The 115,343-nt window shown below is 55.1% G+C and carries 95 protein-coding genes, 7 pseudogenes and 2 riboswitches (1 of these 104 running past the window's edge); of the genes and pseudogenes, 57 read left to right on the top strand and 45 right to left on the bottom strand.

The features are described from left to right. On the bottom strand, nt 1-87 hold the beginning of the coding sequence (gene mntP, locus WM40_RS14495) for a manganese efflux pump MntP (protein WP_024904704.1). 477 nt of this gene lie to the left of the window's left edge; only the first 87 of its 564 coding nucleotides appear in the window; its start codon is at nt 85-87; its stop codon lies off the left edge, out of view. A gap of 8 nt (nt 88-95) precedes the next feature. After that, a riboswitch (yybP-ykoY riboswitch) is annotated at nt 96-268 on the bottom strand. A gap of 140 nt (nt 269-408) precedes the next feature. Between mntP and gloA2 the strand changes: the two genes are divergently transcribed. Further along, a complete protein-coding gene (gloA2, locus tag WM40_RS14490; protein ID WP_201779138.1) occupies nt 409-795 on the top strand; it encodes an SMU1112c/YaeR family gloxylase I-like metalloprotein in 387 nt (128 codons plus the stop codon). A gap of 33 nt (nt 796-828) precedes the next feature. On the opposite strand, the gene WM40_RS14485 is transcribed toward gloA2, so the two are convergent. From WM40_RS14485 to WM40_RS14470, 4 genes and pseudogenes are all read right to left on the bottom strand, one after another. Further along, complete coding sequence (locus WM40_RS14485; protein WP_024904706.1) at nt 829-2,301, bottom strand: aldehyde dehydrogenase family protein; 1,473 nt, start codon at nt 2,299-2,301, stop codon at nt 829-831. Then, nucleotides 2,298-3,575: an NAD(P)/FAD-dependent oxidoreductase gene (locus tag WM40_RS14480; RefSeq protein WP_024904707.1), complete on the bottom strand. Its 1,278-nt coding sequence runs from the start codon at nt 3,573-3,575 to the stop codon at nt 2,298-2,300. The genes WM40_RS14485 and WM40_RS14480 overlap by 4 nt, the downstream gene beginning before the upstream one ends. Before the next feature lie 166 nt (nt 3,576-3,741). Beyond that, nucleotides 3,742-5,063: pseudogene (locus WM40_RS14475) on the bottom strand (NAD(P)/FAD-dependent oxidoreductase). Between the two features lie 261 nt (nt 5,064-5,324). Continuing rightward, complete coding sequence (locus WM40_RS14470) at nt 5,325-6,206, bottom strand: GNAT family N-acetyltransferase (protein WP_046153189.1); 882 nt, start codon at nt 6,204-6,206, stop codon at nt 5,325-5,327. 244 nt (nt 6,207-6,450) lie between these two features. Here WM40_RS14470 and WM40_RS14465 point away from each other — a divergent pair, with 244 nt between their 5' ends. From WM40_RS14465 to yfcF, 11 genes and pseudogenes are all read left to right on the top strand, one after another. Beyond that, the gene (locus WM40_RS14465) at nt 6,451-7,371 is read left to right on the top strand and encodes a LysR family transcriptional regulator (protein WP_046153188.1); all 921 of its coding nucleotides are present in this window, start codon (nt 6,451-6,453) and stop codon (nt 7,369-7,371) included. A gap of 197 nt (nt 7,372-7,568) precedes the next feature. After that, entirely contained in the window at nt 7,569-8,699 is a 1,131-nt protein-coding gene (locus WM40_RS14460; protein ID WP_046153187.1) for a DSD1 family PLP-dependent enzyme, read from the top strand. 423 nt (nt 8,700-9,122) lie between these two features. Further along, nucleotides 9,123-9,749: a glutathione S-transferase family protein gene (locus tag WM40_RS14455; RefSeq protein ID WP_024904712.1), complete on the top strand. Its 627-nt coding sequence runs from the start codon at nt 9,123-9,125 to the stop codon at nt 9,747-9,749. 695 nt (nt 9,750-10,444) lie between these two features. Continuing rightward, the gene (locus tag WM40_RS14450; protein ID WP_201779137.1) at nt 10,445-11,875 is read left to right on the top strand and encodes an amidase; all 1,431 of its coding nucleotides are present in this window, start codon (nt 10,445-10,447) and stop codon (nt 11,873-11,875) included. 66 nt (nt 11,876-11,941) lie between these two features. After that, complete coding sequence (locus tag WM40_RS14445; RefSeq protein WP_046153224.1) at nt 11,942-12,700, top strand: DeoR/GlpR family DNA-binding transcription regulator; 759 nt, start codon at nt 11,942-11,944, stop codon at nt 12,698-12,700. After that, nucleotides 12,678-13,958 (top strand): Zn-dependent hydrolase, encoded by a 1,281-nt coding sequence (locus WM40_RS14440; RefSeq protein ID WP_024904716.1) that lies wholly within the window; start codon nt 12,678-12,680, stop codon nt 13,956-13,958. The genes WM40_RS14445 and WM40_RS14440 overlap by 23 nt, the downstream gene beginning before the upstream one ends. A 9-nt stretch (nt 13,959-13,967) precedes the next feature. Then, a complete protein-coding gene (locus WM40_RS14435) occupies nt 13,968-14,924 on the top strand; it encodes a phosphotransferase family protein (RefSeq protein WP_046153186.1) in 957 nt (318 codons plus the stop codon). Continuing rightward, on the top strand, nt 14,840-15,856 hold the full coding sequence (locus WM40_RS14430; protein ID WP_236693521.1) for a choline kinase family protein: 1,017 nt from the start codon (nt 14,840-14,842) through the stop codon (nt 15,854-15,856). The genes WM40_RS14435 and WM40_RS14430 overlap by 85 nt, the downstream gene beginning before the upstream one ends. Nucleotides 15,857-16,073: 217 nt before the next feature. After that, nucleotides 16,074-16,331, top strand: a complete 258-nt coding sequence (locus WM40_RS14425) for a hypothetical protein (protein WP_024904719.1) — start codon at nt 16,074-16,076, stop codon at nt 16,329-16,331. Then, the gene (locus WM40_RS14420) at nt 16,328-17,860 is read left to right on the top strand and encodes a sodium:solute symporter family protein (RefSeq protein ID WP_046153185.1); all 1,533 of its coding nucleotides are present in this window, start codon (nt 16,328-16,330) and stop codon (nt 17,858-17,860) included. Before WM40_RS14425 ends, WM40_RS14420 begins: the two co-directional genes overlap by 4 nt. A 473-nt stretch (nt 17,861-18,333) precedes the next feature. Continuing rightward, nucleotides 18,334-18,966 (top strand): annotated as a pseudogene (yfcF, locus tag WM40_RS14415) (glutathione transferase). 302 nt (nt 18,967-19,268) lie between these two features. On the opposite strand, the gene WM40_RS14410 reads toward yfcF, so the two are convergent. The 11 genes and pseudogenes from WM40_RS14410 to WM40_RS14360 all read right to left on the bottom strand — a co-directional run bounded on the left by WM40_RS14410 (nt 19,269) and on the right by WM40_RS14360 (nt 31,802). Next, on the bottom strand, nt 19,269-20,009 hold the full coding sequence (locus WM40_RS14410) for a GntR family transcriptional regulator (protein WP_236693520.1): 741 nt from the start codon (nt 20,007-20,009) through the stop codon (nt 19,269-19,271). Nucleotides 20,010-20,057: 48 nt separating this feature from the next. After that, on the bottom strand, nt 20,058-20,723 hold the full coding sequence (locus WM40_RS14405) for a cysteine hydrolase family protein (protein ID WP_024904724.1): 666 nt from the start codon (nt 20,721-20,723) through the stop codon (nt 20,058-20,060). A gap of 166 nt (nt 20,724-20,889) precedes the next feature. After that, nucleotides 20,890-22,617: an ABC transporter ATP-binding protein gene (locus WM40_RS29570; protein ID WP_413783805.1), complete on the bottom strand. Its 1,728-nt coding sequence runs from the start codon at nt 22,615-22,617 to the stop codon at nt 20,890-20,892. Then, a complete protein-coding gene (gene biuH / locus WM40_RS14395) occupies nt 22,614-23,309 on the bottom strand; it encodes a biuret amidohydrolase (RefSeq protein ID WP_046153182.1) in 696 nt (231 codons plus the stop codon). Before biuH ends, WM40_RS29570 begins: the two co-directional genes overlap by 4 nt. Nucleotides 23,310-23,338: 29 nt before the next feature. Beyond that, nucleotides 23,339-24,265 (bottom strand): ABC transporter permease, encoded by a 927-nt coding sequence (locus WM40_RS14390; protein WP_046153181.1) that lies wholly within the window; start codon nt 24,263-24,265, stop codon nt 23,339-23,341. After that, complete coding sequence (locus WM40_RS14385; RefSeq protein WP_082102769.1) at nt 24,258-25,343, bottom strand: ABC transporter permease; 1,086 nt, start codon at nt 25,341-25,343, stop codon at nt 24,258-24,260. The genes WM40_RS14390 and WM40_RS14385 overlap by 8 nt, the downstream gene beginning before the upstream one ends. A gap of 123 nt (nt 25,344-25,466) precedes the next feature. Further along, nucleotides 25,467-26,575, bottom strand: a pseudogene (locus tag WM40_RS14380) (BMP family ABC transporter substrate-binding protein). 52 nt (nt 26,576-26,627) lie between these two features. After that, entirely contained in the window at nt 26,628-28,517 is a 1,890-nt protein-coding gene (atzF, locus tag WM40_RS14375; protein ID WP_082102767.1) for an allophanate hydrolase, read from the bottom strand. A 290-nt stretch (nt 28,518-28,807) separates the two neighbouring features. Next, nucleotides 28,808-29,110 carry an AtuA-related protein gene (locus tag WM40_RS14370; RefSeq protein ID WP_024904731.1) on the bottom strand — a complete coding sequence of 101 codons (303 nt, stop codon included), beginning with the start codon at nt 29,108-29,110 and terminating at the stop codon, nt 28,808-28,810. Then, nucleotides 29,085-30,470: an acyclic terpene utilization AtuA family protein gene (locus WM40_RS14365; protein WP_046153179.1), complete on the bottom strand. Its 1,386-nt coding sequence runs from the start codon at nt 30,468-30,470 to the stop codon at nt 29,085-29,087. The genes WM40_RS14370 and WM40_RS14365 overlap by 26 nt, the downstream gene beginning before the upstream one ends. Before the next feature lie 27 nt (nt 30,471-30,497). After that, nucleotides 30,498-31,802, bottom strand: coding sequence for a CitMHS family transporter (locus WM40_RS14360; protein ID WP_046153178.1), 1,305 nt, complete (start codon nt 31,800-31,802; stop codon nt 30,498-30,500). A gap of 100 nt (nt 31,803-31,902) precedes the next feature. Between WM40_RS14360 and WM40_RS14355 the strand changes: the two genes are divergently transcribed. Next, nucleotides 31,903-32,802: a LysR family transcriptional regulator gene (locus WM40_RS14355; protein WP_024904734.1), complete on the top strand. Its 900-nt coding sequence runs from the start codon at nt 31,903-31,905 to the stop codon at nt 32,800-32,802. 125 nt (nt 32,803-32,927) lie between these two features. On the opposite strand, the gene WM40_RS14350 is transcribed toward WM40_RS14355, so the two are convergent. Continuing rightward, a complete protein-coding gene (locus WM40_RS14350) occupies nt 32,928-33,800 on the bottom strand; it encodes an AraC family transcriptional regulator (protein ID WP_024904735.1) in 873 nt (290 codons plus the stop codon). 767 nt (nt 33,801-34,567) lie between these two features. Beyond that, a riboswitch (guanidine-I (ykkC/yxkD leader) is annotated at nt 34,568-34,691 on the top strand. A gap of 64 nt (nt 34,692-34,755) precedes the next feature. Here WM40_RS14350 and WM40_RS14340 point away from each other — a divergent pair. The 6 genes from WM40_RS14340 (at nt 34,756) to uca (ending at nt 42,621) form a co-directional block, all read left to right on the top strand. After that, nucleotides 34,756-35,832, top strand: coding sequence for a putative urea ABC transporter substrate-binding protein (locus WM40_RS14340; protein WP_024904737.1), 1,077 nt, complete (start codon nt 34,756-34,758; stop codon nt 35,830-35,832). Nucleotides 35,833-35,858: 26 nt separating this feature from the next. Beyond that, nucleotides 35,859-36,674 carry an ABC transporter permease gene (locus WM40_RS14335; protein WP_024904738.1) on the top strand — a complete coding sequence of 272 codons (816 nt, stop codon included), beginning with the start codon at nt 35,859-35,861 and terminating at the stop codon, nt 36,672-36,674. After that, nucleotides 36,671-37,462, top strand: a complete 792-nt coding sequence (locus tag WM40_RS14330) for an ABC transporter ATP-binding protein (RefSeq protein ID WP_024904739.1) — start codon at nt 36,671-36,673, stop codon at nt 37,460-37,462. Before WM40_RS14335 ends, WM40_RS14330 begins: the two co-directional genes overlap by 4 nt. Nucleotides 37,463-37,471: 9 nt before the next feature. Next, nucleotides 37,472-38,176 (top strand): urea amidolyase associated protein UAAP1, encoded by a 705-nt coding sequence (locus WM40_RS14325; protein ID WP_024904740.1) that lies wholly within the window; start codon nt 37,472-37,474, stop codon nt 38,174-38,176. An 8-nt stretch (nt 38,177-38,184) separates the two neighbouring features. Further along, nucleotides 38,185-38,832, top strand: a complete 648-nt coding sequence (locus WM40_RS14320; protein ID WP_024904741.1) for an urea amidolyase associated protein UAAP2 — start codon at nt 38,185-38,187, stop codon at nt 38,830-38,832. 174 nt (nt 38,833-39,006) lie between these two features. Beyond that, on the top strand, nt 39,007-42,621 hold the full coding sequence (gene uca, locus WM40_RS14315; RefSeq protein ID WP_046153176.1) for an urea carboxylase: 3,615 nt from the start codon (nt 39,007-39,009) through the stop codon (nt 42,619-42,621). Between the two features lie 165 nt (nt 42,622-42,786). On the opposite strand, the gene mqo is transcribed toward uca, so the two are convergent. Continuing rightward, nucleotides 42,787-44,502 carry a malate dehydrogenase (quinone) gene (gene mqo / locus WM40_RS14310; protein ID WP_052738330.1) on the bottom strand — a complete coding sequence of 572 codons (1,716 nt, stop codon included), beginning with the start codon at nt 44,500-44,502 and terminating at the stop codon, nt 42,787-42,789. A 479-nt stretch (nt 44,503-44,981) separates the two neighbouring features. Here mqo and WM40_RS28795 point away from each other — a divergent pair. Both WM40_RS28795 and WM40_RS30665 read left to right on the top strand, forming a co-directional pair. Then, nucleotides 44,982-45,453: pseudogene (locus WM40_RS28795) on the top strand (LysR family transcriptional regulator); the annotation flags it as partial. 254 nt (nt 45,454-45,707) lie between these two features. Next, complete coding sequence (locus tag WM40_RS30665) at nt 45,708-45,989, top strand: hypothetical protein (RefSeq protein WP_162199071.1); 282 nt, start codon at nt 45,708-45,710, stop codon at nt 45,987-45,989. A 33-nt stretch (nt 45,990-46,022) separates the two neighbouring features. Here the strand turns inward: WM40_RS30665 and WM40_RS14295 are convergent, their stop codons facing one another. Genes WM40_RS14295 through WM40_RS14285 form a run of 3 tightly spaced genes read right to left on the bottom strand, consistent with a single transcriptional unit; the run spans nt 46,023 to nt 47,224 of the window. Then, complete coding sequence (locus WM40_RS14295; RefSeq protein WP_024904747.1) at nt 46,023-46,319, bottom strand: 4Fe-4S dicluster domain-containing protein; 297 nt, start codon at nt 46,317-46,319, stop codon at nt 46,023-46,025. Next, nucleotides 46,316-46,630, bottom strand: a complete 315-nt coding sequence (locus WM40_RS14290) for a hypothetical protein (protein WP_024904748.1) — start codon at nt 46,628-46,630, stop codon at nt 46,316-46,318. Before WM40_RS14290 ends, WM40_RS14295 begins: the two co-directional genes overlap by 4 nt. A 12-nt stretch (nt 46,631-46,642) precedes the next feature. Further along, nucleotides 46,643-47,224, bottom strand: coding sequence for an RNA polymerase sigma factor (locus WM40_RS14285; RefSeq protein ID WP_176026085.1), 582 nt, complete (start codon nt 47,222-47,224; stop codon nt 46,643-46,645). A 292-nt stretch (nt 47,225-47,516) separates the two neighbouring features. Here WM40_RS14285 and WM40_RS14280 point away from each other — a divergent pair, with 292 nt between their 5' ends. The 3 genes from WM40_RS14280 (at nt 47,517) to WM40_RS14270 (ending at nt 49,948) form a co-directional block, all read left to right on the top strand. Further along, nucleotides 47,517-47,948 carry a MarR family winged helix-turn-helix transcriptional regulator gene (locus WM40_RS14280; RefSeq protein ID WP_024904750.1) on the top strand — a complete coding sequence of 144 codons (432 nt, stop codon included), beginning with the start codon at nt 47,517-47,519 and terminating at the stop codon, nt 47,946-47,948. Nucleotides 47,949-47,966: 18 nt separating this feature from the next. After that, entirely contained in the window at nt 47,967-48,530 is a 564-nt protein-coding gene (locus WM40_RS14275) for an isochorismatase family protein (RefSeq protein WP_024904751.1), read from the top strand. Nucleotides 48,531-48,628: 98 nt separating this feature from the next. Beyond that, nucleotides 48,629-49,948, top strand: coding sequence for a DHA2 family efflux MFS transporter permease subunit (locus WM40_RS14270; protein ID WP_081765077.1), 1,320 nt, complete (start codon nt 48,629-48,631; stop codon nt 49,946-49,948). Nucleotides 49,949-50,067: 119 nt separating this feature from the next. Here the strand turns inward: WM40_RS14270 and WM40_RS31460 are convergent, their stop codons facing one another. After that, the gene (locus tag WM40_RS31460) at nt 50,068-50,340 is read right to left on the bottom strand and encodes an amidohydrolase family protein (protein WP_051504621.1); all 273 of its coding nucleotides are present in this window, start codon (nt 50,338-50,340) and stop codon (nt 50,068-50,070) included. Nucleotides 50,341-50,864: 524 nt separating this feature from the next. Between WM40_RS31460 and WM40_RS30145 the strand changes: the two genes are divergently transcribed. From WM40_RS30145 to WM40_RS14230, 7 genes are read left to right on the top strand one after another with little or no spacing between them, the layout of a single operon-like run. Next, the gene (locus WM40_RS30145) at nt 50,865-51,776 is read left to right on the top strand and encodes a radical SAM protein (RefSeq protein WP_157685801.1); all 912 of its coding nucleotides are present in this window, start codon (nt 50,865-50,867) and stop codon (nt 51,774-51,776) included. Beyond that, nucleotides 51,773-53,104 carry a glycosyltransferase gene (locus tag WM40_RS14255; protein ID WP_046153174.1) on the top strand — a complete coding sequence of 444 codons (1,332 nt, stop codon included), beginning with the start codon at nt 51,773-51,775 and terminating at the stop codon, nt 53,102-53,104. The genes WM40_RS30145 and WM40_RS14255 overlap by 4 nt, the downstream gene beginning before the upstream one ends. Nucleotides 53,105-53,124: 20 nt before the next feature. After that, a complete protein-coding gene (locus WM40_RS32500; protein ID WP_046153173.1) occupies nt 53,125-54,747 on the top strand; it encodes a glycosyltransferase in 1,623 nt (540 codons plus the stop codon). After that, nucleotides 54,726-55,775, top strand: coding sequence for an NAD-dependent epimerase/dehydratase family protein (locus WM40_RS14245; protein ID WP_052738328.1), 1,050 nt, complete (start codon nt 54,726-54,728; stop codon nt 55,773-55,775). The genes WM40_RS32500 and WM40_RS14245 overlap by 22 nt, the downstream gene beginning before the upstream one ends. Further along, nucleotides 55,772-56,797: a phytanoyl-CoA dioxygenase family protein gene (locus WM40_RS14240; protein WP_046153172.1), complete on the top strand. Its 1,026-nt coding sequence runs from the start codon at nt 55,772-55,774 to the stop codon at nt 56,795-56,797. The genes WM40_RS14245 and WM40_RS14240 overlap by 4 nt, the downstream gene beginning before the upstream one ends. After that, nucleotides 56,794-58,185 (top strand): tetratricopeptide repeat protein, encoded by a 1,392-nt coding sequence (locus tag WM40_RS30140; protein ID WP_157685800.1) that lies wholly within the window; start codon nt 56,794-56,796, stop codon nt 58,183-58,185. The genes WM40_RS14240 and WM40_RS30140 overlap by 4 nt, the downstream gene beginning before the upstream one ends. Before the next feature lie 31 nt (nt 58,186-58,216). After that, nucleotides 58,217-59,056 (top strand): TlyA family RNA methyltransferase, encoded by an 840-nt coding sequence (locus tag WM40_RS14230; RefSeq protein WP_052738327.1) that lies wholly within the window; start codon nt 58,217-58,219, stop codon nt 59,054-59,056. Here WM40_RS14230 and WM40_RS28785 read toward each other — a convergent pair. Then, nucleotides 59,015-60,289, bottom strand: a complete 1,275-nt coding sequence (locus WM40_RS28785) for a glycosyltransferase family 4 protein (protein ID WP_082102761.1) — start codon at nt 60,287-60,289, stop codon at nt 59,015-59,017. The genes WM40_RS14230 and WM40_RS28785 overlap by 42 nt on opposite strands. A gap of 340 nt (nt 60,290-60,629) precedes the next feature. After that, nucleotides 60,630-60,791 carry a hypothetical protein gene (locus WM40_RS30135; RefSeq protein WP_157685133.1) on the bottom strand — a complete coding sequence of 54 codons (162 nt, stop codon included), beginning with the start codon at nt 60,789-60,791 and terminating at the stop codon, nt 60,630-60,632. Nucleotides 60,792-60,998: 207 nt separating this feature from the next. Here WM40_RS30135 and WM40_RS30130 point away from each other — a divergent pair, with 207 nt between their 5' ends. Both WM40_RS30130 and WM40_RS14215 read left to right on the top strand, forming a co-directional pair. Then, nucleotides 60,999-61,784: a glycosyltransferase gene (locus WM40_RS30130; RefSeq protein WP_157685799.1), complete on the top strand. Its 786-nt coding sequence runs from the start codon at nt 60,999-61,001 to the stop codon at nt 61,782-61,784. Nucleotides 61,785-61,786: 2 nt separating this feature from the next. Further along, the gene (locus WM40_RS14215) at nt 61,787-63,874 is read left to right on the top strand and encodes an ABC transporter ATP-binding protein (RefSeq protein WP_082102756.1); all 2,088 of its coding nucleotides are present in this window, start codon (nt 61,787-61,789) and stop codon (nt 63,872-63,874) included. 368 nt (nt 63,875-64,242) lie between these two features. Here WM40_RS14215 and WM40_RS14205 read toward each other — a convergent pair whose 3' ends face one another. From WM40_RS14205 to WM40_RS14190, 4 genes are all read right to left on the bottom strand, one after another. Next, on the bottom strand, nt 64,243-65,139 hold the full coding sequence (locus tag WM40_RS14205; protein ID WP_024904764.1) for an amidohydrolase family protein: 897 nt from the start codon (nt 65,137-65,139) through the stop codon (nt 64,243-64,245). 77 nt (nt 65,140-65,216) lie between these two features. Next, on the bottom strand, nt 65,217-66,233 hold the full coding sequence (locus WM40_RS14200; protein WP_236693518.1) for a substrate-binding domain-containing protein: 1,017 nt from the start codon (nt 66,231-66,233) through the stop codon (nt 65,217-65,219). Nucleotides 66,234-66,266: 33 nt separating this feature from the next. Then, nucleotides 66,267-67,262, bottom strand: a complete 996-nt coding sequence (locus WM40_RS14195) for an ABC transporter permease (RefSeq protein ID WP_046153167.1) — start codon at nt 67,260-67,262, stop codon at nt 66,267-66,269. Between the two features lie 45 nt (nt 67,263-67,307). Then, the gene (locus WM40_RS14190; protein ID WP_046153166.1) at nt 67,308-68,840 is read right to left on the bottom strand and encodes a sugar ABC transporter ATP-binding protein; all 1,533 of its coding nucleotides are present in this window, start codon (nt 68,838-68,840) and stop codon (nt 67,308-67,310) included. A gap of 401 nt (nt 68,841-69,241) precedes the next feature. On the opposite strand from WM40_RS14190, the gene WM40_RS14185 reads away from it, so the two are divergent. The 7 genes from WM40_RS14185 to WM40_RS14155 all read left to right on the top strand — a co-directional run bounded on the left by WM40_RS14185 (nt 69,242) and on the right by WM40_RS14155 (nt 76,464). Beyond that, nucleotides 69,242-70,144 carry a LysR substrate-binding domain-containing protein gene (locus WM40_RS14185; RefSeq protein WP_024904768.1) on the top strand — a complete coding sequence of 301 codons (903 nt, stop codon included), beginning with the start codon at nt 69,242-69,244 and terminating at the stop codon, nt 70,142-70,144. 109 nt (nt 70,145-70,253) lie between these two features. Next, the gene (locus WM40_RS14180) at nt 70,254-71,003 is read left to right on the top strand and encodes an SDR family NAD(P)-dependent oxidoreductase (RefSeq protein ID WP_024904769.1); all 750 of its coding nucleotides are present in this window, start codon (nt 70,254-70,256) and stop codon (nt 71,001-71,003) included. A gap of 140 nt (nt 71,004-71,143) precedes the next feature. Then, nucleotides 71,144-72,472, top strand: coding sequence for an MFS transporter (locus WM40_RS14175; RefSeq protein WP_024904770.1), 1,329 nt, complete (start codon nt 71,144-71,146; stop codon nt 72,470-72,472). 26 nt (nt 72,473-72,498) lie between these two features. Then, a complete protein-coding gene (locus WM40_RS14170; RefSeq protein ID WP_046153165.1) occupies nt 72,499-73,350 on the top strand; it encodes a transketolase in 852 nt (283 codons plus the stop codon). Further along, the gene (locus WM40_RS14165; RefSeq protein ID WP_024904772.1) at nt 73,347-74,348 is read left to right on the top strand and encodes a transketolase family protein; all 1,002 of its coding nucleotides are present in this window, start codon (nt 73,347-73,349) and stop codon (nt 74,346-74,348) included. Before WM40_RS14170 ends, WM40_RS14165 begins: the two co-directional genes overlap by 4 nt. Nucleotides 74,349-74,441: 93 nt before the next feature. After that, entirely contained in the window at nt 74,442-75,062 is a 621-nt protein-coding gene (locus WM40_RS14160) for a plasmid pRiA4b ORF-3 family protein (RefSeq protein ID WP_157685798.1), read from the top strand. Between the two features lie 451 nt (nt 75,063-75,513). Next, entirely contained in the window at nt 75,514-76,464 is a 951-nt protein-coding gene (locus tag WM40_RS14155; RefSeq protein WP_051504623.1) for a helix-turn-helix domain-containing protein, read from the top strand. Between the two features lie 69 nt (nt 76,465-76,533). On the opposite strand, the gene WM40_RS14150 is transcribed toward WM40_RS14155, so the two are convergent. The 4 genes from WM40_RS14150 to WM40_RS14135 all read right to left on the bottom strand — a co-directional run bounded on the left by WM40_RS14150 (nt 76,534) and on the right by WM40_RS14135 (nt 81,622). Then, complete coding sequence (locus WM40_RS14150) at nt 76,534-78,006, bottom strand: alginate export family protein (RefSeq protein ID WP_052738326.1); 1,473 nt, start codon at nt 78,004-78,006, stop codon at nt 76,534-76,536. After that, nucleotides 77,996-78,943 carry a VOC family protein gene (locus WM40_RS14145; protein WP_024904775.1) on the bottom strand — a complete coding sequence of 316 codons (948 nt, stop codon included), beginning with the start codon at nt 78,941-78,943 and terminating at the stop codon, nt 77,996-77,998. Before WM40_RS14145 ends, WM40_RS14150 begins: the two co-directional genes overlap by 11 nt. A gap of 53 nt (nt 78,944-78,996) precedes the next feature. Beyond that, the gene (locus WM40_RS14140; protein ID WP_046153163.1) at nt 78,997-80,865 is read right to left on the bottom strand and encodes an amidohydrolase; all 1,869 of its coding nucleotides are present in this window, start codon (nt 80,863-80,865) and stop codon (nt 78,997-78,999) included. A 67-nt stretch (nt 80,866-80,932) separates the two neighbouring features. After that, nucleotides 80,933-81,622, bottom strand: a complete 690-nt coding sequence (locus WM40_RS14135; protein ID WP_046153216.1) for a hydrolase — start codon at nt 81,620-81,622, stop codon at nt 80,933-80,935. A 385-nt stretch (nt 81,623-82,007) separates the two neighbouring features. On the opposite strand from WM40_RS14135, the gene WM40_RS14130 reads away from it, so the two are divergent. After that, complete coding sequence (locus WM40_RS14130; RefSeq protein ID WP_236693517.1) at nt 82,008-84,830, top strand: ATP-binding protein; 2,823 nt, start codon at nt 82,008-82,010, stop codon at nt 84,828-84,830. Nucleotides 84,831-84,897: 67 nt separating this feature from the next. Here WM40_RS14130 and WM40_RS14125 read toward each other — a convergent pair whose 3' ends face one another. Together WM40_RS14125 and WM40_RS14120 are read right to left on the bottom strand one after the other, a co-directional pair. Continuing rightward, nucleotides 84,898-85,149, bottom strand: coding sequence for a DUF1427 family protein (locus WM40_RS14125; protein WP_024904779.1), 252 nt, complete (start codon nt 85,147-85,149; stop codon nt 84,898-84,900). A 172-nt stretch (nt 85,150-85,321) separates the two neighbouring features. Then, entirely contained in the window at nt 85,322-85,897 is a 576-nt protein-coding gene (locus WM40_RS14120; RefSeq protein WP_096349180.1) for a hypothetical protein, read from the bottom strand. A 279-nt stretch (nt 85,898-86,176) separates the two neighbouring features. Here WM40_RS14120 and WM40_RS14115 point away from each other — a divergent pair, with 279 nt between their 5' ends. From WM40_RS14115 to WM40_RS32495, 3 genes and pseudogenes are all read left to right on the top strand, one after another. After that, on the top strand, nt 86,177-86,812 hold the full coding sequence (locus tag WM40_RS14115) for an HD domain-containing protein (protein ID WP_024904781.1): 636 nt from the start codon (nt 86,177-86,179) through the stop codon (nt 86,810-86,812). 12 nt (nt 86,813-86,824) lie between these two features. After that, nucleotides 86,825-87,247: a DoxX family protein gene (locus WM40_RS14110; RefSeq protein WP_024904782.1), complete on the top strand. Its 423-nt coding sequence runs from the start codon at nt 86,825-86,827 to the stop codon at nt 87,245-87,247. A 6-nt stretch (nt 87,248-87,253) separates the two neighbouring features. After that, nucleotides 87,254-87,529, top strand: a pseudogene (locus tag WM40_RS32495) (winged helix-turn-helix domain-containing protein); the annotation flags it as partial. 3 nt (nt 87,530-87,532) lie between these two features. Here WM40_RS32495 and WM40_RS31455 read toward each other — a convergent pair. Then, complete coding sequence (locus WM40_RS31455) at nt 87,533-87,970, bottom strand: hypothetical protein (RefSeq protein ID WP_236693516.1); 438 nt, start codon at nt 87,968-87,970, stop codon at nt 87,533-87,535. On the opposite strand from WM40_RS31455, the gene WM40_RS14105 reads away from it, so the two are divergent. From WM40_RS14105 to WM40_RS14085, 5 genes and pseudogenes are all read left to right on the top strand, one after another. Beyond that, on the top strand, nt 87,956-90,256 hold the full coding sequence (locus WM40_RS14105) for an ATP-binding protein (RefSeq protein WP_236693515.1): 2,301 nt from the start codon (nt 87,956-87,958) through the stop codon (nt 90,254-90,256). The genes WM40_RS31455 and WM40_RS14105 overlap by 15 nt on opposite strands. 429 nt (nt 90,257-90,685) lie before the next feature. Beyond that, the gene (locus WM40_RS14100) at nt 90,686-91,567 is read left to right on the top strand and encodes an alpha/beta fold hydrolase (protein WP_024904784.1); all 882 of its coding nucleotides are present in this window, start codon (nt 90,686-90,688) and stop codon (nt 91,565-91,567) included. A gap of 537 nt (nt 91,568-92,104) precedes the next feature. Next, a pseudogene (locus WM40_RS32750) lies at nt 92,105-92,353 on the top strand (IS30 family transposase); the annotation flags it as partial. 1,224 nt (nt 92,354-93,577) lie between these two features. After that, nucleotides 93,578-95,251, top strand: a complete 1,674-nt coding sequence (locus WM40_RS14090) for a methyl-accepting chemotaxis protein (RefSeq protein ID WP_046153160.1) — start codon at nt 93,578-93,580, stop codon at nt 95,249-95,251. A gap of 370 nt (nt 95,252-95,621) precedes the next feature. Further along, nucleotides 95,622-97,301 carry a GGDEF domain-containing protein gene (locus WM40_RS14085; RefSeq protein WP_082102750.1) on the top strand — a complete coding sequence of 560 codons (1,680 nt, stop codon included), beginning with the start codon at nt 95,622-95,624 and terminating at the stop codon, nt 97,299-97,301. Nucleotides 97,302-97,550: 249 nt separating this feature from the next. Here the strand turns inward: WM40_RS14085 and WM40_RS14080 are convergent, their stop codons facing one another. The 4 genes from WM40_RS14080 to WM40_RS14070 form a co-directional block, all read right to left on the bottom strand. Further along, on the bottom strand, nt 97,551-98,525 hold the full coding sequence (locus WM40_RS14080) for an MFS transporter (protein ID WP_082102747.1): 975 nt from the start codon (nt 98,523-98,525) through the stop codon (nt 97,551-97,553). Next, entirely contained in the window at nt 98,464-98,790 is a 327-nt protein-coding gene (locus WM40_RS30120) for a hypothetical protein (protein WP_052738323.1), read from the bottom strand. The genes WM40_RS14080 and WM40_RS30120 overlap by 62 nt, the downstream gene beginning before the upstream one ends. 132 nt (nt 98,791-98,922) lie before the next feature. Further along, nucleotides 98,923-100,407 (bottom strand): SulP family inorganic anion transporter, encoded by a 1,485-nt coding sequence (locus tag WM40_RS14075; RefSeq protein ID WP_046153158.1) that lies wholly within the window; start codon nt 100,405-100,407, stop codon nt 98,923-98,925. 948 nt (nt 100,408-101,355) lie between these two features. Further along, entirely contained in the window at nt 101,356-102,339 is a 984-nt protein-coding gene (locus tag WM40_RS14070; RefSeq protein WP_046153157.1) for a hypothetical protein, read from the bottom strand. A 773-nt stretch (nt 102,340-103,112) separates the two neighbouring features. Between WM40_RS14070 and WM40_RS14060 the strand changes: the two genes are divergently transcribed. The 6 genes from WM40_RS14060 to rbsD are packed head-to-tail and all read left to right on the top strand — an operon-like array spanning nt 103,113 to nt 109,188. Continuing rightward, a complete protein-coding gene (locus WM40_RS14060; protein ID WP_024906037.1) occupies nt 103,113-104,081 on the top strand; it encodes a sugar ABC transporter substrate-binding protein in 969 nt (322 codons plus the stop codon). Then, complete coding sequence (locus tag WM40_RS14055) at nt 104,078-105,700, top strand: sugar ABC transporter ATP-binding protein (RefSeq protein ID WP_236693514.1); 1,623 nt, start codon at nt 104,078-104,080, stop codon at nt 105,698-105,700. The genes WM40_RS14060 and WM40_RS14055 overlap by 4 nt, the downstream gene beginning before the upstream one ends. Further along, entirely contained in the window at nt 105,697-106,707 is a 1,011-nt protein-coding gene (locus WM40_RS14050; protein WP_024906035.1) for an ABC transporter permease, read from the top strand. The genes WM40_RS14055 and WM40_RS14050 overlap by 4 nt, the downstream gene beginning before the upstream one ends. A 21-nt stretch (nt 106,708-106,728) precedes the next feature. Then, nucleotides 106,729-107,781 (top strand): LacI family DNA-binding transcriptional regulator, encoded by a 1,053-nt coding sequence (locus tag WM40_RS14045; protein ID WP_046153155.1) that lies wholly within the window; start codon nt 106,729-106,731, stop codon nt 107,779-107,781. A 1-nt stretch (nt 107,782) separates the two neighbouring features. After that, nucleotides 107,783-108,793, top strand: coding sequence for a ribokinase (gene rbsK / locus WM40_RS14040; RefSeq protein ID WP_082102744.1), 1,011 nt, complete (start codon nt 107,783-107,785; stop codon nt 108,791-108,793). Beyond that, nucleotides 108,790-109,188 (top strand): D-ribose pyranase, encoded by a 399-nt coding sequence (gene rbsD, locus WM40_RS14035; RefSeq protein ID WP_046153154.1) that lies wholly within the window; start codon nt 108,790-108,792, stop codon nt 109,186-109,188. The genes rbsK and rbsD overlap by 4 nt, the downstream gene beginning before the upstream one ends. Nucleotides 109,189-109,258: 70 nt before the next feature. On the opposite strand, the gene WM40_RS14030 is transcribed toward rbsD, so the two are convergent. From WM40_RS14030 to WM40_RS30115, 4 genes are read right to left on the bottom strand one after another with little or no spacing between them, the layout of a single operon-like run. Continuing rightward, nucleotides 109,259-109,726: a hypothetical protein gene (locus WM40_RS14030; RefSeq protein WP_052738322.1), complete on the bottom strand. Its 468-nt coding sequence runs from the start codon at nt 109,724-109,726 to the stop codon at nt 109,259-109,261. 35 nt (nt 109,727-109,761) lie between these two features. Continuing rightward, nucleotides 109,762-109,974, bottom strand: coding sequence for a GNAT family N-acetyltransferase (locus WM40_RS32305; protein WP_330218163.1), 213 nt, complete (start codon nt 109,972-109,974; stop codon nt 109,762-109,764). Nucleotides 109,975-109,980: 6 nt separating this feature from the next. Beyond that, the gene (locus WM40_RS32300) at nt 109,981-110,328 is read right to left on the bottom strand and encodes a GNAT family protein (protein ID WP_330218162.1); all 348 of its coding nucleotides are present in this window, start codon (nt 110,326-110,328) and stop codon (nt 109,981-109,983) included. A 33-nt stretch (nt 110,329-110,361) separates the two neighbouring features. Next, nucleotides 110,362-110,538: a hypothetical protein gene (locus WM40_RS30115; protein WP_157685796.1), complete on the bottom strand. Its 177-nt coding sequence runs from the start codon at nt 110,536-110,538 to the stop codon at nt 110,362-110,364. 40 nt (nt 110,539-110,578) lie between these two features. On the opposite strand from WM40_RS30115, the pseudogene tnpC reads away from it, so the two are divergent. After that, a pseudogene (gene tnpC, locus WM40_RS14020) lies at nt 110,579-112,196 on the top strand (IS66 family transposase). Between the two features lie 302 nt (nt 112,197-112,498). Here the strand turns inward: tnpC and WM40_RS14015 are convergent. Beyond that, nucleotides 112,499-113,287, bottom strand: coding sequence for a hypothetical protein (locus tag WM40_RS14015; protein ID WP_046153153.1), 789 nt, complete (start codon nt 113,285-113,287; stop codon nt 112,499-112,501). A 204-nt stretch (nt 113,288-113,491) separates the two neighbouring features. On the opposite strand from WM40_RS14015, the gene WM40_RS32490 reads away from it, so the two are divergent. Next, nucleotides 113,492-113,692, top strand: a complete 201-nt coding sequence (locus WM40_RS32490) for a LysR substrate-binding domain-containing protein (RefSeq protein ID WP_082102742.1) — start codon at nt 113,492-113,494, stop codon at nt 113,690-113,692. An 8-nt stretch (nt 113,693-113,700) separates the two neighbouring features. On the opposite strand, the gene WM40_RS14010 is transcribed toward WM40_RS32490, so the two are convergent. Beyond that, nucleotides 113,701-115,343 (bottom strand): DUF3732 domain-containing protein (locus WM40_RS14010; RefSeq protein ID WP_046153152.1); only part of this gene is annotated, 1,643 nt, incomplete at its 5' end.

Raw genomic sequence — 115,343 nt, 5'->3', positions numbered from 1 at the left:
ATGCAATGTGGCACCTTTGCCAATAGAAGCGGCAAAAGCATCTGTGGACATGGCAAAAGCCAGGAACAGTATCGCGACAGGATTCATCTATTTGGGCGCTCTAGGTCGGGCAATAAACCACGACACATCGCTGCACTCGACCGGTTGCGGCGATGTGTCGATGGTCTCGCCAACCTAAAGCAGGGTAGCTGCGCCACGGTCTGGCCGACCGAGAATGTTGACGCAACTGCTTCCGGATGGAAGCCGGCTACTCCCCAAAGACAAGCAGTAGCTTATCATGACCGAAAGGAATTCGTAAATTTTATGATATAGCGTCAATCGGAACGACGGACCGCCCGGGCCAAATAGGGAGTGTGTACGTACAGTAGAATCGATGGATCCAGCAGCCATCCGCAGAGACACATGTCCGTGAAAATTTCAGGCATCCACCACGTGGCCATCATTGCCTCAGACTACCAACGCTCGCGCCGCTTTTATACCGAGATACTGGGACTGGAGATTGTGGCCGAGGTATATCGCGCGCAGCGCAATTCCTACAAGCTCGACTTGCGCATGCCAGACGGCGCGCAGATTGAACTGTTTTCCTTTCCATCGCCGCCACCGCGTACTAGCCGGCCTGAGGCATGCGGCATGCGGCATCTCGCTTTCCGTGTAACAAATCTCGATACTGCAGTAGAGGCCTTGCGCGAACACGAAATTGAACCAGAGCCCATACGAGTGGACGAATACACAGGCAAACGATTCACTTTCTTCGCCGACCCGGATGATCTCCCCCTGGAATTGTATGAAATCTAAAGCGCTTCGCGACGCGAGGGTCTCTGGCTTTTTCTAGGTCGACTCGACGTAGCCCAGAATCGCCTTGGTCTCCAAATATTCTTCCAAGCCAAAAACCCCATATTCCCGGCCATTCCCGGAACGCTTATAACCACCGAACGGGGCAAACGCGTCCCACGCGGGATAGTTAATGTGAACCTGACCGGAACGGATTCGTCCTGCAACAGCCTTTGCCGCTATGAGGTCACGGCTTTGTACATGCGCGCCAAGCCCATACGACGTGCTGTTGGCAATCGCCACCGCCTCATCGACAGAATCGTAGGGCATGATGCAAAGCACCGGCCCGAATATTTCCTCTTGTGCAATACGCATCGAGGGCGTGACATCGGAAAAAATTGTCGCCCTGGCGAAAAACCCTTTCTGCATGCCGTCAGGTCGGCCAGGGCCGCCGCAAATACGCCTCGCACCTGACGCCATGCCCTCTTCAATCAACATCTGAACACGACCATACTGCGCTGCGTTTGCGATCGGGCCCAGAACCGTGCCCTCGACGCTTGGATCACCGACTGTCATTGATTCCACCGTCTTCAATGCCAGAGCCTCCACTTCCGCCAAACGATTCCGTGGCACCAGCATTCTAGTCGGAGCACTACAAGACTGACCTGCATTACGGAATCCGGACATCACGCCCTTGGGCACGGCGTGCACGAAGTCCGCATCAGGCAGAAAAACGTTCGGTGATTTCCCCCCAAGCTCCTGCGTCACTCTCTTGAAAGTGGGAGCGGCGGCTTGGGCGACCAAGGCACCCGCGCGGTTAGAGCCCGTAATCGAAACCATGTCCACATCCGGATGCGCCGCCAGCGCCTCCCCGACCTCCGCGCCGCTTCCAAGCACCATGTTGAAAATGCCTGCCGGAACGCCAGCATCGTGTACAACCTGCGCGAAAAGCATTGCGCTCAACGGCGCCAGTTCGCTTGGTTTCAGTACGACGGCGCAGCCTGCTGCCAGGGCTGGTGCCACTTTAGCGGTAATCTGGTATAGCGGCCAGTTCCATGGCGTAATCAAGGCGCAGACACCAATTGCCTCACGAGCAATCGCGGTTGAACCGCTGGTCTGTACAAACGGATAAGTCCGCACCACGTCTCGCGCCACGCGAACATGTTCCGCCGCCAGGGGAACCTGCGACATCCGCGCGAAGTCAATGGGTGCCCCCATCTCCATTGAGATAGCGCGGGCAAACTCCTCTTTCCGCTCAAGAATCAACCGATGGACCTTTTCCAAGATAGCCGCACGATACGAAGGCTCCGTCATGGACCAGTCCGGAAACGCAGACAATGCGGCCGACACGGCCATATCCACGTCATGCGCGGTGCCCAGGGCCACATCACCGATGGACGCCTCCGTTGCGGGATTGATGACCTCGGCAAGGCCACCGCCGTGTTCCGGTGCGCGCCACTGTCCGCCGACATACACACTTTCTGCCAATTTCTCGGCATCCAGACAAGGAAGATGCAATAAAGTAGTCATCGAAGGAAATCCTGGAAGCGATAGTAGGCACCGATCAAAGGCAGAAACCACGGTTTTCCAAAATGCCCGGGTATCGCCTTCCACTCGAAATCACGCCACGGATTGAGGTCTGTACGGCCGTCCAATACGTCGGCCATCACAGCGCCCATATACGTGGACATATGTGTACCATGACCGCTGTAACCCATTGAATAGAAGACGCCATTACGTTCACCAGCCCTAGGCAGGCGATCCCGGGTCATGTCCACCATGCCGCCCCAGCAATAATCGATTTGCGCATTGGCAAGTTCCGGGAACGTTTCGCCCAACGCTTGCGTCAAGATCATGCCACTTTTCGCGTCGGAAGCCGGATTTGATTCCGCGAAGCGTGCGCGGCCGCCGAACAACAGTCGGTTGTCTGGTGTAACACGAAAGTAGTTCACAAAGTTCTTCGTATCAACGTACATCCGCCGGTTAGGAATGAGCTGGTCCAGCAACGTCGTACGCAACGGTTCTGTGACAATCAGGAATGCACCGACAGGGATGATCCTACGACGGAACCAACCCAGTGGACCAAAACGCGATGTACCACTAGCGAGCAATACCTGAGACGCCTCGATTGACCCATCGGCGGTCTTCACCACGTGACGTTGACCATTGATCCGTTGAAGCCCAATCATCGGCGAATTCTCATAAATCCGGACGCCCTTCCTGACTGCCGCCTCCGCAAGCCCATGCGCAAAACGGCCGACGTGCATGCCCGCACTTTTCTCATAAAGCAGGCCTCCAAAGTAGCGATCACAACCCATTTCGTTACGTATATCGCTTGCGCTGACCATGCGTGTATCGGGATCGACTTCGCGCGCCAGTATCTCTTGGGACCTTGCAAGCTTATCGTAATGCTCAGGCTTGGCGGCAAGTTTGAGTTTTCCTACCCGCCTGAAACTGCAGTCGATCCCCTCCTCTTGAATGATGGATTCGACCTTGGCTACACCTGCATCGAAACTTCTATAAAGCATATTTGCGGTATCGCGACCTAGCTGCGCCGACAGCGTCGCATAGTCTTGCGCGAAGCCGTTATTACACATGCCGCCGTTCCGGCCCGATGCCGCGTTACCAACCAGGCCTGCCTCCAGCACCGTGACTTTTGCGCCTTTCTTTGCCAAGGCGAGCGCGGCTGACAAGCCCGTAAAGCCTGCACCAATCACCACGACATCCGCGCTTCCGTGTACCACGCCATGCGCCCCTTTCGTGAAGCGCGGCGCGGTATCAAGCCAATAGGAAGTCAGTTTCATATCAGGTGCATATCAAGATGACACTTTGCGCTTCGCCGCACCCGCGGCGTCAAACCACGGATACCGCCCCCCTCTCCGTTACCGCCCCTTGACCAGACAGAAATCAATAACGCTTGGCAAAGCCGTTATACCATCGATATGCCAATCCGCTGGATAAATACGAATCTTAAAAATCGGCTATATCCTTAGGCATGACGGTGGCGAAACGTTTTGGGTCAAAGGGCCTCGGGTCGACAATAGGTGTCGAACCCATTACAAGATCCGCAATAAGATGGCCCGCACCGGGTCCTATTCCAAATCCATGACCGCTGAAGCCGGCAGCGAGTACCAGACCAGCGACCTCATTCACTTCCCCTATACACGGCACCCCGTCCGGAGTCATGTCGATATATCCAGCCCAGGATGCCGTCGTGTGACTTTTCCCAAGAGCCGGGCATAGCGCAATGGCTCGACTGTGCATAAGGCGCAGCGCGGTCTGGTCCGGCGTAGGATCCAACACACGCATCCGTTCCATCGGTGTTACTTCATCGAGTCGCCAGCGCTTGAGACTTTCATGCCCAGAACGAACGCCTTCGAGCGTACCAACGCTGATGCTGCGCCAGCGACGCCGGAATAATGGGAAAAAATCTTTGGCGTAACGGAATTTCTGTTGCGTCGGGTCAAACCGTGCCATACCGCTGATGGCCAGTGTGTACGTGTTATCGCTACGCCGGGTAATAGAGACATCCTTGGTATGCACTGCGTCGGGGAGTACACCGCGCGCTACCGCAAGCTCCATGATTGAAGAACGGATGGTTGCTTGCGGCATACGAATGCCGAGTTGCCGACAAAAGGTAGACGCCCACGCTCCCCCGGACAGCACGGCCGTTTTTGTGCGAATGGTACCGTGCTCTGTCACCACCCCCGACACCCGCCCAGCTTCTGTTTCAATACCGCGTGCCGCGCAGTTCTGATGGACCGTTCCGCCTAGCTTCAAAATAGCGCGAGCCACGGCAGGTGCAGCGTTACCAGGATCTGCGGTCCCATCGGTCGGAGCAAAGATCCCGCCTTTCCACTGTTTCTCTGTAAAACGCGCCTTGGCGCTAGCCGCTTGGCTTCCCAGCACTTCCGTTCGAACGCCGGCCGTTTTGGCGAAATCGCACCATCGCGCCCAGCCAGCTCCTCATCACTATTGCTAAGATATAGCAAGCCGCTCCGACGAAATCCAGTTGATTCACCTGATGTTGCTTCGAATTCTTCCCAAAGACGCAAACTATGTGTCGCCATAGGGAGTTCGCGCGCATCGCGATTCTGCTGCCGACACCATCCCCAATTACGGCTTGATTGTTCCCCACCAACGAAGCCCTTTTCAAGCAGCGCCACTTTCATCCCGCGCTTTGCAAGAAACCAGGCCGTGAACGCGCCTATGATGCCCGCACCGATTATCACCACATCCACGCTTCCTGGCAGCGTTGGACTCGATACAACTGGTGTCAAAGGTACTCGCATATAAATACTCTTCCGTTACGGTAGGTTCATGTCGACGATTATCGAATGCAGCTGCTCGGCGTTGATAAAGCGCTTTTTAACGTAACGTTAAACCAAGCTTCATGCTGAACTCGCCGGAATCGATGGTCGACGGCGCCGCGGATTGCGCAATGCCAGCCGCGCCACAGGCAGACAGCAGGTCACCGCGTTTCCGATCAGGTCCCATTCCTCGACATCCATTCTCGATATTGATCCAGCGACTATCCGGTCAAACATCGATATTTAAAACATGGCCTGTGTTACCAGCCCATAAAGCTGGCAGTCCGGATCAGCGGCATCGGGATAAGCCTCCGCAGGCGCGTTAACTACCATTTTATTTACTGTGTCGACGCGTTTCAGACCCTGTTCTATTAGCCAGTCGTTCAACACAGCACCCTTCGGTACATCGAGGCGAATGTATTCGTCGGTTCGTCCGTTAAGCCAATGCGCGATAAGCAATTTTGCTAGTACGTCTTTCGTTGAACGTGGTGCGACTATCGGGCCAACCATGTAACCGCGTCCGAAACGCCTGAACATCGAGAAACCGACGACCTTCCCCGCTTGCGCCAACACCGCGCAATCACTAATCTGCAACAAGGCACGCATCACGGGCTGACGGTCACAACGCGAGGCACGAGATGCAAGCCTCATGACGGTTGCCTCATCTTCGAGCGTGGCTGCACGCACGCACACGTCGTCGGGTAACGCAACCGGCAAGATGTTCGCTACGTTTCCCTGGTGTTGATCGAGCTGTCCGCATACTGAGAAGCCCAATTTCTCATAAAGTGGTTGACCTTCGGGAGTGGCGTGGAGAAATGTCACTCTTGCACCAACTTCGTCAAGAAGTCGTTTCATCAGTGTACGACCTACCCCGCGCCCCTGATGATTCGGCGACACGATAACCAAGCCTAACGAGGCATGCCCGGTCCCATATTTCCAGCATAAAGCGGTGCCGACGATCGCACCGTCCGATACGGCTACAAAGCCGTTCCCGACTTCAAGTGCAAAGTGCCAATCTTCCGGACGATGCGGCCAATGCACAGCGACGGACAAAGCATGCGCCGCCGCTACATCCCCAGGTGTGAATGGACGATAGGAACAGCCGGTAGCATTGTCATCTTTCATATTAGAAACCCTGGCAGCCCAGCCCGCGGAAATAGCACTTTCGACACCCCATACGCAGACGCTTATTGGAAAAAGCTTTGCAACGCTTAGGGCCCCGCCCTATGCGCCGACGGCACGACGTGTTGCGTATACGCTCACGCCTTAGCGAACATTCGCTCTTGAGCGATCCGTGTTAACGCGACTATAGAAAAGAAACGTTTTGTCGGGTTTAATATCTACAAAATTGGGCATTAAGGAGACGTTAATGCTGGAACTTGAAGATATGCGACTGTTTCGCGCATTGGGGTCGGCGAAATCCTTGGCCGAAGCCGCAAGGCTGCTTAACTTGACCCCGCCCGCGGTGACAACCCGTCTCCAGCGCATTGAGGAGCGCCTTGGCGTACGACTCGGAACCCGCGAAGCGCGAGGGTTTTCACTGACTAACGAGGGACAGCGGCTGCGGCAAGAGGCGGTTGATATCCTTGAAAGAATCGATGCGATCGGCGCCGTCGTCTCGGGAAGATCCAATAGTGTTTCGGGCAATTTGCGGGTGGTTGCACCATTTGGCTTCGGCCGCATGCATATCGCACCCGTCATGCAGGAAATGAATCGCTCGCATCCGAACTTGAGCGTGTCTCTCATCCTTTCCGAAAGCCCGCTTGCCGCGGCCGCGGGCGCCGACATTGTGATTTCCATCGGCAATACGAAACCCTCATCCTGGGTTGGCCATTACCTGGCACCCAACGAGCGCTTTCTTTGTGCCAGTCCCAAATATGCCCAACGTCTGTCTCGGCTTGAACACCCTTCAGACCTGGTCCACTACGACTTCCTTGCCCTGCGCGAAAACGACGAAGACGTCACCCGTCTTCGATTGTCCCGCGGCGGTCGTGACGGAAGGCAAGCTGAAAAACCGGTGAATATACGACTCACAGGGCGCTTGTCCTCCAACGATGGCACCGTAATATGCGACTGGGGCATAAAGGGTCTCGGCATCTTTGCACGCTCCGAATGGGAAAGTGCGCAATTTATCTCTTCCGGGAAATTAGTCCGCGTTTTATCCGACTGGCGACTCGAATCGGCGCCCATCATGGCCTTGACGCCCACTCGCACCGGCTTGACCCCAAGGCAAAAGGCATTTCTCGACATCGCCAAAGAGCGACTTGGTTCGGCCCCGTGGCGCAAATAACTCCCTTACAGGCGCGGCTTTTACGATTTCAAAAGCGCACCGCTCCGCCTCATTATCATTTATGCCCGGATAATGCTCACTTTACAGTCGCTAAATCCTTTTATAAAAGCGCTCGCCTACAATTGCCGAATTCGTCCTAGTGCTTCGGCGATGATACGTCCGGGCATTTCCGTCATATTTTAACGCTGAACACAACGATGGCTCTCCACGAAATCTCCACGCCAGCCGCCTTGATCGATGTCTCTCGAATGAGACGCAACATCCATCGCATGCAACAGCGGATGAACGCGCTCGGCGTTCGCTTTCGACCCCATGTGAAGACCACAAAATGCTTGCAGGTTGTTTCCGAGCAAATCGACGCGGGCGCCAAGGGCATCACGGTGTCCACGTTGAAAGAAGCGGAACAATTCTTCGCAGCCGGCATTCGAGATATCGTGTATGCGGTTGGCATGGCCCCGTCCAAACTTGGACAGGCGCATGCCCTGCGGCAAAAAGGGTGTGATTTAAAAATTCTGGCGGACAGCGTTGCATGCGCGGAAGCCATCGTACGTTTCGGCAAAGCGCATGGAGAGGTCTTCGAGGTTTGGATTGAAATCGATGTAGATGGCCATCGCTCCGGCATCAAACCAGAGGACGATACGCTCATCGCGATTGGACGCACCTTGACCGACGGAGGAATGCGCCTTGGCGGCGTACTGGCACATGCGGGTTCCAGTTACGATTTCGATAACGATGAAGACCTATCGAAAATAGCCGAACAGGAAAGAGCCGGCACGGTAAGGGCGGCGACCCGGTTACGCACCGCCGGCCTCCCTTGCGCTGTCGTCAGTATCGGCTCGACGCCCACTGCCCTTGTTGCCACCAATCTGGAAGGGGTCACGGAAGTGCGAGCAGGGGTATACGTGACTTTTGATCTGGTCATGCATAACATCGGCGTCACTACGATAGACGAGATAGCACTCAGCGTTCTGACAACGGTCATCGGACACCAGGAAGAAAAGGGCTGGATCATCGTCGACGCCGGCTGGATGGCGATGAGCCGCGACACAGGCACGAAACGTCAGAAACAGGATTTCGGCTATGGCGCAGTCTGCAATGTGGATGGCGAAGCACTGGGCGGCTACCGCATCGTCGGCACCAATCAAGAACATGGCATCGTAGAGCGGATGGGCGGGGACGACAAGAATATCGTCGAACGCTTCCCAATTGGCTCCATGCTCCGGATTCTACCGAATCACGCTTGTGCAACAGGCGCGCAGCATCCGACGTATTACGCACTGCAGGAAGACGGCTCGGTACATGCGTGGCCACGTTTCTACGGCTGGTAAGCCCTCCCCGTTGTGCAGGCACGAGCATGAGGAAGCCTGTACAAAAAATGCCCTTCGCCGCATTGGGCTCTCCAGAAAAGCAGCCACATGAGTCGGCTTAGAAATCGTTTCGGCTGCGGATACGCTCGGCCTGGCCACCGGAACTAAAGCAGACTACGTAGACTTTTTCGTTTTTTAGATCTCGCCGTGAAGGTCCACCCATACAATCTCGGCAAGGTAAAGTTTCACCTGAAGGAAGCCAGGATCGGGTGCCTGACGCATCGATGACAACGCGGCGCATATCTGATAGCGTCTCAGGTGGTAACCGCACACGGCACGCGCGCTGGCTCGATTATCCATTACCCGACACCATCGCGCCTGCACGCGCTCACATACGACTCCTCAGTTCTGAATGCAGTAATAAAAGAAAGCGAGTTCTACATCATGATCAAGATTCTAGGAAAATCGTCATCAATCAACGTGCGTAAAGTCCTGTGGACATGCACCGAATTAGATATTCCTTACGATCATGAAGAATGGGGCGAAGGACATAAACCCGTAACGTCGCCGGAATTCCTGGCACTTAATCCCATGGCTCAGGTACCGGTCTTGATCGACGGAGAACTGATCACCTCAGAGTCGAATTCGATCATTCGTTACCTGGCCTCCAAGTACGACCCATCGCGCCGATTGCTCCCGCAGACGGGCGTGAACCGCGCGCAAATCGAGAGATGGATGGACTGGCAAGCGACCGAGCTGAATAACGCATGGCGCTACCCGTTCATGCATTTAGTGCGCGCTCACCCGGACTTCGCCTACCCGGACATCGTTGCACGAAGTATCGAAAAGTGGACGGATCACATGGCGTTGATCGATTCGCAACTGCGCAAAACCCAGGCGTTTTTACTTGGCGCGGAATTTTCCCTCGCGGATATCGTTATTGGATTATCCGTCCATCGCTGGTACGCCACGCCGATTGATCATCCCGCCTTCGATGCCGTCCGAACTTACTATGCGCGACTCGAAGAAAGAAAGGGATTCCGCGCATTCGGCAATAACGGGAAACCATAAGGCAACTGATCGTGGCAAGGTAAGAAGACATAAAGAGGAAAATGCTTTGCCACTCTTTTGACAAAAGAAAACGCTTGTCAAAGTCAGCGATACAAAATTTTCCCATATTGCATCGGGACTGTTTGATTCCGTAACGCCATGAAAGCGGTTATCCGTTAGCCGCGTTGGTCGATTTCCAAGAAGGCCGCCCATCCCCGCACCCTCGCACCCGCAGGCCCCATCCGGTAACGGTCATCACGGAATTTCACGACTCCCGTTACTAAATGTGAACACCCAGACCTATTTCACGTCGATCCATTTGCGCGAATACCTAGCTGAATAACGTTCAATCAGCCAAGGACATGTAGATGCATTTGATGGTTGTAAAAGTCTCCACCGCGATCGACTATATCGCACCACACCGGCCCCCATGTTTCGTGGCAGCACCGCGACGCTTCCGATACCTGCCTTTTTCAAAGCCAATCTCGCCGCGCGCTGATTAGCACGTTCCCATCGGCAAGGTCGTCATGACAATCGGCGCCGCCGTAGCAGTTTTCTGTTGCGGCGCGGCGCCACACCCGCTGAAGGTTTCTATTCGACGTACTCACGCCGGCGAATTCCACATTTCCCTCACTTCCAACATTTCCCTTGACTACCGAATTTTGTATGGAGGTAATGTCATCCATAACGATACACGCAGCGATGCGGAGATTCGGATGCTTGATCAACACTGTACCCAGGGAATGCCAGACGTGTTGGCTGCGTCGCGCCAGATTCGAGACGGCAGCCTGACGCCGACCGCGTTGCTTGAGCGGGTATTTGCGGTAATTGAAACCCACAATTCCACATTACGCGCTTTCGGCGACCTGTATCCCGTCGAGGCAGGCGCTTACGCGGAAACGCTGACGCGCGAAGCCGCCGCGGGAAATATCCGCGGCCCGCTTCACGGCGTACCGTTTGGCGTGAAAGATCTTTTCTACACAAAGGGCCTACGTACGACCCGCGGTTCGCTGACCGCTTGCGATTTCGTTCCAGATCAGGACGCGCCGATTATCAGTCGATTGAAGAAAGCCGGCGCGATCATCGTGGGCAAAACGGCGACCACGGAATTCGGTTGGACGGGTACCAGTATCTCACGCGTGTTCGGGAACGGGCGAAATCCATGGAATGCCAAACTCACAAGCGGGGGCTCGAGCTCAGGATCCGCCATCGCCGTGGCAGCACGAATGGTCCCGGCTGCGCTGGGATCCGACGGGGGAGGTTCGGTCCGGATTCCGGGTGCGTTCTGCGGTCTATTCGCACTTAAAGGGACGCTTGGACGCATTCCGACCTGGCCTTGGTCCGCGACGGAAATGCTAAGTCATGCGGCGCCTTTAACACGCACGGTTCGCGACAGCGCCTTGTTATTCGATATCTTTTCAGGCCCTGATGTGCTGGACCATCAAGCACTTCCAGCACCAACAGAATCATACCTGACGCGCTGCGACGAGCCACTTCCTTCACTCCGTATTGCGTTTTGCCCCTCACTTTTCAACGTTGATGTCGACCCCGTCATCGCGAAAGCGGTTGAGACAGCCGTAGCGAAAATCGCTGACAAACTTCCCGTCACCATCGAGGAAACACAGCCGCCATGGCAAGATCCCTTACCGATTTTTGAGACGTTATGGGCGGGTGGTCGCGGTGTGGCCTATGGCAAGACCCTTGCAAACGAACTCGAACAACTCGATCCGGGATTTGTTGACTTAATCGAACGTGCGCGGACCATCAGACTCGAAAGCTATCTGGCCGCGACGCACGGTCGCGCAAAGTTTGCTAATCAAGTGCACGCATTCTTCGATGGCTATGATTTGTTGATTACCCCTACAGTGCCTATCCTGCCTTTCGACGCCGACAGGACTGCGCCCGAGGACTTCGCAAACCACAGAGATAGCATGGTCCCGTGGGCTCGCTGGACGCCATTCACCTATCCTTTCAACTTGTCCGGCAACCCGGCGGCGAATATTCCTTGCGGTTGGAGTCCGGACGGCCTACCAATCGGGTTACAAGTAGTGGGGCGGCGATTTGCCGATGCGGACGTACTGCAGTTCAGTGCGGCTTTCGAGGCGCTTTGTCCGTGGGACGATAAGGCGCCTGCGATTATCTCCTGATAGCTGGATCGGGGAGTCAGGTTCTCATCTTACTTTGCGCACAAGGCGCCCCGAGGAATGTGCACCATGCTCAACCAACCGCGACTGGACGAAATCTTGCGGTTACTCAGCCAGCAGCATCGCGTCAAGTCCATGGATTTGGCGCGGTTATTAGGTGTGTCGGAAGAAACGATTCGACGTGATTTCAAGCTACTTGAAGGCCAGGGGAAGATACGGAGATTACATGGCGGGGCCGTCTTACCCAAGCTGAACGAGGAGCAGCCGCTGCAGGTCCGGAATCGCATCAAGACACAGGCAAAAGTAGCACTGGCAGGCAAGGCAGCAGCACTCGTGCAGGAAGGCATGTCGCTGTTCCTGGATACTGGAACAACGACGCTTGCTCTAGCGCAAAGACTTACCGAATTCTCGAAATTACGTGTGGTGACGAACTCCCTGGACATTGCGCTGCTTCTCACCCACCAGAGTAGTAATCATGTGATGACCACACCAGGCGATGTTCGGCGAAACGATAATGCCTTGATTGGCTCGCACACCATGGAATTCGCGCGTCAGTTTCACTACGACATCGCTTTCATGGGAATAGGTGGGATAGATCTCGAACTGGGTTTCATGGATTACGAAGAGTCTGAAGCGTTGATCAGGCGAACCCTTGTGCGGCATTGCGTTCGCAGTGTCGTGGTAGCGGATGATGGCAAGTTCGGACATCGCGCCTTTGTCAATACGCTTCCCTTCGACGCTATAGACACACTGGTTACCAACCGACCGTTATCTATACACTTCGCTGCCCGGATGGAAAAGGATCATGTTGATGTTGTACACCCCTGAACTCCTTATACCAAGCGACGATGATTTTGCTGAGTTTTCGCGGTTTTTCGCGGAAACATCAACAATTGGCGCGACACAAGGCGGCGGGCTGCATCGGCTTGCGGCATCGCCCGAGGATGGTCGTGTCCGGGATATGTTTTGCGCCTGGCTCAACGCACAGGACTTCATCGTCCACGTCGACCAAGTGGGCAACATCTTCGGTCTGGTGACGTTTGATCAAAACGCACCATACGTTTTGTGTGGATCGCATCTAGACAGTCAACCTAACGCAGGCCGCTTCGACGGCGTATATGGTGTTATCGCCGGTGCCTGCGCAATCGCCAGCATCGCGCGTCATGTAAAACAGAGCGGAACAATACCACGTCGCAATCTGTGCGTCGTGAACTGGACGAACGAAGAGGGAGCACGTTTTCAACCAAGCCTGACGGGCAGCAGTGCCTTTACCGGCGCGATGTCCATTGAGCAAGCGCTGGCATGTACAGACGAGAATCATATTTCGCTAGGCACCGCACTTAAATCGATTGGTTATCGCGGCAGCAGTGCACCAGACATACGTGTGGCGGCGTATGTGGAAATGCACGTTGAACAAGGCACCGCACTCGAAAAAGGGAAGTGCAGTATTGGCGTTGTTCGTAAGACCTGGGCGGCACTAAAGTGGCGCGTTCGTTTCGACGGCGAGCAGAACCACACCGGTCCCACGCCAATGGCATCACGAAAAGATGCATTACTTGCCGCAGCGCACGCTATTGTCGCTGTCCGGGCGGAGGCGGATAAACACGGACTTGCCATGCACAGCTCCGTCGGAAGACTTCAGATATACCCGAATTCTCCGAACGTCGTGCCTTCGAGAGCAACGCTTTTGGTCGAGTTCCGCTCAGAATCCACGGCGCTATTGGCGGACGTTGCCACTCGTTTTCAAAAGACGATAGAAACGATTGCGCGGACTACCGGGACGTTGGTCAGCATCGAAGACAAATCGTTGCGAGACCCGGTCCAACTGCATCGCGCCTTATCCGATTTAGCATATACCGTCAGTGAGCGACTGGATCTCGCCGTTGAAAACAGTGTAACCGTGGCGGGGCACGATGCGATTAGCATGAATCGTCTCTACCCCACCTGTCTGTTGTTTGTCCCAAGCAAAAACGGCCTCTCCCACAACGAAGGAGAGTGCACCTCAGAGCAGGATATGCACAATGGCCTGCGCATGCTGACGGCTCTTCTCCATCAAATCTGCGAACACCCGGCTGAAAGCCTTTGAGGACTTACCGTGGAAAGCCAAACCGTCGAGTCGAAAAGATTACTGGACGCGCTCCTCGCAGCGGGCATCTCAAGCGCGGTTACCGTGCGCGCCGGTACGGCGGGCATTGCCTCCCCCATGCGCCTGGCGACAGAGTGGGCGGGATTTTGGGTCACGTCGGAATCACGCCATTACTACGCGAAGGTACTGTACGAAGATATGATGCCTGTTGTCAGCGCCGACAAAACCGCGAGAGCAACCGAATGTGCCGCACGCACCGGCGCGACGCCCGACGTCAAATTGATTGACGCAAGACGATCTGTGCTTTTGTTCGATGCACTTCCCGCGCCCGAATGGCATTCAGCGCGCGTCGATGATTTGAACAGCCGCGATCGACTGGACGCTTTGTGGAATCTGAAGCGGAAAGTACATCAGGGGCCAACGCCGGATTTCGTGCGCTCGCCCTTCGACGACCTTCATCGTATCCGCGACCTATGCAATACCGCAAGAGTGAGTCTACCCATTGACGCCGCCTGGATTGATGAGTGCGTCGACCTGGCGACTGCGGCGTTGAAAATGGCACCAGGTAGAAGCGTGCCGATTCATGGCGATGGTGTCGCGAGCAACGTCATGATCGGCCCAAACGATGAACTAAGGCTTATCGACTTCGACACGGCCGGCGTATTTGACGAATGGTATGACGTCGCCACCACACTCAATGAACTTTATCAGTTCGAAGACGAATGGCGTACCGGGATTGCGGCATGGGCAGGGCATTGCGCCGAGGTGGACTATGCACGCTGCCGCTTGTATGCGCTGCTAGATGACTGGCTGTGGACGCTTTCCGCTACCTGGTCTGGCGCCACCTCGTCACGACAACTCGAGTTCACGAAGCTAGGGCAATGGACCCTATTACGGTGCCGCCAAACCATCCAGGATGCCCGTTTCGAGAGCTGGCTTCGCCAACTGAAAAAGGCAGCGTCATGAAGAGATTCGGAGAAGCCAGTACAAGTCAAGAACGTCAACTAGAGACGGCCATCGCTCAGATAGACGCATGGCATGGTGCTTCCATTCATTATTCCCCCGTCGGGGGCGGTATTTCAAACATGAATTGGCGTGTCCAAATCGAAGGGGCACCCAACGCATATTTTTTCAAGGTACCTGGCCCGGGCACCGAGATGTTCATCAATCGTCATACCGCCCACGAAGCCAGTGTGAAAGCAGCAGAAACCGGATATGGCGCACCCGTTTTAACTTTCCTGCAGGCGTGTGGCGTAGAAATATTCGAGTTCATGGAAGGCTGGAAGGCCTCAACAAATCTCGACTTCGCCGATGCCCAGGTACGTCACAAAGCATTGCGTGCGCTAAAGGCCTTCAATAACCAGCCGCTTTTATCGGAGACAAAAACAGTTCTCGATATGATCGACGAACATCAGGCTCAGGTTGAAACGCTTGGCGCGCGTACTCCGCCCGACCACGAGTGGTTGTGCAGGCAGTTTGAGCGCGCACGCGCTGCATTGACAGCATCCGGAATTGATCTGCGACCCTGCATGAACGACACACTTGCGGGGAACTTCATGTTGAACCAGGCACGCGACATTCTTTTGGTCGACTTTGAATACGCATCCAATAATGATCCCCATTACGAATTGGCGCTTTGGTTCGGCGAAATGTTCTTCACGCCCGACATGGAACTCGCCCTTGTCGAAGAATATTTCGGTAGCGTGACGTCGCAAACCCTCGCACGCATTGCCGTCAACAAAGCGCTCGCTGATCTGAAATGGGCAACATGGGCCATGGTGCAGCGCGCGATCTCCTGCATCGATTTCGATTTCTATAAGTACGGGGCATGGAAACATATGCGCGCACGCGCGGTAATGCACGATTCGCGTTGGGAGAGTTGGCTGAAGGAGGTTTAAAAAAAATTGAACCGCATTCTTGCCTTCGATACTTGCTCCGTGCCGGGTTGTTAGTCGATGTGATCGCTTCCGTCGTTGATGATTACCAAAATGAATGATGTCCCGTTATGCATAGTTAATATACGTCTTAATTTATTTGTGGATATTGCAATGTATTCATTCAAGAAATGGCTAGTAGTTTACTCGTCGACATCCGCTTCAATGAAGGAGCACTTCAATGAACCAAGTTGATCAGGTCAAACCTAAGAAACTTCGCAACTATTTTTTTGGTGTGTACTTCGCATTGTTGCTTGCGATGGCACTCTTCCCACCGTTCTATCTAAGCGTTAGCGGATCAGCAATCGTTGTTGCTGGGATTCCGCTTCCAATTCTGTACTGGATCGGCAACGCCATATTGGTAGGGCTTGGCGTCTGGGCGCTTTATATCATCGAAAACGTGCAGGACGCGTTACCGGAAGAGGGGCAAATACCATGATCACATCGGGAAACATCAACGATTCCTATATCACATTTGGGATGATTGGCGTATTCCTTGTGCTCATGATTGCCGTCCTATATGCGACGAATCGCAAAAGCACGACTTTCTCGGACTACGCCGTTGGCGGCCGTTCATATGGTCCTTGGTTTATCGCCATGAGCTACACCAACTCCTGGTGGCCGGGTTCAACCTTCACCGCGTTCTTCGCTTTGTCGGTCGGCGGGGTACTCGGGTTCTACGGCATGGTGTATGCGGTTTTAGGCGTGACCGCGATGTATCTGATGGCAAGACGCGCATGGACCTGGGGTAAGCGCTTTGACTTGACCACCCAGCCAGATCTACTTGGCATGCGATATAACAGCGCCACCGTCAAGCGCTTGGCATCCATCATCGGCATTGTCTCGGTTTTTCCGTGGGTCGTCATGGGCATTCAAGCCCTCGCAACGCTCTTCCAGTTCGCGAGCTTCGGTAACTGGACCGTGACGCAATGTCTCGTTGCAGGCGTCGCCACTGTTTTGATCCGACAATACTGGACCGTCAGCATGGGTATGCGCGGCTTGATCATGACCGATATGTTTCAGGGCCTGATCGCCTACGTGTTGTGTGCTGCATTGTGTATCGCATTGTTGATGGGAACGCATACGCCATTCTCGCATTTGTCCCATCTTCCCCCGAAATTGCTGCAAATCCCGGGCGACGCGCATTCGATATATGGTCCATGGTACATGTTCAGCTTGATATTCACCGGGGTAATCGGAGCGATGTGCTGGCCGATGAGCTTCCAACGTATTTACACGGCCAGTGGCGTCCGTGCGGTGAAGAAGGGAACACTCCTGACCATTTTGTTGGTTGGTGGCTTCTACTGCGTTTTGATGCTATTCGCCGCGGCTGCGAGTAATGATCCAAACGTTGCGGCAAATCCGCAGCACGGCTGGTTCCTTGCCTTGATGGACGCTGGCGGTCCGTGGATGCTGGCGATCGCAATTGTCATTGTTCTGGCTGCAAGTATCGGTCACGTGGACGGCTGCGTTCAGGTCTGCGGGACACAATTTGCCAATGACTTGGCCACATGGAATACGAAGCGCACGGACCGTGAACTGACCATTCTTTCGAAAACAGGAATGGCTGTTTTTATCCTGGCGGCAGCTATTCTTGCGTATTTGACGTTTGACTACAGCCGGCTTCAGCTTCTGGCGCAAATTTCATATCAGGGAATCATACAGCTCGCCGTGCCCCTCTTTTTTGGGATATTTTCCCGTCGCGGCAACAAGCAAGGCGCCATCGCCGGGATGGCGGTCGGGATTGCCTGCGCGGTCGTTTTGACCGCGATGTATCCGGATGACATTCCATGGCTTGGTTCCCTGACAAGCGGTATCGTCGGATTGGTTGCCAATTTAACGGTATTCGTGATCTGCGCATTCGCTATCAAACCTTCTCCCGCCGAACAGGCGCGAGTTGCCGCTCTGTTTGAATCGGTAAGGACCAGGGCATCGGTGCATCATGCTACCGACTCCGTAGTGGCGTAATGTGTCGCATCGTCTCTGTCCAGCGCATGACAGGTTTATAGCGATAGCCGTGTCGAGTACGCCGTGGGTATAAACGGATTCTGATTGGCTCCGTGCCATGGTGGTGCGCTTGGGCATTGACGATATACTTTTAATTGACCTCGTCATCGATAGCGATGCATGCACTGGAAAGACCGCGCGGCACCCTATTAGCAGCATCCTTTTGGCGTCAGGACAGATTCTGTTCTTATTGTTGATCGTCGCCATGTGATGCTGCTTCGTTAGCACTCGCACACCTGCCAGCGTCCCACGGCATATCAGCTTTAAATGACAAGTTGTCTTCTTTCAAGGATCGATGCTCGTATCTCGCCATCAAGCAACGTTCCGCCTCCACGGTCAGTCATATGGCAAGATATGTCACGCTGTACGCATCGAGATCGTGACCAGAACGCATCCGACCCCATAAGCGTTGCAAAAAATAACAAGGACCGGTTTTGAAGCAATACCCACTTCACCTCTATGCTGACGCGCAATTTGCCAGCCCGTATGCCATGTCGGTCTTTGTGACCTTGCATGAGAAGCAATTGCCCTTTACGCTTTCGACAGTGGACCTGGACGCTAGCGCGAACCTTGAGCCATATTACGCGACGGCATCGATGACGCGACGTATTACAATGTTGAAGCACGGAGACTTTACGCTCTCCGAGTCATCGGCCATTACAGAATATCTCGACGACACGTTTTTGGAAACACACGTCTACCCCAAAGACCGATACCTTCGGGCGAGAGCACGTCAAATTTAGGCATGGTTGCGCAGTGACCTTATGCCCATTCGCCAAGAGCGTTCAACGGAGGTGATTTTCTATGGTTCGAAGAGCGGCCCTCTTACATCGACTGCTGAATCCGCAGTCCAGAAATTGTACGCAGCGGCGGAAGCACTCGTTCCCGTGAATAAACAGAATCTTTTTGGAGAGTGGTGCATCGCCGATACTGATCTCGCGCTCATGCTAAATCGTCTAATTTTGAATGGCGATCCCGTGCCTGCCCGCTTGAAGGACTACGCCGCATACCAATGGAATCGCCCTTCGTTAAGAAATTGGCTTGCCCTGTCACGCCCGCCGCTTTGAACTTTCAACGTTAGTCGTCGCGATGTGTTTCGGACGAGGCGGTCAGGCGACGTCGCGCAACCCAATCGTTCGTCAATGAATGAATCACTGTGGATTTCTACCGAGTGCCGTCGATTACCAGAAAGTGACCGTCACCGGCAAATCCGGAAAAGGCGCTGGATTGCCAAGTTCCTGTAGCAAACGCCGTTGATTAGACGGCGCACCTCCATCCGCACCTATCGAAAACCACACATCATAACCGATGTGGCCGGTCGAATACGTGCTTTCAAAAATGAGAAAAATCCCACCCCACGTTAATCAATTTAACTAACAAATGGCTGTTTACTGGTGCGCGCGTCGGACAACATGGACAGGGTAATTTTTCGTACCTCGAGTTTGCTCTGCGTGATATGTGCTCGTAGCAAAATAGCAGCCTCGGTCAGTCGGTTACGCTTAATCAAGCTCAGCATCTTCGCGTGTTCGTCGTAGGTTGCTGCCGTACGGTGTCGCTTTAAGAAGTCTAATCGCCGCACAATCCGAATACGTTCGGTAATGTCATTGTGCACTCGCACCATCTCCGCATTTCCAGCCGACTCGACCAGACGCCTATGAAAGTGTTCATCCATTCCAAACATCTCTATCGGATCGTCCTGTTGCGCTTCGAGCGACACACACCAGATACGTTCCAATTCGTCCAATATGTCGCGCGCGGCCGAGCTTCCGGACGACATACGCTCCAACGCCGCCGATTCCAGCACGATACGCAAGTCGTATAACTGGTCGAGTTGATCGAAATTGATTGGTGCAACTTTCCAACCACGACGAAATCCTACTTCCAGATAGCCTTCGCGCTGCAAGCGAAACAAGCCATCACGCATGGGCGTACGCGATACGCCATAGTATTGGGCAATATCGCTTTCAGAAAAACGATCACCCGGAAAAAGCCGGAAGCTGAAAATGTCTTGCTTGAGCTTTTGATAAACCTGTTCGGCAAGTGGATTCGCAGCATTCTTTGCGAGTGAGTCACTCGCGGGTACTAAGGGCGATGCGTCACGCCCGGTCAACGCATCCGACGTCTCGGTACGGTCATTCATCATGCAATTTTCTTCCTGCTAAATCGGGTTGTTCAGCGCGGCAAAAGGCGCCGTCCATCCCACGATGCCACCTTGTGAATGCACCATCTCAATTGTCGCTTGCCAAAAAACAGGAAAATAACTTGCCGTAGCGTCCGTCACCAACAAACTGTCGTAGCCACGGTCATTTGCTTCGCGCATCGACGTCTGCACGCACACTTCAGTGGTAACGCCGGCAAACAGAAGATGCGTTATTTTTCGTGCGCTCAGCCTTTCAGCCAGCCTCGTCTCATAAAAGGCCCCCTTACCGGGTTTATCGATCACCCATTCATTGTTTGCTGGCGCCAGCTCGGGGATGATAGCATTGCCGAACTCGCCGCGAACCAAGATCCGCCCCATCGGACCCATATCCCCTATCCTGCTGTTCGGCACGCCACGCTCCCGCTTGGCACGCGGGCAGTCCGCCAAGTCCGGTGCGTGGGATTCACGGGTATGCACGACAAGCATCTGGTGCTCACGCGCCCACGCTAGTAAAGTAACCACCGTTGGCACAATCTTTTTTAGTTGCGTGACATCGTTTCCCAGCGATGCGCCAAACCCGCCTGGTTCGATAAAATCACGCTGCATATCGATAATCAACAACGCGGTGGTGGCGGTGTCAAAATCGAAAGGCCCTGGTTGTGCGGCGATGCGGAGTTTCGTCATGGCAAATTGAGGGATTGCGTTGTTGTGTTCTGCTCGCCCTCATATAAACATTACGATACAGGGAAGCATGATAGTGTCATCGATATTCTTCGACACGCCGCGCAATGCTGATTCACGAAAAGCACTATAAGTAATGCGGTGATATTTTATGAGGGCTCGCAATAGCTCATACGATTTCCTCGTTGGGAGCGGTCGCCCTGTTATGATCGTCAGCAACACCATGTGGTCGACCGCTTGTGTCAGACCCTGCCATATACCGTCCGAGTACACTACGATCGGCATGGGTCGCATCAGTCTCAAAAACAAATTCTCCGGCTGTCATTACAACGATACGGTCCGCCAGCGCCAATAGTTCGTCTACATCTTCACTGATCAACAATACGGCAGCGCCATTACGTTTTGCCGCGACGATTCGTGCATGAATGTCGGCAACGGAAGCAAAGTCAAGACCGAAAACAGGGTTGGCGACAATCAATACATCCACCGCCTGCCCCAATTCCCGCGCGAGCACGGCACGCTGAACATTACCACCAGACAAGGTGCCCATGGTCCGCTCAGGGACAGGAGGACGAACATTGAACTCCTGGATCAAATGGGCGGCGCGCTCCCGCATCGCACGACGATTCAGCCACCATCCGGCTCGGCGCAATGGCGCTCTGTCAAAGTCCCGCAACGCCAGATTTTGTGCAACGCTCATGCCGGCCACGCAAGCGTTGCGCAACGGCTCCTCTGGAATCGCGAAAACACGCAGCGTCGTCATTTGCTTGCGCGTGGCACGATATGGCATGCCTGCTACGCGCATGAGGCCATGCCGGATATGTCGTTGCCCCGTCAGTGCATCCAGTAATTCTTTTTGACCGTTACCGGAAACACCCGCTACGCCGACGATCTCCCCAGCCCTCACTTGCAAAGAGACGTCTTTCACCGCCATATGCCCTCGATCGTCCTGCACACAGAGTTCGGTCAGCTCAAGTCGAATGGTGCCGGCGGTTGGCGTTGGCGTTGGCGTTGGCGTTGGCGTTGGCGTTGGCGTTGGCGTTGGCGTTGGCGTTGGCGTTGGCGTTGGCGTTGGCGTTGGCGTTGCGTCTTGCAGCGCTTCTGCCATCGCGGAAAGGTCGCCGCCGCTCTGGTCGTTGGCATTCGAATGTGTCCCCGCCCCGATCATCCAGCGGGCAAGTTCATCGGGGTTCGTGTCTGATACCGGGCAACTGGCCACGCGCTTTCCTCGCCGCAACACCGTTACGTCGTCCGCATACGCCATGACCTCTCGGAACTTATGCGTGATCATCAGCACGGTCAAGCGACCAGACAACGTCAGTGTGCGCATTAATCCCAACACATCATCCGCTTCCTGTGGCGTCAGCACGGAAGTCGGCTCGTCGAGAATCAATAGACGCTGCTGCAGATAGAGTTGCTTCAATATTTCCAACTTCTGTTTTTCGCCCGCTGCTAGCGATGCGACAGGCACGGACAACGGAAGTTGAAACGGCATGCTTTGCATAAACGCTGTCAGCGCGGCGCGCTCGCGTTTCCAGTCGATCTGCCATGGCAGCGCACCGCGTGCCAATAACAAATTTTCCTCGACGGAAAGACCCGTCGCCAGCGTGAAATGCTGGTACACCATGCCTATGCCGAGGGCTTGTGCGTCGCGCGGCGATGCAATCGAGACCTCTCGGGTGTCCGCGATCATCTGTCCCTGATCCAGCAAACCGTACCCTACCAACCCTTTTACAAGCGTACTTTTGCCGGCGCCGTTTTCTCCGAGGAGTGCGTGAATCGTTCCCGACCGTACTTTCATTGAAACGTCATCCAGGGCGCGGAAGGCACCAAATGACTTCCCCGCGCCTACAAGCTCGATCGCCAGCCCAAGACCTTGTTGTGGTCGATTCATCATGAATTGCGCAAAGCGCTCAGCAATGACGTCGAATCCGATACGGTGCCGAAGACGCCACCTTGCATCTGAATCATGGCCAGGGCCGCATAATGATTGCCGACATCCGTGGCACCACAACAATCCGCCAGAACCGTACATTCAAAACCACGGTCGTTGGCCTCGCGCAAGGTCGTATGCACACACACATCCGTCGTAATCCCGGTAAGCACCAGGTTGCGGATACCCCGCGTACGCAGGATCAATTCGAGGTCAGTCGCATAAAACGACCCCTTACCCGGTTTATCAATGACGATTTCTCCCGGTTGCGGCGCGAGTTCCTCGATGATCTGCCAACCATCCTCGCCTCTTACCAAAATTTTGCCGCATGGGCCGTCGTCACCGATACCCACGCCGTTGCTACCCGCTTGCCGGCTTCTCCAACGCTTATTGGCCGGCAAATCCGACAGGTCGGCGCGATGTCCTTCCCGTGTGTGAATGATCGTGTAACCCTGGGCTCGCATCATATCCAACACGGCGGACAACGGGGCGATCGGTGCCCGGGTGAGGCTCAAGTCATACCCCATCTTATCGACATACCCTCCTGGCCCGCAGAAGTCCGTTTGCATGTCGATGATGATCAATGCAGTATTATCCGCGCGCAGATCGCCGTTATAGGGCCAGCGATATGGTTTGGCTTCGATGAACAAACTCATGACGAACCTCTATCACCCAATGCGTTGCTTCAACGCGTAAGACTCAATTCACCTGGCGCACCTGCAAGGGTCCGATCCGGGCGACAATTGATAATCATGATTACCAGCGTCAGCACATACGGCGCTGCGTTATACAAGTAATAGCCACTCGTAACGCCAATGGCTTGCAACGCGGGTCCTAAGGCGCCTGCCGCGCCAAATAGCAGGGCAGCCCACAAGCAGCGCACGGGTTGCCACTTGGCAAAGATCACCAAGGCGACAGCCATCAGCCCTTGTCCGCTGGATAGCCCCTCGTTCCAGCTTCCCGGATACACCAGTGACAAATAGGCGCCACCGATGCCAGCGCATGCACCACCAAAAGCCGTCGCAATGATGCGGATGCGGACTAGCGGATAACCCATTGCCCTGGCTGTTTCAGCGTGATCCCCGACCAAGCGCAATACCAGGCCCCATCGCGTGGATCGCAGACCCCATTGCAATAAGAAAGAAAGAACGACACCGATCACAAACAGCAGATTGATATGCAGTGCGTCGCGCACCTGCGCGGATCTGCTCCACGCACCTAGATCAATCGAGGGCAGCATGGCCGCCTGCGGTTCGATCAAAGGCTTGCCCAGGTAATACGCCAGCCCCGTTCCGAACAACATCAAGGCAATACCGAATGCGATATCCGACACACGCGGCAAGGAACAGATCATGCCATGCAGCGTGCCCAACGACATACCGAACAGCGCTGCCGCCAATACGCCCAGCCAAGGTGACCCAGTTAGAAAGGAACCGCCGTAGGCACTCATCGCACCACAGACCAGGATACCCTCCAGTCCCAAATTTACCCGGCCGGCTTTCTCCGTGATGCATTCACCCAGGCTTACGAAAAGGTAGGGTGTGCTCACGCGAATCGCGCCGGCAAACAGCGACAACACCAGCACCACGATAGGGGAGTGCATATCAGGCATGAGGCTGCTCCAACGAGGAGGACGGTATCTTTGGCGTCGCTGGTGGTGACGCGCTCTCCGTGAAGGCCATGCTTTCCAATGTCACGCGCCAAGCAGTCATCCACTTCCCAAGCCCTTCCCATGCCAATAGATTCGCGAACAACAAACCTTGCAGCACGAGCGTGGTTGCATCGGGAAAACCCAGACGCCTTTGCAGCAGGCTGCCGCTCGCCTCGATGCCGCCCACCAACAGCGCACAAAAAATGATCGCGAATGGTGCCTGGCGAGCCGCAAAGGCCACCAGGATCCCTGCATAACCATATCCCGCGAGCAAAGAGGCATTAGCACTGCCCTGCACTGCACTGACTTCGAACATTCCCGCGAGCCCGGCTGCCGCGCCGCCCATCGCACAAGCACTCAACGTCAATAGATCGACCGGCAAGCCGACAAGCCTCGCGGCGCGCGGGCTCCCCCCTACCACCTGCATCGCAAAACCTTTGGTGCTGAACGTGGTGAATATCGAGACTCCCAGGCACACCAGCACACTCCAAAACAACCCCCAATGCATTTGCATTCCAGGCATGGAGCCGATCATCCATGCAGCAGGCACTGCAATTGTCGAAGGCTTGTTAAGGCTTGCAGCATCGCGCAATGGTCCCTCGACCAAAAACTTGAACACCGCGATGGCGATATACGACAGCAACAGACTGCTGATGGTCTCGTTCACCCCACGCCATTGCTTCAATGCCCCCACGCCCCCAGCCCACACGGCCCCGGTCACCATGCCAGCAACGGCCATCAATGGCGTTGCGATGAGCCAGGACGTGCTCGCGGGGAGAAGCATGGGAATCACGGCAGCGCTCAATCCACCGAGCGCAAGCGCGCCCTCGCCGCCGATGACAACCAATCCAACGCGGGCCGGTAGCGCTACGCACAAGGCAGTCAACATGAGGGGCGAAGCACGCATTAAGGTGTTCTGCCATGAAAACGCGGAACCGAATGCCCCCTCAAAGATCAAGCCAATGGCATCAAGCGGCGGCTGCCCTTGCACGGCCAGGAACAGTGAGAAAAGCACCATCGTCCCTATTAGCGCAAGCATACTGGGCAACGCGGGCAAGACACGCAGCGTCAGCCTTGCTGCCACCACGGCAGCCTTGCCTGCGGCGGCGGCGGCAAATCCCGACGGACGAAAAGGCCGGTTTGGAAGCACGATAAGCTCTTATCAAATTTGGCCGACGATGCCAGCCACCATATAGTTCATGCTTTCCAGCGAGTAGTCCGTCTGAACATGACTGACTCCGGATGGGATGACGACGCCACCTTTGTTATCCTTGATCGGTCCCTTGAAAATAACGAATTGGCCGCTCATCATGGTGGCCTTGATCGCATCGGCATTTTGCTTCGCCGAGGCATCTACTTTCGGGCCGTACGGAGACATTTTCACATAACCCTCTTTCAAGCCGCCGCGCAGTAGATTCGGTGCGGGCTTGCCAGCCTGGGCGTCGCCCACGAGTGCTTTGTACGGCGTGGCCCAATCCCATTCCGCGCCAGTGAGATAGCCCTTTGGCGCCAGCACGGATTGATTGGCGTGGTAACCGCAGCACATGATGCCGCGCTTTTCGGCGGTTTCGATCACCACCTTTGGACCGTCCACATGGCAGGTGACCACGTCGCACCCCTGATCAACAAGACTATTCGTCGATTCGGCCTCTTTGACCGGCATCGACCAATCACCGGTGAAGATCACGTGCGTCGTGATGGCGGGATCGACCGATTGCGCGCCCAACGTGAACGCATTGATATTGCGAAGTACCTGCGGAATCGGTTTTGCCGCCACGAATCCCATTTTTTTGTTTTCGATGCATGCCCCGCGACCACACCGCTAAGATACATGCACTCGTCGATATACCCGAAATAGCTTGATATATTGGTGGGGCTCCCCGCCTTCCACAATCCACCACAATGCGCAAACCGAATATTGGGATACTTCGCGGCCATCTTCAAAACGTACGGATCAAAATACCCGTACGACGTAGCAAAGATCAACGTCGCCCCATCCTGTTCGATCATTGCCTGAATGGTTTGCTGTACCGCGATGGTCTCGGGCACATTTTCTTCTTCGACCACCTTGACGCCGGGAAGCTTCTTGATGACATTTGCGGCAACGGCTTGCGCCTGGTTATAGCCATAATCCCCGCGCGCACCAACGTAGATTACACCGACAGTCAGCTTGCCCGATGCTGCGGTGGCGGCCAATGCGGCTTCAATTGGCAGGATGTTGGCCAATGTCAACGCCCCGGCAGTTCGAATGAAATTGCGACGGCTGGTCATGTCGATGATATCCCGTTAAATAAATGGTCGAGAGGGAAGCTGAAAACCGGTGCTACTCAGATGATGTCGAAGATAGACTTTGCAGATAGGGGCGCCAGCCGCCGAAATGCGTGATGTCGGGCGCGTCGGCAGTGATCGCCGCCGGCTCGCAAATGAAGCCCTTCACGCTCTGCGTGACCAGCCCCGTGCTCGTCTCCACCGCCTCCGCCAAGTGCACGGTGCCAATACCTAGCGGTGTGGGAATATCCATGACGAACTTGCCGAACAATCGTAGCGGTACTTCCCACACTTCGACCTCGACCGCTTGTCCAGCGGCGGCGTCGACGCGAATCAATCCCGGCTTGATCGGCATTGATTCCCGCAGCGCGTAGAGACGATAGACAGGGGCGGTACGCGTGGCTTTTATAAAGCGTGCGCCAGCCTGGCACAGTTGCCAGTTCAGCGGCTGACCTTGTAGATGTGCGCCTACCACCGCAAGGAGAACAGTCGGCTCCTGAAACGGCAAAGGCACATTCTGTGGCGTATACGCCGGGGGTACCGCCGCGAACAAGCGTTGAATGGCTGCTCCCAATACCGCCAGGCGGCGATCGGCACCACTTGGCGCGATCAATGTGACGCCGGCAGGCAGGGCATCGCCGCGCGGCTGGCACGGGATTGCCAGAGCACAGAGATCCAGCAGATTGACAAAGTTGGTATAAATGCCGAGTTGGCTGTTTAATTCCACCGGCTTGTCCTGCACATCCGCAATCAACGGATGCGTAGGCGTGGTGGGCACCATTAGTACATCAATGCGCTCAAACAAAGACTCCGCAAAGCGTCGAAGATCGGCTAGCGCATATTGCGCATTAAACGCGTCGACGGCGCTGAAATAATCCGCTTTGCCAATGACCTTGGTGACTACCGGATCTATTTCGCCGGTAAATTTATCAAAAAACAAACCGATGGCGGCACGCCGTTCGGCCACCCAAGGTCCGTCGTACAGAAGCGCCGACACATCACTCAGCGGCGCAAAGGGAATGACCTCGGGCGTCAGTGACAAACGCTCGTTAATCACGCTGCAACTGGCGCTGAAAGCTTGCTCGGCCAGCACGTCGCCATAGAATTCCAACGCGTCCGGGACACCGATGCGCGGACTGGAAGGCAACAGGCCTAATGGAACGACTTTCCGGGAGTACGCATCAACCGGATCAAACTTTGCCAACTGCATGAGCACACGCCAGGCGTCTTCAACGTGATGCGTGAAAATGGAAATCGTATCCAATGTCCTGCATGCCGGCACCACGCCCTGCTTGCTGATCATGCCTAGTGACGGTTTCAAACCGACCACGCCATTGAAACCCGCCGGCACCCTGCCTGATCCTGCCGTATCCGTCCCCAGCGAGAACGCCACGCAATGTGACGCGACCGCGACAGCCGAGCCCGAACTCGACCCACCCGATACGCGGTCCGGTTGAGTCGTATGTCGAACCGCACCATAGGGCGAACGGGTTCCGACCAGCCCTGTGGCGAACTGGTCGAGATTGGTCTTGCCAATCACGATCGCCCCGGCATCCAGCAGACGCTGCACGGCAAAAGCAGAGTGCGCGGGCAGAAAGGAAAAGGACGGACAACCGGCCGTAGTGGGTAGGCCGGCCACATCGATATTATCTTTTACGGCAAACGGAATACCAAACAAGGGGAAATGATCGAGGACGTCGGCGCCATGCTGCTGTTGCAAGGCGTCCAGGGCAGTGCAACGCTCGACCAGCACTTCGGGCGAACACCGCGCAATCCAGACCTCCGGCCGATCGAATGCGTCGATCCGAGCCAAGCACTCTTGCAGCATCTGGGTCGGCGTAAGGTGGCCCGCGCCGTACGCGCCCAACAAACCGGTCACCGTGAACAGGTTGTCCGATGGCGATGTCGGCGCCGAGGAGGCATGGGAATCAGGGTGTTTCGTCATGGATTCCATCTTGCATACAAGTTGGCATAGACGAAAGGATCGCGTGTCAAAAAAGCCGTGTCGACAATTTTTTACGATGGAGCAGACATTTCTATTTATTGTTTATTTGAGATGAAGACCACCTTTCCGAACCACCGTTATTGTTTCAGAAGACCGTTATCGCCTATGCGACATGTGTTGCGAAGGGTCGTGATGATGACTCGCGGTTAAGGCATGGTGGCGGCAAAAAACCAACCGCGGGTACATCCTTTCGGTGGGTGAAGGGTCAGTGGTTCCGTTGATAATCCCTGCTATTCAAGCGTCATATCCAGAAGTGCCGCGCTGACCGACTTTCCGTGCGCATCAAGCGCAAGTGACCGGGTCACCCCACCGCCAAGGGCGTTATGCAAGACGAAGTTGAACGCCGCCAAGTTCGGTAGCGCGTAGCGTATGACATCACCCTTTACGATGTCACTCAGATGGTGTTTGACGCGTGCGATGGTAAGTGTTTGATCGAGAAACGCATAATGCTTTGCGTCATGGCAAATAACAGAGACGTTTAACGTATTACCCTTATCGCCGGTACGACTATGCGCGATGTCCCGCAGTTTCATCATCGACCTCCACGAAGCAAAAACACGGATTGACCTGTTCGGCGGGTAAAAGCACCGACTGCACGGCAAGGACTTCACGCGTGCTCTTGGTGACGCCTCCCCCTCCGGCCGGTCCGTTGGTATAGAGCGTTTCAACTTCGTTTCCTATGCGGGCTGCTTCTTTGGCGCAGGATGTTCGGCCTGCAACACGAACGCGGACCTCGTACGGTGCCGCGGTTTGCGCGGCGAGTGAATCGCCATACAGCGCGTTCACGCCAATCAGATCAAGGCGCATCTCGGTTGTTGCGACACCCGTCATCACCAGTCGCTCCCTGACGATCTCGATCGCGAGTCGTCCACGTGCGAGGGCGCCAGGTCCGCCGTAGGAAATCTGTCCCTCCCCAATGAATCCATCCACGTATGCAACCGAGGTTTTGAGCATGCCTGTTCGCGCGGTTCCTCGGCCACCTGTTACGCGTACCCGGTCCGGCCCATTTTGCGTGACGCGCACATTGCTGAAGTCCGCGACGACATCGGGTTGGAGGTAGCAACCAGGATCGTGAATTTCGTACAGCAACTGTTCCTTGCACGTGGCCTCGGTCACACACCCGCCTGCGTGCGGTACTTTCGTGATGACAATCGCGCCATCAGGACTGACCTCTCCGATCGGAAATCCCAGGCGTGCAAGGTTGGGTATCTCTTTGCATCCAGGATCAGCAAAATAGCCGCCGGTAATTTGGCCGGCGCACTCGAGCAAATGTCCCGCGACCGTGGCCTGTCCGAGCAGATCCCAGTCCTCTATGTCCCAGCCGAATTCGTGAATCAGCGGTGCGGTGAATAACGACGGATCAGCCACGCGCCCGGTTAATACGACGTCGGCACCCGCTGCAAGCGCGGCCACAATCGGCGCCGCGCCAAGATACGCATTCGCCGAAACCATGCGGTCTTTGTATCGGTCGACATCGTCACCGCTTTCTTCAAAGCAAAGCGTCGAGCCCATGACGAGTTCAAGTACATCATCCCCGGTCACGGCGGCGATTTTAAGATTTCGCAATCCGAGTTGCCTCGCGATACGTGCGGTCTGTCTTGCTGCGGAAAGCGGATTCGCCGCTCCCATATTCGAGATAATGCGTATGCCGTTCCTCACGGCAATCGGCAGCACCGCACGCATGCGCGCATCGAGCAAGGGATCATAGCCTAGCGCCGGATCATCACGCCGTGCCTGTTGCGCAATGGCAATAGTCCGTTCAGCCAGGCACTCAAAAATGAGATAGTCGAGCTTGCCGTGTTCGGCGAGTTCGACGGCAGGCTCGATGCGATCTCCGGAATATCCGGCACCTGCCCCCAGCCTGACAGGCCTATCTAAAGAGGAACGTTTCATGAAGGGACCTTTCTGTCAGGTTCTTGATTACAACGGGAACACGCCCAGGACGATGCATGCGATCGTCATCGTGATCGATGCCGCAAACAGCAATGGGAACGTAAACTTTTGATGATCCGCGAGATCGATACCGCACAGACCGACAACGAGGAACGTCGCCGGAGTAAGCGGGCTGACCGGAAAGCCCGTGGTCATTTGCCCCAATAGCGCCGCTTGTCCAACATGCACCGGTGGAACACCCAGTTGCGATGAAACCTCCGCGATCACGGGCAGTACGCCGAAATAAAATGAGTCGGGATCGAAGAGCATCGAGAGCGGCATTGAAAGCAGACCCAATGCGACGGGAATATGCCCTGCCAATGATGGTGGTACAAAACCAACCGCGCCTTGCGCCATGGCCTTCAACATCCCGCTGCCTTGCATGATGCCGGTGAATACGCCGGCGGCCAGCAGAATGCCCGCCATCATCAGCGCCGCACGCGAATGTGCATCAATCCGCGTCCGTTGCATATCGACGTCGGGATAATTCACCAACAACGCCAGGCACAGTCCGACCATGAACATGACGGCTGGCGGGATCTTTTCTCCTAAAATCACCATGGTGCCGAGGACGGCGATCGTCAAAGCGATATTGAACCAGAAATTCTTTGGTCGACGCAGCGCCTGCTGCTCGGCAGTCAACTCCCGCCTGGGCGCGGGTATGTCGCCACTCGCATTTGTGTACCCAAGACGTCGCTCTTCACGCCGCCCCAACAACCAAGCCATCGAAAAAACGAAGATAAGACCGACTGCCTGAACCGGTATCAGTGGATTGAACAACGCCGAAATCGGAATGTGCAAAGAAGCCGATGCGCGAATCATCGGCCCGGTCCATGGAAGAAAGTTGATGCCCGCCGCCATCGACACCGCCGCCGCGAGGACCCGTTTATCCATATTGAGACGTTCGTACAGCGGTAACATGGCCGGAATGGTGACGAGGAAACAGACTGCCCCCGATCCATCCAGATGTACCAACAGCGCTAACAGCGTGCTGCCCACGACAATGCGCGTCGGCCTGGTGCCAACCGCTCGCAAAATGCCGTCGATGATGGGATCGAGCGTGCCCGCGTCCGTAATAACGCCGAAGTAGAGAATGGCGAAGACGAACATACCGACGACGGGCGCAAGGCCTTTCATACCATCGATGATGAACTTGCTCGTTTGCCAACCAAATCCACCGATCAACGCGGCAACGATCGGTACGATGATCAACGCGACCAACGGTGACATTTTCTTGGAAAGGATGGCCGCTAATAAAACGACAATAGTGGTAAGCCCCAATAAAGGCAGCATTATCTTGTCTCCGAATCTTGTTTTTTAATGCGTTCCAGCGTAAGTTGGGCAGGTCGATTACACAATTGAAATGATTTGATCGCAGCAATTAGATAACGTAATGGATCTGACTCTTCGCGATCTACGCGCTTTTGTGTCCGTGGCTGACTCGGGCAGCTTCACACGCGCTGCAGAAAAGCTGCATTTGTCGCAGCCGGCTTTGACGGTGCAAATCCGTCGCTTGGAAGCGGCGACGGGCGCACGTCTCTTTGATCGGAACAGCCGAAATGTCTCGCTGACGCCAACAGGCCGAGACCTTCTACCCATGCTGCGTAAGTCACTGCAAGACATGGAAAACGTGTTGCGGGACGCGCGGTCGGTTGCCGAGGGTCGAAGCGGCACCGTCCGTATCGCGTGTTTGCCCACATTTGCCGCCAGCGCCTTGCCGGATCTATTGGTGGCGTCGCGCCGCGATACACCACATGCCACGTTCCAGATCTTTGATGGCGTGGCCGAAACAGTGAACGCGCTCGTTCGGGGTGGCGATGCCGATATTGGCTTAACCGGTGGCGACCTCATGGATCCCACGCTGGAAGTACTGCACACGGGATTCGATCGATTGGTGCTTGTGTGTCCGAAGCATCACCCGCTCTCGAAAAAGCGTCGCATAACGCTAGAAGACGTTGCCAGCTCGCCGCTTGTGCTAACAGCGCCCAACACCAGCGTTCGTGCGGTGGTGGACGCTGCGCTTATCAAGTCCTCACGACCTGTGGAAGTCGCGTGCGAGCCGACCTATATGATGACCGCGGTGGCAATGGTACGCGGCGGCCTTGGCGTGACCATTCTCCCCTCATCGGCGAGGGAAGTACACGCAGAACCGGGACTGGTGGTTAAACCGATCGATCATCCGGCATTTGTTCGGCCCATCGCCATCGTTAAACAGAAAGGGCGGACGTTGCCGGCTATCACACAAGCATTTGTCGACCTGATGAAAAAGTCACTTGAACGGCGCACATCCTGACGGATGCTGCTCAGGCGACCACGTACCGCCCTCTTTTGAATCGTCAGCTAGCGCACCACTTGTCAGCGAACATTCGACGACGCTCCTCCAGCAGGAGCAAACGTTACGAAATCCGATATTTTCCGTCACAAGAGCGGAATATAGATATCCGTCTCCCATTGGTCGTGGGGAGTTTCTGGAAAAACGCTCAGATAGTGGAAGAACAATGGATGATCCCGGAGTTCCTCGCCGCTTGTCGGAAGCCAGTCGCGATAGATCGGATAGATTGTCTCGCTAATATGATCGGGGGAACCGCCATGCCGTACCACGGCACATCGGCCTCCCGGGATGACAAGTTCGTGGATACCGTAAAGATTTGACGCCACGGGTTCCGCGATTTCTCCGCAGATGTCGAAGCGAAATGCCACGTCCGGAGTCATGTCCGGATTATTTCGTGGGATGCCAAACGTTCTGCTGGCTGCCACCGGAGATTGCCCACTTTGCTTACGCCATTCGACGAACTTGCGCACGCTTTCGTTGACAAGCTCAGTCGGACCACAATGTTCAAGCGCGGCAACGCGAACTTCAGAAAAATCGACAATTCGTACCTGCATGGTGAAACTCCTCGAAAGATAGGGGACAACAGAAGTCACACTCCATGTTCGCCAGCTCGGACGTTGTCGAAATGCGCTCGGCGTCGCGCCAAACGCGCGCTTGAATGCGCGACTGAACGCTTCAGGGCTGTCGAAACCCGCGTCTAGCGCGGCATCGAGCACGGAACAAAACTCACGCGACGCCAAGCGACGCGCGGCGCGACGCAGCCTCAGCGACTGAACGTAGCGTGCGACAGGTACACCCACATAGGCAGCAAATTGCCGATGAAAATGAAATCTCGAGAAGTTGGCAACGCCGCTCAAGGCTTCCACTGACAGGTCGCCTTCGAGATGTGTTTCTATGTATGCGAGTACGGCATCGAAACGCTTTTTGTAAGCGCCCATGCTGTCGAAACGGTCTGACATGGTCTGGATAGGTATCTCCTAAGTCTGGCGCTATTATCGTCGGCCGTCGCATCATTGCACCTAGCCGCACTTGCTAATATGCAGACGGCCCCCATGCAAACCCCTGCTGCGAGGCGGCGTGTTGTCCAATAGGAACGAGAGGCGCTTTATTTCACTCATTATTTCAGCGACGTAATTGAAATACATTTATTCCTTTACCTGATAAATGCTACCAATAGCGTGGCTTATGACACATTGGCTGTATCGCATGCAACACGTGGGATGTAGCGTTATTTTGCAGGATAAAAAACGCATCAGATCGGCATCAGCGACCTGATGGATATCAATGCGCAGCTAGGCCGCGCGAGGGGGACGGCACCACCATTATGACTCGCACGGAGGCTGTTATGGTGCCATACACCATCAAAGGTGGTCCCGAGTCCCCGAACGAAAAGCTCGTCGCCGAGCGCGATGTCGCTCGTGAGACTAGACGTTCGAACATTGTGCTATGGAGAATGTAGGCAGCGGCGGAAACTGCTCGCGCACATGGTTATCGTCTGCAGATCGAGCGATCCCAAGCCGTTGAAGCGTTGTCATTCAAGTCGATCACAGCATGCGCCAAAATCGGTCTTCAATTTGGGATTGCATTCCTCATTTTGGGGCGCATCCGCTTCAATGGGGTGCAAAATCTCGACGAAGGTCCTATTTTACGTCGTTTGCGCTTGGCATACTTCTCGCTCGGGATGGCACAGGAGCCGGTGCCATATCCGGTTTGGTAGTCACAATTTGCAATGGACGACTAGGGTTCCGATTTCCGTGATGGCCGCCATGGCTTACACGTCACGCGAAATGCTGGTCCAAGAGTTGTCGACCTCTGGCGAGGTTACACGGCGGGATAAAAGCCCGGGAGAGAACGCGATCGAGATGTCGCGCCGCTCCTATTGCTTGCCCGTACACCACGCCAATAGAGGTCTCAATGATCAAGCTTCCCCGCCTGCTTAGTATCGCTGCCATATCCCTTGCTGTCGTCGCGTTGTCTTCAACCACGGCATGTGCTGCCGGGAAAACCGATTTCAAGGTCTGCTGGACCATTTACGCGGGATGGATGCCGTGGGGCGAAGCAAAGACCCAAGGAATTATCTCGAAATGGGCCAGGAAATATGGCATCAATATCGATGTCGTGCAGCTCAACGACTATGTCGAGTCCATAAACCAGTACACCGCTGGCAAGTTTGACGGCTGTGCCATGACGAATATGGACGCACTGACCATTCCCGCAAGTGGCGGGGTTGATACATCCGCGATCATTGTCAGCGATTACTCAAATGGCAACGACGGCATCCTTGTTAAAGGTCAGGGAAAGACACTCGCTGATTTAAAAGGCCAGCCGATTAACCTGGTTCAATTTTCCGTTTCGCACTATCTGCTCGCGCGTGCACTGGAGACGGCCAAGCTATCGGAACGCGACCTGAAAGTAGTGAATACGTCAGACGCGGACATATCCGCGGCCTTCGCTACGCCCTCGGTGAAGGAGGTGGTCACCTGGAATCCCATGCTTGCGGACTTAAAAGCGCAGCCCAATGTCACGGAGGTGTTCGACTCCAGCCGGATTCCCGGCGAAATCCTCGACATGATGGTGGTGAACACCAAGACGCTCCAGGAAAATCCGGCATTGGGCCGTGCGTTGACCGGCGCATGGTTCGAAATGGTTGCGCTCATGAACGCGAACAATGCCAAAAGCAATGCAGCCCTGACGTCAATGGCGAAAGCATCCGGTACCAATCTGGCGGGATTCAAAAGCCAATTGTCTACCACCGCACTCTTCGCAACGCCCAAAGCGGCTCTCGATTTCGTCACCAGTCCCGCACTTCCGCAAACCATGGCTCGCGTTGCAAAGTTCTCATTTGATCATGGCTTGCTCGGCCCGACTGCGCAAAATGCCGACGCCGTGGGTATGAGCTTTGATCACAATCTCGTTGTGGGCAACAAGAACAACGTCAAATTGCGGTTTGATCCGACCTATGTCCGAATGGCTGCCGACGGCAAGCTTTAAAGCGCTTACTTTTAGGAAGCCGCTTCATGCGACTCATAAATCGATATCCAAGCCGGAGCGGCGCGCTCATGCTGCTCTTGATGCCTTTCATCGTTCTCATCGCGGTATATTTCACAAGTTCGTCAGTACGTCTTGCAGCCAACCCCGACGACAAGCTGCTTCCAAGCGCAACCCAAATGCGTGATGCCGTAAAGGAGTTCGCCTTCACGCAGGACAAGCGTACCGGTGAATATCTGCTTTGGGAGGATACCGCATCAAGCCTGCGGCGACTCGCGACAGGACTGGCGATAAGTGCCGTGATTGCACTGACGGCAGGCATCATCACGGGCAGCATCCCACTGGTAACGGCGACGTTATCACCTTTTATCAAAGTGTTGTCGATGATTCCGCCACTCGCGGTACTACCAATACTATTCATCGTATTTGGGCTCGACGAACTTTCCAAGGTCGTACTGATCGTGATCGGCATTACGCCAATGATGATTCGGGATCTGCACCAGCGTACCCGTGAAATTCCAAATGAGCTATGGGTGAAGGCACAGACCTTGGGAGCGACAAGCTGGACGCTTATTTTACGCCTGGTCGTTCCCCAACTCGTACCAAGGTTACTTGTCGCATTACGCCTCTCTTTAGGATCCGCCTGGCTTTTCCTGATTGCGGCGGAAGCGATTGCCGCCACCGACGGTCTTGGATATCGCATCTTTCTTGTGCGCCGATATTTGGCGATGGATGTCATCCTGCCTTACGTAATGTGGATCACCCTGCTTGCCTGGTTGATGGATGAAGGGCTGCGCCGTCTGACCACATGGGCGTTTCCCTGGCATGGCCGAGGTGCGCAATGATCGAGATCAGGAACCTATGGAAATCTTACGGTAGTCAAGTCGTACTTGAAAATCTCAATCTCTTTATCCAAGAGGGTGAGTTCTGTTCGATGGTTGGCGCCTCGGGTTGCGGCAAGTCGACCTTCCTGCGTTTGCTGCTTGGACAGGAGCAGACGACACGCGGACAGATCCTGCTCGATGGCATACCGCTTCCTGGTGAGCCCGATGCACGCCGTGGCGTCGTATTCCAGCGTTATTCGGTATTCGAGCATCTCAGTGTCATGCGCAACGTGCTGATCGGTCTTGAATTGACACATGCACGACTTACCGGTCGTCTTTTCGGCAAAAAACGCAAGGAAGCGATTGCCGAGGCGGTGTCCATGCTGGAGCGCGTGGGGCTTGGTCCGTCGCTCGACAAATTTCCCCATCAACTGTCAGGGGGCATGCAGCAACGATTGGCAATTGCCCAGGCACTTGTGATGAAGCCGCGAATCTTGCTTCTAGATGAACCATTCGGCGCGCTTGATCCGGGCATTCGAAGTGATATGCACGCCTTGCTTTTAACACTGTGGCGTGAAAGCGGGTTGACCATATTCATGGTCACACATGATTTAAAAGAAGGTTTCACCCTCGGAAATCGTGTGCTTGTCTTTGACAAGGTCCGGGTTGATCCCCATGCGCCTGGCGCCTATGGCGCCCGCATTACCTACAACATCCCGCTTGATCATAGCCGCGATATCGCGCCCTCTCTTCATGCGGCACGCGCCATGGCGGACCGTGCCTCACGCGTCGAAACAACACTGAATTAAGGAACGGAGATGGCATTCCTGCTAAATGAAACCGTCCCCGGCGGCGGTCATACATCGTTAGTCGTGAAGCGCGGCAAATTGTTACGGATCACGGACCTGCTTGGCAATGCCAACGTAAGCCTGTTGATGTTTAACGCAGACGAGAAAAGCGAACGCCTGAATCTGCCCGACTCCTTGAAATGTCAGCACACTGCAAAATTCACCGCAGGGCATTGCCTTTATTCTGATATGGGACGGGTTTTGGCAGCCATAGTCGCCGACACATGTGGGTGGCACGACGCGATTGGCGGAGTGTCAAATGCGGAGGAAGCGCAAGAAAAATATGGCGTAGGGCGCTATCAGGACTTGCGAAATGCCTTTTACCGAAATGGTACGGACAATCTGCTTGTCGAATTGGGAAAGTGGGGGCTCGGCATATCGGATCTGTTAATGACGCTCAATCTGTTCAGTCGTGTAGAAGTAAGCCGCGAGGGAAGGCTGCATTTCATACCGGGAAACGGAACAGCCGGTCAATACGTGGAATTGTATGCACCGATGAACACGTTGGTTGTGCTCACGGCGATCCAACATCCGCTAGATCCGGATACGAAGTACGCGCCGCGACCCGCTCAGTTGACGTTGCGCAATGCCGAACCTGACGTTGCCGATTTGTGCCGCACGTCTTGCGATGAAAATGTGCGCGGCTTCATTAACACAGATCGTTTCTTTTTGTGAGCATCGACATGACCTTAAGCGCTACGCTGATCGAAAGCAATAAAAGGGTGAGTGATGCCGTCCTACGCGAAACAATTTTCGCGGGCGAACCTTGGTTAGGCGAGGTGAAGTCCGGGCAGACGCTGCGCATCCTGGATCTCGAAGGCAATCAAGCCATCGATACGCTGTTTTACAATCTGGCCGATCCTCGCGAACGTTTCGACCCGCAACGTACCCTTCGGCGCCAGAATAACTTGTACCTTACTACCGGCACGGTACTTTATTCGAACCTGGGCAATCCGTTGCTCACCATCGTGGCGGATACCTGCGGACGACACGATACGCTCGGGGGCGCGTGCGCTCAGGAAAGTAACACGGTGCGCTATGCTTTGGATAAGCGTTATATGCATAGCTGTCGCGATAATTATCTTCGAGCATGTGCGCATGACACACGTCTGACCAAGAAAGACATCGGCGCAAATGTAAACTTCTTCATGAATGTGCCAGTGACCCCGGATGGTGGATTGACCTTCGAAGACGGTATTTCGGCACCGGGGAAGTATGTGGAACTACGTGCTGAGATGGATGTGATCGTGCTGATCTCCAACTGCCCCCAGCTCAATAACCCGTGCAATGCGTATAACCCGACCCCGGCGGAGGTACTTGTATGGGACTGACCGGCCTCCGACGCTGGATCTATTCGATACTCCTTGTCCGCGCAGGGCGTGCCCACGAATTGAGAAGCAAAGCGTCGGCTTCAAGAAACTGAAGCCACCGTTTCAGCCGAGGACGACCTCGGTATGCGGATTTCCACGGGACGGGACGACCCATCCACGCTTGTAGAGCATCCCATGTTTGAAAAAGTTCTGATTGCAAATCGCGGTGCGATTGCATGCCGCATCCTTCGCACCTTGCACGAAATAGGCGTCGAAGGCGTGGCCGTTTTCGCGGAAGCCGATCGCGCAAGCCGTCATGTCAGTGAAGCGAGTGTTGCGCACTGTTTGGGCGATGGCTCCGCCGCAACAACCTATCTCGATGTTGCAAAAATCCTTGCGATTGCAAAAAGCGCCGGCGTACGTGCGATCCATCCCGGCTATGGATTCCTGTCGGAAAATGCCGCGTTCGGCGAAGCTTGCGAAGCGGCGGGTATTGCGTTCATTGGCCCGACCCCTGCGCAATTGAGAGCCTTCGGACTCAAGCACACTGCCCGCGCGATCGCGGCAGAGCAAGGCGTACCAATGCTCGAGGGCACGGGCCTGCTGGAGAGCGTAAGCGTCGCTTTGGAATCCGCCGGACGCATTGGCTATCCCGTCATGCTGAAGAGTACCGCCGGGGGCGGCGGAATCGGCATGCGCGTGTGTTGGAACACCGATGAACTACGTACCCATTTTGATGCAGTCAAACGCCTTGGTCAGAATAACTTCAGCGATGCCGGCGTCTTCCTTGAAAAGTATATCGAGCGTGCGCGTCACTTGGAGGTGCAGATATTTGGGGACGGCAACGGTGCGGTGATCGCATTGGGGGTGCGTGACTGTTCCGTGCAGCGACGTAATCAAAAAGTTTTGGAAGAAACTCCCGCGCCCTGTTTACCGGAAGGCACATCGACCGCATTATGCCAAGCAGCGATCAAGCTCGCAAAAGCCGTTAACTACCGTTCCGCTGGCACCGTGGAATTTGTTTTCGACAGCGCTGCACGGCAATTTTATTTTCTTGAAGTAAACACCCGCCTTCAGGTCGAGCATGGGGTTACCGAGCAAGTCTGGGGTGTAGATCTCGTGCGCTGGATGATCGAGCTTGCGGCGGGAAACCTGGCCCCACTCGATCAGCTTGCGGCTCAGTTGGCGCCGCGTGGCCACGCCATTCAAGCACGTTTATACGCCGAAGATCCTGGCCGCGACTTCAAACCTAGTCCAGGGCTGATTACCGAGGTCACCTTCCCTCATGCAGATGGCCATCGTCTTCGAATCGACACGTGGATTGAAGCGGGGTGCGAAGTGCCGCCCTACTTCGATCCCATGCTTGCCAAAGTGATTGCCTGGTCGCCTACGCGGGACCAGGCACGCGAATCGCTCGCCGCCGCATTGAAAGAGATACGCCTTTACGGTGTCGAAACAAATCGTGATTACCTGCACCAGATCATCGTTGATGCGCCGTTTGCGTCAGGCGAGCCGTGGACGCGGTGCCTGGAGGGTCTGCACTATCGGGCCAACACGGTAGAGATCTTGAGCGGCGGCACGCAGACGACGGTGCAAGACCACCCTGGTCGACTTGGCTATTGGGCCGTCGGCATTCCGCCATCAGGTCCGATGGACGACCGCGCACTGCGACTCGGAAACCGGTTGCTAGGCAATCCCGCGAACGCGGCAGCGCTTGAAATCACGATGAGTGGGCCGACGTTGCGCTTCAATGCCGACGCGGTCATCACCGTGACAGGAGCTATCCTGCCTGTTTCCATTGACGGCATTGACCAGCCGATGAATACCGCTCTGATGGTGAAGGCGGGTGCCGTTCTATCGCTAGGCGCGATAAGAGGAGCAGGAGCGCGTGCGTATCTATGCCTGCGCGGCGGTTTTGATGTAGCAGTGTATCTCGGCAGCAGGAGCACCTTTACCCTGGGTCAGTTCGGTGGCCACGGCGGCCGCGCCTTGCGAGCCGGAGATGTGCTGCACATCCAGCCGTTGGTTGACGTAAGCGCCGGCATGACGCTTGGTGTTGTGCCGACGCTGGACACGGTGCGGACCTTGCGTGTTATTTACGGGCCGCATGGCGCTCCAGAATATTTCAGCGAAGACTATATCCAGCAATTCTTCGCGACCGAATGGGAAATCCACTTCAATTCGAGTCGAACCGGCGTCCGTCTGATCGGCCCGCATCCTGAATGGGCTCGCGAAGATGGCGGCGAAGCCGGTCTTCACCCTTCAAATATCCACGATAATCCCTATGCCGTGGGCGCAGTCGACTTTACGGGTGACATGCCGGTGATCCTAGGTCCTGATGGACCCAGTCTCGGCGGCTTCGTTTGCCCGGTCACGATTATCGAAGCTGATTTGTGGCACATTGGACAGTTGAAGGCTGGCGACAAGGTCACGTTCAAGCCTGTCAGCATTGACGAGGCGCGTGAGGCGCAGGCCCAACGCGAGCGGGAGATAGAAACGCTTACCCCCCAACCTTCGGTAAGCCGACCGAGCGGGTTAAAGACAACCTTTTCGCCGCTAGCCACGCCCATCGTTCTTACCTTGGGTGAGGCCCAGGAAAGATTAGTGGCCAGGTTGTCCGGCGATACACATTTGTTGCTGGAGATCGGTGCGGCCGAGCTGGATCTTGTCTTGCGATTCCGGGGGCACGCACTGATGCAGTCTCTGGAGGCATTAGCCATTCCTGGCGTGATTGATCTGACCCCTGGGATACGATCGTTACAGGTACATTATCAGCCGCGGCGACTGGCATTGGCGAGCTTGCTCGCCATTATCGAACGTACCTGGCAGCAGGTGCTCATGCAGAAAGACCTTCGTGTGCCGTCGCGGGTAGTCCATTTACCGTTGTCGTGGGATGATCCCGCCTGCCAGCTTGCGATCGACAAATACATGACGACTGTTCGCCCCGATGCACCCTGGTGTCCGAGCAATCTCGAATTCATTCGCCGTATCAACGGCCTGGAGTCGATCGATGCCGTCAAACAGATCGTGTTCGACGCGAGCTATCTGGTGATGGGGCTGGGTGACGTCTACCTGGGCGCCCCCGTCGCGACGCCACTGGATCCCCGCCATCGCCTTGTCACTACAAAATACAACCCCGCCCGTACTTGGACAGCAGAGAATTCAGTCGGTATAGGCGGTGCTTATCTATGTGTGTATGGGATGGAAGGGCCAGGGGGCTACCAATTCGTTGGCCGCACCTTGCAGATGTGGAATCGCTATCGGAAAACCGCTGAATTTGCGGACCGGCCCTATTTGCTGCGTTTCTTCGATCAGATCCGCTTTTACGAAGTGGACGCGAACGCATTGCCGAGGATTCGAGCCGATTTTCCTCTTGGTCGCTATCCCCTTAAAATTGAAGAAACCGAGCTGTCCCTGGCGGATTACCAAGATTTCCTGTCACGCGAGAGTTCCGGCATTGACGCATTCCGCGCGCGTCAACAGACGGCCTTTGAAGCGGAACGTGAACGTTGGCGCGTTTCAGGTACGGCCGAGGAGCGGATCGAATCGACCATGCCTGAAGCAGTCGAGGAGGTTTTACTGGCCGACGGAGAAATCGGCGTGGAAAGCGAAATCGCTGGCAATGTGTGGCAAGTCAAAATGGTGACGGGCGATAAAGTAGCGGAAGGTGATGTGCTCATGATCATCGAATCGATGAAGATGGAAATACCGGTTTGCGCGCCTTGCCCAGGGACAGTCCGTGAAGTGCACGTTGTGCCGGGCTCATCGGTACGAGCAGGACAACGACTTGCCGTCATTACCGGCATCTAGAAAAATCGTCGTGATCACCTGACGCCGGACATCCGCTCAGGTTTTTATTCCGCGACGTCGTCATTGAATGGATGCGGCCGCATCCGCATCCATTCATAACGGATGTTGTTCGTGACGCACTGAAGGCCAGGCCGGCACGTCACGGCACGTCACGTCACGTCGTCCCTACAATGCCATGTCATGCACCGGCTTCACCGCGCCCGGGTTCGCCGTCGGGGCTGTGGCGGGAACGAACCCCTCCAGGCTGGGCGAGGCAATGGCCAGTTGCAGCGTATCAGCCGTGGTTGCCCATTCCGTTGCCAGGAGCTTCGGATTATCGTTGAGCTTCGTACCGTAACTGGGCACCATTTCACGGATTTTCTGCTGCCAGGCCGGCGTTTTCATTTGATCCGGGAAAACGCGCTCCAGCAACGAAAGCATGATAGCCGGCGACGTCGAGCCGCCCGGGGAGGCCCCTAACAGCGCAGACACCGATCGGTCGCCGGAAACCACGACTTCGGTACCCAACTTTAGTACCCCCCCCTTTTCCGGGTCGTTCTTGATGATCTGTACCCGCTGCCCAGCCTCCCACAAACGCCAGTCCTCATCCTTGGCTTCGGGCATGTAGCGACGCAATGCCGCCATCTTTTCCTCACGAGACAGTGCCAATTGCTGCGCAAGATATTTCACGAGCGCAAATTCGTGCATGCCTACTTGCAACTGCGGAATGATGTTGGACGGTGTCGACGCTTTGGCAAGATCGAAATACGAGCCGTTCTTGAGAAACTTGCTGGACCACGTGGCAAACGGTCCAAACAGGAGCACCTTCTTTCCATCGAGTACGCGAGTGTCGAGGTGAGGAACGGACATGGGAGGCGATCCGGTATCCGCAAGGCCATAGACCTTCGCCAAATGGCGCGAGGTAATCTCAAGCTTGTCCGTGACGAGGAACTCGCCCCCCACTGGGAAACCACCGTATTGCTTCGCCTCAGGAATGCCCGACAGTTGAAGCAGCGGCAATGCAGCGCCACCCGCGCCAATAAACACATTGCGCGCATCCACCGTCTGGACTTTTGAAGGATCGTTCAAGTCGAACGCGGATACGCGCCAGGTGCCGTCTTCGTTTCGCGTAATCGAACGAACCTCATACCCGGTCGAGACCTTGACACCCGATTTGTCCGTCAGATGCTTGTAGAACTGCCGCGTGATTTCGCCCAGATTCACGTCCGTACCAAGCGGCGAGCGCGTCGCGGTGACGACCTCCTCCGGCTTACGGCCTTCCATCATGATGGGAATCCACTCGGCAATCTTCGACGGGTCCGTCGTCATATCCATCCCGGCGAATAGCGGTGATGCCTTCAACGCCTCGACACGCTTGCGGATGAAATCCCGATTTTCCTGTCCGAAGACAAGGTTCATGTGCGGTGTCGAATTGATGAACTCGCGCGGGTTGCCCAGAACGCCTCTTCGCACCTGATGGGCCCAGAATTGCCTGGAGATTTGAAAATTTTCGTTGATGTTGATGGCCTGGTTGATATGGACCGTGCCCTTATCATCCATCGGCGTGTAATTCAGCTCACAAAGTGCCGAGTGCCCGGTACCGGCATTGTTCCAGCCGTTCGAGCTCTCTTCCGCGACTTTGTCCAAGCGCTCAAAAACCTCATATGTCCAATTCGGCTCTAATTCGGAAAGATAGACGCCCAGCGTTGCGCTCATGATGCCGCCACCGATGAGAAGCACATCTACTTTGCGATCCGCCTTCGCGGCGCGATATTGGCTGCCGAAAAAGTAGGAATATCCGCCCAATACGGCCGCTGACCCAACGGCGGCAGCGATGAATTTACGTCTGGAGAATTGCGTGCGGCCACCCTCAGGCGGCGTCGCGTTTTCCGTTTTAGCCATGAAAATCAATTACCTTCAATAATTTCTTATTACGTTGCGGTCCCGGACAAATCAGGCACCCGCACGTTTAAAGTGGGATCAACGGCGACGGTTCTGTGGGGCGAACATCATTGCTTTTGCAATTTTTTGTTCGAAATCCAAGGTTCCCGCCGGAGGATCTGGAAGGCGAATTGTAAGCGACGCTGGATAAGGAATGGGTAAAAACCCTGATATAGGAGCAATTTTTGCATTTGGCGAAATAATCGGCCGCTGCCTGTGAGGCACCTGGTCAGCGACCGTATCTTCTCGTTGCTGGCTACCGGAAGCCTTCGCGCTACAGGGATTGCGTGAAAAAATCGCTTTTCGGCGTCTTGCACGCACGCCAGGCGATCCCGCAACGCAGGAGGGTTTTAAGATGTCCGCGCGGACGCAAGTGGTCATCCTGATTTAGACTTTCCGCCGCAGGCTTAACCGCAGCGCCCCTTGAAAGACACCCTCGCATGGACCGTATGGCCGCAATGGAAACGTATGTCAGTGTCGTGGAAGCGGGATCGTTTTCGGCAGCGGCCAAACGACTCAAGTCAGGGCAACCGGCCGTATCGAAATCGATTGCGCAGATGGAGGAGCGTCTCGGCGTGCGTTTGCTGTTGCGATCCACCCGCGGCCTCACGGTCACGGATGCAGGTTTGCGATTCTATGAGCATGCAAAGCGGGCCATAGAAGAGGTGGCGCTTGCCGAGCATGTGGTCCGGGCTGCCTAGTCGAGTTTATCGGGAACGTTGCGTGTAAGCGCCTCGGTGACCTTCGCGCGATTGCATATTAAGCCAACACCAGGCAATCGTCCATTCCCTTCATCGCGGGGGCGAGTCCTGGTCGTTCAGCCAGAATGGCGAGGAAACAGCAGTGCTCGTATCGGGACGCGTGAGTGTGAGCGCTGCCGAGGGCATTCGCGCCGCAGTGTTTGGCGATATGGTTATTGGCGAGTCGTTCTTCAGATTCTTGTAGAGATCGACGAGGTAGTGCGGTAAGGCAAAGCGTAAGCCGAAGTCTGCACCCGTCTGGCCGGGAACATCGCTTAGCGCGGGAAAGTGCAATGCATTCGTGCGTCCAGCCAAAGAAATAGACTTCGCCTAAGTTGAATAGATTGATGTTGGCGTGCGATTTTCTCGGTCAGGATCGAGCGTCGCATCAGCAGCACTGTGAATCCGTACGCGACAGCAGATGCCATGAGCAGCGGAAGCAGTACATTGGCGTCATGGACTTGGCGGGCACAATACGGCATGGTCACGTCGATGCGTCGGTGGGCAAATACGTGGGATAACGCGCCGACGGCGTGCTTCTCCAACACCTTGAAAGTCGAACGGACGCTGCGGTGCCGGTATGAAACGCGGGCGCAGGCGAGATTCGATGTGATCGATTGGATTGAAGAATTGGTGGATTGTCCTCCTATCGAGGCATCCAATCAAATTAGACCACCCTACTTTTTCGCCCCCACGACGACGAAATGACAATCCATCTCGTTTGTAAATACATATGTAACCTTACACATTTCTGGCGAGTTTGATCGCGTGTTCGGGACATGCCGTCACGCACAGCCCACATGACCTGCAGGCGTCCGCGTTAGGCGTGTACGCGACCTTCATCCCATGTACGCGTAGCTTAAGGCGGTGCATCAAGCCGAGGCTATCGTAGTCGACCTCGTCAATGCGGCGAATCTCGAATACATTCTCGGGACAGACCTCAAGACAATCGCCCTTACCTTCACAGCGTTTTAGATCGACGACCGGCACGATCACGCCCGGCTTCTGTTTGCAGTTGGCTGTTGATTTATCGCTCATATGCCATCTCCCGCGTCCCGACGTCGGCCCGATCGCAAAGCTGCCTGGAAATGCGCTCGCTCTTCAGGCGTCATCGCTTCCCACTTGCGCCAGTGTCGTCGTCCGCGCCAGCCGCCGTGTCCGCGGAATCCACCAATTAGGATTCGACTTAGCACCAGTAAGCCCAATGCATGGGGAAAGTCGATCACACGGGCTCCGATGAATACCGAAGGAATTACCCAATTCCATAAGGTCATGACCACCCATCCGAGCACCGCGATGGCCAGCAGTACCAGTAACACCTTGCCCAGACATCTGACTCCAAATCTCATCCGTCGACTCCTTTACATTCCCAGTTCGTCATAAATGGCTTGCAATCGGGTACGCAAATGCAAGACCGCGTAGCGTTTGCGCCCAAGCAGCGTGTTGAGCGTGACACCGGTTTCCATCACCATATCCTTGAAGGACCGCCCCTCCAGCTCATGCGCGATGAATACCTCACGTTGATTCGGTGGCAGCTCGTCAAGCGCATCCTGCAACGCCTTGAGCAACAGCACGCGGGCATAGGCGGCTTCCGGACCGCCGTCCCGGGCAGGTAGAACCAGGTCCAAGCGATACTCACTGCCTGCGTCATCCTCCTCGTTGGACGACCCTGGCAACGGCTCCTCTTTTTTCTTGCGAAAGCGATCGATGATCCGATTGCGTGCGGCACGGAACAACCACGCGCTCGCTTGCTCTATCGGCGCCGGAAGACGATACGCCTGCACGAATTCATGCAATACATCTTGCAGGATGTCCTCGGCATCATCTGGATTGCTTATTCGACGCCGAATAAAATTGGCAAGCCTCGCGCGCTCACGCACAACTGTTGCGGTGATGTCGTTATTTCGGTCGGTCATCGTGTGCGCGGTGAACGGTGGTTCCATACGCCTGAAGACGTTTCAGAACCCCAAATATTGTGGCGGGCTTTGAAAATCGTGGGACTGCTTCTCGTCCAGCGCAACCGGCTGCGACAAAGCAGGGGGAACGGCATTGCCACTATAGCGCCGCGGCCATGAACCGGTGGCTTGCATTGCGGAGGAGGCACCACGCGTACATCGATTCCGCTTCGGCAGCGAGATGACGCCTTGGCTTGGATATACCCACCGGAGGAAGGCGTTGCGCTCCACATATACAGTTAACTTTGCAGTTTTCTGTTCACATGCTAGAGTAGCACCCATGAAATCAAACATCGACATCCCTGTGCTAGCGTCGGAACTGCGCGCCACGCTTAGCGCGCTCAAACGACGCTTGCGCGAGCGCGGAAGTGTGGGCGATCTGACGCCCTCGCAAGTGGATGTACTCCGTCAATTGGACCGCCATGGGCCGGCCACCGTGTCGCAGCTGGCGCGCGCATGTGGCATGCGCGCGCAATCCATGGGCACGATCGTCGGCGGCCTGGAAAGTGAAGGTTTGGTAAGCGGTGCTCCCGATCCAGACGACAAACGGCAGACATTGATTTCCATGACACCGCTGTGCCTTGATCGGCTTTCCAAGGGGCGCGCGGCGCATCAGGATTGGCTCGTGGATAAGATCGAGCGCCTATCGCATGAAGACCGGGCACACCTGCTCGCGGCAACGGCTGTTCTAAGCCGGCTATTGCAGGATTGACAACAACACTCCCTCACCATGCCTGTAACGACTGTCGATTCCAAAGCCGCGTTGATCGTAATTGACCTGCAGAAAGGTCTGATGGATTTCCCTTTCGCACATCCCATTAAGGAGGTTGTTGCGCGCACGCAGAAATTGATCGATGCCTTCCGCAGAGCCGGTCAGACGGTGGTGCTGGTGAACTGCTCGAGTATGCCTCACGGTCGCACCGAGGCCCCGCGCCCGGATTTCACCTTTCCGGATCACTGGGTGGAACTGATTCCGGAACTGCGCGCCCAGTCCTCGGATATCATCGTCACGAAACCAAGCTGGGGCGCGTTCTCAGAAACGACGCTTGGGCATTCACTGAAATCAGCAGGCATCACGCAAGTCGTCCTCGCCGGCATTGTCACCAGCATGGGAGTAGAATCGACTGCCCGCGAGGCATTCTCGATGGGTTTCAATGTCGCCCTCGCTGTCGACGCCATGACCGACCTCAACGCGGATACGCACTCGAATAGCGTGACGCGGATCTTTCCCAACCTCGGTGAAACGGCGGAGGTCGCCAGCATCGTTGCGCTACTGGACGACCGGTGTTCGTGAGCCGGCAGCCAAAACACAGGGACGCCCTGCCACATGGCGAGGCTACGGTGGTCGATCAGGCCGTCGATGCCTCGGTGTGGAAGATCGTCGCAGTGGCAATGCTTGGATCATTGCTGGCCCAGTTGGATGCGACCGTGGTCAACGTCTCGCTTGCGCCCCTTGCCTCGGAACTTCAAGCGTCGCTGAAAACCATCCAATGGGTCACCAGTGGCTACTTGCTGGCGCTCGCGTTCGCACTGCCGATCAACGGCTGGCTCATCCAGCGCATCGGCGCGAAGTCGCTTTATCTGTGGTGCTTTTCGATCTTTACGATCAGTTCGATGCTCTGCGGGCTTGCATGGTCTGCAAGCTCTCTCATTGGATTTCGGCTTCTGCAAGGGGCCAGCGGCGGTTTGATGGCACCCATGGCGCAATTGTTGATGAAGCGCGCGGCAGGTCACGAATTCACGCGCATTGCAGGCTACGCGGCGATCCCGGTGCTGCTCGGGCCTGCACTTGGACCGGTGATCGCAGGTGCGATCCTGCACGCCGCGTCTTGGCGCTGGCTGTTCCTCGTCAACCTTCCTGTCGGCGTGTTGGCGATTGCGCTTGCCAAGGCGTTCCTTCCAAAGGACGTCGACGAGCGGACAGTAGCTCCCCTGGATTGGATCGGCCTGGCGCTGCTTTCACCGAGCCTGGTATTCGTGCTATTCGGGATCGACCGCCTCTCCCAACCGGCGGGGATCATCGCGACCGTCGTAGGCGTCCTGATGTTTGTCGCGTTTCTGGTGGTGCAGCGCGGCAAGGGTGATGCCGCACTCATCGACCTGACGCTGTTTCGCAGCCGGGCGTTCTCGGTTGCTGCATTGGTCCAGTTTCTATGGAACGGTGTCATGTTTGCCGGTCAAATGCTTGTCCCGCTGTTTCTGATTCAGCAGTGCGGGGAATCGCCAGCGATGATGGGCTGGATGCTGGCGCCGCTCGGGTTGGGCATGATGCTCATCGTGCCTTTACTTGGATTCGTGACGAGCCGTCTCGGCGAGAGGCGTACAGCTATTGCCGGCGCTTTCTCCGCCTGTGCCTCGACGCTCTTGCTTGCCTGGCTGGCCACACACGGTCTTGACAGGCCAGTGTTGGCGGCGGCGTTGTTCTTTCGCGGCGTGGGATTGGGTGCAATCGGCCTCCCGGTGGTCTCGCTGGCTTACGCTTCCATTGGGAACGAAGACCTGCCGATGGCCACCACGACGCTCAACATCGTGCAACGGATTGGCGGACCGATATTGACTACCCTTTGCGCCTTGCTGTTGTCCCGGGAATTGCAAGGACACGCAGGCTGGCTTGGCTTGAATGCATGGAGCGAAACGTTAGGCGCACTCGCGGCGCTCCACGCGATCATGGCAATGACCACGCTGGCGCTGCCCCACTCAAGCAGAACGTGATGTTGCGCTTCAACGATGCTCGGTCGTTCCGACGGAAACAATTCTGTAAGAGCAACAGTCTACCCAAACGCTGGATACTCGCTACATCATCCCTCACCAGCTTGCCCTTCAAAGTTTATCTATGCGCTCCGCATTGTCGTGGAACAGCGCGCGACGCTCTCGGATTTAGCAAAGTCCTTCGTAATCTCCTTGAAGGCACCAAAAACGGCATCATAGCTGCTGAAACGCTTGTCAACCGGAAAGTTACTTACAAACATGCATCGCTCGACGCCGAATGCATCGATGGCATCGAGAACGAATGGCCGAATGCTGTCCACTGCCCACTTCCAATTCGCCATCCCGAGTCCCGAAATCTTGCACGAAACGTTTGGCGAGGAGGCCAGCAGTTTCATCTTTTTTTACAGGTTGCGATGTCGACGGGCATGCCAGTATGGTTGAGAACGAGTGGAGTATCCGGATAAGCGTGAGCCAACGTCGTCGGCTCTTCCATTTGCGTACAGCATAGTTGCAAATCGAATGACAGGTTTCAGCGTGGTAAGAGTGAATAGCCCGCCCGCCATTGCGGGTCGCTCATGACAATGAATTTTAGTTAGTCATTTAGTGACATAAATCAAGTCATATTCTGGGAAACGAGAAGTCTGTGATCGCTTACGTTTTTGCATACGAAGTGCCACACACTGCAAGATTGCTTGTCGAATTTGCCTCGTCGGTTTGCCGACGTGCCCAGTAGGAAAGACGCTTTCGCACCGTCCGTCATTGCATTAACGCCTCTCTTCGGATGAAGCGCAAATCCAAACGGCAACGCATATCGAGGCATACCCTCAGTTGTGTTTTCTCTGTTGAGCGACACAATGAGGTCGATCGCGCACACATCAACTGCCTGTAGTTACACGTGCGCCGCACGCAAAGGCACACGATGTCTTCATCTATGATCACGGCCTGCTCCATTACCTCGCGGCAGGAAAACGCTTTACTAAGAAAGGTAATCTCTTTAACAGACGAACAACGATCCGCGTCGTCCAGCCATAAAGGCATTATCTGGGTTTACTTAAACGGCCGTTGTAATTTCACCTGTGACTACTGCCTTGACGGACGTAACCGCCAATCAGCTCGTGCTGCGCACGCGACGAACTTCGTCACCGCCCTGTCCAGCCTCCAAGTAGAAACCGGTTACGCTCTAATCTTTACAGGCGGCGAGCCGCTTATCGAGCGCGACTTACTACAACAGCTTTTTCTTCGATTTCCTGACGTCCCGAAAGCGATACAAACCAATGCTAGCCTGCCACGTTCGATGAAAACGTTAGCACCCTCATTTTCGAAAAACGACTGGCTTGCTATATCGGTGCACGACGAAAGCCACGCGACCTCAGAACGACGGCGCAACATTATCGAAACGACAACAATCGCGAATGCGCATCGTATTCCTGTTCTATTTCAACTGATGTGCTCACCGAACAACATCACGGCGATGCTTGCGCTTGCCAAACAATATCGAAATGCCGGTCATCGGACGGCGATGCGTCGGTTATTTCATTTCGACTCACGCTTTTTTAAGGCTTATAGAAACGACATCGCCGCAGCCTCATCGGAGGGATGGGCAGCGCCCGCATTCTTCGAAGACCATTGGGATGTGCGTCAGCCATTTCTTGCATTGAACGTGCGTCTAGACGGATCGATCACCGCAGTCTGCCGAGAGGAAGTGGAGATCGGCAATCTCTACACCGGTTACGACCTCAATCTACTTGCACCACAGAAGGGCCAGGCGTGCGACAGGGTCTGCCACTGCTGCTCCTGCTTATGGGTGCATCAACCGTCTGGATTTGCATGATTACGGGGCCGTTGCTACTGGTTTGCCCACACCTCCCGCCACGTTTTCGCGGTGGCGTAGAGGTGTACTCTCAGTGGCTAATAGAAGCATTGGGGGCACTTTCAAAGGACCTTATCGTTCTCTCCATCATCGACTTCACGAATCCTATACCTAAAAGACAGAAACTGACTTCGACTTTGCAGAAAGGCGTTACCTATTACTGGCTCCAAATTGACGCGCTGTATATGGCACAGCCACGAACGCATTTCTTTAATGAAGCTGTTTTTGATGCTGTCACCAGCATATTGAAAAACCATCATCCTGTAGCGGTTCACGTACAAGGCGGATTCAGGATAACGCCTGCTCCGCTTTTCGCCGCCTATAAATCAAGCATTCCTATAATTTTAACGTTGCATGACTACTACTTCATTTGCCCGACCGTGAATCTGATTGAGTCGAGCGGGAATCGATGCACGGGGATCGTCGACGCGTCGCAATGTGCAACATGCATAACCCATAGATCAACACTTACTCAGGATTGGTTTGAAGACTGGATGGAAGACCATGATGCCTCAGGGGTTTCACTCCACGAATTGGCAACGATGCGGGAAGCCACCCGCAAGAGCCTCGGGCTTGCTAACGTCCTTTTGTCGCCTAGCCAAGATCTTGCAGCGCGCTACCTCCGCACCACTAACAAGCACGAGAAAACCTTGAAAATCCACGTTCATCGTCTTGGCGTGCCCCAGCGTCTTACGGCAGAAGTGGCAATCGGCGCATACCCGCTAAACAGTAACCCTCCAGATCAACGCCTCGTATTTGCTTACATTGGCCATATACATCCACACAAGGGAGTGCACTTACTTGTCGATGCCGCGGCGCGAATGAGCCCGGACACCCGCAACTGGACGTTAAAGATCTATGGAGAATGGGCAGATAGTCCCTATCATCACAGTCTCCACCGATCAGCGGCGCAACATCCCAACATCGCGTTATGTGGTGCCTACGACCCCGATAATATTGCGCAAATTCTAGCCGACGTCGATATCGTTCTCCTTCCTTCGCTATGGTCCGAGAATGCGCCGCTCGTGATGCTGCTCGCACTACGCTACGGTGTGCCTGTAATGGCTTCACGCATAGGCGGTATTCCCGAGTGGGTTCGCGACACAATCAATGGCTGGCTCGTTGCCCCAGGTGATCCGATAGCGTGGGCTAAGGCAATGGCACATTGCATCGAACACCGTGACCGGATAAAAGACCGTGCCGGCAACTGCCGATATCCATTGACCAGTGAAGACGAGGCAAAGGCACTCGTCCGGGTCTACCAGTCATCTGCAGGACAGCGCGAATAAGTCAAGACAGGGAAGCGGCGATGAAACATCAATCCGATGTAAACACGGCAACGACGACACGCGTTCTCTATTGCACGCATGGCGGATGTTGGCCACCTGTACAAGGCGATGCGGTGAGGGTCATGTCGTTGATAGACGCTATGCGCGCGCGCGGGATCCAGGTGCACCTGGCAATCCTTCATGATGCGACGCAGCCACGTGTCGCCGATTACGACGCGCTGCGCATGCGCTGTGACGGTTTGTCGGTCTATACGCCGCTATCTCATGAACGGGTAGACCCGAGCGCACCCGCGGACGATCATTGCCCTGACGCGTATTTGTCCTTGTGCGCGCGAGACCTCGCGCGCATCAAACCGCATGCGCTCATAGCCCAGTTTAGTTATCTATCTCGCTGCCTTACATTGCCAGGCATGCCGAGTGACACGCTAAGAGTGCTAGACGTCGACAATATTCTGCATCAACGTACTGCAGCGTTTCATGCGTGCGGGCTCGAAGAAGATTGGATTCGTATAACGCGACGCGACGAGCTACGATGTTGGCAGCGTGCCCAGGTGATATTAACGGTTCAACCGGCAGACGCCGGCGTGGTACGACGCGCTACACCCGGTGCGGTTGTCTTAACGATTCCGCCGTTGCTTCGCGACGCACCGCAATCCCCTTCTGTCGGTACGCGATTACTTTTCGTCGGCGCAGACAATCCTGCAAACACCAATGGGATCTTGGGTTTTTGCCGTCATGTTTTGCCGGTTCTAGTCGCACGTTACCCGCAGCTGAGGCTTGATGTCATCGGAAGCGTGTGCGACGCCTTTGCACGACACAGTGTATCCAATACGCGCGTACATCCTGCCATTTTCCTCCACGGCATCGTAAGCGATCTGACCCCCCATTATTGTCAAGCGACCATCGTTCTTAACCTTGTGCCTGCCGCTTCTGGCATTAACGTAAAACTGCTTGAAGGAATGATGCATCGCCGATGTGTGGTCAGCACAAAGGCAGGAGCCGATGCCCTCGCCATACCCGGTGGCGTAATCATTGCTGACTCGGATAGCGCTTTCGCAACGCTGGTCGGTGACTTACTCCACGACGTCGACAGACGAGAACGGTTGGCGGCCACCGGATATGCCATGGCACGGCAATGGCTTCATCAAACACGTCCTGTCGAGCCGCTTCTCGACAGAATTCAATCTTTATCACGTCGCCGGAACGGACGCACTACGTCGCTACGCTTCGCACCGTCCACCGACATACATCCCCCACGTTCCGTCACAGCGCCGATCTCGGTCTCCGCCGATGCGACATTGAATGGGCCTATCGCTCCGAAATACGTCATTGTCGATTCGGTAAAGCACAGCCACCACCGGTTTCTGCTCGCCGTGTTATTCGACAATTTGGGAGGCGATGATATCTGTTGCCTCGTCTTGTATCGCACACGTCTTCTAGCCGTCGCGCGAGTTCGCGCGTTAAATCCTGACGTTCTTTATCTAGATCGTGTTGTTCTTGCGTCGAATATTGACACGGATCTACCTGTCGTCGCGGACTTGCTTGACGTCCTTTTCACCCGTGCGCGTACCACTGGAAAAGCAGTGCACGGCTTCCCCCTCCGCCTACTAGGAATATCATCATGTGCCCCCACCGCACCGTAACGGCTGTCGCGAGACGTCCTATCCTCATCACCGGGAGTGCTGGTCTGATTGGCACCGCGGTAATAGCACGCCTTATCCGGCAAGGGCGCAGCGTCATCGGCGTCGACGTGCGCAAAGGGCTCGCCACGGTAACGACAGACATCCTAGACTTGGATCCAGCGGCGGATTATCTCAGGGACATAGCTGGAATCATTCACCTCGCAGCTGTATCGCGCGTGATCGACGCCGAACGCGATCCTTTGCATTGCGCCGAGGTCAACGTCGAAGGCACCCGACGCCTGCTGGAAAGTGTCACGGCAGCGCCTCGGCGACCATGGTTTCTGTATGCGAGCAGTCGAGAAATATACGGGCAGCAATCAGCCATGCCCGTTTCAGAAAATGCAGATGCTAAACCGATGAACACCTATGCTAAATCAAAATGGATTGCCGAGGGGTTGGTTCAGGCCGCACGTCAAAAGGGGCTCCATGCAGCAATCATGCGTTTCTCAAACGTGTATGGCGCGGTGCAGGATCATGCAACCCGCGTGGTTCCGGCGTTCGTCGCACAAGCCCTCGTCAACGCACCGCTTCACATAGAAGGGGCGAATCATACCTTCGACTTTACCTATATCGACGATGTAGCCGAGGGAATCACACGCTTGGCCGATCATATGGATTCCCAGGAATACGCACCGACTCCTATCCATTTTGTGACAGGTCGACCAACCACACTCGGCGAACTCGCGACTCTAACGATTTCGTTGACTGCGTCGGACTCGACATTGCTGTCGGCACCGCCACGCACGTTTGACGTTGCGCATTTTGTCGGCGACCCGCGCTATGCGGCGTCACTATTACGCTGGAAAGCAGAGCACTCACTCGAAAAAGGACTTAGCCGAATGATTGCGGAATGGCGCCAAACGCTAACAAAGGCATCCGATCCAAACACTTCATACGGACATGCTGTCAAGGGCTTACGACATGTCGATAAAGCAGACCCGAGCCTGATTCCACCGGCAAAGCCCCACGCAGTGGATGCAAAGGCATGAACGCGAGCCCACACCACCAACCATTCGCCGATGCGGTTGCCGCTCTTGATCGCGATGGGTTCGTGCACCTGCCGGGTGTTATAAGTACGGTCGAACTGGATGCATTACGGCATGCCACTGACGCGGTAATCACACGCTCAAGGACACTAAGCGATCACCCACCGGCAGGACAACATGGTTCGCTACCAGGGAATAGCGCAAACTCAAACGAAGCTAGCAAATTTCTGCGTGAGGATGTCAAATACTGCGCTGTTGTCGACAACGAATATGTCGACGGAAACACATTATGCCGGATCGAATACATGCTCGATAAAGGTCCGGAATTCAAACGACTACTAGGGCACCCTACCCTACTAAACTTCGCGGCTCATGTATTACAGTCGCCCTTTCTTTTGACGTGGGAGGACATGATCATAAAAGTACCGTATTGCGGCATTCCAGTCCCGGCGCATCAAGATCTGAAATACCAAAGTAATCAGCATCGCGTATTTAGCGCCGGAATCTATCTGGATGATTCATTTTCCTCCCCTTTCGAATGCATACCAGGAACACACCGCCTAGGGCCACTCGACAAGCCGTCATTGGACAAGCTGTGTCGTGAGCGTGTCGACTCGTTTCATCCAATCCTTGCCCATGCCGGCGATATCGTCATTCACAATGTCAAGGTGGTTCATCGCTCGCCAAGCAACGCCTCACCCTATGCGCGCCGCACCCTATACTTTGAATTTCGTTCGTTGGCTGCCGTATTGTCGGACAGCCCATGGTCGGTGGAATGGGCGTACGCGCGTCTCGGCTACTTAGCTTATGCTGCACTCATCCGCAATAGATGTCCGGCACTAAAGCTTGCGGACGATATGGCGGGCGTCTCTTACGATCGCGCGGTGACACCGTATTGGGACTTTCCGTTCGAGAAAGGGTCATTATGGAATGACACACCCACTACGGAGACCATGCAGCGGAGATGGCGTATCAACCATGATCGCATTTACCGACTGCGCGAATGTGACGAGCGGTTTTTATGAAAAACCACGCCAAATGCGAGCCAACGACGCAGCGAGACTTGCCATCAACCGCAATAGACACCGCCCTGTGTGCCGCGCATTTAGCAACCGGCAGATTCAAGGCGCTCCATGACTACGCAAGAGCGAAACTGGACCTCGCACCACACAACGCTACGCTTTGGACTTATTTGGGCTATTCCCTAGCCCTGGAAGGCCGATCCGAAGCCGCCCGGGAGGCTTTTTTCAAAGCAGTCAATGTCAGAGACACAAATGACGCCGCCTGTCTCGCTTATGCCGACGCCTGTTTATTAAAAGATCAATCCGCAACGGCGTACGCTTGGCATACCAGGGCTCGTCGCCACCCAAGCGCACGGTATGAATATACGAATCTCGAATACCTGCTGCGCGCAATAGGTCGTCACCGCGATGCGGCCCGCCTCACCGATCACCATTTTTGGAATACCTCGTACGCGTTACAGTATTACCCCAGGGGCTACTTAACCCCGCGTTGGGATGGTACGCCGCTACGCGGCCGCGCCTTACTTGTTCATTGTGCAGACGGCTATGGGGATAGTCTATTAAATCTCCGATTCTTGCGTGAATTGGATTTACAACAGGACATCACCCTAGACTGTCCAGAATCGCTTTATCCACTGTTCAGCGCTACCTTTCCATCGCTGCCATGCGTCCGATTCACAGAACCTTTACCCAGGATTTACGACTGCTATATTTCATTGCTAGCGCTGCCTGGATATAGCGGGACACCGCATAGCGACATCCCAAGCGCTCCTTATATAAACATCCGATTTGACGATAGTAGTCGGAAGATTCCGATTCGGGAGCAGGTCTGTCGCTCCGTTATCTCAAAAAATGACGAGGGCCACTGCACCGATGCGCGTCCTCGCGTCGGCCTGTGCTGGCGTGCCAGCGGGTATGCCGAAGAACGAAGCCTAGCCTTAACAGATGTCCTCCCGCTCGCGAAACACATCGACTTGGTTGCGTTACAGAAAGATGTCATGCTGTCGGAAATAGGCGATTTGGACAGCGCATGCTTACCCGTCTACCGCCCGAAATTGCAGGATTTCTTAGACACCGCCCGGCAGATTGCTTCGGTCCGTCACGTCATCACGGTAGACACTGCGGTCGCGCATCTTGCCGGCGCGATGGGAAAGAGCATGACGATTTTACTGGTCGATAATCCTGCGCCAATGTGGCGATCCGCGGCATTCAGATCGCGCCTCTACCCTAATGCACGTTTCGTATGGGTAAAAAAAACAGCGCCTAAAAACGCATGGATAAACCACGATATATTCCATTTCGATACTGCCCAATCGATCCATACAGTCTACTTGGAAAATTTATGCGAGTACTTACTCGATTCACTGTCTATTGACGGTCTGTTTATTTGATTTATCTCTTTTACTTAGTTATACAAATTTAATGGAAAATAAACGTCTTGATGAAAAGATCTTTGATGAAGGCTACTTCGACTCATTACAGACAGCTCGTGGGTGGATAATGGCGGGACGTGTCGTGGTGGACGGGAAAACCATTACGCAAACAGGCTATCGTGTCAAGGTCAATGCCGCTATCTCCTTACGCGGTATGCGCCTGAAATATGCGAGTAAAGGCGGCTATAAACTCGAGCGCGCGCTACAGAAATTCGAGCTTGACGTCTCCGGCTTGCAATGCTTGGACGCTGGCGCATCCACCGGTGGGTTTACCGACTGTCTCTTGCAAGCAGGCGCCGCCTTTGTTTATGCCGTTGATGTGGGATATGGACAGCTACGCGGCAGCCTTGCATTGGATCAACGCGTACGATCAATGGAACGAACCAATATTGGTTCGGTGACAAGCGCGAGTTTTCAACCGGCCATCGACTTTGCCTGCGCTGATTTGTCGTATCTCAGCATGTCTTCCGCTTTACCGCAAATCCGCAGTTTATTTTCAACAGATGCTTACCGTATCGTCTTTCTTATAAAACCGCTATATGAAGGACTCAATGAACACGATAAGTCGAATACAGAGGCGATCCGTCCTGTGTTATGCAAGCTATTCGAGAGTCTTTCGGAAGAAGGCTTCGTGATTGAGAATAGCTGCGCATCGCCGATTCTAGGCGGTCGAGGTGCGATGGAGTTTCTCGCGTATGCGTGTAGCCAACCGACGCGGGACGCAGCACCATCGCCAAAAATGTCTGCTTCCGTGCTAACCGATGCAGCCATCGCAGACGCTATTGCGTTACCTGTCTTGCCTGTTGAGCAGTTCGTCCGCAACGCATAGCGTGGAGATTGGGATGTCAAGTAAAGACGCGAACGAAGCCAGGCCGTTTTCGTGGGCCGTGCTCCATCGCGCGCGTGCAGCATTTGCGCGCAGTGCCCTCTCCGCTGGATCGTTCAAAGCGTCCACAATTGCCGCTCCAAGTCGCTCAACGCTCCCCTTGACGCTATCCGAGCGCAAGTCGCCCGTACAGTCTGTCGACACTAACCAAGCTTGCGTGTCGTCGAGCATCTCCGGGATGCCTCCCACTCGGGTAGTTACGATCGGGCATCCGCATTGCATCGCTTCAGATAGACTTAGTGGTGTCCCTTCCCAAATCGAAGGCAGTAGCAATAGATCGGCGCAACGGTACCAATCCCCAACGTGGGATTGCTGGCCAGCTAACGTTACACACGCGGCCAGTCCACTACGGACCAATGCTGCCCGCAATGCATTCTTGTCCTCCCCATCGCCAACCCAGACAAACTGGACGTCAGGTGTGCGTTCTTTGACCCACATCACGATTCTGGGATATAAGGCCCAACCCTTTTGCCGAGTGATACGCGCGACGGTGAGCACGCAATGGCTCGCGGATCCGGCGTCGGCCTGCTTTTCAGCAACAGGCATCGGAGGATCTTTCGGTGGTGGTACAACCGCTCCCGACCCGGCATCTACATCAAGGAGGGGAACTCCAGCGCGGGGCAATTGGCGAGTGCCATATACCGCACCGCGTCTGGAAACGTTTGGCAGAATCTTGACGCATTCCGACGCTACACCGAACGCGCTGGCAATCCATTTACGAGCGGCCGCCGAGACACTAACCAGCTTTAACGCCGCGGCACGACGCCGTAATGCAGCTGGCGCGCGAAAAGGCGCGTCGCACAATTGGAAAATTACGACGCTAGGAATGCCGCGATCAATGCACGCCGCCAAAAATCCGAACGCTGCAGTCGGATCCGGTAAGACGACGATGGCTTGCTTAGGGGAAAGGCGCCCCAATAGCGACATCGCCTCGCTATATTGGTCGGCATTGCTTGGCCAATTCGGCGCGGCGGAACAGCCGCAGTGCCAATCAAACGGCTCCGACGGATACTTTCCAATCCGGGCAATGCGCTGGCGAAATTCCGCTGTTTCTGGCATCGCTGGCATACACGACATAGCGGGCTCACTCGCCGCATCCAGCAACGCTAATAGTTGTGCAGCAAATTCTTCGCATCCGCCATATCCCAGGCTTGGTATGAAAACTAAACGCTTCATTGCTTCCCCTCCCGTTGTCGCATGTGCCGCTGGTGCCGAACAGTCAAGCTCCCCTCATATACGACCACGGCGCATGCGCGTTGGATTGGTATTACAAAGTCCCGCCGAAATCGGTGGAGTCGCATCATGGTGTCAAGACCTCGCACTATATCGCTCTAGAAGCTTCGACGTCGTCGCCGTTCTGTTGGAAAGCCAGCATGCGCAATTCGAACCAGACATTAGCCCGGCGCCCGATACGAGTGAAAGCGTTGGCAACTGCCTCACTGCTGAAGAAAAGGCACACAGCCCATGCAACGTAGCAACCGCAAGCAATGGCGCATATGAAAAAGACGTAACACCTTTAAACGAGGCATTCCGCGCTTTCGATGAGGTTATCGTATTGCCCTTTCCCCACGGCAGCGAGGATCACTGGTCTTTGCAGTGCGATGTAGACGGCATTGACTGGCTTCCAGTCCATGCCCGCCTGATCGGCCAGCGCATCGATATTCTTGTCCCGAACCAATATGAGTATGGATTTAAGCTAGGTGCTTATTTATTATCGTCTCACCCTCGATTACGCGTCATCGGCGTTTGCCACACCGACGAGTCGTATTATCTCCATCTGCAGCGTAAATACGCACGAATATTGTCTACGGTGATCGCCGTTTGCACGCAAAGCCAACATCGCTTGGCGGGCTATGGCATAAGGGCAATACATGTGCCATACGGCGTGCCTGACTTCGCAGCACCGAGCGACCAACGCATCAAACGCTCCCCTCTTTTTACGATCGGCTATGTCGGACGATTATGCGAGCGTCAGAAGAAGGTATCCCGACTCTTACTGCTAGCGGAGAATATCGTACGCGCAAAGCTACCCGTGTCCTTGCTCGTCTGCGGCGACGGCGAAGAACACGACGCGCTTTATACAGCGCTGCGAAAAACAGCGATATCGCTGACCTGGACCGGCCCGCGTCACAGAATGGATATGGCTGGCGTCTATGCGCAAATCGACGCACTCATTTTGGTTTCTGATACAGAAGGCACACCGCTCGCGATGCTTGAAGCAATGTCGGCTGGGGTGGTACCGCTTATGCCTGACATTGCCGGAATCGGCGACACCATCGTTCACGGCCAAAATGGCTTTCTATACCCACGCGGCGACATGAATGCCTTAAGTGCGCAGATCGCCACGCTGTCGAATCAGAACATCTTGAACAATAGCGATTTTTCCCAGGATGCCGTCGCGTCGGCTGGCAAGAACCGCATGGCGTCGCATGCGACGTCGACCTGCGGCGACATCCATCACTTGCATTACCTGCACCGAGCTGCGACGCGTTCGACCTATCTCTCGCGATATAGCCTCGCGACCCACATTTCTGCATTGCATCAGGTGTTTCTGCAAGCTACCAACATGACGCATATTGACACATTGGATGCGCTCGCGGTGATCGCGGATCATCGATCGATGCGATGGCATCTCGATGTACTACGTGATACATCTACTTTGGATACCTAATCATGCATTCCAGGATGAGGTGCTTCATTCATTCCTCGCTTCGCCCCTTCGGCATCAGATATGCAGCGATTGGCGGATTCGAGGCGATACAGGCGACTGCAGGCATGCTTGCACCGCTCGCATTGGGCATGCTTGTGCAACGGATGACGGAAATCGTCAACAATGATGCGATATCAACCCATCCAACAACCCTATTCACCATCGGCTGGCCACTGCTGTTCTTCATTTCCACGCTTACCGTCGACATGACCTGCTCACGCGGGTCCGGTGCCTTGTTCATCCACTCGCTGGCACCTCAGCGTCATTCTATCGCTATGCGCCTGCATATGACGGCCCTTTCACGCAAGCAGGACTTTCATACATGCTATCACCCTGGACTGATCTCTCAGCGTGTAACGGAAACCGCTGTCGCGATCAATCAACTGCTTGGCAGCGTCTTTTTCGATTTCTGGCCCACGGCGATCGCGCTAACGCTTGCCGCGTTTACTTTATGCCTGGCCTCGCCGTACTTGGGCTGCTTTATGATTGCTTGGGTCTGCGTTTATGGCATTGTCTCGTATCGTATTGCCCGAAAGGCGGAATCGCTGATTGTCGATGCCGCGGCGTGCGAGGCGCAGACGAATGCTCAGATCACAGATAGTCTGACGAATCAGATGAGCGTGATCTTAAACAACGGCCTTCACACCGAGCGCCGTCACCTCTCGCGTTACCAGTTAATAGAACGCAAAGCGATCAATCGGTCGAATCGATTCTTTGAGCGTTTGCGATGGGGGCAATTTGCTTTCATGGCCATCTTCTGCGTCAGTATTTCCTGCGTCGCTAGTTGGCTTTTCATCAAGGGCGACATTGATCTCGCCCTTTTCACAATGTCCGTCGGAATCGTGCTTCACGTCGTCAATTACACCCATAACCTCAGCCAACGATTGATCGATTACTTCGGCTATTGGGGCAAGATCGTGGACGGCGTCACACATTTACTGCCTTCAGGCCCAATTGACGCAGACACGCACACTGCGACTGCCACTGAGTGCTCACAAGTCGCGGCGGGTGCACCAACGGTGTCGACAGTCGCCGCGACGTACGATGCACCAGAAAGATCTATCCATGCCGCTCAGATGCCTATTGCATCTGCCCTGAACCCTGGGAAGTCCGCGTTCCCCCTTTTAAGCGAGGACTGGCCGAACGGCAAAGCACTGGACATCGTATTCGAAGCGGTCTGTTATGACTTAGGAGATCGGCGTATTCTGAACCGCATTGATCTAACAATTCGACTTGGCGATCGTATTGCCATCGTCGGGCCTTCTGGTGCAGGAAAAAGTACTTTGCTAAGGCTGGTCCTCGGCGTCATAGAACCGACCGAAGGACGTATTTTAGTGGCTGGCCGCGATTTGCGGACCGTCTCACCGGCATGCTGGCGTAACTATCTCGCGGCTGTCCCACAGCAGGCGTGCTTATTCAATCGGTCCATTATTGAAAACGTCTTATACGCCGTACCCACGCTGCGACAAACGTCTAATGCAACACAATCCCTATGCGGGGCACAACCTTCGTTCTTAGCTGCCGATACCGGCAAGGATAAGGACATTTCTTATGCCCCGAACGCTGTCTATCACTCTGCACTGGCGCGCGCGCAGGCGCGTTCATTTGTCTCAGCTTTGCCCGGAGGCGACGACACCCTGATCGGGCCCAATGGCACCACATTGTCAGGTGGGGAAGTTCAGCGTCTTTTACTGGCTAGAGCCTTTGCACGCGACGCAGCGGTAATGGTCCTAGATGAGGCTACGGCAAATCTCGATCCCGTTACGGAATCCGCCGTGTGTGCGCAATGGTTAGCGGCAAAAGTTGGCGCCCCAGGATCAAATGATTTACCAAGTGACATCGAGATGAATAGGACCACCGTTCGAAGCGATACGACGGTGTTGTTCGTTTCGCATCGCATTGAACGAGCGTCAGCGATGCCCCGCATCCTGGTTGTCGTGGACGGACGCATCGTCGCGGACGGCACACATATCGCGCTGTTAGAGAGTAGCCAAGACTATCAATCGTTGTGGAAAGAAGGGAAGCGCGATTACGCGACGTGGACACCCTAATCAGCATTTCGCTGTCGGGTCCTTCGCATCGGATCAGGCGTATTGCATCGATGCTCCGCATTCACGTTGGGCGTTAATCGGCGCCCAACGACCGTCTCGCGGACTTCGCCCCCACGACGGCCAAGCCTGACCACGCTCTGTCAGCCTTCGTGCGTAGACCATGAGTATAAAAGCCTTTGCGAAGTGTTGACGCACTCGCGATGCTCCACGCGATCATGGCAATGACCACGCTGGCGCTGCCCCACTCAAGCAAAACGTGACGTTGCGCTTCGACGATGCTCGATCGAGCGGACGAGAACAAGGTAGTAAGCGCGGCGGTCTAGGCAAACGCTGGATACACGCTACATCACGCCTCGCAATCCTGTCCTTTAAAGTCTATATATGCGCTCCGAATTGTCGTGGAACAGCGCGCGACGCTCGGACTCAGCAAAGTCCTTCGTGATCTTCTTGAAGGCATCAAAGACGGCATCATAGCTGCTGAAAAGCTTGTCTACCGGAAAGTTACTCGCAAACATGCATCGCTCGACGCCAAATGCATCGATGGCATCGAGAACGAATGGCCGAATGCTGTCGACTGTCCACTTCCAATCGGCCATCCCGAGTCCGGAAATCTTGCACGACACGTTTGGCGCTGAAGCCAGCAGCTTCATTCCTTTTTTCCAGTTTTCGATTTCGGCAGGCTTACGGTCCACGGGCATGCCAGTATGGTTGAGAACGACCGGAATATCCGGGTAAGCGTAGGCCAACGCCATCGCCTCTTCCATTTGCGTGCAGTACAGCTGCAAATCGAATGACAGGTTGTAGCGTTGCAAGAGTGAATAGCCAGCCCGCCATTGCTGTTCACTCATGAGGTGCGGATTATCAATGAACGTCTTGACCGGGTCACGATGGAAGTTAAGGCACTGGCGAATTCCCCGCACGTTCGGATATTCGAGATGTGACTCGATTACCTCCTGGACTTTCGGTGATGACAGGTCTGCGAAGGCGACGATTCCGTGCGGATAACCGTGCTTGTCCGCCACGCCCTGGAGCCACCGCGTTTCCGCTACCGGGTCGTTATGATCATATTCGACCTGAAGGTGCACCGTCTTGACGACATTCTGATTCCTGATGTCTGCCAAAAAGTTTTCAATCAGATAGTCTTCACGAATCGCCGAATAATCACCGAAAACGCGCTCAAGCATGGGCCCCTGAAGCCACGGATAATTGCCGTTCTTCAGGTCGTAAAGATGATGATGCGGGTCAATGATGGGGAAATTGTCCACAATGTCTCCGAATACGTTCGAATCAAGTAAGGCGGCTGCCCGCTTTTCGACCAGCGGCGTCGCGCAAGCACGCGCGCTCAGTAGCTACCGGCCGACGGCGGATAGACCCGCTTCACGGTAGCCTGCGCGGCAGGCTGGTCGATTGTTTCCTTCGTAACAAGCGGCTCTTTGAGCGCCAGTTCCTGAGTCGTTGGATTCTTGTTCAAGGCGTTGTTCACCTGCGTGGTGGCGTCGATACCTTGGCCGACTGCTTCCTGCAGGAAAATGCCCTGGATGGCGCCATCACGCAATAGCTTGATGGTGGTCGGACTGCCATCTGCAGTTACAACAGCAACCTTGCCTGTGAGCCCCCGCGTCTGTAGCGCTTTGGCGGCGCCGGTCGCCGCTTCATCGTACATTCCGTAAATGGCCTTGACGTCGGGATGGGCGGTCAGGATGTCGTTCGCCTGCGAAACAGCCTCGTTGACAGTCAAGCCATGGGTTTCAAGAACCTGAACCAGATCGCAGCCGTCCGCGGCAAACGACTCCTTTGCACCCTTCATATATTTTTGCGCGTTCTCGCGGTCTTGCGGCAGCGAGAGCATCGCTATCTTGTTGCCACCGCGCTCCTTCGCCAGTTTGCAGACATAGGCGCCTTGTGCCTTGCCGGTGTCAAAATTATTGGCAGTGACTGCTGATGTGTAGTCTGTCTGTCCCGCTTGGGGACCGATGCCCGCAAACGCGATAGGGACGGACTTCTCTTTCAGCAGCCTCAATACGGGAGGCGTGCTGGTTGAACTGACGGGACCCATCACGATGGCGGATACGCCTCGTGTCAGCGCCGTCTTCACGTTGTCCATCTGCTTCGCGGGAGAGTTCTCGGAGGTAAATTCCACGTAGTTCATGCCCAGTTCCTTCGCGCGTTCCTTGACGCCGTACGCAACCCACTGCCAGTACGAAATATCCAACGATGGCGCGATATAGGCAACCGTTTGCTTGGCCTGTGCCAGCGCCGACTGTGATGCCATCGCGAGGCAAGCCAGCGCGCTACAGACAACCATCGCGGTCAAAGGCTTTTCAAGTTGGCGAAATGGGGTGAGTCGAAAAACGTTCATCATGGTCTCCTTGCTTGGTATTATGCCGCCGGCTTATCGCCGTGCTTTGGTGATGCGATCGACCAATACCGCGATGAGTATCACGATACCTGTCACCGTGCCTTGCCAGAAACTGTTCACGCCAATAAGATTCGCACCGTTCTGGATGATCGTTATCATCAACGCGCCGAGCAGCGCACCAATAGCGGACCCGGTGCCTCCGAAGAGGCTTGCGCCGCCAATAACCACCGCAGCGATTGCCTGAAGCATCAAGCTGGATCCCGCTGTCGCTTCCGCATTACTGATATACGAGACGCTTACAATGCCTGAAAATGAGGCAAGCAATCCGGAAATTACATAAGCGCACAAACGAACGCGATTCACAGGGATACCAATGACGCGAGCGGAAGCGCTGCTGCTACCTACGGCATACAGCCACCTCCCCGCTACAACCTTGCGCAGACAGAACTCGATAACAACCAGCAGCAGCGCGCACCACAGCACGTAATTGATGACCCCGGGAATCATCGCACCAGAATTGAGCAGCCAGTAATTCGGGTCATTGATAGGAAGCGAGTGACCGTCGGTTACGATGAACGACAGACTTCCGGCGATGGCATACGTACTAAGCGTGACGACGAATGGCGCGAGACCTACGAAAGTCACAAGCGCACCATTCATCAAACCGATGATGAAACCCACGGCCAAGCCGGCGATGCTGCTGACGATGGCGCCATGACCATGCGACATCGCCAGACCGGTGACCATGCCTGTAAGGGAGAAAACAGAGCCTACCGATAGATCGATACCACCCGTGATGATCACGAGAAGTACACCGAACGCCATGATGACGAGCGGCGCCGCGGCTTGGGTAACGTTCGCTAGATTTCCCATCGACAACGCGGCCGGAACGACCATACCAACAGCAAATTCGATGACGACAATGGCAATCGCGATGGCAATCTCGGTCCGATACGTCGACAATATGTGCCGGATGCCTCCGCCTGGCTCTTTCGCGCTGCTGCGCATTGCTTGCGTTAATGCTTTCATGCTGTGTCTCCTGTCTTATATTCTGTCGTCGAAACCTTTTACGTTTCAGGCTGCCATTCCTGTAGCGCTAGCAAGGCTTGTTTCATTAAGGCCAGGATGGCGGAGCATCCCGGTCGGCCTACCTGAAAGGTCAAACGCGAGTACCGTGTCACACAACTCGACCAGTTCCACGTATTCCGTTGACCACCAGACAACTGCCGTACCCTGCTTGGCGAGTTTGCGAATGAGCGCGTAGATTTCGCGCTTTGTCCGAATGTCAACGCCGCGCGTAGGTTCTTCCAGCACCAGCAGTTGCGGCTTCAGATTCAGCCAGCGCGCAACCAGCACTTTTTGCTGCGTACCGCCGCTCAAGGTGGCGGGAGCGTGCCATAGGGAGCCGGCGCGTATCTTGAGTGCATCGAGAAGGTTCTGCCCTTCTTGAAGCTCCTCGTGACGAACGATTTTTTTTCGTTGGACGACGCGCTGCGCCACCATCAGGTTGTCGATGATGGGCAACGTTGCAAGCATGCCTTTGTTTGCTCGGTCGCCGGATATGTAGCCTACGCCAGCGCGGGCCGCATCAGATGGTCCGCGATGATTGACCGATACACCCGCTCGCTCGATACGCCAGCGAGGTTTAGGCGCGATTCCCGTTAGTGCCTCGATCAATTCCAGAGGGCCGGTTGGCGCGCCTGCCAGTCCGATGATGGCGCCCGGACGTATTTCGAATTCGATATCATCCTGGCAAACGATGACGGGGGCTTCAGCGGTGCTATGGCCGTCATAGCTTTCGTCGTATCCGTCTCGCAATTCCGATGCAGCTTCCAGGTTGACCTCGATTTGCGGGTCCGGCTCGACCGATTGCCCCATGTGGTCGATGATTTCACGGTCCGTGATCGTGTCGAGCGGCGCACGGTCGACGGCGGTCTTGCCATCACGAATGATGGTGCAGACATCGGCAATCTGACGTATCTCCCGCATGCGATGAGAAACAAAGAGAACGGCAAGATTCGTTTCGACTATCAGCCTTCGAATGACGGCAAAGAGACGCCCGGTCTCGGCAGCGGTCAGATTTGCTGTCGGCTCGTCGAGCAATAGCAGCTTCGCACCGGAGCGCAGCGCACGGGCTATTTCCACCAGTTGCCGCTCGTGAAGCGATAGCTCGTCCACCAAGCGATGAACCGATTCCCTTGCGAACTGCGGGTCAATTAGCGAAAGGGCTTCAGTCGCAAGCGCGCGTGAGGTTCGCTCACTGTATGTTCCGAACGCCCGATGCATTCGGGGCATGGCGATATTTTCCGCGACCGACAGATGTGGAAGCAATGCCAGCTCCTGATTGACGACGGCAATCTCCCCGGTACTCGCTGGAGAGGTTGAGGCGTCGCCAATGTCGCGCCCCGAAAACTGAAGCGTGCCCCCGTCCCGTTGATGCTGGCCGGAAATGATTTTGATGAAAGTCGACTTCCCCGCGCCGTTTCCACCAAGGAACGCGTGAACCTCTCCCGGACGAACAGACAAGTCGAAGCCCTTAAGGACACTGGTAGGCCCAAAGCTTTTGATGATTGATTTTGCGAGCAACAACTTGGGTTGTTCGACCATTGCACGTCTCCGTCGCGAAAACCGCGAGCGAGCGTCTCCGATCGCAAGTCGCGAGAGCGGCCTGCAATGCGTGACAGATTCTGAAGGCTTGACTGAGTAGCCGGGAATGCAGCAAGCCGGACTCCGTGCCGGGGCTTTGCTTAGCCGTGGGCGATGGTGATCATGTCACCACGGGCAACGTACTTGCCTGAAAAAGAATTCAGGGTATTCATCTATGTCTCCTGTGCGGCTGCTGCACCGCGCCATATTTATATGAGGCACGACTTTAGGCCACTGGCGGCCTGACACGGGGTAACATTTCACGTGTTTTCGTGTCCGTATCGTTTGATGTCGAGGATGGCAGCGACTACCGTCAGAAGGCAATGCAGTTTTGTTCAATCGTGACTGAAAAAAATTTTATCATGCGAATTCCGCCGTTGAAGGCCATCATCGCGTTCGAGAGCATTGCACGTACGAAGAGCGTGAATCGAGCAGCAGAAGAGCTTGACCTTACGGCGTCGGCCGTCAGTCATCAGCTTAGCAATCTGGAGTCAATGATCGGGCAATCCCTGTTTCAACGAACAGGACGTGGTCTTGTCCTGACACCCACCGGGGAGCGCTATCTCGCGGACGTAACGGGGTCGCTAGCAGACCTCAGCCGGGCGACCGAGCGTGCCTCGAGCACGAAGGAAGTCGACATCCTGCGTGTGCATTCGAGCCCGAGTTTTGGCTTGATGTGGCTATTGCCGCGGCTATCCTCGTTTCAGGAAGCAAATGGCGACGTACAACTGAACGTCGCCTGTTCATACGAGAACATATCGTTTTCGAACGGATATTACGACATAGACATTCGTCATGGCTATGGAGAATGGAGCAACCTCGAAGTGCGTACGGTCCGGGGCGAATTCATCGCCCCACTCGCATCACCGGCCTACCTTGAGCGGCATCCGGTGAAGACGCCAGATGACCTGCTGGCCGAGCGCCTCGTCTATTCCGAGACGCCGCTCGTTCAGTGGCGACAATGGTTTGGCCGAGCCGGCGTTGCTGGCGCAAACAAAACGTTCGACTTTTCGTTCGACCGTTCCTACATGTCGATTGAAACGGCGTCACTCGGGCTCGGCATCGCTCTGGAAAGCGTGATGATGGCTTCCCAAAAAATAAAGGACGGCGCTCTCGTGCAGGTCTTCGACGATAGCCATTCCGTAGAGGTAGGTGCACATCATCTCGTTTACCCCAGTCAAAATGCCGAGTTGCCGCGAGTCGCAAAATTTTTGACCTGGATTGAAACGGAATTCGAACGCTGCAAGGCAGATGCACAGGGATAACCCTGGAGGCTGAAAATTTCTCAGCTATGGTTGAAGGGAACTGTGTTGATGCGAGGTTCGCTGGCGGACAAACTTCGCCTACCCCTAGCTCATCAACGGAGACACCCACATGTTGCTCGAGAATCAAGTCGTTATCATCACGGGCGCCGCATCGGCACGCGGCATCGGTAAAGCGACGGCAAAAGCGATGGCTGCGCAAGGCGCGCGCATCGCGATTCTGGACCTGAACATGGCGGACGCGGAAAGCGCCGCGCGCGACCTCGGGGATGGCCATCTCGGTCTGGCGTGCGACGTCACCGATAAGAAAGCCTGCGTTGCCGCAGCAGATGCGGTTGTCTCACAATATGGTCGCATCGACGCATTGATAAACAACGCGGGCATTACGCAGCCCATCAAGACACTCGATATCTCCAAGAACAACTTCGATGCCGTTGTCGGCGTGAGCCTGCTAGGAACGCTGTACATGTCGCAAGCCGTCATCCCGCACATGAAGCAGCGGCAGCGTGGCAGCATCGTCTGCATGTCTTCCGTCTCCGCGCAACGCGGCGGCGGCATTTTCGGCGGCCCTCACTACAGCGCGGCGAAGGCCGGTGTCCTCGGGCTTGCCAAGGCGATGGCCCGGGAATTCGGTAGCGACCATATCCGCGTCAATGCCATTACGCCGGGCCTTATTCAGACGGATATCACGGGCGACAAGCTGACCCCTGAGATGCGCGCGGACATCATCAAGGGCATTCCGCTTGGGCGTCTCGGAGAGGCAAACGACATCGCCAATGCCTGCCTCTTTCTAGCAAGCGACCTTTCTACCTATCTGACCGGCGTCACGCTCGACGTCAACGGCGGCATGCTCATTCACTGACGTTGCCTTCATTCGCTCCTTGACAGCAGGAGGCGCGTACGACGCACGTGTATTGACCAAGGCGTCAAGCCGCTCAAGCGGCACTAAAGCATGGCACCGGTCCCGTCGCGGCGACGGGCCGAGAGGACAGGAGACCACCGATGAAATCCAGACTGGCCAGCCCGGGAATCGGAGCAGACTTATCCGCTTCCAGCAATGCCTCGAACTTCGAAGTAAGGACCTATGCAAAGGTTGCGCGTCATCTGATTCCGTTTCTCATGCTTTGCTATCTCGGCGCATACCTCGACCGGGTAAACGTTGGCTTTGCAAAGTTGCAGATGCTCAATGACCTCCGCTTCTCTGAAACCATCTACGGCATCGGCGCGGGCATCTTCTTCTTGGGCTACTTCCTTTTCGAGATTCCTAGCAACCTTATTCTCCACAAAGTCGGTGCACGCAACTGGCTCGCGCGCATCATGCTGACCTGGGCGGTGATTTCCGCAAGCTTTGTGTTTGTGAAAACGCCAACCACGTTTTATGCCCTGCGCTTTCTGCTGGGCGTCGCCGAAGCCGGATTTGCTCCGGGCGTCATTTTGTATCTGACCTACTGGTTTCCCGCCGCACGGCGCGCAAAAGCGCTTTCGATGTTTTTCATGGCGATACCAATGGCCGGCATCCTCGGGGGCCCCCTCTCCGGCTGGATCATGCATACATTCCAGGGCGTGCAAGGCCTCGCGGGATGGAAATGGCTGTTCATGCTGGAAGCATTGCCTTCGCTGCTTCTTGGGGTTGCGATTTTTCTGTATCTCGACAACGGAATCGCCAGCGCGAAATGGTTGTCCGAGGACGAAAAGGCGCTCCTCAAACGCAATGTGGAAAGCGATCGCCAGGCGGCTACCGAGCACGTGTCCATCCGCGCGTTCGTCCGCGACCGTCGTCTCTGGCTAATGGCTGGCATCTACTTCTGTGTCGTTCTTGGTCAATACGGTCTGACCTTCTGGCTACCGACAATCATTCGTCGCACAGGTGTCGCCGACCCGCTGTGGGTTGGTGTCCTGACCGCGATTCCGTACATGTGCGCCATCATTACATTGCCACTACTCGGAAATAGTGCCGATAGGCGTCGCGAACGACGTTTGCATCTGGCGATTCCGATGCTGGTTTCAGCTGCCGCGTTCGCCGTACTACCGATGCTGGGAAGCGTGGGCCCATCGATTATTTGCATGAGCGTCGCTGCTGCGGGCATTCTCGCCTCATCGTCGTTGTTTTGGGCGCTTCCCACCGCGGTTCTCAGCGGGGTGTCCGCCGCCGCTGGAATTGCAGCGGTCAACTGTTTCGCCAATCTGGCCGGCTTTTTTTCGCCTGCCATTGTCGGATGGCTCAATGACTTCACCGGCAAGGCGACCGCAGGCCTCATCTTCATTTCCACAGCCGTCGTGCTGGGCGCGATCCTGGTGTTCTTCGTGCCCGCGAAGACCGTCAATCGCTGAACAAGCTGTTTCAAGGAGACGAGTAAATGAGTACAACCGTCATCGAGGATGTATCGCTTGCAGAGCGCGCATACCGCATCCGCCGCAACGCCCTGCTGATGGGCGAAGTACAGGGCCAGGGCTATATCGGCCAGGCTCTCGACATCGCCGATGTTCTGGCTGTTTGCTATTTCGGCGCAATGCGTTACCGCGCAGCGGAGCCAGACTGGGAGCACCGGGACCGCTTCCTGTTGTCGAACGGTCACTACGCCATCGCGCTCTACGCCGCACTGTTCGAAGCCGGCATCCTTCCCGAGGAAGAGCTGGAGACGTATGGTAGCGATGATAGCCGGCTGCCGATGTCCGGCATGGCGAGCTACACACCCGGCATGGAAATGTCCGGCGGGTCACTCGGTCAAGGACTTACGATTGCAGTGGGCCGGTGTCTCGGACTCAAGAACAAAGGTTCGAAATCCCTTGTGTACACGCTCTTCTCCGACGGCGAGCTGGACGAAGGCGCCATCTGGGAAGGTCTTCTCTCGGCGGCGCATTGGAAGCTGGATAACTTGATAGCGATGGTCGACGTCAACAATCAACAGGCGGATGGTCCCTCGACGCACATCATGGCTTTCGAGCCGCTAGTTCCGAAGCTGGAAGCGTTTGGCTGGTACGTGCAACGCGTGAACGGAAACGATATCAATGCCGTGAAGGCGGCCTTCGACAACGCGCGAAACCTGAAAGAGGCGAAACCGCGGATCATCGTGTGCGACACGAAGATGGGCTGCGGCGTGCCTTTCCTCGAGCAACGGGAGAAGAACCACTTCATCCGCGTGGATGCTCATGAATGGAAGCTGGCGCTGGATGCACTCGACAACACTTTTGCAGGGAGCAAGGCATGAACTCGGTTATCGATAAAAAACCTCGTTTGAAGACGTCGGCGATGATTGCATCCATCGCCGGCGACGACCAGGTCACTCGGTCTGCTCCGTTCGGTCACGCGCTGGTCGCGCTCGCTTCTTCGAAGCCAAACGTCATCGGCATGACGGCTGACCTGGGAAAGTACACCGACCTCCATATCTTCGCGAAAGCGTTCCCGGACCGGTATTACCAGATGGGCATGGCGGAACAACTTCTGATGGGCGCTGCCGCCGGCTTCGCCCACGAAGGTGCGCAGCCTTTCGTCACGACTTACGCGGTGTTCGCAACGCGCCGCGCATATGACTTTATTCATCAGACCATTGCCGAGGACAACCTCGATGTCAAAATTGTCTGCGCGCTGCCCGGCCTGACGACCGGGTATGGGCCGAGCCACCAGGCCGCCGAAGACCTGGCGCTCATGCGGGCAATGCCAAACATGACAGTGATTGACCCATGCGATGCGCTTGAAATTGAACAGATGGTACCGGCCATTTCAGCGCATAAAGGCCCTGTGTATGCGCGTCTCCTGCGCGGTAGCGTACCCGCTGTTCTTGATGAATACAATTACCAGTTCGAACTCGGCAAAGCAAAAATGCTGCGTGACGGGAGCGACGTGCTGATCATCTCGTCCGGCATTATGACAATGCGGGCGCTGGAAACCGCAAAGGCACTAGAGTCGGACAAAGTAGACGTCGCAGTGCTGCACGTTCCAACCATCAAGCCGCTCGACACGGAGACCATCATCCGCGAGGCAAAGCGAACGGGGCGTATGGTCGTCGTTGCCGAGAACCATACGATTATCGGCGGTTTGGGGGAGTCTGTCGCAACCACGCTCTTGAGCGCCGGCGTTTCGTGTACGTTCAAACAGGTCGCCCTGCCAGACGCGTTTCTCGACGCAGGTGCACTGCCCACACTCCACGATCGATATGGTATTTCGACAAATGTCATGGCGGCCAATATTAAGCGATGGCTGGCGTAAGCTTAAGCGGTGTGGCGGGCTCCTGAAATTCACGCTCGACATTTTGCCGCAGCGACGGCGCAACAGAAGGTGCATCGCTGCTGGCGATGTAAAATGTCGTATCTATTTCCGTGGACAGCCTATGAAACGCTTCGTGGCTTAAGGTGTTGCGACGACCGGTTGAATCTACCCAATGTGCTACGCGTAGAGTTGCGCGATATCAAACCGGCAATTTGGCGCAGAATCGTGATGCCCGGCAAGATCCGGCTGGGAAAACTACATGTCGTGTTGTTGCTTGCCATGGGCTGGGACGGAGGGCATATACATGAATTCATCTTTGGCGACACCCACTATGGCATACCTGAGGACGCGGGATTCGCGGATGACCCACCGATATCAAATGAGGCACGCGTGACCTTCGCCAAAGCCCTGGGAGGGCTTCGCACATTTACGTACGTCTATGACTATGGTGACAACTGGCAGCACCGCATCAAGGTTGAGAAGGCATTGACCCCAGACCCGAAGCTACGACACCCACTCTGTATCGATGGCGAAAACGCGTGTCCGCCGGAAGACGTGGGCGGGGCTCCTGGGTATGCTGACTTCGTAGACACGATCAGCGATTCCTCGCATGAAGAACACCAGCATTTAAAGGACTGGTATGGTGGCAGCTTCGATCCCAAGGCATTCGACCTTGTCCTGGTCAATCAGCGGCTCTGCGAAGTTGTGCTCTAATCGTCAAGACCGTCTGTAATGATGCTTACACTTCCAGTAGTCCGTCATATCCCCCCTTCTCCGCCCGCGTTGGCCAGGCCGCGCCAGCAACGGTAGCAGAAGTGTCACACTCAGCACTATCTTGACAGTCGAGCATTTTCACGGCGTCCTGCCACGCGTCAAAAATAGCCAAGTCCTTTGTCATCTTTCGCTTTGAATAACGATTACCCGATTGATTCATACCCTCTTCGTTCCTAATGCATACGACCACTAAGATCGTATGAATTATTGTTAAATAAAAATCACCTTAAATAAAAGCATTCCAAGAAAATCGACCATGTCAGAATTGCGGACCTGCGCACCGATTTTCCGACCGCACAGACTCAAACCCACACCGATCATCGGTAAGAATAATTAAGTTACAATCGCACAATCCGCTCGCCAGTTGTCGAGCACGTCATAGGGGGAATTCATGCCAGGCGATATGCGCTCCTTCCACCCGACACCGCACCCTGTCATCAATACGGCTGCTGTCACCGATGGCCTTGGCTGCAAACTCGACCGGCTCGACGTAAGTACGCAACTCGATATTGGCGCGCTGCGCGTACACCGAAAGCAGGCGCCAAGGAACGTCATATCGAACGTCGAGACGGACGCAGATGATCGCGGGTTCCTGGTTGGTGTATCGTTACTCCCCGGTCACCAACGGCGGTTATTGCGTGGACCAAGTCGCAAAGCTTATGCTTTCACTGAAAATGCGATTTATATCCGCGATTTTTCAGATAAGTACCATGCCGAATTATCGGGAGCATTTGATTTCCTTCTTTTCGAAGCGAATCCTTTTTGGCTCGAACGACTGGGTACTGATATTCCAAGGCTCGGTAGCGTCGGTCTAAGTACCAAGATCGCGGAACGCGACGACACATTGAGCCATCTTGCGCGTGCCATGCTGCCGGCAATTTCCTATCCCAACGCTGCGCAGTCGCTATTCCTCGAACAACTCAGCATTTCAATCGGTCTTCATCTCATTTCACAGTACGCCGGCCTTGGCCGTAGCGTGGCGCCAATGCACACCCGAAAGCGGGCAACACTATCTGCTTGGCAAGCATCCTTTGCAAAAGAGATGCTGATGGCACCATCGAATGCAAGTGTATCGATTGCCAATATCGCAGCGGAATGTCGCCTGTCTGAAAGCTATTTCATACGTGCGTTCCATGGTTCTACTGGACAAACGCCTTATCAATGGCAATTGCAGCAACGTGTCGAGCGTGCTCGTCACCTCCTCAAGAACACTACGACGTCGTTGGTAGAAATTGCCGATCAATGCGGCTTTTCCGATCAAACGCATTTCACACGCGTTTTCTCGAAAGCGACGAGGATGGCCCCGGGCGCTTGGCGACGCTACGTCACGAGTACAAAGTGATGAAGCTGCGCTCACCGAGCGCGTTGATCCCTACCTCTTGTCAGCGGCTTGACAACGATCAGTCTGGATCTACCAGGCAAATTTCAACTCGGCACCTATATAGTCAGCATTTTTCGCACCGACTTCGCGCAATGACTTTCCAATTTGAAAATGCACGGCCTCTAGGGCGGCAGTAATGTTCGCGTTGACGGCATAGTCTGCGCGAAACTGCGTGTAAAAGCCGGTCCATAAAGAACCGAATCCGGCCGTACCAGGCACCGACGCAGAACCTTGTTGATAGACAGCATCGGACGTGGTTTCGCGCCATTGCAAACCGGTGGCAAGAAGCAAGGTCCATTTACTAGAAGGCTTCAACGTCAGCGAAGGCTTGATATGGATGAGATTCGAATACCCGGTATAACCTGCAAGCGCAAAGTAATAGCCATTCGGGAACAGCGGATTAAAAGTTCCGATCCTTCCATCGTGCGGATGCCGATCGCCCGAAGCCGCATCGATTTGCAGGCCCAGGCGAGGCGCCCACGTTACGTTGTTAAAGGTATACCCGGCAAGCGAGCCTACCGCCCATGCACCGATGGTGTTGCTGCCGACGTGCCCGCTTTGATACATTGCCTCGGCGTCCCAATCGATATTGCCAGTTTTCCCCGTATATCGCACATCGAACACATCACGATGCTCGTCGCCGCTGCCATCGATAAAATTCGCGCGGCGCCGGTTATAACGGGAATAATAAGCCGATACATCGCCGGGCCCGACAGATTGGCGTTCCACACGCACACCGCTGAACGTCAGATCACGATTCGATACGTCATCAAAATCTGATGCGTCGCGATATTGGACCGGCTGTGTCGCATACGCTATCCAACGCCAGCGTCCCGTCTCGAAATCTGCCCAGACACCATCGAACGCCTGCCGCACGTTGGGACCATCGCGCACTGCGACAAACCGTTGCAGGTCAAATGCCATCTCCTGTCGACCAACGCGCGCTTTGACGACACCAAACCTTGTGTTTTGCGTGAATGTGACAAATGCCTGCCGCAGATCCAACGGATTTCTATCGACGACCGAGACGCGATCCTTGCCGTAAGGCAGTGCGCTTTCTATTTGCGTAAATAGCTGTATTCGTTCGCCCAAATGCACATCGGCATGCACCTCCACTCGTTGTATTAAGTAAGTATCGCTATGCCCCGAACCCAGCCCATACAACGGCGCATCGTTGACTTCCAAGCGTTCCCGCAACACCGTTCCCAGTGAAATATAGGCATCTCGATTACCAAAGAGCGGAATATACTTTAAGGAGTCGAATGGCTTTTTGGGGACACATCCATTTTGCAACACCGACCAGTTCTCCTGCCATCGATTGAATGCGATCGCTGGGCGAGAGCAAGTGCTTGTTGCCTCGCTGACTGAAACCTTAGCGCTGTTATCGGCGAACGACGAGACCGATGACGCGCCCAGTCCGGCGCCGAGGACCAAGGCGCGTAGCGTCCAGGACGCGTCGCGGCAACGCCTACGGCAGGAAGGCACGACGCGATCATTCGCCATCGTGCACTTCAGCAATATATCCCCCAGGAAATTCAAGCATTGCCGTCGTACTCGGGCCGTTGCTATATGGCGGATATAACACTTTGACGCCAGCGGCTTGTGCTTTCTCGATAGTCTGTTTTACATTGGCAACGCGGTAACCGGATGTTTCGCGACCAAATGGAAACGGGAGTTTGCCGTCAGTCACAAACACGACCATATTGCCAAATCCTGAGCTGACTTTGATCTCGCGAACGGTTTCTCCAGGACGTCCGATCACGCCTGCGTCCACATGGGCATTGTCGGATATGACTTTACCGTGCGAGAAACGCAACCAGCGTTGCAGAAAGTTCTCCGCTTCATAACGCGAAACATATACACGGTTGTCTGGAACGTTCTGCAAGGGCGCATAATTCGGCGCTTTCGTATGCCAGTAAAGCTGCATCGTCAGGCCACCCGGCCATTGAATCACCGCATCCTTTCCAATAGGATCATCGAACGAATCAACGACGATGTCGGCCCCAGCCGCGCGTGCAGATTTTAATGCCTGATCGATGTCGCTGACCAGATAGCCGGTACGCTCATTGCCAAACGGATAGGGAATTGGCGTCTCAAAGCCAAAAACGGACAGCATCCCCACCGGCGTCTGCACATACTGCGACGCTGTTTTGCTGGGCGTTGGTGTCACGGTGAATACAGCGCGCGGGGACGCTTTTCCGCCGAACGTGGCGATGAAGCTGTTGACGAACTTATCGAGATCGGCAGGGGTAACATATACATGGGTCGTATCGTATTGCGGCCCGACCGAAACGTCATCAGCATACGCTGCATGTGCATTAGGCGCGCCAACGTTACCCGTTGCCGACTGCGCGAACGCCGCCGAAAACGGCGGAAGACCAATCGCCAGTAAAGTGCACGTCAACACCGAAGAGCGCAAAAAATATCGTGAATTCATCATCTCATTTTCTCGAAAACAGGGAAAACGCCGTAAATCGATATAAAGGCATTCCGTTAAAACGCAAAGCAACTGCATCCAAGTGCGCCCCAGAATCCGTTCGAGTCACTGACTGGAACGGTTTTGCGCCAGGCGAAGCCGTGTCCGTGGGCGTGAATGCCGCACAAGTTGACGCAACCATCCACGCACGCCACGGCTGACGGCTTATAGCGGCTGTACCCACCGAACTCGGCTACGGGCGACCACGTCGGACTGACTGGAATCGCAGGCGGCGCCATTGATGCGAAGTCGTCGGCCGCATAGACGATCTTGCCCGCAACCACCGTCATTACAGACTCGAGATATTTGATTTCCGTCTCGTCTATACTGAAATAATCTTTACTCAGGACCGCGAAGTCCGCGAACTGTCCGGGTGTCAAAGCACCTTTTTTATCGTCCTCGTTCGAGAACCATGCGCTCCCGACGGTGTAACGCCTCAACGCTTCCATTCGGTCGAGACGGTTTTCCGCGGAGTACATCTGCGTACCGCCTACCGTTTTTCCAGATACCATCCAGTAAAGCGATACAAAGGGATTGAAACTCGCCACACGCGTCGCATCAGTCCCGGCGCCCACTGCCAGACCGGCTTCCAGCATGTGTCGGATAGGCGGTGTCTTGCGCGCCGCTTCGACGCCATAGCGATCGATAAAATACTCTCCCTGGAATGCCATGCGATGCTGTACCGCGATGCCACCGCCCAGCGCTTTGACACGATCGATATTGTTTTGCGTGATGGTCTCGCAATGGTCAAAAAACCAGCGTAGTCCAGCAAAGGGAATATCTGCGTTCACACGCTCGAACACATTGAGGAAGCGTTCTATCGATTCGTTATAGGTGGCGTGCAAACGGAATGGCCAGCGATTGGCAACGAGCAGCCGCACCACGGCCTCCAACTCCTGCTCCAGCGTGTCCGGCAAATCCGGGCGCGGCTCTAGAAAGTCTTCGAAGTCCGCCGCAGAAAACACCAGCATCTCGCCCGCACCGTTAAGGCGAAGGAAATCGTCACCCTCGCCCGGCTTTGTGGTTTTCACCCACTTCGAGAAATCTTCAATCTCTCGCTTCGCGTTTTGAGTGAATAGGTTATAGGCAATGCGAACTGTCAACTCGTTGCGTTTGGCCAACTCCATGATGACAGCATAGTCGTCCGGATAGGCCTGATAGCCGCCGCCCGCATCGATCGCACTTGTTACGCCGAGCCGGTTAAGCTCGTGCATGAAATGCCGCGTGGAGTTGCGCTGATCCTCAAGATCGAGCTTCGGCCCCTTCGCCAATGTCGAATATAAGATTCCGGCATTTGGTCGCGCGATCAACATGCCGGTGGGATTACCACGCTTATCACGCTGTATCTCGCCTCCGGGCGGATCGGCCGTCTCTTTCGTATAGCCCACTGCTCTGAGCGCCGCCGCATTTAGCAGCGCGCTATCGTATAAATGCAGAATGAATACAGGGGTATCGGGTGCAATCGCGTTGATTTCTTCGAGCGTAGGCCCACGTCGTTCAGCGAACTGGAATTCGTTCCAGCCGCCTACTACCCGTATCCATTGGGGCGCAGGCGTGCGTGCGACCTGCTTCCGAAGCATCGCGAGCGCATCCGCCAATGACGGCACGCCATCCCAGCGCAACTCCATATTGAAGTTCAAGCCACCCCGAATGATATGCAGATGCGAGTCGTTGAGCCCCGGAATCACGGTCCGACCACGCAGATCAATATAAACGGTTGCCGCGTGGGCATGACGTTGTACGCTATGTCGCGATCCAACCGCGACAATCTGACTACCGGCAATTGCCATCGCATCCGCGAAAGACCGCTTCGCATCCTGCGTCGCAATTTTTCCGTTGAAATAAATGGTGTCGGCCGGCGCAGCCTCATTGGCATGAGTAATCATTGCAATCCTTGGTAGAGATGCTCCGCGCAAATGCACGGAGCCTATTCAGGGGAAGGCAGCGACGCCGTTATTTCGTTGCCGACACTGGTGCCAGTACATCGTGCTGAACAGCGGTACGCTGCGCCGATTTATGCACCATCGTATAGGCGTAGTCGACGCCCATCCCGTAGGCGCCCGAGTGATCTTTCGCGACAGCCATGACGTCGTTATAAGTACCCTTGTGCGCCCAATCGCGCTGCCATTCCAACATCACCTGCTGCCATGTCACTGGCACAACACCGGCTTGCACCATCCGTTGCATCGCGTAGTCGTGCGCGTCCTTCGACGTGCCGCCCGAAGCATCGGCAACCATATAGATCTCGTAATCGCCTTCCAGCATTGCGCAAAGCGCAAACGTGGTGTTACAAACCTCCGTCCATAACCCGGAGACGACAACCTTCTTGCGTCCGTTCTTTGCCAAGGCATCACGCACCTTCTGATCATCCCAGGAGTTCATCGAAGTACGCTCGAGAATTTTGTGATCCGGGAAAACGTCCAACAATTCAGGGAATGTAAAACCCGAAAAGCTCTCCGACTCGACCGTCGTGATCGTCGTCGGGATATCGAAGGCTTTGGCAGCTTTTGCCAGACCGACCACATTGTTCTTCAGAACCTGTCGGTCGAGCGACTGAACACCGAAAGCCATTTGCGGTTGCTGATCGATGAAGATCAGTTGCGAATTGGCCGGAGTCAATACTTCGAGCTTTGGATTGGACATGGCGAGCGATTTCCTGGCAATGAATAGGTGTCGGAAGATAATGGCAAGCTGAAACTTGCCGGCGAAGCTGATCGCTAGTTTAGGGACATCCGAATACATCGTCCTTGGGTAGGACGTTAATCATTCTTAAAATTCATCATGCCTCTTGGTGCGAGAAACGAACGATCGTCGCTCTCCGGAAGGTTCAGTTTTTGAGGAAAGAGGCAGTAATCGACAAGACAAAACACGTTTATAGCGCTATCGTCGGTGCGGATCTTTCAATTTCATATCGTGTCGGATCGTCATGCCAGCTGTATGCATTCGTGAGGCATCGCGTATCTGCACGTGATACTCCTGCGCCAAATATGACATGGTTGATTTAGGTCGCTTTCAAGTGGATCTCGCGATGCGTGTCTTGCGTCGCGATCACGAGGTCGTGCCCTTAGGTTCGCGCGCTTTCGAAATTCTGGCGATATTGGCCGAATCAGTAGGTGAGCTGGTCACAAAAAATCAGCTGATGGAGGCTGTCTGGCCTAACACGGTAGTCGAGGAAAACAATCTTCAAGTTCATCTGACGGCGGTCAGGAAGGCGCTTGGAGAGGAACGTGATTTGATTGTCACGATTCCCGGACGAGGATACCAACTTCGCGTGCTGCCGCAGAAGCAAGCCGCCCCCGCTCTCAAAGTATCCGCTCGGCGTCGCCGCCTGCTTCCCGCCAGATCCCAACTGGTTGGACGAACGGCGTCGACGCAAGACCTCCGCGTGCTGCTAAAGCAACACGATGTGATCACATTGACGGGCGCAGGCGGGATAGGAAAAACAAGTTTGGCGATCGAAGTCGTGCACGAAACGATTGCGGATTTTCATGGCGATCTATACTTCGTCGAACTCGCGTCGGCACAGACGCGCGAAAGCATGCTGGCGACGATGATCGAAGACTGCGGTCTGGGCGTCGACTCACCAGCTCCAAGCCTCTCCGAAGTAGCTGCGGCTCTTGGCGTGCAGCGCTGCTTACTGCTGCTGGACAACGCTGAACATATTGCCGATCACGTTGCCGAATTCGTCGAAGCCGTAATCGCCGAGAACCGCCAATTGCATATCATCGTCACCAGCAGGGAGCCGCTTCGGATCAGTCGCGAGTGCGTGTATCGTGTCGAGGCACTAAGCGTGCCGTCGTCGACATGCATTGACGCCGATGTCTTCGCATCAGACGCCGTGGCGTTATTCTTGATGCGTTCGAATTTGGTCGCAAATAACTTCGAACATTCTCGTAGCAGCCTCCACGCCATTGGCGAGATCTGTCGGCGGCTGGATGGCATTCCGCTCGCGATCGAGTTAGCTGCCGCGCGGGCCGCAACGCTCGGCATCGACGGGATTTGCCAGCGGCTCGACAACCGCTTGGCCGTACTGACCGGCGGCTTTCGTACGGCGCTGCCGCGTCATCAGACGCTACGTGCCACTTTCGATTGGAGCTTCGATCTGCTTGATCCACCGTCCAGGCGACTATTCCGGCGACTGGCCGTGTTCAGCGGCATGTTTTCTTTGGAAGCCATCTGTCATGTCACTTGCGATGCCGATCTTTCGATCAATCAGGTCATCGATGGCATCGCCGAGCTCGTCAATAAATCGATGATGGTGATGGTGATGGAAGTTGATAGTGCAGTCGCACAGTACCGTCTTCCGGAATCCACACGTGCTTATGCCGCTGAAAAGCTGGATGCGGAAGGCGAAACGCAACGCATTGCCACAAGCAATGCACACTATCAGCTTTCGCGTCTGCACCCGCTAACCGAGCACCTCGCCGATGTGCATTCCGAGTTGCAGCATGCGCTGGACGATACACGTCATGCCGTTGATTGGGCATTTTCGGCGACGGGTGACCCGCGTCTCGGTATCAAACTCACAGCGAATCTCGTTTTTATTCTGATACGACAGTGTCGGCTCGACGAATGCGCTCGTCGTGCCAGTCTTGCAGTCAATGCAATCGATCCGCTCCCACCCGGCACGGTTGACTGCATCGACGAAATACGCATTCGATCAGCGCTCGCATCCGTAATGCCAAATTTGGACGGGCCGATAAGTCGTGCCTCAGAACTCTGGCATCGCGTGTTGGCACTCTCTAAGGAATGTGGCAGCGACGAATTCGAGGCCCGCGCATACTGGGGGCTCTGGAATACAGCGATGTCCAGTGGTCATGTGTACGAGGCCCTTAACTGGTCATCACGCTTTCACGCCTTCGCTGGGTGTCGCGGTACATCATGGCAATGCACGCTCGCCCAGCAGCTAGCGGCTACTTCACAGCACTGCCTAGGTAAGCATGCCGAGGCGCGCGATACATTGAATGCCACGCTGGAGATATTTGCCTCATACCCGAAGCAAGTGATCGACATCCAAGGCTTCGCCGTCGCACCGCTTGCGATCACTTACAGCGGTCTGGCGCGGATTTTGTGGCTTGAAGGAGATTCGACCGGTGCGATGGCTTACGCGGATAAAGCCGTCGACGTCATCGACCCTGCGACGATGGAGCCGTGGTTGACCCATGTTTTAGCAGTCGTTGCGGCCCCGCTCGCTTTACTATCAGGAGACTATCAGCGTTGTCGGCGTTACCTTTCGATTATGCGCTCTCAAACGACGCTACACCGATTTACGATCTGGCACGACTATGGCGAGTGTCTGGCTGGCTATCTTGCCATCATTGAAGGCGACAAAGCAGGCGGTCTGGCCACGCTGGAAGCTTCTCTCGCTGCATTAGCCGCTGCCGGTTTTCGACGATTGACAACCCCGTTGATAGTGGCATGTGCCGAGGCCCAGATAGCGGCCGGTCGCATCGTCGAAGCGAAAGCAGCTCTGACAGATATCTTGCATTTTGACGAGGAAAATGGCGCCTTGTTTTTCCTACCCGAAGTGTGGCGCGCACTCGGTCTTGCGGCTTACGCCGAAGCGAGAGAAATGCCAAACCAACACGACAATGAATCTCGTCGCGACAAGCTAGCGCATGCGGAGGCCTGTTATCGCCAATCTCTCAAAATGGCCAGCGAGCAAGGAGCGACGATGTGGGAAGTACGCACGACCATTGCACAGGCCCAATTTTGGATGAAACAGAACCGTGCCGCGGAAGCGAAATCGGCGCTCGCAGGGCTCGCAACGCGCATTAGCCCCGATTGCAACGCGCGCGATGTGCGCGTCCTATTCTCTTTGTTAAACGCGGTCGAAACGCTTACCGCTTGATCAGTGGCGTGATCCAACCTATCTCGATCTACCGTGCACCAAGAATTCATTCGGCATTAAGACCTGATTAGACTTCAGTGCTGGTCGGCGTTTTCCGAAATTTCTCTTTTGAAAGCAAATGAATCGGATGTCTATCGGGCGCTTGTGCAAGCGAAGAGGCAGCAAAATGCGTTTTTACAATGGGCACTGCATGCTCGCCAATGACCATGCCGAGTAGACCGGTTAAAGCGACGAGCGGCGGAGCGGGCGACTGAATCCTGAAAGCCCAATAGAGCAACCCGACGCCGATTCCGGCAAGCAGCGATAAAAGGTAGGACATGACTAACTCCAAAAGTGACGAACTGGCGATGCTCCACATGATCATCGTGCAGGGCACCTAGATGAACGCGGCAACATCGCCTCATCACTCTACTACTCTGATTTGCGCACGTCCTTGGGCCAGACTTAATTCTTATGAAAGCGTGTGCCCTGCCCGTGCGAAGAGCAAGGTTTCACGCGTACAACCAACGTGCGAGAAGTTTGGTATAGCGCGGCATGACAACGTACACCATCATAAATACGATCACGGCCGCTACCAGGCCCTTGCTAATCAGATTTGTGCCAAGCAAAGCATTCGTGGCGAAGATTGGATGAAGCAGCAACGGCACAAGCACCGTCAAAGGGAAAATCGCAGACCACGTCACTAAAAATTGCTTCCATGGTTTTGGGTGCTTGACCTGCGAGGCCGCTGCTTGAAACCAGAACTCCAGGCCTGTACGTGTTTCATGCTTGTCGCCTTTCGGCAGAAACGGTGACATTCTTGTCATGAGATGACTGCGTTCATCAGAATCGATCCAAGCAGACAACTCGTCAAAGCTGGCAAAGCGAATGATCACCGTGTAATTACGCATCCCTGGAATGGGCTTTATCACATCGGTGGAGAGATATCCTTTGAATTGGCGACACGCATTCCTGGCGTCCACCAGCCAGGCCTCATATTGCGACTCCGCACCGGCAAGTACTTCGTGCGAAATGATCGTCGTCACGATGGCGTCGAGATTGATATCACGTTTCGACAGTGAATTCATTGGACCTCATTGAAGTGAATCCGCTTTGAGAATATTGGAAGCTAAAGGCAGTATACGGAAGCGCCAAGAGCTGTCCATGCCGAGGAACCGCCTGTGTCGTGAAATCCGCGCACTATCGGCAGAATTCATCTTTTTAAGGAAAATTAATAGTCGCACCAAGGACTTGGTCACACAGGTTGCGTTATTGTCAACTTCAGACTGCTTCCCGGACAGCCGCGAAGCATTCGGTACGTCGTGCCGTAGCGCGCCGTTATATAGGAGACAGTTCCGATGAGTCACATGCCAAACGTGACGTTACCCAAGAGTGAGCTGGCGATCGCTGCGTATGCCAAGCTGGAGAACGTTGCGTCTGCCCTGCTGTTTAACCACGCGCTACGCGTTTTCGCTTTTGGCTCTGTCGTCGGACAAAAAAGAAGTCTGCGATTCGATAGCGACATGCTTTTTGTCTGTGCAATGCTGCATCATATCGGACTTGTCGATGATCAGGTCACGTCCAATGCGAGATTTGAAATCGATAGTGCCAACGTTACGAAAGCACTATTGGAACAATTCAAGCTTGAGCCGGCACTTGCGGCACAGGCATGGGACGCGGTCGCATTGCATACGTCTCCCGAAATTCCCGAATATAAATCTCACCTTGCTCTGGCACTGCAGATAGGTGTGGAAGCGGACTTATACGGCTGGCATTTCGAGGAAATTCCGGAGGCTTCCCGTCAACAGATTATTCACGACTTTCCACGCGAAGACAATTTCTCCAAGCTTCTTGTCGAGATCTACGGCACCGCGTTGATCCGCCGAAGAGATAGTGTCTTTCGAACGCCATATGTTGACTTACTCGAACGAGCCGATGCGAAGTATCGCCGCCCCAATCTCTGCGGACGCATCCTGGGATCGCCGTGGTCTTACCCTAGGTAATCGACGAATGCCATGCCTAATTTACAGAAACTGCTTACTTGGTTTAACGTCGATCTCGGGCTGCTGTTCTTGAGAACGAGTGCGAGTATATTGTTGCTCGCAGTGCATGGCTGGCCAAAAATCATCAACTACACGTCACAACTACAACTGATCGAAGACCCACTGAAAATTGGCAGGTGGTTTTCGCTAGACTTCGCAATTTTTGCCGAAGTAATATGCCCTATCCTGATGATCGTCGGAATCGCAACACGGCTAGCGGCCCTTCCCATCCTCATCATTATTGTAATGGCAGTCGCGATCGTCCATCCGGATTGGTCGCTCGCCGAGGGTCAATTCGCCTGGATGCTGTTGATCATTTTTGCAACCGTCGCGATTGCGGGACCGGGAAAATATGCGCTCAGCGAGGCAGTCATTAAACGACAATCGGGGCGATAGCACGAGATGCACGCTTTCGATGGTGAAAGTGTGCTTTTATTGCAGCGTCGACATTCGACCATTGCCATGATACAACTCGGTAAACTGCATATCTCACTTTCATCCAGGGAGATTCTGCTCAATGGCGAAATAGTTTGTATCGGAAGTCGTGCTTTTGACGTATTAGCAGTACTTCTGCGTGCTAAAGGCGAAATGGTGGCGAAGGAAGTCATCCTCAGCACCGTATGGCCCAACACGATCGTCGAAGAAAATAATCTGCAAGTCCACATTTCGTCACTCAGGAAACTATTGGGTGACGACAAACATCTGATTCAAACAACGCCGGGTCGCGGATACAGGATCGTCGGTGCCCAAGTTGCGCCGGAATCTACCCCGGCCGTAAAGGCATCCACCAATGTCGCACGGCCTTGCAAGCTGACAAATTCCGAAGGTCGAGCCGCCGATGAAGCAACGCTTCGCCTGCCATTCGATGCAGAGCAACACGCCGTCGATGAGACACCCCAGGGTCGACACAATCTTCCCGTATGGTCTTCGCCTTTGATCGGGCGCGATCAGGTATGTATGGACGTGGCCCAGATGCTCGCGTCGCAACGCCTCGTTACCATCAGCGGAGCCGGCGGGATGGGGAAAACGCGCGTTGCTATCTCGGTAGCCAATGGAAGTTTGCAACAATTTAGAGACGATGTTTTTTTTCTTGATTTCGCCAGTGTGGCGAACGATCAAGGCGTCTTCGACGAATTCGCAAAAGCAACGCGAGCGCCAGCGTTCGTCGGTTCACGCGAAATCGAAAAAATGATCGCGCCGTTTCGACGACGTCAATCGCTGTTCGTTTTTGATAACTGCGAACACGTACTTGTCGGAGCGGCGACGCTGGCTCAGGCGATATCACGCCATTGCGCAAGCGTCCGCATCCTTGCAACCAGCCGAGAACCTTTAAACATCGACGGCGAGACGCTGTACACTTTGCCGCCGCTTGCGGTGCCCAGCGGCGATGATTCGTGGGAGGATGCACTGGCATGTAGTGCGGTGGCGTTATTCATAAAACGTGCACGACCGTCGAATCTTGACCTCGAATACGACGCGACCAGCATGCAACTCATTGCAAACATCTGCCGGCGCCTGGATGGGATGCCGCTGGCAATCGAATTGGCTGCGATCCGCGCAACTGTATTAGGCATTCAGACGGTAAGTGCGCACCTCGACGATCGATTTCGTATATTGACCGGCGGATACAGAACGGCTTTGCCACGTCATCAGACTTTACGTGCAACGCTAGACTGGAGTTACGAGTTGCTGACGGATTCCGAGCAGTTGCTACTTCGCCGCCTGAGCCTATTTCCCAACGGATTCTCGATCAACGCGATGCGCGCGGTTTGCAGCGATCAAGGCTTATCACCAACCCGATGTGATACATCACTGGCCGGGCTGGTTAGCAAATCGTTGGTCAATGTGAAGCGCTTCGCGCACGACGTGCGCTATCGACTACTTGAAAGCACACGAGCTTATGCCTCGCAAAAATTGAATGACCACGGTGAATCACGTCAATTATCTTTCCGATACGCGACATTCTTACATGATGTCCTTGGCACACTGTTTCCCCTAGCCCACACGGGCAAGATCCCGCGTTTCGATGACTCCCTAGCGTTACAAAGCAACGACAGCGTCGCTACAGCGAACGCTGAGATGATCGACGCACACGGCATCAAGCTCGCATTGACGTGGGCATTCTCGGACGATGGTGATGTGTCGATCGCCGTGCCCTTAGCAGCTGCCGCAAGCTATTGGTTCTTCGAAAAGTCAATGGTCCGCGAGTGCTGCGATTGGGCTGCACGCGGTCGCCAGCTGTTGCGGTCATGTGAAAACGACGCCTCTGTATTGTCGCCGCTACATCTCTCGTTGACGACGGCTTACGCCGCTGGCTTGGTTTATACCAGCGGACCAACATCGCAGACCAAATCGCTTTGGTCCGAAGCAAGTGCGGACGCGCAGCGTTTGAAACTGGGCGACTTTGCCGCGCGCGCTATCTGGGGCATGTGGAATGCCGCGCAATATGGCGGCAACGCGCGGTCTGCATTACGTCATGCTCTTGATTTCGAATTGCTTGCAAAGCGCGAGAACGTCGAAACGAACAAGGTATTAAGTCAACGCTTGATAGGAATTGCCCACCATTTTGCAGGCAATCAGATCCAGTCTCAAAAATATCTGACAGCAATGCTCACGCGGTATGCACATACGCGCCATCAGTTATCGTTGCTCGGATTCTCGATCGATCATAGCGTGGTGGCCCGTGCGACGCTCTCGCGGGTGCTATGGTTGCGCGGGAACGATGACGAGGCGTGGCGAGTCGCGCAAACCGCGTTACAACGAGGACATGATTTACATCACGAGATGTCGCTTGCCTATGTGCTCGTTGAGGCTCATATTCCTATTTCGCTGATGTCAGGCAACACCGAAAAAGCAACACGCTTCAACCGGCAATTAAGCGAATTAGCCACGCACTCCGGCTTTGAAATATGGGACGCGTCGAGCCGCTGCTTTGAAGCGTTGATTGATCTTATGCAGACACGTTTCCCCTCTTCGACGATGCTTGCGGCATACGAAACAGCATTCGCCAGACTGGAAGCGACCGGGTTTCTTGCCCACCGCACCATGCTCCAGGCTATCTATGCCCAGTCTGTAAGCCGCGCCGGCTTTCATCAGAAAGCATTGAATATCGTCCATGCTCTATTATCAGATGCCGAACAAACTGGCGATCTTTGGTATAGCAGCGCTTTGTGGTGTCTGCTTGCGCAAATCTCGAGCGAGCTGAATGACACTGGCATGCCACCTACCCCAACCGTCGACCAGCATGCTTGTCTGATCCGTGCGCAGGAGGTCGCCCGACAGCAGGGTGCGACTTACTTCTATGACCGCGCCAAGCATGCGATGAACGCCGTACAGAAGATCGACCATCGACGACGACGCAACATCGCTGTCTATGCGAGTGTGTCTACCGTAGCGACGCAGTAATGGCGTTGACCATACTACGCGCTTAACAGCGATGCTGCTTGCTGAATTGAACACGGAGCGTATTGTCGTTGAAAGGTTGCAGCGGTCATCCACCATGTTCCTTGACTCAAGCGCAACGTCTGAGCGGCAATGAAACGTGGCTGCAGATTTCAGAACTTTTAATCTCTCGATCAGGACTTTTCTCACGCCAACTCGCTATGCTTGGTGCGCCGACCTATGCAGTGCAGATCGCGCACCAACCTAACCACCACGCAAGTTTTTTTGCTCGACGCCCTGTGTGTCGCCCTAAAAACGGAGTAGAAAATGACACCAGCTACCATTTCGCTGAACACAAACACATCGCGTCGCAAACTATTATCGACCGGCGTCGGTCTGGTCGGATTTGCAGCCGCCGTTGGCCCCTCATCTAGCGCTGTAGCCGCGCCAAATATGAGTGGAGGAGCAGCGGCGTCAGCAGGTGGCCATCGGCGCGATGAAAATTTCGTGGTGACGAAAGATGGAACGTTGATTTTCTACAAGGACTGGGGCCCGAAATTAGCGCAACCAATTGTATTCCATCACGGCTGGCCGCTGTCCTCCGATGACTGGGACGCGCAAATGCTTTTCTTTGTGAACAAAGGTTATCGGGTTGTTGCGCACGATCGGCGCGGACATGGACGTTCAGCACAAGTATCCGAAGGACACGATATGGATCACTATGCGTCCGATGCCGCAGCCGTGGCGGAGGCATTAAATTTGCACAACGCTGTTCACATCGGACACTCCACAGGCGGTGGTGAAGTCGCCCGCTACGTTGCAAAGCACGGTCAGCCGTCCGGACGTGTCGCAAAAGCTGTACTTGTAAGCGCGGTACCTCCCCTTATGCTCAAGACACCAGGCAACCCGGACGGGTTACCCATCGAGGTATTCGATGGTTTCCGCAAGGCGTTAGCCGATAATCGCGCGCAGTTCTTTATGGATGTTCCGAGCGGCCCGTTCTACGGATTCAACCGCCCTGACGCAAAGGTCAGCCAAGGTGTGATTTTGAACTGGTGGCGCCAAGGCATGAATGGAAGCGCAAAGGCTCATTACGAAGGGATCAAAGCATTTTCAGAAACGGATCAAACTGCGGACCTCGAAGCGATTACCGTTCCGACTCTGGTCATGCACGGGGACGATGATCAGATCGTTCCTATCGGCGACGCTGCGTTGAAGTCAATCAAACTGCTGAAAGATGGTACGCTCAAGGTCTACCCAGGCTACCCGCACGGTATGCTGACTGTGCATGCGGACGTTTTGAACGCTGACCTGCTTGCGTTCGTTCAAAGTTAAAGCACGGCGTGAATTGTCTCCTCTTTATCGGTATCGCTTGATGCGGAGCGAATGGATAGGTTGCCTTGCCTCGTTACACATACCGAAACTCACGTTGCTTTTTGCATAGCCTCGTAATCGCAATGCGGTATTGACCCACTAACGCACGATAGCGTCAGTTTGCGTACTGGGCGGATTCAGCCGGTCGCAACCCCTTTAATGCGGTAAATGCGGGCGAGGAAGCGGTCGCCACGCGGCGTTCGCGCGTACTACCGTCTACCTTGACGGGCGCATGACGTTCCCACAGGTCTTGGCGACGATCCCATCCCTTGGAATGCAGGCCGCCGGGCGATGCTGCGGTTTTCCCTAGATTGACGCGCACCGTCTTCCGCCACATTATCGAATCCGCAAACGTTTGCGGAACGGAATCCACCGGTTCCTACGCTCTCGTGACGCACCAGGCCGCCCAAAGGCCTGCCGCGCATCGGTCGTTGTGCCTTGCCTTCTGGTCCATATACAAGGGCGAGGCGAACCGGTGCGCGCGTCAAACGAAAAGTTAGTCTGCGTCCCAAAGATTGCCTGCTGGAGCGCAGCCTGCGCTTGCGCTACGCTGTCGAACGTAAGCTCTCTTGCGAATGGTCTCCGGAACAAGTAAGCAGCTGGCTTAAGCGCCGATATACCGATGACGAGTCGATGCGCGTGTCACACGAAACAATCTATCGCAGCCTGTTTGTGCAGGCGCGCGGTGTTTTAAAGAAAGAGCTGCAGTATCATTTGCGGACCCAGCGCAAGATGCGTCATTCGCGCTTCTCTATTCGCAGGCGCAACTGAACAAAATCGCAGCGCGCCTTAATGAACGGCCGAGAAAGACCTTGGGCTTCATGTCTCCAGCCGATAAACTACGCGAGGCTGTTGCGGTGACCCATTGAACCCACCGTGTTTTTTTTGCAAACCAAGGAACATCACGCGGACTTCTATTTCTTTAGTACAACAAACAATTTCAAATTATCGTTTCGATATCGTACCAAAACTGAAGTTCGTTGCGGCAGCTGGCAACACTTTACGTCGTTACGCAACATCTCCTACGAAATAGTACGATTCGATACACCAAGGTTTTTCCGAAATAGTTACCTTACATATGATCGAAACGTGCGGTCGTTCCGTAATTTCGCCAATTCCCGTCTTTATTGGCAGGTTGTTTGTGGCAGTTGTGAGAAGTCGTAATGTGTACCGACTCACAAGAGTCAGATGCCACTTTAGAGGCATAGCGAACAAGTCCGACGTCATGTTTGAAATGCGAAGGCTTTGCAGATTATCTTGCCAGCAAAGCGGGCAAGAAATCCTTGTCTTGAACAGGCTTGGCAAAGGCTTTTCAAGCAGGATTGAAGACATACATCGACCGCTATTACCGACAGATCATAAAAGCAACGCTTGGCAGCGTTAGGCTTCGAGAAGTATTGGGTTCAGCGGGAAACCAACTGAAACGACCATGGCAAGCCTCGTGGGGCCATTCATGTACGTTGCGATTCGATACTGCGGCGCACTCATATCAGCACTATATGCCGCCCTGCAGCACCATCCTCACGATGACTGTCGACGTACTCCGTCGTCGATTGAATATCACACGAGTGCAATTACGGGTCTACGCAAAACGCCGTGTAAGTTACCGTAAGGTTGTCCTCATGAGATGCTCCCACACATCGTTCGACATGAAAATAAATGATAAAAATGGCACACCATATTTGTGACCAAGAATTTGAATTAATTATCTCTACTTAAAATGCATCTATATGCTCCTAAATTACGAAATAAATCATATATATCTAATAATTCCTTTTTAAAACGATAAAAATGGTAAATTTCCCTCAAGTCTGCTCGGCTGCGGCCGTTAGCCAAGCGGAAGGGACTGACTCGGTCTCGGACAGTATCCAGTTCAATCTTCGCGCACGAACTTGATTACTGCCATAGCAGTAAAAGGGGCGCCGTTTTGTCTGTGCGTCGTTGCATCGCTAACGTCATTTAAAAAATACGATGAACAATTCAAAAGTATCAACCCGCTTGGCAATAGGCTTCGGAAGCGTTCTGTTCCTACTAGTCACGGTCGCGCTTGTAGGGTTCTACGGCCTATCTTCGATTCATAGCAGGCTCGACAGCATAGCCCGCGTGAACAACGACGAATCAAAATATGCCAAAGACATGAAAGCATCCGTTGCGGACCGAGCCATCGCCATTCGCAACATCGCACTACTGACGGACCCGGCTGGTCTCGCACAGGAGTCCAAACGCGTGGAGCGGCAAAAGAAAGTTTATGCGAACGCGGAAGAAGCGCTGGGCAAAATGTTTGCAACGGAAGCCGGTACGACAGACCGTGAAAGGTCGCTTTACGCCCAAATCAAGGAAGACAATGCCGCTGCCGTGCCTTTGATGGACAAGGCTATTGGCTTAGGCTTGGCGAACAATCCCGCAGAAGCGATTAAAGTCTTGCTGCAAGAAGCGCGACCAAAGCAAGCTGCTTGGCTTTCGCACCTGAATGAGCTAGCAGACTTTGAGGATCAACTCAATGCACAAGCAACCGAAGAAGCAAATGTCACTTATCATATGATCCAAATTACCACATGGGCAATCGTCGGGTTTTCGCTTATTTTGGGTGGGTTCCTGGCCATTATTATTGCCCGCAGCATTCTGAAGCAACTGGGGGGAGAGCCAGCACAAGCCCAACAAATGGCACAGCAAATCGCCCAAGGCAATCTCACCCAGAAGGTGCACGTGGCAGCAGATGACAACACGAGCCTGATGGCTGCGCTCGAAGCGATGCGAAAAAATTTGAGCAATATTGTGTCGGGTATCAAGACGTCTGCGGAATCCATCTCTGTTGCGGCCGGAGAAATCTCGCAAGGCAACGTCGACCTGTCGCAACGCACCGAAGAGCAGGCAGCCTCCCTCGAAGAAACCGCAGCCAGCATGGAAGAGATCACTGCAACCGTTCGGCAGAACACCGAAAACGCCCGCCAAGGTAGCACACTCGCCAACACCGCGTCGGAGACAGCCGCCACAGGGGGCGAAGTGGTAGGCCGAGTCGTCACGACCATGCAGGACATTGCCACAAGTTCGTCGAAAGTTGCCGAAATCATTAGCGTTATTGAAGGAATTGCATTCCAAACCAATATTCTCGCGCTCAATGCGGCTGTCGAAGCGGCACGTGCCGGAGAACAAGGACGAGGCTTCGCTGTAGTGGCTGGAGAGGTGCGTACGCTAGCACAACGTAGTGCGGCCGCAGCAAAGGAGATCACTGAACTGATAGGGACGTCCGTTGAACATGTCACTGCTGGCGAGGCACTGGTGCATAACGCAGGACAGACCATGAGCGAGGTAGTACGCTCCGTGAAGCGCGTAACCGACATCATGGGGGAGATAGCGTCAGCGTCCAGCGAGCAGACTATCGGCATCGAACAGGTGAATGTGGCAGTAAGCCAAATGGACGAAGTCACACAGCAAAACGCGGCGCTGGTCGAACAGGCAACCGCTGCAGCCCGCGCCATGGCAGATCAGGCACAAGCGCTGCGTGATTCGGTGGCAATCTTCCGTGTCAGTGCGGATGCCAATGCTTCATCCATCGGGCACCAGTCTTCAATAGAGCGAGATTCCAGTTCGCATAACTACCGTCATACAAGTCGCCAAGGCATGGTGTTTAGAAAAGCGGCATGATCGGCCACGCTCGATTTGACTCTCGCCATGACGAATTCGTGAGCTGGCGAAGCGTACTTTTGCGAACTTGCTAAGCGCCGTCTTGCAAAAGCGATGGCCATAATAGCTGGACCAGAATTTCATATGCCAAGCCTACCCATCGCATCACTCATGTGACAATGCCGTCGATGACGCTCTAACCTCCCATCGACCATCGTCGAGAAGGGATAACCCGCGGCTTACCGTTATGCTGCGTCGCGACAATGCAACAGTAGCTGGAAGCATTCTTTGCGATGTCCTTGATCTCTTTCCGCGATGGCTCAAATAATGGGACAGTGATCCTTATGCGATAACACTAGAACATCGCAATCCTCCCCCTATTAGAGTAAACATGGCTAGCGCTCCGCCGCCTTTTTCATTTACAAAAAGTCGACTCAGTCGGCGGTTATGGCTGGGGGCGTTGCTTGCGATATCACTTTCGAGCGCTGTCGCCGTCGTGAGTCTTCTTGATCTGTATAAAACGCTTGGACAGACTCGGCATGATGCACGCCTATTGCACGAATTTTATTTGGTACTGGAAACTTCCAATCACATTTCGGCGGAGCGCGGTCCATCCAATATCGTCATGGGTAGCCCTGCCTCACCTTCGGCTTTAAGCAGGCTGCAAGTATTTCGCTCTCAAACTGATGCTGCGCTAGGAAAGCTGAATAGGGAAATTATCCCCCCTGCAATTCTAGACAAAGCTAAACAGTATCTCGGCACAGCAAGAAGACAAGTGGATAACGCTGCCACACGTCCCGTCGTGGACCCAAGAAATATAAAGGCAGGAATCGAAGCCATGTTTTCCGTGTATGACGCTTTTCAGGAAGTTGTCGAATGGCACGCAAAAAATCTGGTTCATTCGGAACCCGCCTTGCTAGGCCCCGTGCAGCATGCGCTAACGTTGTCTGACCTGCGGGACTCGGCGGGTCGTCTAGGGTCTTATGTTGTACCGTATCTTATATCGGGAAAGCAAATTCCATTATCAGACCTTCAACGCATAAACGATATACAAAAGCGTATTGCCTTACAGTGGCAACGGTTGCAATTAGAAAGGAACCCAGAAGAAGACCTGGCTCGTCAGAGCTTTGAAGGATATGGTCTGCCCCTGGTCGCCAACCTTATCTCGGAAGGACAGTTAGGGAAAACCTATTCTCTCGATGAGAGAGACTTCACCCTTCGTTACACCGCCGCACTCGCTCCATTAGAAAAATCGAGGAGCAATTATTTGCGAAACACGGTGGAAAAATACGAAATATGTGAACGCAAGGCGGCGCGTCAATTTGTCGGTGTACTCGCTTGCACCGTATGTATCGTCGGGTTGATTTACTGGATCATCGTGGTCGTCAGAACGCGCGTGCTGAAACCATTGCTTGATGTCAGTGCGTCGCTGGTGGCACTGGTAAATGAACAACCGTTATCGAGTCGCTTGGACCGAACTGGTCCAAAAGAAATGGACGAGCTGTTCAAAGCGCTGGATGCTGTAGAAATTGGCTTACGCGAACGGGCTGAATTGACGGAGCGGTTCAAACAACAGGCGGAAACTGATCCGCTTACCCACCTGATGAACCGACGTGCCTTTGAAGCGGAAGGTAAGGCATCGCTAAAAGTACTTAGGGGCGCGTGTGCGTTTCTCATGTTACTCGACTTGGATCATTTCAAGTTGATTAACGATTGCCATGGACATCCTACAGGCGATAGGGTTCTCGTGGCTGTTGCTGAAGTTCTGCGCAATATGGTGCGACCGAGGGAGTTAATAGCGCGAATCGGCGGTGAGGAATTCGCGATACTGATTCAGGCGCAAGATTTGCCCGCAGCCATAAGCACTGCCGAAAGCATACAAGCGGCGCTACGTAAGCTTGAGTTCACTGCCAAAGATGGCACACCTATTCGGGTCGCAGCCAGCATCGGAATATCTGAAGGAGGCGAGTACAATTTAACGGAAATGCTCTCACGGGCTGACCTCGCTTTGTACGATGCTAAACGCGCCGGCCGGAATTGCATCAAAGTGTTCAACACTGCTGTTGTTTGAAGCGAAGGACCGTGTCACGTTAGTGAAGCAATGTCAAGCTTGACGCATACGCTGATTGTCATGGCGCTACCAGAAATGCCTAACCTGGACACGTATCGCAGATCGCGCCTGTTTCTACTTAGCGTTTGTTCATCGCCGCGCCTGTCGAAAGGACCCACGGTGCAGTATGATGCCGTCGAAAGTGCAACTTTTAAAACGCCCCGCTATAACAAGAACCTACTCTCGCTAAGCCAACTACGACAGCGCGATCTAACCCGTTGGAAACTGCGCCGGGTTCGCGTGGCGTGAGGCGAATCTGGAAACCCAGCTAACTGCGACCACTGCAAAAAGACAGCCGCCAGCCTGAATTGTCAACGGTACGCCCGCGTCGATAAGCGAACCTGCGACGATGGGTGCCAGTCCAGTCGCCACAACCGTAGCGGCTTCGACCGACGATCGCACTCGCGCGAGTTCCTCTACACCATACATTTCCACCCATAAGGCGGTCGCCATGGTTGCTGCTATTCCCGCCGATATACCTGTTGAGATTAAATAAATGGGGGCCCCTATCTTTCCGGACACGAGAGCAATCGTCGCCATCGCGATACCTTGCGGGACCAGAAAAAACGGAAGCAGGCGCGTGGCGCCAAACTTGTCTATCACAGGCCCTATGGCGAGGAGCGCGAAAGCCCGAGCGACCGCGTACCCTACAAAGCAAGCAGCGAGAAACTCCAGCGACCAATGCTTTTCCGCGGCAAGCCGTGCCTGAATAAAGAAGAATCCTGTTGAAATGAAAGGCGACGCCAAGACGCAAGGTAATGTCAGAAGAAGTCGTCGGTCTCGCCAGAGACGTAACGTCGTTGCGCGCCGCTGAGGCGAGAAGCTATCACGGGCACGAAAGTTTTTAACAGCATCAGGCAAAACGCGAATGGCGCTAGATGCAGCTAACATGACGATTACGCCACCGACTATCCATGTTGATCTCCAGCCAATAGCTGCCATCCCCGCAACGGCGATGATGGGCAGGACGGCTTCCCCCAACGGCAATCCAAGCGTCGTAATACCAAGCGCCTTCCCGCGGTCCATCGGGAATGTCCGGGCGGTGGTGGTCAGCGATGTATGAACCATTAATCCCTGACCTCCCAAACGCAGAAGATATAGGGAGACGAACAAAAACAGCAGGTTATGACTTGCCGCCATCATTAAACAAGCGCAAGACAAAAAAAACTGCGACACCCATTGCATACTGGCGCACCGTTATTCGGTCGATCCACTGTCCGACAAATGTAAGAGACATTGCGCTCGTGATAGTGGCCGCAGCGTACACAGCCCCGAGACTTCCATACGAAAGATAAAATTCTTCTCTAAGGTGCGGACCAAAAAGGGATATATAAAAGGTCTGGCCGAAGCTAGACAGTGTCATGAGCACCAAACCAAACAGCAGATTGCGCCAGTTTGATACACCGAACTTCACGTACTTGCGAATCAATGAAATTTCTCCTTTTTGCATCGATATGCTTGCGCCGATAACTACTTCGGCGCGAGGCTTAGTAGATGAGAAATGACTTCGCTAGGAGCCGATACAAGATCAGACATTAGCCCTTCGGCAAGCAGCATGCCGTGCGGAATCCGTGTTTTACCGTTAATGCGACAGACTTGCATCAGCAGTGCCAATTTCCTTGTCGTGTTTCGCATATTTGTCGATCATCGTTTTGCTAGCTCTGTTTGTACCCGTGACCGCCACCGCAATCCCGTTGCGGCGAAATTTGTACACCACACGATCGAGCGCCTCGATTGCGGTAATGTCCCAAAAATGCGCGTGTGTCAGGTCGAGTCGAGCCACCTTTATTTTTTCCTTAAAATCAAATTCATCCACTAGCGCACCAGATGATGCGAAAAAAATTTGGCCCCGAACCAGATATAAACGTTCTTCTTTTTCCTCATTCAACACCGAATCGATCGCCAGGACGCGCTGCGCCTTAAACGCGAAAAAAAGCGCGCTTAACAACACGCCCACTAACACGCCGGTAGCCAAATTTTCAGTTGCCACCACCGTTATCACGGTTGCAATCATCACCGTAGATGAGCTTTTTGGGTGTGTACGAAGGTTTTTAAGCGACTGCCAGTTGAAGGTACTGATCGACACCATAATCATGATCGCGACCAGCGCCGCCATGGGGATTTGCTTTACCCAAGGACCTAGAAATACGACGAGAAACAGGAGAAAGACGCCTGCGACAAAGCTTGAGAGTCGACCTCGCCCACCGGATTTGATGTTAATGACGGTTTGTCCAATCATCGCGCACCCTGGCATTCCACCGAAAAAAGAAGACACGATATTCGCTATACCTTGGCCACAACATTCACGATTCTTGTCGCTTGGCGTATCCGTGAAATCGTCTACGATAGCTGCGGTCATCAGCGATTCAAGGAGTCCGACAACGGCGATGCCGAGCGAGTAAGGGAATATGATGCGCAGCGTATCGAATGAGAGCGGAATGTGCGGTATGGCAGGCATAGGCAGTTCGCTCGGGAAAGCTCCCATATCGCCGACAGTGCGTAGCTTGAGATGCATCCACATGGAAATAGCCGTTAATACAATAATGCAGACCAGTGGTGAAGGCACGACTTTAGTGAGGCGAGGCAATAAATATATGATGGCCAGACCTGCTATAACCATCAAATAAACGTAGGAGGGTACGTCTCGCAGCTGCGGTAACTGGGCAAGGAAGATTAAAATAGCTAAAGCATTGACGAATCCCGTAATGACTGACCGTGACACAAACCGCATGAGCGCTCCCAGTCCTGAAAGGCCCGCGACAATTTGCAAGAATCCGGCAAGAATGCCTGCGGCAAAAAGATACTGCACGCCATTCGACTTCACGAGATCAACGATCAGCAGTGCTATGGCACCCGTTGCGGCCGAGATCATGGCCGGCCGACCGCCAGCGATCGAGCAGACTACGGCGATGATAAATGCGGCATATATTCCAACGCGGGGATCGACTCCCGCAATAATCGAGAACGCTAAAGCCTCAGGAATCAACGCCAAAGCGACAACGACACCGGCAAGAATATCGGCTCGCGGGTTTGCAAACCATTGCCCACGGAAACTAGCTTTATTCATAGGGGAATAAATTTAGAGCATTTTTACGGACGGGAGCCGACCGGGAAGCAAATTTGGGATAAAAAGCAGACACGCTAGCGCAAGACTCACGCAAAACGATTTTACGTAAGGCGTAGTCTAATAAGCCGCAGCCCACAAAATGCAGGCGATGTGATTCCCAAGTTCCGCGAACCCTGTTGGTCAAGCTATGTGACAAAGTGGGGTTCGCGAAAAGTTACATGGGTCTGTAGTGGAGGAGAAAATTTGCAGGGGTACTACGCCATAATGTTAGAGCAAAGCCGTATTGATGTCCACAGCACAGAAGTAGGAGTGCTTTAGGCCCCGACAAAGCTGCGATAGCGCGACGCGCGCAACATCACTGCTGGGTGCCCCCCCCTGAGCGCTCGACTTCATCAGCGCCAAGAATCAATAAGCTATGAAATTCGACATAAGCAGTTTTCTAAGAAACGCCACTCATCGCAAAATTTTCCATTGATGCTTTGGATATATGGGCTCTCGATTGGCTTGCCCGATCAGATGCACGACAAGGTGATGTCAACGCCATAACCCCAAGCAACAAACATGTTCCCTGCGAATTCCTGCTTATTTACCTATTTCCAGGTTAGCGGACAGAAACAAACCTTGCATCTTGCATGGATGGCAACCTGCCGACGGATCTTCCTGACAACGATATATTAAAGGTTAATGCCAAGTCGTCTGGCGTGTCATCGCCAGACGGGTTACTCATCCCGTATTGCAGCGTTAGTGCGTTCGTTAACGACTGCTGGTGCTTTCTGGCTGTAGGCGAGGCTTACAAAAGTGCCGCGCTACGCAATCCGATACCACGCATCAAAGCCTATTCCCTGGAAGAACTCTGGAAATGGAGAAAGCAACCTAGTTTCAGCGGTACGGGTAACTTTGGAACCGGCTCCAAATCATTCGCATACGAATCCCGGGGAGCAAGTGAGATCACCTCCAATGATACTGCTTGAATTTTTCAGGCATTGCTTCGCTGCCGATGCCTCGAACAGCGGAGTCTAGACGTTCTTTGATCCTTTCGCGCTCGGCGGGGTTCAACGCGTCAAGCGCCTTGCCCGTTTCAAGCACGGTACTCAGGCACGCTGCCTTTGCAAGCTTGTACGCATTCCTTGGCAAGGTCGTGGCCATGAGCGCGAAAGCTGACTCGATGGTGCACGATCCGCCTTTCTGGGAACGCTGGAGCAACGGCTTGCCGTCGAAGTAATCGGACGACAGCGCCTTGCCGGGATTCAAGGTCTTCATCCATTCGGTAAAGATCGTGCTGGACTCCGGTTGCGTCGGTATCTCGTTGATCGATTCCGACACGAACGTCGCGCAGATGTGCTTGAAGATGTCCCCGGAAAAGAAGCTTGCCATTCCTGGCTCAATGTTTTCGAGCGGAGCATCAATGAAACTGCCTACCCTCGAGTTCACGGGATTGACTAAGCTGACGCGCACGACATCCTTGTCAATCTTAGACAGTGAGAGGCCCACCATGTGCGCGACGAAAGATCGATTATTGATAAGGAAGAATGTATGTTGGCCCGGACGCATTTGGCTCATCCAGTCAGCAATCTCGCTGGCACCGACGCGCGATCGACATTGAAAGTTTTGTTCGACAATATCTTCTGAAATTCTTCTGGGCTGGCGAGAGACGGTGATCTGCGTAGTGTTTCTCAGCGCGGCCGCAACCGATCGAATGGCTGAGGCATCAGGGGAAACGGGCGCGACATGCGTCAACGCCTCCGCGAACATCCTGACCGCCAATGCGACGCCGACAGCGTTGAGTCCTCTCCCCGTTGCCTGATCGGCGTTACGGCGGAAGCTCATTACATGAATGATGTCCTCAAGCACTTCCTTGTCGGGTACCGTCCTTCCAGAATCGTACGGATGGTCGATTTCGATCGAGAACGCATTATTGGCGATCAGGCCCATCCGATTCGGATCACAGGCTTTCCGCACCGTGTCGAGCGAAGGCGAAGGTACCGCAGCGTCGTGTCCGGACGCTCGCGACGAACCTCCTGCCTGCATGGGCAATCGCTGCCTCTGGCGCATCGGTGATGCGGAAGTGGTCAACGTTCGCGGCGGCAACTCTTGCAAGGCAGCGCCGCCTTCGCGCCGGGATGACCGCGCAGCCGGTACTGCAGGCGGCGTTCCACGCCTGACCGGGGCATCATCTCCTGAAACCTCCGACGGCGAGAAACACGGAAAGCAGAGTTTCATTTGCAAGACCGGAATGAGTAATTTGCGGAAAGCATGCCGGATACTAAAAAGCGTACTACGTCGTACGGACGAAAAGCTGACGCACGGCACGAAATAAGCATGCCTCTGATGGGCTGTGACGGTCCGACTACATCGCACAGGAACCCTATTCGTTGAGGTCGGTACCGGCTCTCACCAGCCGGAGTCTTCGCCCATCTTGACGAGCGCATGACGTTCCCACAGGTCTTGGCGACGATCCCATCCCTTGGAATGCAGGCCGCCGGGCGATGCTGCGGTTTTCCCTAGATTGACGCGCACCGTCTTCCGCCACATTATCGAATCCGCAAACGTTTGCGGAACGGAATCCACCGGTTCCTACCCTCTCGTGACGCACCAGGCCGCCCAAAGGCCTGCCGCGCATCGGTCGTTGTGCCTTGCCTTCTGGTCCATAGACAAGGGCGAGGCGAACCGGTGCGCGCGTCAAACGAAAATAATGGAGACGCATGATGAACCAGACTTTCCGCCGTCGTATCCTCGCTGCTGGTGTCGCCACGCTCGCGGCTGGCGCCTTGCTACCGAGCTTCGCCCATGCGCAGAGCGCCACCGCACCGCACGTGCCGCGCGTGGCCCTGGTCATGAAATCGCTTGCAAATGAGTTTTTCCTGACCATGGAAGACGGCGCGAAGGCGTATCAGAAAGCCCATCCCAAAGACTTCGAGTTGATATCCAACGGCATCAAGAACGAGACGGACACGAGTGCGCAGATCCGTATCGTGGAACAGATGATCGTCGCGAAGGTGGACGCGATCGTCATCGCCCCCGCCGATTCCAAGGCAATGGTGCCAGTGCTGAAGAAGGCAGTGGATGCGGGCATCATCGTCGTGAATATCGATAATCGGCTCGATCCGGAGGTGGTGAGCTCGAAGGGGATCAAGATCCCCTTCGTCGGCCCGGACAATACGAAAGGCGCCAAGCTGGCCGGCGATTATTTAGCGAAGACGCTAAAAGCGGGTGATCAAGTGGGCATCATCGAGGGCGTATCGACGACGACGAACGCGCAGCAACGCACGGCAGGCTTCAAGGCGGCCATGGAACAGGCGAACATCAAGGTCGTCTCCATTCAATCGGGCGACTGGGAGATCGATAAGGGTAACGCCGTGTCATCCGCCATGCTCAACGAGTATCCGAATCTGAAAGCCCTGCTCGCCGGCAACGACAACATGGCTATCGGCGCGGTATCGGCGATTCGTGCCGCTGGACGGGCAGGCAAAGTTGCCGTGATCGGCTACGACAACATCGCGGCGATCAAGCCGATGCTAAACGACGGCCGGGTGTTGGCGACGGTCGACCAGTTCGGCTCGAAACAGGCGGTCTTCGGCATCGATACCGCGTTGAAGGCGATCCGCGAGCACACCAAGCAAAACGATCTGTCGTCCGTTGTCGAAACGCCGGTCGTACTGGTCACGAAAAAATGACGATCGACACGGGTGCCATGACGATATCGCCCGCGCAGGGAAATGAAGTCCTGCGCGTCAGCGGCATCGTCAAGGTGTATGCGGCGCCGGTGCTTAGCGACATCGACCTTTCGCTGATAGGCGGCGAGGTGTTGGCACTGACCGGTGAAAACGGAGCGGGCAAGAGCACGCTCTCGAAAATCATCGGTGGACTCGAAACCGCGACGCAAGGCACCATGACGTATCGCGGCGGGAACTATGCGCCCTCCAGCCGGCGCCACGCCGAAGCGCTGGGCGTGCGGATGGTCATGCAGGAGCTCAATCTGCTGCCAACGCTGACGATTGCCGAAAACCTGTTTTTCAATCAACTGCCCCGCACCCGCGGCACCGGATGGATTTCGCGTAAAACGCTGCGTGCCAACGCGGTGGAGGCAATGGCCCGTGTCGGGCTCGATACCCTGGATCCAGACACCCCGGTTGCGGCATTAGGCATTGGCCATCAGCAGATGGTGGAAATCGCGCGCAATCTGATCGGCGATTGCCGCGTGCTGATCCTGGACGAACCCACCGCCATGTTGAGCGGCCGCGAAGTGGATCTGCTGTTCGAGCAGGTCGAGCGGCTCAAGCGCGACGGCGTGGCAATCGTCTATATCTCGCACCGTCTGGAGGAAACCGCGCGCATCGCGAATCGCATTGCGGTGTTACGCGACGGCAAACTCGTCAGCGTCGGCCCGATTGCAGACTATCCCACGGATCGTCTCGTGCAGTTGATGGTAGGCCGCAATATAGGCGAACGCATTGATCTAGGTGAGCGACGTATCGGCAATCCGCTGCTTCGGGTAAGCGGACTGAGTCGTGCAGATGTCGTGCGCGACGTCTCATTCGAGGTCAAACAAGGCGAGATTTTCGGGATAAGTGGCTTGATCGGCTCGGGTCGCACCGAGTTGCTTCGCCTGATCTTTGGCGCGGACCGCAAGGACGCCGGCACCGTCGAGATCGGCGACCCGCCCCGCCCCCGAGAGATTGCCTCGCCGTCGCAGGCCGTGCGCAACGGCGTGGCGCTGATCACCGAGGACCGCAAGGGCGAGGGGCTGCTGCTCCCGCAACCGGTGGCCGCCAATTTGGCATTGGGCAATTTCCCGGCGGTGTCGCGCTTCGGCTTGATGGATGGCGGCAAGGAACAGGCGCTGTCGCAAAAACACGTGGATGCCATGCGCATCCGTTGCTCCAGTCCGCGTCAGCCGGTAGGAGAGCTGTCGGGCGGGAATCAACAAAAGGTTGTCATCGGGCGCTGGCTCGCACGGGACTGCGACGTGCTGCTGTTCGACGAGCCCACGCGCGGCATCGACGTAGGCGCCAAATTCGATATTTATGCCTTGCTGGGGGCGCAGGCGCGTGAGCAAAAGGCGATCGTCGTGGTGTCGAGCGATATGCGCGAATTGATGCTGATCTGCGATCGTATCGCGGTCATGTCCGCTGGCCGCCTGGTCCAGACCTTTGCTCGCGGCGAGTGGACGCAAGCCAATCTTCTGGCCGCCGCTTTTTCAGGATATGCGGCGCGCGACACGCTGGTCCATGCGCCGACCCATGCCGAGGCGGCTGATGCCTCGCATCTTGCATCCAATGGAGACACACCATGACGGCTCCCGTCGATAAAAACGCCGACGCGGCAGCGGTCCTGCCGACACCGGCCGTCAATGCCGGCACGAGAATGGGCCTCAACAGCTATCTCGGGCTGACCGGCGCGCTGCTCGCCATGATCGCGCTGTTCTCGGTGCTGAGTTCGCATTTCCTCAGCTACGACACGTTCATCACGATTGCAAACCAGATCCCCGATCTCGTGGTCATGGCCGTCGGCATGACCTTCGTGCTGATCATCGCGGGCATCGACTTGTCGGTGGGCTCGGTGCTCGCCCTGGCCGCATCGGTCGTCAGCGTCGCCGCATTGCGCTGGCACTGGAATCCGATATCGGCGGCCCTGGCGGGGCTGGCCATCGCCGCGCTGGCGGGGTCGATCACGGGCATTGTCACCGTGACCTGGCGCATTCCGTCGTTTATCGTCTCTCTCGGTGTCCTGGAAATGGCGCGCGGGATGGCGTATCAATTTACCGATTCGCGAACCGCGTACATCGGCGAGGCATTCGACTGGCTGGCAAACCCGATCGCGTTCGGCGTATCGCCCGCCTTCATCATCGCGGTGCTCGTGATGATTGTTGCTCAGTTGACGTTGACGCGAACCGTGTTCGGTCGCTATTTGATAGGCATCGGCACCAACGAAGAGGCGGTGCGCCTCGCCGGCATCGACCCGCGTCCCTATAAAGTCATCGTTTTTGCGCTGATGGGAGCGCTCGCCGGACTCGCCTCGTTGTTCCAGATCGCACGGCTTGAGGCGGCCGATCCGAACGCCGGCTCCGGCATCGAATTGCAAGTGATTGCCGCTGTGGTGATCGGCGGCACCAGTTTGATGGGCGGCCGAGGCTCGGTCATCAGCACGTTCATCGGGGTATTGATCATCTCCGTGCTGGCAGCGGGTCTTGCGCAGATCGGAGCGAATGAGCCGACCAAGCGTGTCATCACGGGCGCGGTGATCGTGGTGGCGGTGGTACTCGACACCTACCGGAGCCGGCGCGCGAAACGTCGTAGCTGACGCACGCCGACAAGACAGCCAATGCCGACCATTCGAGATGTCGCAGCGCTCGCCGGGGTCTCGTACACCACGGTGTCGCACGTCGTGAACGACACCCGGCCCGTTCGTGCCGACAAGCGGGAGCGCGTACTAGCGGCGGTGGCCGAACTTCACTTCGTTCCCTCCGCGGTGGCCCGCTCGTTGAAAGCGCAGGCCACGCGGACGATCGGCATGCTGGTGCCCAGCAATACCAACCCCTACTTCGCGGAGATCGCGCAAGGCGTCGAGAATCTCGCGCGCCGTCATGGCTATTGCGTCTTCCTCTGCAACTCGGACAACGACGTGGAGGTGCAGCGCGAGTGGCTGCGCGTCCTCCATGAAAAGCGCGTCGACGGCTTGATCATCGCGTCGGTGGGGGACGAGGCCGCCGCCGCCGAGGCGCTGCGGCACGTGACGGTGCCTGTCGTCGTGATCGACCGTCCCATTGCCGGTATTCGCGCGGACCGCGTACAGGTGGATCACCGCGCCGGCGCGGCGATAGCCACCCGGCATTTGATCGATATAGGGCATCGGCGCATTGCCTGCATTGCGGGACCCGACAGCACCACCGTGAGCGCACATCGCGTGGACGGCTTTCGCTTGGCGATGACCGAACATGGTCTGCCGCTTCCTGACGAGTCGATCGTGGTCGCCGACTTCACGAGTCCGGGCGGGTATAACGCAGCCGTCGCCTTGTTTCGCAACTATGCACCGACGGCGATCTTCGCCAGCAACGACGCGATGGCCATCGGTGTGCTGCGCGCCGCCGCCGAGCGCGGCATTCGCATTCCCGAGGACTGCTCGATCGTCGGCTTCGACGATATCGAGATGAGCCGCTATGTGTATCCCGCATTGTCCACCGTTGGTCAGACCATCGGACGCCTTGGCGAGGTGGCGGCAATCGGCCTGCTCGACAGAATTACAGGACGTGTCACCGGCGAGGTGCAGCACCATATGCTGGTGCCGCGCCTGCTGGTGCGGGAATCGACGACCGCACCACGCCGTGCCACACGCGCACGCGTCGCCGCCAAACCTGCCCCATCTCAAAAATCATGACATGAGCACCATTCAGACTACGTCGCTTTCCGCCGACACCGTTGTCGCGCCCTCCTCACACGACACGCTCGACCCAGGCCGTCACGGCCGGGTCGTGGTTGTCGGCAGCATCAATATGGATCTGGTGGTGCGGACCTCTCGCATGGCGCGTCCTGGCGAAACGCTTGCCGGCCACGGCTTCGCGCAGATACCGGGCGGCAAAGGTGCGAATCAAGCAGTGGCCGCCGCGCGGCTGGGCGCACGCGTAGACATGGTGGGGTGCATCGGCCAGGATCATTTCGGCGCACTTTTGAAGCAGGCATTGGAGGACGAACACATCCAGTGCGACGGTGTGAGCGTAGCGGCAGCGCTCCCCACCGGTATCGCGGTGATCGTCGTCGACGATGCGGGGCAGAACGCCATCACCATCGTGGCCGGCAGCAATGGGGCGCTTTCACCCAGCGCCATTGCAGACCATCGTGCAACGCTCGATGCGGCCAACGTCGTGGTGTGCCAAATGGAAGTGCCTACCGAAACGGTGCATGCCGCGTTGACGCATGCGCGCGCAGCGGGGAAAGTGGTCATCCTGAATCCCGCGCCGGTGCAACAGGCCCTGCCAGCGGGATGGCTGCCGCTGATCGACTTCCTGATACCGAACGAGACCGAAGCCGAGTCGTTGACGGGCATCCGGGTGGATTCGATCGAGCATGCCGCCGCCGCCGCCCGGCACTTGCGTCGCGATGGCGCGCGTCATGTGGTGATCACCTTGGGCGCACAGGGCGTGCTGTGGTTACCCGAGGGTAGCGACGAAGCGCGCCATTACGCAGGACATCGCGTCGAGGCGAAGGACACGACAGCGGCAGGCGACACGTTTGTCGGCGCGCTCGCGGCGGCGCTTGCCGCCGGCACGGTGACCACGACGGCGATACGTTTCGGTCTGGCCGCCGCCGCCCTCTCCGTTACGCGCGCCGGTGCGCAGACATCGATTCCCTCCTACGCGGAGGTCAAGGCTTTCATGGGATCTGACGTATGAAGAAAACCCCTTTACTGCACACGGCGCTATCGCGCCTGATTGCCAGCCTGGGGCATGGCGACATGATATTGATCGCCGATGCCGGCATGCCGGCGCCGCGCAACACAGGCGTCGAGATCATCGATCTGGCGCTGACACCCGGCATGCCAGGCATCGATGTCGTGCTCTCCACAGTGTTGACGGAAATGCAGGTGGAGTCGTATGTGATCGCCTCGGAGACGGTGACTCGCGCGGACCGCTGGCTCGCCGATCTCCAGACCGCCCTGCCAATCGACCATCGTACGATGTCCCATGCGGAACTGAAAACGCTCAGCGGACAAGCACGCGCGTTTATCCGCACAGGTGAATGTACGCCGTATGCGAATGTGATATTGGTGGCGGGTGTCACGTTTTAGGGGCCGCGTGAAGGCTCTGGTGCAAATGGCTCGTGTGACCGAGGTATTTCCGACTTCATCAGTCATTACGTCATTGTTCAGTCAAAAACACTATGCGTGCGCGGCTGTCGTTGTCCCAATAATCGGCCAGTGCCGACAAAGGTACCGGTGCAATATCGACCTCGAGCGGTACCGATATCACGGCCTGCAAGACCCCTTTCACTGCCTCTAGCAGGCGTGGCATAGGTATGCTGCCAATGCCGCTACCGAGCAACGTGATAGCGGATGCCCGTAGCACCGCCCCCGGTAAGGTCAGCTCTGCTCCGCCAATCGTACCAATCTGCACGAAGCGCAGCGGATAACCCTCCGGCAGCACTTTTGCTGCTGTCGTCAACAGGGTCCGTGCGCTTGGTCCCCAGAGGTAGTCGAGTACAACATCAACACCTTCGGCCAAATGCGGCGTCAATGCATCGGCAACGCTTTCGGGGGCCTGATCCAAAGACACCACCGCGTCCGCGCCGAGTCTTCCGAGCGCGCCAGCAGACCACGCCGTCTCCATTAATATTCCGTCCGACGATGCTTGGCATAGGTCACCTATGCCTTATCGCTAATGCGTGACGTGAGGACGTGGTCAGCCCACGCGCCGTTAATTTTTAGGTAGGAGCGGGCCCGCCCCTCAATCTCAAATCCTAGGCGTTCCAGCAAGCGGCCGCTGCGTATGTTCTCTGGACGATAGTTCGCCATCAATCGATGCAATTCATACTCGTCGAACGCAAACTCGATGACGGGAGATAAGGCTTCGTACATCAAACCTTACCCCTGCGACGCGGCCGCTATCGAGAAGCCAAGATGGCAGGCCTGGAAAGGTCCGCGCACAATATTCGTCAAATTGCACTCGCCTAGAAGGGTCGCGTTATTCGGCCGTCGGATCAGAAGATAGAGGGCGTTGTTCGCCACCATCTGTTGCTCGATGCCGTCGAGTCTGTGCATTAGCGCGTCGCGAGTGTAAAAGTCATCGGATCGCAAAGGCTCCCATGGTTGCAAGTGACGTCGGTTCTCAATGTAATAGGCGAGCAAGTCGGCAACGTCCCCCCGGCTGGCGCGTTGCAAGACCAGCCGTGCAGTCTGAAGGCCTGCTTCGGGAAACTTTTGAATCGACATTGGAAGTTCCGTTTTAATGTAAATGACAAAAAATCAGGCTTGCACGTCGTCAAGCATTGCGCCATTCGCGCGCGTGACGGAGAGACAGTCGGACATCACTGCCAGTGCGAAACCCAGGCACGCAAGCGTGGCCAGTTCGGTGAATATGCGATCTGGCCTATCGACGCCGACACCACTGGCGGTCAGCAGCGCCGAGTACGACCCGTACACCAATCACTTCCTGCCTGCTGTTGGTCTCAAACACAATCGTATGCCTACCCGCTATTTTAAGGCAGAGACTGTGTCCGGAGATTCAAGGGGCTGTTCCATACCTGCCGCCGCGCAGGCCCACATCCGCTCCCTCGAAGCGCGTAACCAGGAACTGGATACGCGAGTGAGCAAGCTTTAAGAACAATTCCGTCTGGCGCAGAACAAACGCTTCGCCCCCAGTAGCGAGAAGATCGTCGATCGGATCTTCGACGAGGCCGAACGCGATGCGACGCTTGACCCCGTCACAGTAGGCAAGGAAGCGGCCGATCGGGCCTTCGGTTTGCCCGATACGGGCTTGCCGCCGCCGTCCGAGCGCGCCACCGGCAAGCTCGGACGCAAACCCCTTCCCGCGGACCTGCCGCGCGAGCGTATCGAGCACGAGCTGCCCGAGCACGAGAAGACCTGCGGCTGCGGGCAAGCATTGCACCGCATGAGCGAGGCAGTCAGCAAACAGTTGCACATCGAGGTAAAAGCCTCGGTGCGCCAGCACGTGCGTTTAAATACGGCTGCCTCCGCTGCGAGGCGCATGCCGAACGCGGACCAGTCATCACCGCCCCTATGCCAGCACAGCCGCTGCCTGGCAGCAACGCAAGCGCGGCGATGCTCGCCACCGTCACGGTGGGTAAATACGTTGACGGCACACCGCTATACCGGATGCAGAGCGCACTCGCTCGCGCGGGCATTGCGGTGAGTCGTGGCACGCTTGCTCGATGGAGCATCCGCCCATCGCAATTGCGCTACAGCCGACTGTACGACGCCTTGTGCGCCACGCTCAAATCGCAGGCGCTGATCCACGGCGACGAGACCACGGTGCAGGTGCTGAAGGAGGCCGGCAAGAGCGCACAGAGCCAGTCGTATATGTGGTGCTACCGCAGCGCCGAGGACAGCGACGAAGCGGTGGTGATCTATAACTACCAATCGGGACGTGGGCAGGTACACCCACAGACCTTCCTGGTAGCCTATGAAGGCCTATTGATGAGCGACGGCTATGCGGCGTGGCGAACCGTCGAGAGCGCAACGCACCTAGGGTGCTGGGCATATGCAACACGCGCCTTCGTGGACACGGGCGAGGGGCAGAAGAAGCCGAGCGAGCGCATCGCGCAGGCGCTGGAATACATCAAAGTCTTGTACCAGGTCGAGGAGTTGGTCAAACGCGATCTGCCCGATGGCCAGACGCGTCACGACTACATCTATGAACTGCGCCAGAAGCACAGCGTGCCGGTGCTGGATGCCTTTAAAACATGGTTGGACATGCAGGTACCGGTGGCCTTGCCGAAGTCGCTGCTGGGCAAGGCAATCGGCTATGCGCGAAACGAGTGGCCGTATCTAAGTCGCTATGTTGAAGACGGAGCGCGCCCATCGACAACAATGTCCTTAAACGCGACATCCGTCCCTTCTGCGCAGGGCGAAACGCTTGGTTGTTCAGCGATACGGTGGCCGGCGCCGAGGCCAGTGCGATGATCTATAGCCTGATGCTAACTTGCAGGGCAAACGATGTCGAACCGTATGGGTATCTGCTGCATGTTCTCGAGGAACTGCCGCAACGGGCCACAAGCGCAGACATCAGCGACTTGCTGCCGTTCAATTACGCGAAACAGCAACGCACCGTAAAGCCGTAACCCATCCAAAAAAATCCATTCAATATCCGCTGACCTGAGTGGGCGTCTTCCTATGCCCACTCAGGTGGGGAGAAAGTAGCGCTTACGTTTAAACTGTCCAACTTTTGGGGTGGCAGTTCAAGTCCCGGGCGATTCAGAATGGCTTCCGGTGATTGTTTCATCATGGCACATGCTATTATTTTTGGTAAATGACATTATCACATATAGAGATTCGCGAAAGTCATCCAAAATAGTTTTACGCGCTTTTTACACGCATCGCTATACCGTAGTAACTGCTGCAAACGTCAAGCCTAGTCAAAACGTCAGTCGGCCTTCGATTTTGACAGTCCTTGCGATGCGTTTTCCGACAGTACAGAGCCGCATGCGCTCACCCATTCACTCATCAAACGTCCTTTCCCGAACGACTTTATCACTACTCCGTCGGTCGACAGCTCCGTCATACGCCCTTTAAAATACAGCGCGATACGATTCGAGGACTGTGCTATCGGATATCCGCACGCCACCTCCCTTCCCTTCTCTGCGATCGAGTAGCAGCTATGTTCTGATTGGTCACACGAGACCTGATAATGTGGTTTCATATCAAGGGCAACAAATGTTCCGACTTCTTGTCCCATTACACCTGGAATCGAAAACATTATCGCTGCACGTGGTGCAAAGAAGAGCATATATAGAACAAGGACAAAAATCGCGACTGCAGTTGCACACCTTCTAATCGTCGGATGACGCACCCAAAATCCGTCCTGCTTTGTCGGCTCATTTTTCTGCCTTTGGGCCCTTCGATCGGAATACTGTGTAATGAGCGACCACACGACAATGCCAATCGACATAACGACGACCCAGATCAATACACCACTCCAATGATGATGTATCCATTGATCTACTGCTGTGAGCCCACTTGGCCACGCGTCAGTCGCCTCGACTAAACGTTCATATTTATCACCCGGGAAAGCACTTGACTCGATGTCGAATTCACGGAGGTAGGCCGAGTTGTAGCCATTGCCGAACAGGTATGCGATGCCGCCGATCAACGCGCTAACGATTGGAATGATTCCAAGCCATAGGGTCAAGTTGATTTTTGTAAGCTTGCCCATCGATCCGGGTTGCTTTCTCGAAAATCTACCGAATTTTGCTTCGTATTTTCTTATCTTTCGCGGTGCCATTCGTCCCTGCTTTCCGATTGCATCGCCTGTTCGACGATGCTGTGGTTAAAAATGCTTCGATCTCGGTCATTCTCCGGTCGAGACAGTTCGAAGCTTCGTTGATTCTGGAGACGGGGGCAGGTCACTGTATCCGGATTGGGGCTTGGGATAGTTGCCAAATGTCTGGTTGAGCCCGAGCTAGAAAGCGGTGCCCTCGTGGCAGTGCCGCTGTCAGGTCTACTGTCTCAACGGTCTTATTATTTCGTCTTCCATCCAGAGAAAGCTAGAGTGCCCACGCTAGCCATATGGCGGAACTGGATTATTTCTGAGAGTGCAAGGTCGCTCGGGAGAAGATGAGAGCATCACTACGATTGCCAAGCCTGCGGAATCAAAGCCTCGCCATTACGGAACTCCGGAAGCAGATGCACGTATTCCATATCGTCGAACGTTGCTTTCGGTACGTGCTCGAATACAATCATCTGAAATTCCTCGGCGTATTGGTCATTAATACGTGCCACGAAATCGTTGAGAAGCTGAAACGCTATCGATACTTTCTCGCTATCGCTGTTGCTGAGCACAACATCATCCTTAGGCTTTTCATCAGGGTAATACGGCCTGCTAGGCTGGTCGATTATGAGAAAGCTGGGAACAAACGGCGACCTATGACCGATTGCTACCTCGTGAAGTGCAAGAAATTGCAGCAGATGTAAAAACATGTGGTTCGAGCTGCTGCCAACGTTTTCAATCAAGCTCGAGCGAGGCTTGCGCAGTCGAAGCCGCTTTTCTTTATAGGCGAAGTCTGTTTGGTATGTTGAGTAGTTTGCCAGTGCTTTTCCTGTTGCCGTCAGGTAGCCTTGCGCAATCTCGTTAATCAACGAGATGACAGCTGTACGGGTCTCGTCGACATCCCGAACATAGATGGCATCAATTTGCTCTTGCAAGCCAGTCGTGGAGACCGCCGATTGTAGCGCCACAGTAATTGGAGCTGCGGCATCATATGCGCGAAATCGCCCTTGAGCCTGGCCTACAAACAACCACTTTTCGCGTTCGCTCGCAAAAGACAGTGGCTCTTGAGGCAGCCCAGTCAGCTCTGACTCGAGCTTAGCGCGTTGGTCCTCGAGACTTTGTACCATTGCTGCAATTTGCCCATCAACCGGCTGCTTTCTAGCGGTCGATTTTTTGACTGCCAGTAAGTCAGCTTTCAGACTACTAATAAGGTCATCGAATATCTCTGACTTCACCAGTGTCGGCGCCTGTTTGATTAGCTGTTCAATCGGCAAAAGGCTATCTTCCGCGCCCTTCAACGCGTTTTTGTATGCGCGATACTCAGACGTAAATTGACGAAGCTTCCTGAGGCGACGCTCTATGGAAAAGAGCTCAGAACTAACCTCGGCATGCCGGTCCAGGGCTTTGCCTGTTTCTACCGAAGCCGCATCGTTAATGGCCCGCCTGACGACATCACGCGATATTGAATTGGTCTCACCGGAAAAAAATCCGTACTCAGCCGCCCTCGCTGCTATTTCACGGACCTCACCATCAAAGTCATCACGACCTGGGCTCAGGAGCGAGTTTTTTCGCTCAGCACGTAACAACTCTTTTTCTAATGCATCCCGTCTTTCGCGGGCAGCCATATTCGCAAGGTCATCTATACCTAACGCCATGTCAAAAATTCGCGGCAACGCCTCCCGATACCGGTCTTCGGATTGCTTGTCAAAAAACACCTTACTGTTCGTGATGATGTCTTCTGAGATGGTGTTAAAGAGGAAGAAGTATCGGAATGAGACTTTCGAATCGGCCCGCAGCGCTCCGCCGCCATAAGCAAGAGTGACATTGGCATCGATTTTGAATTCTGCTTCGAGTATCTCCCGGATATCTTTTTCCCGTGCATTCGCGGTAGGAAGGTCCGGAACAGTACCAAGGGATGAGAAGTAATACTCGTTAGATACGACGTTGCCACTTGGGCTCTTTCGCGCTAACGCGTAAGTTTTGTCGTTAACATAGAATCTAA

Origin of the sequence: Robbsia andropogonis (assembly GCF_000970345.1) — a bacterium.
Taxonomy (GTDB): Bacteria; Pseudomonadota; Gammaproteobacteria; order Burkholderiales; family Burkholderiaceae; genus Robbsia; species Robbsia andropogonis.
Note: the sequence above shows the minus strand (reverse complement) of the source record. Positions and strands in the feature narration are given on the sequence as shown.

Coding starts and splice junctions, on each gene's coding strand:
- WM40_RS14485 (WP_024904706.1), bottom strand. CDS start 2,301: ATGACTACTTTATTGCATCTTCCTTGTCTGGATGCCGAGAAATTGGCA.
- WM40_RS14480 (WP_024904707.1), bottom strand. CDS start 3,575: ATGAAACTGACTTCCTATTGGCTTGATACCGCGCCGCGCTTCACGAAA.
- WM40_RS14470 (WP_046153189.1), bottom strand. CDS start 6,206: ATGAAAGATGACAATGCTACCGGCTGTTCCTATCGTCCATTCACACCT.
- WM40_RS14465 (WP_046153188.1), top strand. CDS start 6,451: ATGCTGGAACTTGAAGATATGCGACTGTTTCGCGCATTGGGGTCGGCG.
- WM40_RS14460 (WP_046153187.1), top strand. CDS start 7,569: ATGGCTCTCCACGAAATCTCCACGCCAGCCGCCTTGATCGATGTCTCT.
- WM40_RS14455 (WP_024904712.1), top strand. CDS start 9,123: ATGATCAAGATTCTAGGAAAATCGTCATCAATCAACGTGCGTAAAGTC.
- WM40_RS14450 (WP_201779137.1), top strand. CDS start 10,445: ATGCTTGATCAACACTGTACCCAGGGAATGCCAGACGTGTTGGCTGCG.
- WM40_RS14445 (WP_046153224.1), top strand. CDS start 11,942: ATGCTCAACCAACCGCGACTGGACGAAATCTTGCGGTTACTCAGCCAG.
- WM40_RS14440 (WP_024904716.1), top strand. CDS start 12,678: ATGTTGATGTTGTACACCCCTGAACTCCTTATACCAAGCGACGATGAT.
- WM40_RS14430 (WP_236693521.1), top strand. CDS start 14,840: ATGGACCCTATTACGGTGCCGCCAAACCATCCAGGATGCCCGTTTCGA.
- WM40_RS14425 (WP_024904719.1), top strand. CDS start 16,074: ATGAACCAAGTTGATCAGGTCAAACCTAAGAAACTTCGCAACTATTTT.
- WM40_RS14420 (WP_046153185.1), top strand. CDS start 16,328: ATGATCACATCGGGAAACATCAACGATTCCTATATCACATTTGGGATG.
- WM40_RS14405 (WP_024904724.1), bottom strand. CDS start 20,723: ATGACGAAACTCCGCATCGCCGCACAACCAGGGCCTTTCGATTTTGAC.
- WM40_RS29570 (WP_413783805.1), bottom strand. CDS start 22,617: ATGATGAATCGACCACAACAAGGTCTTGGGCTGGCGATCGAGCTTGTA.
- biuH (WP_046153182.1), bottom strand. CDS start 23,309: ATGAGTTTGTTCATCGAAGCCAAACCATATCGCTGGCCCTATAACGGC.
- WM40_RS14390 (WP_046153181.1), bottom strand. CDS start 24,265: ATGCCTGATATGCACTCCCCTATCGTGGTGCTGGTGTTGTCGCTGTTT.
- WM40_RS14385 (WP_082102769.1), bottom strand. CDS start 25,343: ATGCTTGCGCTAATAGGGACGATGGTGCTTTTCTCACTGTTCCTGGCC.
- atzF (WP_082102767.1), bottom strand. CDS start 28,517: ATGACGAAACACCCTGATTCCCATGCCTCCTCGGCGCCGACATCGCCA.
- WM40_RS14370 (WP_024904731.1), bottom strand. CDS start 29,110: ATGAAACTGCGGGACATCGCGCATAGTCGTACCGGCGATAAGGGTAAT.
- WM40_RS14365 (WP_046153179.1), bottom strand. CDS start 30,470: ATGAAACGTTCCTCTTTAGATAGGCCTGTCAGGCTGGGGGCAGGTGCC.
- WM40_RS14360 (WP_046153178.1), bottom strand. CDS start 31,802: ATGCTGCCTTTATTGGGGCTTACCACTATTGTCGTTTTATTAGCGGCC.
- WM40_RS14355 (WP_024904734.1), top strand. CDS start 31,903: ATGGATCTGACTCTTCGCGATCTACGCGCTTTTGTGTCCGTGGCTGAC.
- WM40_RS14350 (WP_024904735.1), bottom strand. CDS start 33,800: ATGTCAGACCGTTTCGACAGCATGGGCGCTTACAAAAAGCGTTTCGAT.
- WM40_RS14340 (WP_024904737.1), top strand. CDS start 34,756: ATGATCAAGCTTCCCCGCCTGCTTAGTATCGCTGCCATATCCCTTGCT.
- WM40_RS14335 (WP_024904738.1), top strand. CDS start 35,859: ATGCGACTCATAAATCGATATCCAAGCCGGAGCGGCGCGCTCATGCTG.
- WM40_RS14330 (WP_024904739.1), top strand. CDS start 36,671: ATGATCGAGATCAGGAACCTATGGAAATCTTACGGTAGTCAAGTCGTA.
- WM40_RS14325 (WP_024904740.1), top strand. CDS start 37,472: ATGGCATTCCTGCTAAATGAAACCGTCCCCGGCGGCGGTCATACATCG.
- WM40_RS14320 (WP_024904741.1), top strand. CDS start 38,185: ATGACCTTAAGCGCTACGCTGATCGAAAGCAATAAAAGGGTGAGTGAT.
- uca (WP_046153176.1), top strand. CDS start 39,007: ATGTTTGAAAAAGTTCTGATTGCAAATCGCGGTGCGATTGCATGCCGC.
- mqo (WP_052738330.1), bottom strand. CDS start 44,502: ATGGCTAAAACGGAAAACGCGACGCCGCCTGAGGGTGGCCGCACGCAA.
- WM40_RS30665 (WP_162199071.1), top strand. CDS start 45,708: ATGAGCAGCGGAAGCAGTACATTGGCGTCATGGACTTGGCGGGCACAA.
- WM40_RS14295 (WP_024904747.1), bottom strand. CDS start 46,319: ATGAGCGATAAATCAACAGCCAACTGCAAACAGAAGCCGGGCGTGATC.
- WM40_RS14290 (WP_024904748.1), bottom strand. CDS start 46,630: ATGAGATTTGGAGTCAGATGTCTGGGCAAGGTGTTACTGGTACTGCTG.
- WM40_RS14285 (WP_176026085.1), bottom strand. CDS start 47,224: ATGGAACCACCGTTCACCGCGCACACGATGACCGACCGAAATAACGAC.
- WM40_RS14280 (WP_024904750.1), top strand. CDS start 47,517: ATGAAATCAAACATCGACATCCCTGTGCTAGCGTCGGAACTGCGCGCC.
- WM40_RS14275 (WP_024904751.1), top strand. CDS start 47,967: ATGCCTGTAACGACTGTCGATTCCAAAGCCGCGTTGATCGTAATTGAC.
- WM40_RS14270 (WP_081765077.1), top strand. CDS start 48,629: ATGCTTGGATCATTGCTGGCCCAGTTGGATGCGACCGTGGTCAACGTC.
- WM40_RS31460 (WP_051504621.1), bottom strand. CDS start 50,340: ATGAAACTGCTGGCCTCCTCGCCAAACGTTTCGTGCAAGATTTCGGGA.
- WM40_RS30145 (WP_157685801.1), top strand. CDS start 50,865: ATGTCTTCATCTATGATCACGGCCTGCTCCATTACCTCGCGGCAGGAA.
- WM40_RS14255 (WP_046153174.1), top strand. CDS start 51,773: ATGATTACGGGGCCGTTGCTACTGGTTTGCCCACACCTCCCGCCACGT.
- WM40_RS32500 (WP_046153173.1), top strand. CDS start 53,125: ATGAAACATCAATCCGATGTAAACACGGCAACGACGACACGCGTTCTC.
- WM40_RS14245 (WP_052738328.1), top strand. CDS start 54,726: ATGTGCCCCCACCGCACCGTAACGGCTGTCGCGAGACGTCCTATCCTC.
- WM40_RS14240 (WP_046153172.1), top strand. CDS start 55,772: ATGAACGCGAGCCCACACCACCAACCATTCGCCGATGCGGTTGCCGCT.
- WM40_RS30140 (WP_157685800.1), top strand. CDS start 56,794: ATGAAAAACCACGCCAAATGCGAGCCAACGACGCAGCGAGACTTGCCA.
- WM40_RS14230 (WP_052738327.1), top strand. CDS start 58,217: ATGGAAAATAAACGTCTTGATGAAAAGATCTTTGATGAAGGCTACTTC.
- WM40_RS28785 (WP_082102761.1), bottom strand. CDS start 60,289: ATGAAGCGTTTAGTTTTCATACCAAGCCTGGGATATGGCGGATGCGAA.
- WM40_RS14215 (WP_082102756.1), top strand. CDS start 61,787: ATGCATTCCAGGATGAGGTGCTTCATTCATTCCTCGCTTCGCCCCTTC.
- WM40_RS14200 (WP_236693518.1), bottom strand. CDS start 66,233: ATGAACGTTTTTCGACTCACCCCATTTCGCCAACTTGAAAAGCCTTTG.
- WM40_RS14195 (WP_046153167.1), bottom strand. CDS start 67,262: ATGAAAGCATTAACGCAAGCAATGCGCAGCAGCGCGAAAGAGCCAGGC.
- WM40_RS14190 (WP_046153166.1), bottom strand. CDS start 68,840: ATGGTCGAACAACCCAAGTTGTTGCTCGCAAAATCAATCATCAAAAGC.
- WM40_RS14185 (WP_024904768.1), top strand. CDS start 69,242: ATGCGAATTCCGCCGTTGAAGGCCATCATCGCGTTCGAGAGCATTGCA.
- WM40_RS14180 (WP_024904769.1), top strand. CDS start 70,254: ATGTTGCTCGAGAATCAAGTCGTTATCATCACGGGCGCCGCATCGGCA.
- WM40_RS14175 (WP_024904770.1), top strand. CDS start 71,144: ATGAAATCCAGACTGGCCAGCCCGGGAATCGGAGCAGACTTATCCGCT.
- WM40_RS14170 (WP_046153165.1), top strand. CDS start 72,499: ATGAGTACAACCGTCATCGAGGATGTATCGCTTGCAGAGCGCGCATAC.
- WM40_RS14165 (WP_024904772.1), top strand. CDS start 73,347: ATGAACTCGGTTATCGATAAAAAACCTCGTTTGAAGACGTCGGCGATG.
- WM40_RS14160 (WP_157685798.1), top strand. CDS start 74,442: ATGTCGTATCTATTTCCGTGGACAGCCTATGAAACGCTTCGTGGCTTA.
- WM40_RS14155 (WP_051504623.1), top strand. CDS start 75,514: ATGCCAGGCGATATGCGCTCCTTCCACCCGACACCGCACCCTGTCATC.
- WM40_RS14150 (WP_052738326.1), bottom strand. CDS start 78,006: ATGGCGAATGATCGCGTCGTGCCTTCCTGCCGTAGGCGTTGCCGCGAC.
- WM40_RS14145 (WP_024904775.1), bottom strand. CDS start 78,943: ATGATGAATTCACGATATTTTTTGCGCTCTTCGGTGTTGACGTGCACT.
- WM40_RS14140 (WP_046153163.1), bottom strand. CDS start 80,865: ATGATTACTCATGCCAATGAGGCTGCGCCGGCCGACACCATTTATTTC.
- WM40_RS14135 (WP_046153216.1), bottom strand. CDS start 81,622: ATGTCCAATCCAAAGCTCGAAGTATTGACTCCGGCCAATTCGCAACTG.
- WM40_RS14130 (WP_236693517.1), top strand. CDS start 82,008: ATGCGTGTCTTGCGTCGCGATCACGAGGTCGTGCCCTTAGGTTCGCGC.
- WM40_RS14125 (WP_024904779.1), bottom strand. CDS start 85,149: ATGTCCTACCTTTTATCGCTGCTTGCCGGAATCGGCGTCGGGTTGCTC.
- WM40_RS14120 (WP_096349180.1), bottom strand. CDS start 85,897: ATGAATTCACTGTCGAAACGTGATATCAATCTCGACGCCATCGTGACG.
- WM40_RS14115 (WP_024904781.1), top strand. CDS start 86,177: ATGCCAAACGTGACGTTACCCAAGAGTGAGCTGGCGATCGCTGCGTAT.
- WM40_RS14110 (WP_024904782.1), top strand. CDS start 86,825: ATGCCTAATTTACAGAAACTGCTTACTTGGTTTAACGTCGATCTCGGG.
- WM40_RS14100 (WP_024904784.1), top strand. CDS start 90,686: ATGAGTGGAGGAGCAGCGGCGTCAGCAGGTGGCCATCGGCGCGATGAA.
- WM40_RS14090 (WP_046153160.1), top strand. CDS start 93,578: ATGAACAATTCAAAAGTATCAACCCGCTTGGCAATAGGCTTCGGAAGC.
- WM40_RS14085 (WP_082102750.1), top strand. CDS start 95,622: ATGGCTAGCGCTCCGCCGCCTTTTTCATTTACAAAAAGTCGACTCAGT.
- WM40_RS14080 (WP_082102747.1), bottom strand. CDS start 98,525: ATGCAATGGGTGTCGCAGTTTTTTTTGTCTTGCGCTTGTTTAATGATG.
- WM40_RS30120 (WP_052738323.1), bottom strand. CDS start 98,790: ATGCAAAAAGGAGAAATTTCATTGATTCGCAAGTACGTGAAGTTCGGT.
- WM40_RS14075 (WP_046153158.1), bottom strand. CDS start 100,407: ATGAATAAAGCTAGTTTCCGTGGGCAATGGTTTGCAAACCCGCGAGCC.
- WM40_RS14070 (WP_046153157.1), bottom strand. CDS start 102,339: ATGGGCCTGATCGCCAATAATGCGTTCTCGATCGAAATCGACCATCCG.
- WM40_RS14060 (WP_024906037.1), top strand. CDS start 103,113: ATGAACCAGACTTTCCGCCGTCGTATCCTCGCTGCTGGTGTCGCCACG.
- WM40_RS14055 (WP_236693514.1), top strand. CDS start 104,078: ATGACGATCGACACGGGTGCCATGACGATATCGCCCGCGCAGGGAAAT.
- WM40_RS14050 (WP_024906035.1), top strand. CDS start 105,697: ATGACGGCTCCCGTCGATAAAAACGCCGACGCGGCAGCGGTCCTGCCG.
- WM40_RS14045 (WP_046153155.1), top strand. CDS start 106,729: ATGCCGACCATTCGAGATGTCGCAGCGCTCGCCGGGGTCTCGTACACC.
- rbsK (WP_082102744.1), top strand. CDS start 107,783: ATGAGCACCATTCAGACTACGTCGCTTTCCGCCGACACCGTTGTCGCG.
- rbsD (WP_046153154.1), top strand. CDS start 108,790: ATGAAGAAAACCCCTTTACTGCACACGGCGCTATCGCGCCTGATTGCC.
- WM40_RS14030 (WP_052738322.1), bottom strand. CDS start 109,726: ATGGAGACGGCGTGGTCTGCTGGCGCGCTCGGAAGACTCGGCGCGGAC.
- WM40_RS32305 (WP_330218163.1), bottom strand. CDS start 109,974: ATGTACGAAGCCTTATCTCCCGTCATCGAGTTTGCGTTCGACGAGTAT.
- WM40_RS32300 (WP_330218162.1), bottom strand. CDS start 110,328: ATGTCGATTCAAAAGTTTCCCGAAGCAGGCCTTCAGACTGCACGGCTG.
- WM40_RS14015 (WP_046153153.1), bottom strand. CDS start 113,287: ATGGGCAAGCTTACAAAAATCAACTTGACCCTATGGCTTGGAATCATT.